This window comes from Rhodococcus koreensis, from assembly GCF_017068375.1.
Classification (GTDB): Bacteria; Actinomycetota; Actinomycetes; order Mycobacteriales; family Mycobacteriaceae; genus Rhodococcus_F; species Rhodococcus_F koreensis.
This window is the reverse complement of the sequence record NZ_CP070609.1, coordinates 1,082,501-1,196,181: the sequence shown is the minus strand read 5'-3', so window position 1 is coordinate 1,196,181 and position 113,681 is coordinate 1,082,501. Positions and strand designations below refer to the sequence as shown.

At 68.5% G+C, this 113,681-nt stretch carries 112 protein-coding genes, 1 tRNA gene and 1 rRNA gene (2 of these 114 running past the window's edge); 77 read left to right on the top strand and 37 right to left on the bottom strand.

Annotation, left to right across the window (positions count from 1 at the left end; genetic code table 11):
- Positions 1–640, top strand: the 3' portion of a protein-coding gene (gene bioD, locus JWS14_RS05480) for a dethiobiotin synthase (protein ID WP_072945282.1). The gene continues 56 nt to the left of window position 1, outside the view; 640 of the gene's 696 nt are visible here — the last part of the coding sequence; the start codon falls outside the window, past its left edge; the stop codon is at positions 638–640.
- A gap of 9 nt (positions 641–649) precedes the next feature.
- Here bioD and JWS14_RS05475 read toward each other — a convergent pair whose 3' ends face one another.
- Both JWS14_RS05475 and JWS14_RS05470 read right to left on the bottom strand, forming a co-directional pair.
- Positions 650–1,024 (bottom strand): VOC family protein, encoded by a 375-nt coding sequence (locus JWS14_RS05475; protein WP_167372214.1) that lies wholly within the window; start codon positions 1,022–1,024, stop codon positions 650–652.
- A gap of 26 nt (positions 1,025–1,050) precedes the next feature.
- Positions 1,051–1,437 (bottom strand): VOC family protein, encoded by a 387-nt coding sequence (locus JWS14_RS05470; RefSeq protein ID WP_206012649.1) that lies wholly within the window; start codon positions 1,435–1,437, stop codon positions 1,051–1,053.
- 171 nt (positions 1,438–1,608) lie between these two features.
- On the opposite strand from JWS14_RS05470, the gene JWS14_RS05465 reads away from it, so the two are divergent.
- From JWS14_RS05465 to JWS14_RS05450, 4 genes are read left to right on the top strand one after another with little or no spacing between them, the layout of a single operon-like run.
- On the top strand, positions 1,609–1,893 hold the full coding sequence (locus JWS14_RS05465) for a hypothetical protein (RefSeq protein WP_072945279.1): 285 nt from the start codon (positions 1,609–1,611) through the stop codon (positions 1,891–1,893).
- Positions 1,890–2,714 (top strand): hypothetical protein, encoded by an 825-nt coding sequence (locus tag JWS14_RS05460; RefSeq protein WP_206012648.1) that lies wholly within the window; start codon positions 1,890–1,892, stop codon positions 2,712–2,714. Before JWS14_RS05465 ends, JWS14_RS05460 begins: the two co-directional genes overlap by 4 nt.
- Before the next feature lie 21 nt (positions 2,715–2,735).
- Positions 2,736–4,670: a fumarate reductase/succinate dehydrogenase flavoprotein subunit gene (locus tag JWS14_RS05455; RefSeq protein ID WP_072945275.1), complete on the top strand. Its 1,935-nt coding sequence runs from the start codon at positions 2,736–2,738 to the stop codon at positions 4,668–4,670.
- Position 4,671: 1 nt separating this feature from the next.
- Positions 4,672–5,421 carry a succinate dehydrogenase/fumarate reductase iron-sulfur subunit gene (locus JWS14_RS05450; protein ID WP_095865253.1) on the top strand — a complete coding sequence of 250 codons (750 nt, stop codon included), beginning with the start codon at positions 4,672–4,674 and terminating at the stop codon, positions 5,419–5,421.
- A 61-nt stretch (positions 5,422–5,482) separates the two neighbouring features.
- Here JWS14_RS05450 and JWS14_RS05445 read toward each other — a convergent pair whose 3' ends face one another.
- The 4 genes from JWS14_RS05445 to JWS14_RS05430 all read right to left on the bottom strand — a co-directional run bounded on the left by JWS14_RS05445 (position 5,483) and on the right by JWS14_RS05430 (position 8,781).
- On the bottom strand, positions 5,483–6,154 hold the full coding sequence (locus tag JWS14_RS05445) for a sterol desaturase family protein (RefSeq protein WP_095865254.1): 672 nt from the start codon (positions 6,152–6,154) through the stop codon (positions 5,483–5,485).
- A complete protein-coding gene (locus JWS14_RS05440; RefSeq protein ID WP_083395832.1) occupies positions 6,151–6,888 on the bottom strand; it encodes a FadR/GntR family transcriptional regulator in 738 nt (245 codons plus the stop codon). Before JWS14_RS05440 ends, JWS14_RS05445 begins: the two co-directional genes overlap by 4 nt.
- 55 nt (positions 6,889–6,943) lie before the next feature.
- On the bottom strand, positions 6,944–8,074 hold the full coding sequence (locus tag JWS14_RS05435) for a lipase family protein (RefSeq protein ID WP_072945268.1): 1,131 nt from the start codon (positions 8,072–8,074) through the stop codon (positions 6,944–6,946).
- A gap of 77 nt (positions 8,075–8,151) precedes the next feature.
- On the bottom strand, positions 8,152–8,781 hold the full coding sequence (locus tag JWS14_RS05430; protein WP_095865256.1) for a TetR/AcrR family transcriptional regulator C-terminal domain-containing protein: 630 nt from the start codon (positions 8,779–8,781) through the stop codon (positions 8,152–8,154).
- 154 nt (positions 8,782–8,935) lie between these two features.
- Between JWS14_RS05430 and bioB the strand changes: the two genes are divergently transcribed.
- From bioB to JWS14_RS05415, 3 genes are read left to right on the top strand one after another with little or no spacing between them, the layout of a single operon-like run.
- Positions 8,936–9,949: a biotin synthase BioB gene (bioB, locus tag JWS14_RS05425; RefSeq protein WP_087556279.1), complete on the top strand. Its 1,014-nt coding sequence runs from the start codon at positions 8,936–8,938 to the stop codon at positions 9,947–9,949.
- Between the two features lie 5 nt (positions 9,950–9,954).
- The gene (gene bsaP / locus JWS14_RS05420) at positions 9,955–10,194 is read left to right on the top strand and encodes a biotin synthase auxiliary protein BsaP (protein ID WP_072945398.1); all 240 of its coding nucleotides are present in this window, start codon (positions 9,955–9,957) and stop codon (positions 10,192–10,194) included.
- Positions 10,195–10,204: 10 nt separating this feature from the next.
- Entirely contained in the window at positions 10,205–10,762 is a 558-nt protein-coding gene (locus JWS14_RS05415) for a DUF2567 domain-containing protein (RefSeq protein ID WP_072945263.1), read from the top strand.
- A 3-nt stretch (positions 10,763–10,765) separates the two neighbouring features.
- Here JWS14_RS05415 and JWS14_RS05410 read toward each other — a convergent pair whose 3' ends face one another.
- Positions 10,766–11,578 carry an SDR family NAD(P)-dependent oxidoreductase gene (locus JWS14_RS05410; protein WP_206012647.1) on the bottom strand — a complete coding sequence of 271 codons (813 nt, stop codon included), beginning with the start codon at positions 11,576–11,578 and terminating at the stop codon, positions 10,766–10,768.
- 83 nt (positions 11,579–11,661) lie between these two features.
- Here JWS14_RS05410 and JWS14_RS05405 point away from each other — a divergent pair, with 83 nt between their 5' ends.
- Together JWS14_RS05405 and JWS14_RS05400 are read left to right on the top strand one after the other, a co-directional pair.
- The gene (locus JWS14_RS05405; protein WP_072945261.1) at positions 11,662–12,261 is read left to right on the top strand and encodes a TetR/AcrR family transcriptional regulator; all 600 of its coding nucleotides are present in this window, start codon (positions 11,662–11,664) and stop codon (positions 12,259–12,261) included.
- A 95-nt stretch (positions 12,262–12,356) separates the two neighbouring features.
- Positions 12,357–12,701, top strand: coding sequence for an SDR family NAD(P)-dependent oxidoreductase (locus tag JWS14_RS05400; RefSeq protein WP_095865259.1), 345 nt, complete (start codon positions 12,357–12,359; stop codon positions 12,699–12,701).
- Positions 12,702–12,710: 9 nt separating this feature from the next.
- Here the strand turns inward: JWS14_RS05400 and JWS14_RS05395 are convergent, their stop codons facing one another.
- A complete protein-coding gene (locus tag JWS14_RS05395; protein ID WP_095865260.1) occupies positions 12,711–13,445 on the bottom strand; it encodes an NUDIX hydrolase in 735 nt (244 codons plus the stop codon).
- A 78-nt stretch (positions 13,446–13,523) separates the two neighbouring features.
- Between JWS14_RS05395 and nadA the strand changes: the two genes are divergently transcribed.
- From nadA to nadC, 3 genes are read left to right on the top strand one after another with little or no spacing between them, the layout of a single operon-like run.
- Positions 13,524–14,561, top strand: coding sequence for a quinolinate synthase NadA (gene nadA, locus JWS14_RS05390; protein ID WP_095865261.1), 1,038 nt, complete (start codon positions 13,524–13,526; stop codon positions 14,559–14,561).
- Positions 14,558–16,126, top strand: coding sequence for an L-aspartate oxidase (locus tag JWS14_RS05385; protein WP_206012646.1), 1,569 nt, complete (start codon positions 14,558–14,560; stop codon positions 16,124–16,126). Before nadA ends, JWS14_RS05385 begins: the two co-directional genes overlap by 4 nt.
- A complete protein-coding gene (nadC, locus tag JWS14_RS05380; protein ID WP_095865263.1) occupies positions 16,126–16,995 on the top strand; it encodes a carboxylating nicotinate-nucleotide diphosphorylase in 870 nt (289 codons plus the stop codon). Before JWS14_RS05385 ends, nadC begins: the two co-directional genes overlap by 1 nt.
- 51 nt (positions 16,996–17,046) lie before the next feature.
- Here nadC and JWS14_RS05375 read toward each other — a convergent pair whose 3' ends face one another.
- Entirely contained in the window at positions 17,047–17,676 is a 630-nt protein-coding gene (locus JWS14_RS05375; RefSeq protein WP_095865264.1) for a LysE family transporter, read from the bottom strand.
- Positions 17,677–17,711: 35 nt separating this feature from the next.
- Entirely contained in the window at positions 17,712–18,989 is a 1,278-nt protein-coding gene (locus tag JWS14_RS05370) for a glycoside hydrolase family 1 protein (RefSeq protein WP_206012645.1), read from the bottom strand.
- An 87-nt stretch (positions 18,990–19,076) separates the two neighbouring features.
- On the opposite strand from JWS14_RS05370, the gene JWS14_RS05365 reads away from it, so the two are divergent.
- The 13 genes from JWS14_RS05365 to JWS14_RS05305 all read left to right on the top strand — a co-directional run bounded on the left by JWS14_RS05365 (position 19,077) and on the right by JWS14_RS05305 (position 29,507).
- Positions 19,077–21,020 carry an acyl-CoA dehydrogenase family protein gene (locus JWS14_RS05365; protein ID WP_072945252.1) on the top strand — a complete coding sequence of 648 codons (1,944 nt, stop codon included), beginning with the start codon at positions 19,077–19,079 and terminating at the stop codon, positions 21,018–21,020.
- Positions 21,021–21,250: 230 nt separating this feature from the next.
- A complete protein-coding gene (gene hisD / locus JWS14_RS05360) occupies positions 21,251–22,573 on the top strand; it encodes a histidinol dehydrogenase (protein ID WP_072945250.1) in 1,323 nt (440 codons plus the stop codon).
- Positions 22,570–23,712: a histidinol-phosphate transaminase gene (locus JWS14_RS05355; protein WP_095865267.1), complete on the top strand. Its 1,143-nt coding sequence runs from the start codon at positions 22,570–22,572 to the stop codon at positions 23,710–23,712. Before hisD ends, JWS14_RS05355 begins: the two co-directional genes overlap by 4 nt.
- The gene (gene hisB, locus JWS14_RS05350; RefSeq protein ID WP_005247522.1) at positions 23,709–24,323 is read left to right on the top strand and encodes an imidazoleglycerol-phosphate dehydratase HisB; all 615 of its coding nucleotides are present in this window, start codon (positions 23,709–23,711) and stop codon (positions 24,321–24,323) included. The genes JWS14_RS05355 and hisB overlap by 4 nt, the downstream gene beginning before the upstream one ends.
- A gap of 13 nt (positions 24,324–24,336) precedes the next feature.
- The gene (locus JWS14_RS05345) at positions 24,337–24,489 is read left to right on the top strand and encodes a hypothetical protein (protein WP_167372216.1); all 153 of its coding nucleotides are present in this window, start codon (positions 24,337–24,339) and stop codon (positions 24,487–24,489) included.
- A complete protein-coding gene (locus JWS14_RS05340) occupies positions 24,489–25,670 on the top strand; it encodes an MFS transporter (RefSeq protein ID WP_095865268.1) in 1,182 nt (393 codons plus the stop codon). The genes JWS14_RS05345 and JWS14_RS05340 overlap by 1 nt, the downstream gene beginning before the upstream one ends.
- Before the next feature lie 9 nt (positions 25,671–25,679).
- Positions 25,680–26,315: an imidazole glycerol phosphate synthase subunit HisH gene (gene hisH, locus JWS14_RS05335; protein ID WP_072945244.1), complete on the top strand. Its 636-nt coding sequence runs from the start codon at positions 25,680–25,682 to the stop codon at positions 26,313–26,315.
- Positions 26,312–26,569, top strand: a complete 258-nt coding sequence (locus JWS14_RS05330) for a hypothetical protein (RefSeq protein ID WP_072945241.1) — start codon at positions 26,312–26,314, stop codon at positions 26,567–26,569. Before hisH ends, JWS14_RS05330 begins: the two co-directional genes overlap by 4 nt.
- A 19-nt stretch (positions 26,570–26,588) precedes the next feature.
- Positions 26,589–27,323 carry a bifunctional 1-(5-phosphoribosyl)-5-((5-phosphoribosylamino)methylideneamino)imidazole-4-carboxamide isomerase/phosphoribosylanthranilate isomerase PriA gene (gene priA, locus JWS14_RS05325; protein ID WP_005247511.1) on the top strand — a complete coding sequence of 245 codons (735 nt, stop codon included), beginning with the start codon at positions 26,589–26,591 and terminating at the stop codon, positions 27,321–27,323.
- A 9-nt stretch (positions 27,324–27,332) separates the two neighbouring features.
- A complete protein-coding gene (locus tag JWS14_RS05320; protein ID WP_072945238.1) occupies positions 27,333–28,166 on the top strand; it encodes an inositol monophosphatase family protein in 834 nt (277 codons plus the stop codon).
- Positions 28,163–28,936, top strand: coding sequence for an imidazole glycerol phosphate synthase subunit HisF (gene hisF / locus JWS14_RS05315; protein ID WP_072945236.1), 774 nt, complete (start codon positions 28,163–28,165; stop codon positions 28,934–28,936). The genes JWS14_RS05320 and hisF overlap by 4 nt, the downstream gene beginning before the upstream one ends.
- Positions 28,933–29,277, top strand: coding sequence for a phosphoribosyl-AMP cyclohydrolase (gene hisI / locus JWS14_RS05310; protein WP_072945234.1), 345 nt, complete (start codon positions 28,933–28,935; stop codon positions 29,275–29,277). The genes hisF and hisI overlap by 4 nt, the downstream gene beginning before the upstream one ends.
- A 50-nt stretch (positions 29,278–29,327) precedes the next feature.
- A complete protein-coding gene (locus JWS14_RS05305) occupies positions 29,328–29,507 on the top strand; it encodes a tautomerase family protein (RefSeq protein WP_072945232.1) in 180 nt (59 codons plus the stop codon).
- Positions 29,508–29,586: 79 nt separating this feature from the next.
- Here JWS14_RS05305 and JWS14_RS05300 read toward each other — a convergent pair whose 3' ends face one another.
- Positions 29,587–30,096, bottom strand: coding sequence for a MarR family winged helix-turn-helix transcriptional regulator (locus tag JWS14_RS05300; RefSeq protein WP_072945229.1), 510 nt, complete (start codon positions 30,094–30,096; stop codon positions 29,587–29,589).
- Positions 30,097–30,298: 202 nt separating this feature from the next.
- Here JWS14_RS05300 and JWS14_RS05295 point away from each other — a divergent pair, with 202 nt between their 5' ends.
- The gene (locus tag JWS14_RS05295; protein ID WP_072945226.1) at positions 30,299–31,078 is read left to right on the top strand and encodes a dioxygenase family protein; all 780 of its coding nucleotides are present in this window, start codon (positions 30,299–30,301) and stop codon (positions 31,076–31,078) included.
- Here JWS14_RS05295 and JWS14_RS05290 read toward each other — a convergent pair.
- A complete protein-coding gene (locus tag JWS14_RS05290; RefSeq protein ID WP_072945224.1) occupies positions 31,066–31,530 on the bottom strand; it encodes a peroxiredoxin in 465 nt (154 codons plus the stop codon). The two genes, JWS14_RS05295 and JWS14_RS05290, sit on opposite strands and share 13 nt — an antisense overlap.
- Before the next feature lie 59 nt (positions 31,531–31,589).
- Here JWS14_RS05290 and JWS14_RS05285 point away from each other — a divergent pair, with 59 nt between their 5' ends.
- From JWS14_RS05285 to JWS14_RS05225, 13 genes are all read left to right on the top strand, one after another.
- Positions 31,590–33,176: an anthranilate synthase component I gene (locus tag JWS14_RS05285; protein WP_072945393.1), complete on the top strand. Its 1,587-nt coding sequence runs from the start codon at positions 31,590–31,592 to the stop codon at positions 33,174–33,176.
- Positions 33,173–33,877, top strand: coding sequence for a TIGR02234 family membrane protein (locus JWS14_RS05280; RefSeq protein ID WP_072945222.1), 705 nt, complete (start codon positions 33,173–33,175; stop codon positions 33,875–33,877). Before JWS14_RS05285 ends, JWS14_RS05280 begins: the two co-directional genes overlap by 4 nt.
- Positions 33,878–33,963: 86 nt before the next feature.
- Positions 33,964–34,773: an indole-3-glycerol phosphate synthase TrpC gene (trpC, locus tag JWS14_RS05275; RefSeq protein ID WP_012687986.1), complete on the top strand. Its 810-nt coding sequence runs from the start codon at positions 33,964–33,966 to the stop codon at positions 34,771–34,773.
- A gap of 62 nt (positions 34,774–34,835) precedes the next feature.
- On the top strand, positions 34,836–36,155 hold the full coding sequence (trpB, locus tag JWS14_RS05270) for a tryptophan synthase subunit beta (protein WP_072945220.1): 1,320 nt from the start codon (positions 34,836–34,838) through the stop codon (positions 36,153–36,155).
- Positions 36,152–36,955, top strand: a complete 804-nt coding sequence (gene trpA, locus JWS14_RS05265) for a tryptophan synthase subunit alpha (RefSeq protein WP_206012644.1) — start codon at positions 36,152–36,154, stop codon at positions 36,953–36,955. Before trpB ends, trpA begins: the two co-directional genes overlap by 4 nt.
- Positions 36,952–38,034 carry a prolipoprotein diacylglyceryl transferase gene (lgt, locus tag JWS14_RS05260; protein WP_206012643.1) on the top strand — a complete coding sequence of 361 codons (1,083 nt, stop codon included), beginning with the start codon at positions 36,952–36,954 and terminating at the stop codon, positions 38,032–38,034. Before trpA ends, lgt begins: the two co-directional genes overlap by 4 nt.
- A complete protein-coding gene (locus tag JWS14_RS05255; protein WP_072945214.1) occupies positions 38,027–38,866 on the top strand; it encodes a TM2 domain-containing protein in 840 nt (279 codons plus the stop codon). Before lgt ends, JWS14_RS05255 begins: the two co-directional genes overlap by 8 nt.
- Before the next feature lie 274 nt (positions 38,867–39,140).
- Positions 39,141–43,724, top strand: coding sequence for a glutamate synthase large subunit (gene gltB, locus JWS14_RS05250; RefSeq protein ID WP_206012642.1), 4,584 nt, complete (start codon positions 39,141–39,143; stop codon positions 43,722–43,724).
- Positions 43,717–45,219 carry a glutamate synthase subunit beta gene (locus JWS14_RS05245; RefSeq protein ID WP_206012641.1) on the top strand — a complete coding sequence of 501 codons (1,503 nt, stop codon included), beginning with the start codon at positions 43,717–43,719 and terminating at the stop codon, positions 45,217–45,219. Before gltB ends, JWS14_RS05245 begins: the two co-directional genes overlap by 8 nt.
- Before the next feature lie 37 nt (positions 45,220–45,256).
- Complete coding sequence (gene pyk, locus JWS14_RS05240) at positions 45,257–46,675, top strand: pyruvate kinase (RefSeq protein ID WP_074933926.1); 1,419 nt, start codon at positions 45,257–45,259, stop codon at positions 46,673–46,675.
- The gene (locus JWS14_RS05235; RefSeq protein ID WP_072951558.1) at positions 46,676–47,554 is read left to right on the top strand and encodes an acyl-CoA thioesterase; all 879 of its coding nucleotides are present in this window, start codon (positions 46,676–46,678) and stop codon (positions 47,552–47,554) included.
- Between the two features lie 105 nt (positions 47,555–47,659).
- Positions 47,660–47,905, top strand: coding sequence for a hypothetical protein (locus JWS14_RS05230; protein ID WP_072951555.1), 246 nt, complete (start codon positions 47,660–47,662; stop codon positions 47,903–47,905).
- Between the two features lie 200 nt (positions 47,906–48,105).
- Entirely contained in the window at positions 48,106–49,893 is a 1,788-nt protein-coding gene (locus JWS14_RS05225) for an ABC transporter ATP-binding protein/permease (protein WP_206012640.1), read from the top strand.
- On the opposite strand, the gene JWS14_RS05220 is transcribed toward JWS14_RS05225, so the two are convergent.
- From JWS14_RS05220 to JWS14_RS05210, 3 genes are all read right to left on the bottom strand, one after another.
- Positions 49,820–50,917, bottom strand: a complete 1,098-nt coding sequence (locus JWS14_RS05220; RefSeq protein ID WP_206012639.1) for a DUF4185 domain-containing protein — start codon at positions 50,915–50,917, stop codon at positions 49,820–49,822. The two genes, JWS14_RS05225 and JWS14_RS05220, sit on opposite strands and share 74 nt — an antisense overlap.
- 43 nt (positions 50,918–50,960) lie before the next feature.
- Positions 50,961–51,464 (bottom strand): SRPBCC family protein, encoded by a 504-nt coding sequence (locus JWS14_RS05215; protein ID WP_072951548.1) that lies wholly within the window; start codon positions 51,462–51,464, stop codon positions 50,961–50,963.
- A gap of 104 nt (positions 51,465–51,568) precedes the next feature.
- A complete protein-coding gene (locus JWS14_RS05210; protein ID WP_095865277.1) occupies positions 51,569–52,444 on the bottom strand; it encodes a sigma-70 family RNA polymerase sigma factor in 876 nt (291 codons plus the stop codon).
- Between the two features lie 98 nt (positions 52,445–52,542).
- Here JWS14_RS05210 and JWS14_RS05205 point away from each other — a divergent pair, with 98 nt between their 5' ends.
- On the top strand, positions 52,543–52,998 hold the full coding sequence (locus JWS14_RS05205; RefSeq protein WP_206012638.1) for a carboxymuconolactone decarboxylase family protein: 456 nt from the start codon (positions 52,543–52,545) through the stop codon (positions 52,996–52,998).
- Positions 52,999–53,081: 83 nt separating this feature from the next.
- Here the strand turns inward: JWS14_RS05205 and JWS14_RS05200 are convergent.
- Positions 53,082–53,155, bottom strand: a tRNA-Leu gene (locus tag JWS14_RS05200).
- A 100-nt stretch (positions 53,156–53,255) separates the two neighbouring features.
- On the opposite strand from JWS14_RS05200, the gene JWS14_RS05195 reads away from it, so the two are divergent.
- Positions 53,256–53,885, top strand: coding sequence for an ANTAR domain-containing response regulator (locus JWS14_RS05195; protein ID WP_083395834.1), 630 nt, complete (start codon positions 53,256–53,258; stop codon positions 53,883–53,885).
- 60 nt (positions 53,886–53,945) lie between these two features.
- Here the strand turns inward: JWS14_RS05195 and JWS14_RS05190 are convergent, their stop codons facing one another.
- A complete protein-coding gene (locus JWS14_RS05190) occupies positions 53,946–54,785 on the bottom strand; it encodes an oxidoreductase (RefSeq protein ID WP_206012637.1) in 840 nt (279 codons plus the stop codon).
- A 108-nt stretch (positions 54,786–54,893) separates the two neighbouring features.
- On the opposite strand from JWS14_RS05190, the gene JWS14_RS05185 reads away from it, so the two are divergent.
- Together JWS14_RS05185 and JWS14_RS05180 are read left to right on the top strand one after the other, a co-directional pair.
- A complete protein-coding gene (locus JWS14_RS05185) occupies positions 54,894–55,454 on the top strand; it encodes a TetR/AcrR family transcriptional regulator (RefSeq protein ID WP_072951539.1) in 561 nt (186 codons plus the stop codon).
- A 166-nt stretch (positions 55,455–55,620) separates the two neighbouring features.
- On the top strand, positions 55,621–56,943 hold the full coding sequence (locus JWS14_RS05180; RefSeq protein WP_074933928.1) for an ABC transporter substrate-binding protein: 1,323 nt from the start codon (positions 55,621–55,623) through the stop codon (positions 56,941–56,943).
- 69 nt (positions 56,944–57,012) lie between these two features.
- Here the strand turns inward: JWS14_RS05180 and JWS14_RS05175 are convergent, their stop codons facing one another.
- From JWS14_RS05175 to JWS14_RS05160, 4 genes are read right to left on the bottom strand one after another with little or no spacing between them, the layout of a single operon-like run.
- Positions 57,013–57,807: an ABC transporter ATP-binding protein gene (locus JWS14_RS05175; protein ID WP_072949330.1), complete on the bottom strand. Its 795-nt coding sequence runs from the start codon at positions 57,805–57,807 to the stop codon at positions 57,013–57,015.
- On the bottom strand, positions 57,804–58,823 hold the full coding sequence (locus JWS14_RS05170) for an ABC transporter ATP-binding protein (protein WP_095865280.1): 1,020 nt from the start codon (positions 58,821–58,823) through the stop codon (positions 57,804–57,806). The genes JWS14_RS05175 and JWS14_RS05170 overlap by 4 nt, the downstream gene beginning before the upstream one ends.
- Positions 58,816–59,805 carry a branched-chain amino acid ABC transporter permease gene (locus tag JWS14_RS05165; protein ID WP_072949327.1) on the bottom strand — a complete coding sequence of 330 codons (990 nt, stop codon included), beginning with the start codon at positions 59,803–59,805 and terminating at the stop codon, positions 58,816–58,818. Before JWS14_RS05165 ends, JWS14_RS05170 begins: the two co-directional genes overlap by 8 nt.
- 4 nt (positions 59,806–59,809) lie before the next feature.
- Positions 59,810–61,180 carry a branched-chain amino acid ABC transporter permease gene (locus JWS14_RS05160; protein ID WP_072949325.1) on the bottom strand — a complete coding sequence of 457 codons (1,371 nt, stop codon included), beginning with the start codon at positions 61,178–61,180 and terminating at the stop codon, positions 59,810–59,812.
- A gap of 226 nt (positions 61,181–61,406) precedes the next feature.
- On the opposite strand from JWS14_RS05160, the gene polA reads away from it, so the two are divergent.
- Positions 61,407–64,151, top strand: coding sequence for a DNA polymerase I (gene polA, locus JWS14_RS05155; protein WP_206012636.1), 2,745 nt, complete (start codon positions 61,407–61,409; stop codon positions 64,149–64,151).
- Between the two features lie 42 nt (positions 64,152–64,193).
- On the opposite strand, the gene trxA is transcribed toward polA, so the two are convergent.
- Positions 64,194–64,562 carry a thioredoxin gene (trxA, locus tag JWS14_RS05150; protein WP_005260388.1) on the bottom strand — a complete coding sequence of 123 codons (369 nt, stop codon included), beginning with the start codon at positions 64,560–64,562 and terminating at the stop codon, positions 64,194–64,196.
- Positions 64,563–64,632: 70 nt separating this feature from the next.
- Positions 64,633–65,631 (bottom strand): helix-turn-helix domain-containing protein, encoded by a 999-nt coding sequence (locus tag JWS14_RS05145; protein ID WP_072949321.1) that lies wholly within the window; start codon positions 65,629–65,631, stop codon positions 64,633–64,635.
- Between the two features lie 194 nt (positions 65,632–65,825).
- Between JWS14_RS05145 and JWS14_RS05140 the strand changes: the two genes are divergently transcribed.
- Positions 65,826–66,731 (top strand): DMT family transporter, encoded by a 906-nt coding sequence (locus tag JWS14_RS05140; RefSeq protein ID WP_095865282.1) that lies wholly within the window; start codon positions 65,826–65,828, stop codon positions 66,729–66,731.
- Here JWS14_RS05140 and JWS14_RS05135 read toward each other — a convergent pair whose 3' ends face one another.
- Positions 66,732–67,253, bottom strand: a complete 522-nt coding sequence (locus tag JWS14_RS05135) for a 2'-5' RNA ligase family protein (RefSeq protein ID WP_072949316.1) — start codon at positions 67,251–67,253, stop codon at positions 66,732–66,734.
- Positions 67,254–67,272: 19 nt separating this feature from the next.
- Between JWS14_RS05135 and JWS14_RS05130 the strand changes: the two genes are divergently transcribed.
- From JWS14_RS05130 to JWS14_RS05115, 4 genes are all read left to right on the top strand, one after another.
- Complete coding sequence (locus JWS14_RS05130; RefSeq protein ID WP_072949314.1) at positions 67,273–68,370, top strand: isocitrate/isopropylmalate dehydrogenase family protein; 1,098 nt, start codon at positions 67,273–67,275, stop codon at positions 68,368–68,370.
- Between the two features lie 146 nt (positions 68,371–68,516).
- Positions 68,517–69,446 (top strand): ABC transporter substrate-binding protein, encoded by a 930-nt coding sequence (locus tag JWS14_RS05125; protein ID WP_012687960.1) that lies wholly within the window; start codon positions 68,517–68,519, stop codon positions 69,444–69,446.
- A 20-nt stretch (positions 69,447–69,466) separates the two neighbouring features.
- Positions 69,467–70,450 (top strand): amino acid ABC transporter permease, encoded by a 984-nt coding sequence (locus JWS14_RS05120; protein WP_072949312.1) that lies wholly within the window; start codon positions 69,467–69,469, stop codon positions 70,448–70,450.
- Positions 70,447–71,208, top strand: a complete 762-nt coding sequence (locus JWS14_RS05115; RefSeq protein WP_072949310.1) for an amino acid ABC transporter ATP-binding protein — start codon at positions 70,447–70,449, stop codon at positions 71,206–71,208. The genes JWS14_RS05120 and JWS14_RS05115 overlap by 4 nt, the downstream gene beginning before the upstream one ends.
- A 50-nt stretch (positions 71,209–71,258) precedes the next feature.
- Here the strand turns inward: JWS14_RS05115 and JWS14_RS05110 are convergent, their stop codons facing one another.
- The gene (locus tag JWS14_RS05110; protein WP_095865284.1) at positions 71,259–72,140 is read right to left on the bottom strand and encodes a class I SAM-dependent methyltransferase; all 882 of its coding nucleotides are present in this window, start codon (positions 72,138–72,140) and stop codon (positions 71,259–71,261) included.
- A 251-nt stretch (positions 72,141–72,391) separates the two neighbouring features.
- Here JWS14_RS05110 and rpsA point away from each other — a divergent pair, with 251 nt between their 5' ends.
- Positions 72,392–73,876 (top strand): 30S ribosomal protein S1, encoded by a 1,485-nt coding sequence (gene rpsA, locus JWS14_RS05105; RefSeq protein ID WP_012687956.1) that lies wholly within the window; start codon positions 72,392–72,394, stop codon positions 73,874–73,876.
- Between the two features lie 161 nt (positions 73,877–74,037).
- Here rpsA and JWS14_RS05100 read toward each other — a convergent pair whose 3' ends face one another.
- Positions 74,038–74,256 carry a hypothetical protein gene (locus tag JWS14_RS05100; protein ID WP_072949307.1) on the bottom strand — a complete coding sequence of 73 codons (219 nt, stop codon included), beginning with the start codon at positions 74,254–74,256 and terminating at the stop codon, positions 74,038–74,040.
- Positions 74,257–74,423: 167 nt separating this feature from the next.
- Between JWS14_RS05100 and coaE the strand changes: the two genes are divergently transcribed.
- Positions 74,424–75,638: a dephospho-CoA kinase gene (gene coaE / locus JWS14_RS05095; protein WP_072949305.1), complete on the top strand. Its 1,215-nt coding sequence runs from the start codon at positions 74,424–74,426 to the stop codon at positions 75,636–75,638.
- 1 nt (position 75,639) lies between these two features.
- Here coaE and JWS14_RS05090 read toward each other — a convergent pair whose 3' ends face one another.
- The gene (locus JWS14_RS05090; protein ID WP_072949303.1) at positions 75,640–76,158 is read right to left on the bottom strand and encodes a ribonuclease FAU-1 family protein; all 519 of its coding nucleotides are present in this window, start codon (positions 76,156–76,158) and stop codon (positions 75,640–75,642) included.
- 79 nt (positions 76,159–76,237) lie between these two features.
- On the opposite strand from JWS14_RS05090, the gene uvrB reads away from it, so the two are divergent.
- The 3 genes from uvrB to JWS14_RS05075 all read left to right on the top strand — a co-directional run bounded on the left by uvrB (position 76,238) and on the right by JWS14_RS05075 (position 79,961).
- Positions 76,238–78,400, top strand: a complete 2,163-nt coding sequence (uvrB, locus tag JWS14_RS05085; RefSeq protein WP_072949301.1) for an excinuclease ABC subunit UvrB — start codon at positions 76,238–76,240, stop codon at positions 78,398–78,400.
- A 46-nt stretch (positions 78,401–78,446) separates the two neighbouring features.
- Positions 78,447–79,319, top strand: coding sequence for an SCO6745 family protein (locus JWS14_RS05080; RefSeq protein ID WP_072949299.1), 873 nt, complete (start codon positions 78,447–78,449; stop codon positions 79,317–79,319).
- A 189-nt stretch (positions 79,320–79,508) separates the two neighbouring features.
- The gene (locus tag JWS14_RS05075) at positions 79,509–79,961 is read left to right on the top strand and encodes a universal stress protein (RefSeq protein ID WP_005247414.1); all 453 of its coding nucleotides are present in this window, start codon (positions 79,509–79,511) and stop codon (positions 79,959–79,961) included.
- Positions 79,962–79,972: 11 nt separating this feature from the next.
- Here JWS14_RS05075 and JWS14_RS05070 read toward each other — a convergent pair whose 3' ends face one another.
- The 4 genes from JWS14_RS05070 to JWS14_RS05055 form a co-directional block, all read right to left on the bottom strand.
- Positions 79,973–80,359 carry a DUF732 domain-containing protein gene (locus tag JWS14_RS05070; protein ID WP_206012635.1) on the bottom strand — a complete coding sequence of 129 codons (387 nt, stop codon included), beginning with the start codon at positions 80,357–80,359 and terminating at the stop codon, positions 79,973–79,975.
- Positions 80,356–82,638 carry a HelD family protein gene (locus JWS14_RS05065; RefSeq protein ID WP_072949295.1) on the bottom strand — a complete coding sequence of 761 codons (2,283 nt, stop codon included), beginning with the start codon at positions 82,636–82,638 and terminating at the stop codon, positions 80,356–80,358. Before JWS14_RS05065 ends, JWS14_RS05070 begins: the two co-directional genes overlap by 4 nt.
- 146 nt (positions 82,639–82,784) lie before the next feature.
- Positions 82,785–83,714: a DoxX family protein gene (locus JWS14_RS05060; RefSeq protein WP_072949293.1), complete on the bottom strand. Its 930-nt coding sequence runs from the start codon at positions 83,712–83,714 to the stop codon at positions 82,785–82,787.
- A gap of 168 nt (positions 83,715–83,882) precedes the next feature.
- Positions 83,883–84,572, bottom strand: coding sequence for an MBL fold metallo-hydrolase (locus JWS14_RS05055; RefSeq protein ID WP_072949291.1), 690 nt, complete (start codon positions 84,570–84,572; stop codon positions 83,883–83,885).
- Between the two features lie 151 nt (positions 84,573–84,723).
- Here JWS14_RS05055 and uvrA point away from each other — a divergent pair, with 151 nt between their 5' ends.
- The gene (uvrA, locus tag JWS14_RS05050; RefSeq protein WP_176583107.1) at positions 84,724–87,717 is read left to right on the top strand and encodes an excinuclease ABC subunit UvrA; all 2,994 of its coding nucleotides are present in this window, start codon (positions 84,724–84,726) and stop codon (positions 87,715–87,717) included.
- 6 nt (positions 87,718–87,723) lie between these two features.
- Here the strand turns inward: uvrA and JWS14_RS05045 are convergent, their stop codons facing one another.
- Positions 87,724–88,470: an alpha/beta fold hydrolase gene (locus JWS14_RS05045; RefSeq protein ID WP_072949336.1), complete on the bottom strand. Its 747-nt coding sequence runs from the start codon at positions 88,468–88,470 to the stop codon at positions 87,724–87,726.
- 120 nt (positions 88,471–88,590) lie between these two features.
- Here JWS14_RS05045 and JWS14_RS05040 point away from each other — a divergent pair, with 120 nt between their 5' ends.
- Positions 88,591–89,292, top strand: a complete 702-nt coding sequence (locus JWS14_RS05040; protein WP_072949287.1) for a helix-turn-helix transcriptional regulator — start codon at positions 88,591–88,593, stop codon at positions 89,290–89,292.
- 7 nt (positions 89,293–89,299) lie between these two features.
- Here the strand turns inward: JWS14_RS05040 and JWS14_RS05035 are convergent, their stop codons facing one another.
- On the bottom strand, positions 89,300–89,713 hold the full coding sequence (locus JWS14_RS05035; protein ID WP_072949285.1) for a DUF1801 domain-containing protein: 414 nt from the start codon (positions 89,711–89,713) through the stop codon (positions 89,300–89,302).
- A gap of 34 nt (positions 89,714–89,747) precedes the next feature.
- Positions 89,748–90,131: a DUF1844 domain-containing protein gene (locus tag JWS14_RS05030; RefSeq protein WP_072949283.1), complete on the bottom strand. Its 384-nt coding sequence runs from the start codon at positions 90,129–90,131 to the stop codon at positions 89,748–89,750.
- 401 nt (positions 90,132–90,532) lie between these two features.
- Here JWS14_RS05030 and infC point away from each other — a divergent pair, with 401 nt between their 5' ends.
- The 17 genes from infC to JWS14_RS04945 all read left to right on the top strand — a co-directional run bounded on the left by infC (position 90,533) and on the right by JWS14_RS04945 (position 108,910).
- Entirely contained in the window at positions 90,533–91,180 is a 648-nt protein-coding gene (gene infC, locus JWS14_RS05025; protein ID WP_072949281.1) for a translation initiation factor IF-3, read from the top strand.
- Between the two features lie 57 nt (positions 91,181–91,237).
- Complete coding sequence (gene rpmI, locus JWS14_RS05020) at positions 91,238–91,432, top strand: 50S ribosomal protein L35 (protein WP_005247390.1); 195 nt, start codon at positions 91,238–91,240, stop codon at positions 91,430–91,432.
- 64 nt (positions 91,433–91,496) lie between these two features.
- Positions 91,497–91,886 carry a 50S ribosomal protein L20 gene (rplT, locus tag JWS14_RS05015; RefSeq protein WP_005247385.1) on the top strand — a complete coding sequence of 130 codons (390 nt, stop codon included), beginning with the start codon at positions 91,497–91,499 and terminating at the stop codon, positions 91,884–91,886.
- Between the two features lie 38 nt (positions 91,887–91,924).
- A complete protein-coding gene (locus JWS14_RS05010) occupies positions 91,925–92,734 on the top strand; it encodes a TrmH family RNA methyltransferase (RefSeq protein ID WP_206012634.1) in 810 nt (269 codons plus the stop codon).
- Between the two features lie 93 nt (positions 92,735–92,827).
- Positions 92,828–93,913, top strand: coding sequence for a phenylalanine--tRNA ligase subunit alpha (gene pheS, locus JWS14_RS05005; protein ID WP_206012633.1), 1,086 nt, complete (start codon positions 92,828–92,830; stop codon positions 93,911–93,913).
- Positions 93,914–93,980: 67 nt separating this feature from the next.
- Positions 93,981–96,467: a phenylalanine--tRNA ligase subunit beta gene (pheT, locus tag JWS14_RS05000; protein WP_072949277.1), complete on the top strand. Its 2,487-nt coding sequence runs from the start codon at positions 93,981–93,983 to the stop codon at positions 96,465–96,467.
- 43 nt (positions 96,468–96,510) lie between these two features.
- A complete protein-coding gene (locus JWS14_RS04995) occupies positions 96,511–96,909 on the top strand; it encodes a hypothetical protein (RefSeq protein WP_206012632.1) in 399 nt (132 codons plus the stop codon).
- Positions 96,910–96,977: 68 nt separating this feature from the next.
- Positions 96,978–98,033 (top strand): N-acetyl-gamma-glutamyl-phosphate reductase, encoded by a 1,056-nt coding sequence (gene argC, locus JWS14_RS04990; protein ID WP_072949274.1) that lies wholly within the window; start codon positions 96,978–96,980, stop codon positions 98,031–98,033.
- A complete protein-coding gene (gene argJ, locus JWS14_RS04985; RefSeq protein WP_072949272.1) occupies positions 98,030–99,274 on the top strand; it encodes a bifunctional glutamate N-acetyltransferase/amino-acid acetyltransferase ArgJ in 1,245 nt (414 codons plus the stop codon). The genes argC and argJ overlap by 4 nt, the downstream gene beginning before the upstream one ends.
- Positions 99,271–100,197: an acetylglutamate kinase gene (argB, locus tag JWS14_RS04980; RefSeq protein WP_072949270.1), complete on the top strand. Its 927-nt coding sequence runs from the start codon at positions 99,271–99,273 to the stop codon at positions 100,195–100,197. The genes argJ and argB overlap by 4 nt, the downstream gene beginning before the upstream one ends.
- On the top strand, positions 100,194–101,393 hold the full coding sequence (locus JWS14_RS04975) for an acetylornithine transaminase (protein ID WP_072949269.1): 1,200 nt from the start codon (positions 100,194–100,196) through the stop codon (positions 101,391–101,393). The genes argB and JWS14_RS04975 overlap by 4 nt, the downstream gene beginning before the upstream one ends.
- Positions 101,390–102,337 (top strand): ornithine carbamoyltransferase, encoded by a 948-nt coding sequence (argF, locus tag JWS14_RS04970; RefSeq protein WP_206012631.1) that lies wholly within the window; start codon positions 101,390–101,392, stop codon positions 102,335–102,337. Before JWS14_RS04975 ends, argF begins: the two co-directional genes overlap by 4 nt.
- Positions 102,334–102,894 (top strand): arginine repressor, encoded by a 561-nt coding sequence (locus tag JWS14_RS04965; protein WP_095865299.1) that lies wholly within the window; start codon positions 102,334–102,336, stop codon positions 102,892–102,894. Before argF ends, JWS14_RS04965 begins: the two co-directional genes overlap by 4 nt.
- Before the next feature lie 47 nt (positions 102,895–102,941).
- Positions 102,942–104,141 (top strand): argininosuccinate synthase, encoded by a 1,200-nt coding sequence (locus JWS14_RS04960; RefSeq protein ID WP_005247359.1) that lies wholly within the window; start codon positions 102,942–102,944, stop codon positions 104,139–104,141.
- A gap of 2 nt (positions 104,142–104,143) precedes the next feature.
- Positions 104,144–105,562, top strand: a complete 1,419-nt coding sequence (argH, locus tag JWS14_RS04955) for an argininosuccinate lyase (RefSeq protein ID WP_206012630.1) — start codon at positions 104,144–104,146, stop codon at positions 105,560–105,562.
- Positions 105,563–105,668: 106 nt separating this feature from the next.
- Complete coding sequence (locus JWS14_RS04950; protein ID WP_206012629.1) at positions 105,669–108,659, top strand: acyl-CoA synthetase; 2,991 nt, start codon at positions 105,669–105,671, stop codon at positions 108,657–108,659.
- A 38-nt stretch (positions 108,660–108,697) separates the two neighbouring features.
- Positions 108,698–108,910, top strand: coding sequence for a Trm112 family protein (locus tag JWS14_RS04945; RefSeq protein ID WP_072949263.1), 213 nt, complete (start codon positions 108,698–108,700; stop codon positions 108,908–108,910).
- On the opposite strand, the gene JWS14_RS04940 is transcribed toward JWS14_RS04945, so the two are convergent.
- From JWS14_RS04940 to JWS14_RS04930, 3 genes are read right to left on the bottom strand one after another with little or no spacing between them, the layout of a single operon-like run.
- Complete coding sequence (locus tag JWS14_RS04940) at positions 108,911–109,537, bottom strand: TetR/AcrR family transcriptional regulator (protein WP_206012628.1); 627 nt, start codon at positions 109,535–109,537, stop codon at positions 108,911–108,913.
- Positions 109,534–110,289 (bottom strand): ABC transporter permease, encoded by a 756-nt coding sequence (locus tag JWS14_RS04935; RefSeq protein ID WP_072949261.1) that lies wholly within the window; start codon positions 110,287–110,289, stop codon positions 109,534–109,536. The genes JWS14_RS04940 and JWS14_RS04935 overlap by 4 nt, the downstream gene beginning before the upstream one ends.
- On the bottom strand, positions 110,289–111,020 hold the full coding sequence (locus tag JWS14_RS04930; RefSeq protein WP_072949260.1) for an ABC transporter ATP-binding protein: 732 nt from the start codon (positions 111,018–111,020) through the stop codon (positions 110,289–110,291). Before JWS14_RS04930 ends, JWS14_RS04935 begins: the two co-directional genes overlap by 1 nt.
- Positions 111,021–111,059: 39 nt before the next feature.
- Between JWS14_RS04930 and JWS14_RS04925 the strand changes: the two genes are divergently transcribed.
- The 3 genes from JWS14_RS04925 to JWS14_RS04915 form a co-directional block, all read left to right on the top strand.
- Positions 111,060–111,731, top strand: a complete 672-nt coding sequence (locus JWS14_RS04925; RefSeq protein WP_206012627.1) for a DNA-3-methyladenine glycosylase — start codon at positions 111,060–111,062, stop codon at positions 111,729–111,731.
- Positions 111,732–111,739: 8 nt separating this feature from the next.
- Positions 111,740–113,017, top strand: coding sequence for a tyrosine--tRNA ligase (tyrS, locus tag JWS14_RS04920; RefSeq protein ID WP_072949332.1), 1,278 nt, complete (start codon positions 111,740–111,742; stop codon positions 113,015–113,017).
- Positions 113,018–113,622: 605 nt separating this feature from the next.
- Positions 113,623–113,681: ribosomal RNA gene (locus JWS14_RS04915) — 16S ribosomal RNA — on the top strand; it runs 1,459 nt beyond the window's last position.

Here is a 113,681-nt window from a genome sequence, read left to right as displayed (position 1 = left end):
GGCGGCGCTCGCGGCGGCCGCGCGCGAGGCGGGGCTGTCCGTCGCGGTGTGCAAGCCCGCGCAGACCGGGGTCGCGCCAGGAGAACCGGGCGATCTGGCGGAGGTGACCCGCCTGTCCGGTGTCACTGCGGTGGTGGAACTTGCCCGCTATCCGGAGCCACTGGCCCCCGACACCGCCGCCCGGCGCAGCGGCCTGCCGATGCTGCGGTGCGGCGACGTCGTCGAGTCGGTCCGCGCCCTCGCCGACCGGCACGATCTGGTCCTCGTCGAGGGTGCGGGCGGGTTGCTGGTGCGGATGGGCGCCGAGGGCTTCACGCTCGTCGATCTCGCGCTCACGCTCGGCGCACCGGCCGTCGTGGTCGCGGCGGCCGGACTCGGCACGCTCAACCACACCGAACTCACGACCCGGGCTCTGGCGGCGGCAGGGATCGCCTGCGCGGGCACGGTGATCGGGTCGTGGCCGGACGAGCCCGGACTCGCCGAGCGGTGCAATCTGGACGACCTGCCCGCGGTGACGGGCGTCGAACTGGCCGGCTCGATCCCGGCGGGCAGCGGCCGTCTCGACCCGGCGTCGTTCGCCGCGTCCGCGTCCACGTGGTTCGACGGTACGTGGCTGAAGGCGACGATCACGGCTCGCTGAGCGGGACGGTCAGGATTCCGCGAGCACCGACAGCACGTTGCCTGCCGGGTCGGTGAACCAGGCGATGTCCGGCCCGTTGCCGCGCATGATTCCCTTGTCGTCCTGATCGAAACCGTCGTACCGCAGGAACCGGATCCCGCGTTCGGTGAGCGCGTCGACGGCCTTCTCGACGTCGTCGACCGCGAAGTTCAGGATCGTGAACGTCGCAGGCGTGTGATCGGGTTTCGGGTAGATCAGCACCACGGGACCCTGGGGGAGATGCAGGCCCAGCAGGCCCATCTCCTCCTCGGTGACCTCGAGCCCCAGGGTGTCGCTGTAGAAGGATTTGGCCGCGGCGATGTCGTCGACGGCGAATCCGCTGAATGCTCTGGCGTTGTTCAACATGTCGGTCTCTCTTCCACTGCCGGTGGTCAGGACATCTCGGCGCGCGCCCGCGCGCTGAGCTGGATGATCTGAACGTAGTTGCCGTCGGGGTCGACGGCGGTGCCGAACCAGCTGCCGTCACGATCCTCGAGCGGGGACAGCCACGTCGCCCCGAGCTCGTCGAGGCGGCCGGCCGCGGCGCGGGCGTCGCCGACCTCGACGTTGAGGAGGACACGCCCGGGTTCGGGGTTCGTGTCGCCGACGTCGTCGCGCCGGTCGAGCATGATGGAGAAACCGTCGAAATCGAGGACGTCGTAGCCCGGTTCGCCGGGCGTGCGGTCGACCTTCGGCGAGAACGCGGCCGTGTACCAGTCCCGCAATCGTTCGGGGTGTGTGCTGGTGAGCAGGATGCTTCCGATGGTGGCGTCGGCCATGATTTCCTCCCGGTGAGGGTTCGGTTTGGGTTGTCCTACAGGTATCGACTCGGCCGCCCGGCGAAATTCATCGCCCCGGTTTTCCGCGGGCCGAAAGCTGCCCCGGGTTCCCGGAATATCGGTAGTGTGATTCAGGTCACGGATACATCCGGCTGGGTTGGGAGGGGTCACATGTCGACCTCCGAAATGCTCGAATTGAATCGCACCATCGACCGCCTCCGGCGCGCAGTCGGTTCGTTGCGAACGATGTACGGCGACGCCGCATCCGTGCGGCGGCTGAGCAACGATCTGGAGCGCCTCGAGATCGACGCGCGCGACCTCGACTCCTCGCCACCGAACGTCGTCCACCGCGAACCGGTGGAACGAATCAAGGTGTCGGACACCCCGTACGACGCGTCGATGTGGCTCGGTATCGATGACGAGGGGCTGGGCGGGCTCCACTACGAGCGCGGATGAGCGCGCCGCCGAAGAATTCCGAAAGTGCCGGTGTGGGGGCGCCGACGCGTGCCCGGATCGCGGAACGCACGCTCCGCACCGACCGGTGGTGGCTGGCGCCGCTGCTGACGGTGCTCGGCCTGTCCGTCTTCGTGGTGTACGCATCGGTCCGGTCGTGGGTCCGCACGGCGTACTTCGTCGAGGACTACCACTACCTGACGCCGTTCTACTCGCCGTGCCTGAGCGATTCGTGCGTGCCCGGTTCGAGCGACTTCGGGACACCCATCGGCGAGTTGCCGATGCTTATCCCGCTGGGGTTCCTGGTGCTGCCGTTCCTGCTCGGCTTCCGGCTCACGTGCTACTACTACCGCAAGGCCTACTACCGGTCGGTGTGGTTCTCGCCGCCCGCGTGTGCGGTCGCGGAACCACACGGCAAATACACGGGGGAGACGCGGCTGCCGCTGATCGTCCAGAACGCGCACCGCTACTTCTTCTACGTCGCACTCGTCGTGTCGCTGATCAACACGTACGACGCGATCCGCGCGTTCCACGGCGCCGACGGCGGCTTCGGAATCGGGCTCGGCACCCTCATCATGGTCGGCAACGTGATCCTGCTCTGGGCGTACACCGTCTCCTGCCATTCCTGCAGGCACGTCACCGGCGGCAGGCTCACCCACTTCTCCCGGCACCCGATCCGATACCGCCTCTGGACCGGGGTCAGCAAACTGAACACCCGGCACATGCAGCTCGCCTGGACCACCCTCGCCACACTGATCGTCACCGACTTCTACGTGATGCTCGTGGCGAGCGGCACCATCTCCGACCTGCGCCTGATCAACTGACTTCACCGAAGAGGGAGTGGAATGACGGAAGTCGAACGGCACCAGTACGACGTCGTGGTCATCGGTGCCGGGGGCGCCGGACTGCGAGCCGTCATCGAGGCCCGGGAGCAGGGCCTGTCCGTGGCCGTCGTCTGCAAGTCGCTGTTCGGCAAGGCGCACACCGTCATGGCGGAGGGCGGTTGCGCCGCCGCGATGGGGAACGCCAACGAGAAGGACACGTGGCAGACGCATTTCCAGGACACGATGCGCGGCGGCAAGTTCCTCAACAACTGGCGGATGGCCGAACTGCACGCCCGGGAGGCTCCCGACCGGGTGTGGGAACTCGAAACGTACGGGGCCCTGTTCGACCGGACCCCCGACGGCCGGATCAGCCAGCGCAACTTCGGCGGTCACACGTATCCGCGGCTCGCGCACGTCGGTGACCGCACCGGGCTGGAACTGATCCGCACCATGCAGCAGAAGATCGTGTCGTTGCAGCAGGAAGATTTCGCCGCCACCGGCGATTACGAGGCGCGGATCAAGATCTTCGCCGAGTGCACCATCTCCGAGCTGACCAAGGACGGCGACCGGATCTCGGGTGCCTTCGGATACTGGCGCGAGAGTGGACGTTTCGTGCTGTTCGAGGCACCCGCCGTGGTGATGGCCACGGGCGGGATCGGCAAGTCGTTCAAGGTGACGTCGAACTCGTGGGAGTACACCGGCGACGGTCACGCCCTCGCTCTCCGCGCAGGCGCCAACCTCATCAACATGGAGTTCGTGCAGTTCCACCCCACCGGCATGGTGTGGCCGCCGAGCGTCAAGGGCATCCTCGTGACGGAAGGCGTCCGCGGCGACGGCGGGGTCCTGAAGAACTCCGAGGGCGAGCGGTTCATGTTCTCGTACATCCCGCCGGTCTTCAAAGGGCAGTACGCGGAGACCGAGGAAGAGGCCGACGGCTGGTACAAGGATTCCGACAACAACCGCCGCACACCGGATCTGCTGCCCCGCGACGAGGTGGCCCGCGCTATCAACTCCGAGGTCAAGGCCGGACGGCAGACCCCGCACGGCGGCGTGTACCTCGACATCGCCTCGCGGATGCCCGCCGACGAGATCGTCCGGCGGCTGCCGTCGATGTACCACCAGTTCAAGGAACTCGCGGACGTCGACATCACCAAGGAACAGATGGAGGTCGGGCCCACCTGCCACTACGTGATGGGGGGCATCGAGGTCGACCCCGACAGCGGGTCGTCCAGCGTCGCGGGTCTGTTCGCCGCGGGGGAGTGCTCGGGCGGGATGCACGGCTCCAACCGGCTCGGCGGCAACTCGCTGTCCGACCTTCTCGTGTTCGGGCGTCGCGCCGGACTGGGGGCGGCGGAGTACGTGAAGTCGCTGCAGGAGCGGCCGGTGGTCTCCGCGGCCGCCGTGGATGCGGCGGCGCGGATGCTGTTGTCGCCGTTCGATCCCGCGGTCGGGGAGGGCGGTACCACCGAGAACCCGTACACGCTCCACACCGAACTGCAGCAGACCATGAACGACCTCGTCGGCATCATCCGGAAGGAAGACGAGATCGTCCGCGCCTTGGAGAAACTCACGGAGATCAAGGGCCGGATCGGGGGCGTGGAGGTGGAGGGGCACCGCCAGTTCAACCCGGGATGGCACCTCGCCGTGGACCTGCGGAACATGGTGCTGGTCAGCGAATGCGTCGCGCAGGCGGCCCTGCTGCGCACGGAAAGTCGCGGCGGGCACACCCGCGACGACCACCCGAGCATGGAGGCGGAGTGGCGCAACACCCTGCTGGTGTGCAGCGTCGTCGGCGACATGTCCGCGCACCCCGATTCCGTGGTCCCGGACGTCACGGTCACCCGCGAGCCGCAGCTTCCGATGCGACCGGAACTGCTGGAGTTGTTCGACATCGACGAACTGGCCAAGTACTACACCGACGCCGAACTCGCGGAACATCCGGGAAGGACGGCCTGAGATGGGATACGACGCGCAGTTCCGGGTATGGCGCGGCGACGCCGACGGCGGCGCCCTCCAGGACTACTCCATTCCCGTCAACGAGGGTGAGGTGGTGCTCGACATCATCCACCGGTTGCAGGCGACGCAGACCCCGGACCTGGCGGTGCGATGGAACTGCAAGGCGGGCAAGTGCGGGTCGTGCTCCGCGGAGATCAACGGCCAGCCGCGGCTGATGTGCATGACGCGGATGTCGACGTTCACGGAGGACGAGGTGGTGACGGTGACACCGCTGCGGGCGTTCCCCGTCATCCGGGACCTCGTCACCGACGTGTCGTTCAACTACCAGAAGGCGAGGGAGATCCCGTCGTTCACCCCGCCGCCGGGACTCGGGCCGGGCGAGTACCGAATGCAGCAGATCGACGTCGAACGGTCGCAGGAATTCCGCAAGTGCATCGAGTGCTTCCTCTGCCAGAACACGTGCCACGTCATCCGTGATCACGACGACAACAAGCCGGCGTTCTCCGGTCCCCGCTTCTTCATCCGTGTCGCCGAACTGGAGATGCATCCCCTGGACACGGCGGACCGTCGTGACGCGGCGCAGGAAGACTTCGGTCTCGGGCTGTGCAACATCACCAAGTGCTGCACCGAGGTGTGCCCCGAAGGGATCAAGATCACCGACAACGCCATCATTCCGATGAAGGAACGGGTGGTCGACCGGCGGTACGACCCGATCGTCTGGTTGGGCAACAAGCTCTTTCGCCGCCGTTAGTGCCCTTCGGGCCCGTGAGTACTTGTTAACCGCCCGACGTTAATAAGTACTCACGGGTGCGTCAGCGCACGGCGTGGAGGTTGCGGGCGGTGGGCGATTTCTCGACCGATTCGGGGTCCGGGTCGGTGCCGAGGATCCGGTCGGCGGTTCCCGAGGTGGTGACGGTGAACCAGTAGTGCTCGTTCTTGTAGTGGTGATGGCGGTGGTTGCGCCAGATCGCGCGGTAGAGGCGGGAGTTCGGCTTGTAGTCGCTGTGGATGAGGTAGTGCGTCCATTCGTAGAGGACGCCCAGGACGCTCAGCACCACGAGGAAGGTCAGCCCGAGCCCGGTGCGGGGGAACGTGAACACTGCGAGCGCCACGAGAACCGGGATCAGCCACATCAGGGTCTGCCACGGAATGAAGACGAGCGGCACGTCGCGGGGATCGACGTGGTGCTCGCGATGCTTCCGGGCGAGGAGCGAATCGACGGTCAGGCCCAGGACCTTCCGGGGCTTCCAGTGCAGGATGCAGACGTGGATGACCCATTCGGCGAACGGGAACACCGCCAGCATCACCAGCGGCACGACGGCATCGGTGACCTGCCAGTCGCCGACGACGACGCGGGCGACCGAGGCAGCGGCGAGCATGCCGCCGATCATCCACGGGGACGGGTGGCGGCGGAACTGGTCTGCGGCGTCGCGGAGGGTGATCGACCTGCGCTGGCGGCGATCTGCGGGAGGTGTCGTGGTCATGTGTCCTTCTCCGAATCGTGGTGTTGCAGTGTGTCGATCACGGCGGTCACGGCCGCCGTCCCGAGGTCGAGCAGGGTGGTGGCGGTGTGCGCCGCGAGGTCTTCGTCGTGTGCGGAGATGGCGTCCGCAAGCCGGTGGTACAGGTCGGCGCGGCCGACCTCCGCGACCATCACGGCGGCCATCGCGGTCATGGTCGGTTCGTACGCGTTGCGGAGGCTGTTGAAGATGAGCCGGAACGCGATGGAATCGGCGGTGTCGACGACGCGCTCCCAGAAGGCCAGCGCGCCGACCTGCTGCGCGACGGGATCGCTCTCGGCAGCAAGGTGATCCACGGCCTCGCGGAGAGCTGCGGCCGACTTCTCGGTCGCCCGGTCCGCGGCGAGCCGGGCGATCTGCACGCCGATCATCCGCCGGGCCTCGAGGATGCTGCGGACCACCGCCCAGTCGGGTTCACCGCCGCGGATCAGCAGCTGGGACAGCAGTTCGGGCCCGCCGTGCTGCCGGAAGTCGCGGACCGAGGTGGCGTCGCCCTGCCGGACCTCGACGAGCCCGGCCTGGGCGAGTTTCTGGATCGCTTCCCGGACCGCGGGCCGGGACACCCCGAACGCCTCGGCCAGGCGCCGCTCGCTGGGCAGGGCCTCGCCGGCGGCGAGGTCGCCGCCGAGTACGCGCGCGGTGATCTGGTCGAAGACTTCGGTGGAGGCGGATTTCCGCGCGATCGGCTCGAACATCATGACCCGACACTAGAACGGCTACAGGTAAGAGGTCAAGTGGTCTTACCAGTGAATCTCAGCCGAACAGGCTCCGGACGAACGCGGTGGTGTCGGGCAGGGACGCGGGCATGGTCGTGAGGTGGCCCGTCGGATACGTCCGGAAGAGGAACTGCTGCCCGTTCGCGGTGAGGTCGGCGGTGAACTTCCAGGTGAGGGCGATGGGGACGACGTCGTCGAACAATCCCTGACCGATGAACAACGGCCGGTCGTAGCCCCGGACGGGGACTCCGAGCGTGGTGCGCAGCGCCGCCAGGACCGCCGGGTCGTCGAGGGGGCGCGACATCAACTGCCCGATGGAGATGCCGGCGAGTTGCGGGGCCGCCTCCTCGTAGCAGAGCGACTCCACACGATTCAGGACGTCGACGCCGAGCGGGGTGAGGTAGCTGTCGACGTCCAGGTCGGGCCGCGACGCCCGCAGTCCCGCGAGCGCGTACGCCACGAACACCGTGCTCCCGGTGAGGGGGATCTGCGGGAAACCTGGGCCGACGAGGGGCGCGAGGTTCTCCAGATTGGACGGGGCACCGGTGGCGACGGTGCCGCGGAAGTCGAGATCGGGTGCGTAGGTGGTGGCCATCGAGGCGGCGACGAGAGCGGCGTGGCCGCCCTGCGATTGACCGATCGCGACCCACCGGTTCGACAGGGACGGCGTGACGGCCCGCGCCGCGCGCACCATGTCGATCACGCTGTGCGCCTCGGTGGGTCCGTCCAGGTACGGGTGCACGCCGGGTGTGCCGAGGCCGACGTAATCCGTTGCGACGATGGCGTACCCCTGGTCGAGCCAGGCCTTGACGTACGGTCCGGCGAGTTTCCCCGTCACCGTCGGCGCGCACGCGTCGGCGATGCCGACCGTTCCGTGGGCCCAGGACACCACGGGCCATCCGCCGGGTGGCGCGTCACCGGGTGGCAGCAGGACCGCGCCGGTGCTGAGCGCGGGTTCGTTCATCGGCCCTGTCGTCCAGTACGTGACGTACGTGGCCTCGGCGACACCCGCCGGCCGCGCGTCCGGCGCCACCGGGGTCTCGGCGACGACGGCACCGGGATCGCCCACCGCGGTCTGCGCCGGCGCCGGGGTGGGCGCGCCGAGAAGCGACAGTGCGAGTGCCGCCGCGAGGGCCGTTCCGGCGCGGCGGCCGAGCGAAGACGTCATCGCGTCCGTCCCTGGGCCGTGGGAGGCGCCGCGCGGTCCGCGAGTGGCCGGCGCGGTGTCCACTCAATTGTGCCCGCTCACGGGCGGTGGGCGGAGTCTTTCAGTCGCGCGCGAATTCCGTCGACGAACAGCGACAAACCGAAGTCGAACCGCACCGCCGGATCGCCGTCGAGGAGATCCTCGTCGTACGCCGCGATCTGCGACTGCGGGGCGTCGGGGGAGAGCGCGGCGCGGGTGAGAGCGCCTGCCGATTCCATCTGCGCCCGCGACTGCTCGTCGACCGTGTGGCCGAGGACGTAGTAGAGCAGCGAGTAGGACGACAGTTCGGCGTGTTCGCGGGACAGCCCGGATCGCAGACCCACGGCCGCGAAGCTTTCCCGGACCCGGGAGTTGGTCATGCGGGACGCGTAGGTGGCGGAGACCAGTTCGGCGCCGTCACGGTGGGCGAGCAGCGCTGTGCGCAGCCGATGCGCCAGTTCGGTGAACTCCGCGTCCCATCCGGGCGCCGTGACCGGGGCGTCGACGTCTTCGAGGATCTTGTCGGCGAGGGCACCGAGCAACGTCTGCTTGTTGGGGAAATGCCAGTACAGCGCGCCGGGCTGCACGCCGAGGGCCGTTGCGAGTCTGCGCATCGTGAGGTCGGCGAGGCCGAACTCGTCGAGGATGGCCATTGCGCCGTCGAGTACGTCGCCGCGTCGCAATTGCACTGTGTGATCTCCCAATCTCGTCGAAAAGCTTGCTCCGGCTTTGACAGTATTCCATCACGGATCTAACGTGAACACCGTTCAACTTGTACGGTGTTCAATTTTTCGGTTCCGTCGACTCACGGCACGTGATCGGCCCGTTTTCCAGGAGATACGTGTGACCTCGGCCCCGGTACAGACAGACATTCTCGCCCTCGCGCGTGAGCAGGTTCTCGAGCGCGGCGAAGCGCTGAACGAGAGCCAGGTGCTCGAAGTCCTGCAACTTCCCGACGACCGCCTCGAGGACCTGCTCGCCCTCGCGCACGACGTGCGGATGAAGTGGTGCGGCCCCGAGGTCGAGGTCGAGGGCATCATCAGCCTCAAGACCGGCGGCTGCCCCGAGGACTGCCACTTCTGCTCGCAGTCCGGGCTGTTCCAGTCGCCGGTGCGCGCCGCGTGGCTCGACATCCCGTCGCTCGTCGAGGCCGCCAAGCAGACCGCCAAGTCCGGTGCCAGCGAATTCTGCATCGTCGCCGCCGTCCGCGGGCCCGACGAGCGGCTGCTCGCCCAGGTCGCCGCTGGTATCGAGGCGATCCGCAACGAGGTCGACATCCAGATCGCCTGCTCGCTGGGCATGCTCACCCAGGAACAGGTCGACCAGCTCGCCGCGATGGGGGTGCACCGCTACAACCACAACCTGGAGACGTCGAAGTCCCACTTCCCGAACGTCGTCACCACCCACACGTGGGACGAACGCTGGAACACCCTCCGCATGGTCCGCGAAGCCGGCATGGAGGTGTGCTGCGGCGGCATCCTCGGCATGGGTGAGAGCCTCGAGCAGCGCGCCGAGTTCGCGGCCAACCTGGCCGAACTCGAACCCGACGAGGTTCCGCTGAACTTCCTCAACCCGCGTCCGGGAACCCCGTTCGGCGACCTCGAGGTGCTGCCGGCGAGCGAGGCTCTCAAATCGGTGGCCGCCTTCCGGCTCGCGCTGCCCCGCACCATCCTCCGCTTCGCGGGCGGCCGCGAGATCACCCTCGGCGACCTCGGTGCCAAGCAGGGCATCCTCGGCGGCATCAACGCCGTCATCGTCGGCAACTACTTGACGACCCTCGGCCGTCCGGCGGAACAGGACCTCGACCTGCTCGTCGATCTGCAGATGCCGATCAAGGCCCTGAACGACACCCTGTGACGACCATGGAGACGACCGCGGGCGACGCCGACGGTCTGGAGGAGCGCTACAACCCGTACACCGGCCGCCGCGTGGTGGCCGGTGTGGACGACACGGTCTCCACCGCCGCGCAACTCGGGCTGGAACCGCCCCGCTTCTGCGAGGCGTGCGGCCGCCGGATGGTGGTGCAGATCAGCCCCGACGGCTGGTGGGCGAAATGTTCCCGCCACGGTGTGTTCGACTCGATCTGCCGCGGACGGCGGTAGCGTCGCACGCGTGACCACGCTCCCGCGCTTCAGGGTTCGATCTGCCGCCGGAATCTTCTGCGGGACGGTGGTGGCGAGCGTGCTCGCCGGGGTGCTGTGGGGACTCCTGGCACCACCCGAACATCTGCTGGTGGTGTCCCCCGACCGCGGGGTGTCGCTGACGGGGGAGAGCGTGCACCGGTTCGACGCGATCGGGATGTTCGCGTGTGCCGGCCTGGTGGTCGGCATCCTCACCGCGGTCGCGGCGTGGACGGCGCGGCGAAGTCGCGGACCGGTGGCACTGGGCGCTGTACTCGCCGGCAGCGTGGCCGGGGCCTGTGTGATGGCCCTCGGCGGCATCGGTGTGGCGGCCCTGCGTTTCCCCGATCCCGACACCTCGACCGCCGGTGCCGTCGTGGCGGTCGCGCCGGGGATCGGGACCCCGCTGGTGCTGATCTTCCAACCGCTCGTCGCGTGCGTCGTGACGTTGGTGCTCGCCGCGCTCAACCCGTACGACGATCTCGGCGTCGGTGATGCGCCGGTCGAACTCGACGAGCCGGAGGAGCGCGACGCGACGGTGACTTCGTGACGCTTACCGGGTGACGGAGGCCTGCATCCGGACGTCACCGAGCAGGCGCCCGCTGGCGAGAGCGCCGATGCGGCGGGTCGCGAAGCGGGTGCTGACCGACGACACCCAGTTCATCAGCCCGGAGACGACGCTCGGCGGTGTGCTGCGCCGGTCCAGGGCTCGCAGCGCCGTCGCGACCACCTGGTCGGCGGTCTGCATGCGGCCGACGGCGGCGTCGTCGGAGCCGACGACGTCGAAGAATTCGGTGCGGGTGGGGCCCGGGCAGACGGCGAGCACGGTGAGGCCGGTTCCTCGCGCCTCCGCCCACAACGCCTCGGTGAAGTTCAGGACGAACGCCTTCGTCGCCCCGTAGACGGCCATGCCCGGCGTCGGCTGGAACGCGGCGGTGCTCGCCACGTTGACGAGTGCGCCGCGTCCCCGGAGCAGGTCGGGCAGGAACGTGTGCGACAACTCGACGAGGGTGGTGACGTTGAGCTGGATCTCGGAGGTCAGCCGCTCCATGTCGGCGGACGCGAAGTCTCCGTGCGTCCCGAATCCCGCGTTGTTGATCAGCGAGTCGACGCGGATGTCGCGCGCGGCGAGTTCGCTGCGCAACCGCGCGCCTGCGCCGGGTGCCGCGAGGTCGAACGGGAGCACGGTGACCGTCACGTGGTGTGCGGCGCGGAGTTCGGCGGCGAGTTGTTCGAGCCGGTCGGCGCGCCGCGCGACGAGGACGAGGTCGGCGCCGCGCCCGGCGAACCGGCGGGCGAATTCGGCACCGAGGCCCGCGCTCGCGCCGGTGATGAGGACGGTGGTTCCGGATGCGTCGAAAGGCATGTCTGCTCCTAGCGGTGGGGTGATTCCGAATGTAGTCAGTGCCATCTATGTAGTCAATGACAACATTTTGCTAGGCTTGCGCCGTGTCCGCCGCCGAACAGCCCTACCACCACGGGAGTCTTCGCCAGGTGCTGCTCGCACGCGCCGAGAGCACCCTCGAGCGGGACGGCGTCGACGGCCTGTCCCTGCGACAGCTCGCCCGAGAGGCCGGGGTCAGTCACGCCGCACCCAGCAAGCACTTCCGCGACCGTCAGGCGCTGCTCGACGCACTCGCCGAATCCGGTTTCCGGCGGCTCACCGCCGCCCTCGAACGCGCGGTCGACCAGGCCGAACCCCATGCCCGGGCCCGCTTCGCGGCGCTCGCCGACGCCTACGTGACCTTCGCGCTCGCGCACCGGGAGTTGCTGGCCCTGATGTACGGCAACAAGCACGCGCCCGGGGCCGCCTCCCAGGTCGTGGAGGCGGGCCACACCTCGATGGACCTGACGGTCCGGATCGTCACCGAGGCCCAGGCCGCGGGCGACATCGGACCCGGGGACGCCTCGCGCATCGCCCTGGTCGCGTTCGCGACCTTCCACGGGATCGCGACCCTCGCCGCCGGGGGAATGCTCGACGACGCGCCGGTGGACGAAGTGGTCACCGCCGCATCCGACACGTTCTGGCGGGGTCTCGCCCGGGCGTGACACCGTCTCCCGGCGATCTCACAGCGCACTCCCGTCGCAGTCTCGAGTACTGGCGCTTACCTGGAGTCGGAAATGTCGATCCCCAGGAGGCGAAGATGATGCGTACCGACGAAGCCGGCTCGGCCCGTGGTGTCGTGGTGGTGACTGCCGCCGGCAGCGAGCAGGGCAGGCGTACCGCGCAGGAGTTGCTCGATTCGGGCTGGTGCGTTGCGGTCACCGCACGCACGGTCGCGGAACTGGCCCGGATCATGCCGGGCATGTCCGGTCACCGACTCCTCGCGGTCGCCGCCGATCCGGACGACCCCCGCCAGGTCGAGCAGTTTCTCGACCGCGTTCTCGGCCGCTTCGGCCGCATCGATTCGGTGCTCGGCGCGGAGCCCTCGGTCGCGTCGGCGTGGCGGCGGCGCACCACGCAAGAAGGTGGATCCGCGGCCGCCTGACGATCGGATTCAGCTCGGCGGTCGAAGCGCCGCGAACTCGTCCGTCACCCGCAGGGTGGAGTCGGTGAAGCGGTAGAGGGCGGCCGGGCGACCGCCGGTGCGGCCGGACGGTGCTGTGTTGCCGGTGGGGGTCAGCACCCCGCGGCGTCCGAGGACGCGCTGGAGGTTGGTCGCATCCACCTGGTAACCGAGTGCGGCGCAGTAGATTTCGCGCAGCGTCGACATGGAGAACTCGTCGGGCGCCAGACCGAACGCGATGTTGGTGTAAGAGAGCTTGGCCGCGAGGCGGGTCCGGGCGTGCCGGACGACGGTGCCGTGGTCGAACGCCATCTCGGGCAGGGCGGACACCGGATGCCACGCGGTGTCCGGCGGCAACTGCGGGTCGGCGGGGAGGGGGACGAGCCCGAGGAACGTCGACGCGATGGTGCGCGGACCGGGCACCCGTCGCGGATCGCTGAACACCGACAGCTGCTCGAGGTGCGAGACCTCCTGCACGTCCACCTTCTCGGCCAGCTGGCGTCGCGCGGACGTCGTGAGGTCCTCGTCTTCGTGGAGGAGTCCGCCGGGCAGCGACCATGCGCCGGCCTGCGGATCGAGGGCCCGTTGCCACAGCAGCACGGCGAGCTCGCCGGTGCCCGCCGCGTGACGCGCATCACCGCTGTGACCTGCGGCGATGTGGTCGGGAAAGTGGCGAACCTGGAACACCGCGGTAAGCACTTCATGCGTGGTGTTACTATTGGGCATGTTTTCGATCCTAAGTCGAAAACCTCGATTGCGGAAATTCGGGCCAGCCCGCCCGAGTTCACGGTGAAGGAGCAAGCCATGACGACCACGACGTTGTGGGCGGGTACCAACCCGCAGATTCAGGACGGTCCCGGCGGTTACGCGGGCGTCGAGGCGAGCGAAGAGTGGGCTGCCGAGATCAAACGGCTGGCGCGTGAGCGGGGAGCAACCCTCCTCGCACACAACTATCAGTTGCCCGCCATCCAGGACGTCGCCGACCACGTCGGCGACTCGCTGGCACTCTCGCGCATCGCGGCCGAAGCCCCCGAGGACACCATCGTGTTCTGCGGCGTGCACTTCATGGCCGAGACCGCGAAGATCCTCAGCCCCGCCAAGACGGTGCTGATCCCGGACGAGCGCGCGGGCTGCTCGCTCGCCGACTCGATCACCGCCGATCAGCTGCGCGAGTGGAAGGCGGAATACCCCGACGCCGTCGTCGTGTCGTACGTCAACACCACCGCCGAGGTGAAGGGTCTGACGGACATCTGCTGCACGTCGTCCAACGCCGTCGACGTGGTCGCGTCGATCGACCCCGACCGCGAGGTCCTGTTCCTGCCCGACCAGTTCCTCGGCGCCCACGTCAAGCGCGTCACCGGTCGCAAGAACATGCAGATCTGGGCCGGCGAGTGCCACGTCCACGCCGGCATCAACGGCGACGAGCTCACCGCGCAGGCCAAGGCGCACCCCGGTGCCGAACTCTTCGTCCACCCCGAATGCGGCTGCGCCACCTCGGCGCTCTACCTCGCCGGTGAAGGATTCGTGCCCGAGGACAAGGTGAAGATCCTGTCGACGGGCGGCATGCTCGACGCCGCCCGCGCCACCGGGGCCAAGCAGGTTCTGGTGGCCACCGAGGTCGGGATGCTCCACCAGTTGCGCAAGGCCGCGCCGGAGGTCGACTTCCAGGCCGTCAACGACCGCGCGTCCTGCCCGTACATGAAGATGATCACCCCCGCCGCCCTGCTCCGCTGCCTGCTCGAGGGCAAGGACGAGGTTCACGTCGATCTCGCGACCGCCGAGCGTGCCCGCAAGTCGGTGCAGCGGATGATCGAGATCGGAAACCCGGGCGGCGGCGAGTGAGCAGCCCGGCCCGGGGGATTTCCTGGGAAGAGCACGCCGACCTCGTAGTGGTGGGCGGTGGTGTGGCCGGACTGACGGCCGCACGCACCGCCTCACTGCGCGGGCTGACCGTGCTCACCGTCAGCAAGGGTGGGGCGACGGACACCGCGACGCAGTACGCGCAGGGCGGCATCGCCGTGGTCGGTGACGCCGTCACCGATTCGGTGGACTCTCACGTCGCCGACACGTGCGAGGCCGGCGTCGGCCTGTGCGACGAGGACGCCGTGCGGTCGATCGTGGCCGGCGGCCGCGACGCCGTGGCCGCATTGACCGATCTGGGTGCGGTGTTCGACCGCGGCCGCGACGGCACCGTGTCGCGCACCCGCGAGGGCGGGCACAGCACCCGGCGGATCATCCACGCCGGCGGCGACGCCACCGGCGCGGAGGTGCAGCGCGCGCTGGGCGCGGCCGGGCTTCCGGTCCTGTTCGACAGTTCCGCGGTCTGCGTGCTCACCGATGCACGCGGAGTCACCGGGGTGCTCGTCGACTCCCCGCGCGGCCTCGGCGTGATCCACACACCCGCCGTTCTCCTGGCGACCGGCGGACTCGGGCAGTTGTACGCCTGTAGTACCAACCCGCCCGGCGCCACCGCCGACGGCATCGCCCTCGCACTCGACGCAGGCGCGGCCGTCGCCGATCTCGAGTTCGTGCAGTTCCACCCGACCGTGCTGTTCACCCCCGGCGGTCTCGGCCGGCGCCCGCTGATCAGCGAGGCCGTCCGCGGCGAGGGCGCGATCCTCGTCGACGCCAACGGCGATTCGGTGACCGCCGGCGTGCATCCGCGCGGCGACCTGGCACCCCGCGACGTCGTGTCGCGGGCCATCGCGTCGCGGCTGCGGGAACTCGGACACGACCACGTCTACCTCGACGCGCGTCACCTGTCCGGGTTCGCGCAGCGGTTCCCGACCGTGACGGCGTCCTGCCTGGAAGCCGGGATCGACCCGCGCGAACAGCTGATTCCGGTCGCCCCCGCCGCCCACTACTCGTGCGGCGGCGTGGTCACCGACGTCGACGGACGCACCTCGGTCCCCGGCCTCTACGCGGCGGGGGAGGTGGCCCGCACCGGGCTGCACGGCGCGAACCGGCTGGCCTCCAACAGCCTCCTCGAAGGCCTGGTGGTCGGCGAACGGGCCGGCGCCGCAGCCGTCGAACGCGCCGACCTACGCGTCGAGGCGGCCGATCCCGGCCGCCACGCACTGTCGTCCGCGCCGCGGGAACTGGTGCAGCAGTTGATGACCGGCAACGCCTCCGTCGTCCGGGACGGCGCAGGCCTCGAGGCGGTGGCCGCCGCCCTCGCCGCCGCGCCGCGCACGGTGCCCGAGGGACAGACCGCGCTCGAAGACGCCGCGCTGACCCTGACGGCGGCAGCGCTCGTGCTCGCCGCAGGCGCGCGCACCGAAAGTCGCGGATGCCACACCCGCAGCGACTACCCGGAGACGTCCGGCGAGTGGCGCCGCAGCACGCACGTGCGCCTGCGCGGCGGCGAACTCGAGCTTCTCCAACCCCAACTGACAGGAGTGCTGTGATGGCCGACCACGTCCTTCCCGGCGGTCTGGATGCGGACGAGGTCCGTACGCTCGTGCGCCTCGCCCTGGACGAGGACCTGCGGTACGGACCCGACGTGACGTCCGCGTCCACGGTCCCGGCCGACGCGGTCGCCAAGGCGTCCGTGGTCTCCCGTGCGCACGGTACCGTCGCCGGCCTCGACGTGGGACTGCTGGTGCTCGACGAGGTGATCGGGGCGGGCCGCTACGAGGTCCTCGACAGGGTCGCCGACGGCACCCGGATCGTGCCCGGCCAGGCCGTGCTGACGGTGTCCGCGCCCACGCAGGGACTGCTCACCGCGGAACGGACGATGCTCAACCTGGTCTGCCACCTGTCCGGCATCGCCACCGCCACATCCGCGTGGGTGGATGCGGTCGAGGGCAGCGGGGCGAAGATCCGCGACAGCCGCAAGACGCTGCCGGGACTGCGGTCGCTGCAGAAGTACGCCGTCCGGGTGGGCGGCGGCGTCAACCACCGCATGGGTCTCGGCGACGCCGCGTTGATCAAGGACAACCACGTCGCCGCCGCGGGTTCGGTGGTGGCGGCACTGCGGGCCGTCCGCGCCGCGGCGCCGGACATCGAATGCGAGGTGGAGGTCGACAGCCTCGCGCAACTCGACGAGGTACTCGCCGAGAACGTGGAACTGGTGCTGCTCGACAACTTCCCGCTGTGGCAGACCCAGATCGCCGTGCAGCGCCGCGACGCGAACGCCCCCGCCACCAGGCTGGAATCGTCGGGTGGTCTCACGCTGGACGTCGCGGCCGAGTACGCCGCGACCGGAGTCGATTACCTCGCGGTCGGCGCGCTCACCCATTCGGTGACCGTGCTGGATCTCGGCCTCGACATGTGACCCCACCCGTGAGTACTTCTCAACCGCCGGCGGTTGAGAAGTACTCACGGGTCAGACGGCACGGCGAATGGTCGCCAGGAACGTGGCCGCCACGAAGAACAACCCGGAGAACGTCCGGTTGGTGGCCCGCTGCTGGCGCGGTGAACGCATCAGCCGCAGGACCTTCGACGCCAGGCCGGTGTAGCCGGTCATGACGGCGACGTCGACCGCGACCATGGTGGCGGCGATGATCAGGTATTGGGGGAGCAGCGGCGCCGACGGGGTGATGAACTGCGGGAGCACCGCAAGCATGAAGACGACGGCCTTCGGGTTGCTGGCGTTGACGAGGAAACCGCGCAGCGTCATCGCGGGCCCGCTGGTCTCGGCGACCTCGCCGTCGACGCCGGACACATCGGTCGCGCTCGCCCGCCACTGCCGGACGCCGAGATACACCAGGTACGCGACGCCGAACCACTTGATCACGGTGAACGCGAGGGTCGAGTTCGCGAGCAGGGCTCCGAGCCCCGCGGCGACCACCGCGATCTGCAACAGCAACCCCAGCTGGAGACCGGCGATGTTCCAGTAGCCGCGCCGCAACCCGAATCGCATTCCGGTGGCCATCGACGCGATCGCGCCCGCACCCGGCGACAGGCTGATCACGCAGGACGCCCCGAGCACTGCACACCACATCTGCCACGACACGAGCTGATCGTACGTCGCGTCCCGCGGTGTTCCCGTTACGGGGGATTCGTGCAGCTGAGGGGCGGATCGACGAGGGAACAGATTCCGGCGCGACGGCCCGGTTCGTAGCCGGGCGGGAGCCCGTTCGCGACGACGTCCCGGTAGGTCGCCACCGCATCGGTCGGCCGCCGCGTGAGGGTGGGATCGGTCAGAGCGTCGACGGTGAACAGGCCGAACCGGGGACGGAACGTGCCCCACTCGTAGTTGTCGGTGATCGACCAGTAGTTGTATCCGATCACCGGTGCGCCGTCGGCCCGCGCCCGCTCCATCCAGTAGAGGTGATCGCGGAGATGATCGGACCGGGTGTAGCCGTCCGGGCGGGGTTTCCCGTCGTCGGTGGGCATGCCGTTCTCCACGACGTACAGCGGTAGTCCCGGGAACTTGCGGGTGTACCGCATCAGGGCGTGGTAGATGCCGTCCGGTTGGGGACTGATGTCGTAGAACGCGTCGGTGATCGCGCTCACCGCGGTGAGGTTGTCGAGGGAGAGGCCGTAGTAGTAGTCGACGCCGAGGAAGTCGAGTTTGTCGCGGACGCGGTCGACGAATGTGGTGTCGAGCGCGTCCATGGCGGCCGGGACGTACGCGAGATTGCTGCTGACCCGGGCGCCCGGGTCGTTCTCGTGGATCAGGTCGTATGCGCGGCGGTGGACCTCGACGAGCCGGTCGAGCATCCGCGGCGCCCGGTCGGGGCCGATGCCGCCGAACGACAGCTCCTTCTGCACGTACACGGTCGGCTCGTTGATCGTGATCCAGAGCGCGCCCACACCGGAATAGCGCTCGATCACCTTCTGCGCGTTCGCGAGCCAGTCGTCGACGATCTCCGGGTTCGCCCACCCTCCCCGGTCGGCGACCCATCCGGGGTACACCCAGTGGTCGAGGGTGATCATCGGGGTCATGCCGCGGCCGGTGATCTCGCGGACGACGTCGTCGTAGTACCGCAGCTCGGTCTCGTCCCACACGCCCGGCGCGGGCTGCAGGCGCGCCCACTCGACGCCGAACCGGAAGACGTCGACACCCAGGTCCGCTGCGCTTGTGATGTCCTCGGCGTACCGGTGCCGGAAGTCGACGGAGGTGCCGATCACGTCGTGGGTGCGGCCGGAGTCGGAATACCGCCGCCAGTTGCTGTCCGGGGAGGAACCCTCCGACTGGAACCCGGACGTCGCCACACCCCACAGGAAGTCGTCGGGGAGAGGGGCGGCGTGCACCGCGGCGGCGGGGCTCAGCAAGCACAGCAGGACCGCGCCGGCACCCAGGAGTCGCGTGGGAGTCCGCACCGGCCGAACAGTAGCGGAAACGCTGTCCCGAGTGCGCCGATTGGGGGATACTGGCGAGTAGGACTACCCGCCAGTAGGAGGCGCGTCATGGTCGACACCTCAGCTCCGAAGGTCACCGAGGAAGAAGCACGAGCAGTCGCAGAGGAGGCGAGGGAATCCGGCTGGGACAAACCCTCCTTCGCGAAAGAACTGTTTCTCGGACGGTTCCGGCTGGATCTGGTTCATCCCTTCCCACGGCCGGCTGCCGAGGACGCCGCCAAGGCCGAAGAATTCCTCGTTCGCCTCCACGCATACTGCGAGGAGATGGACGGCAGTGTCATCGAATCGCAGTCCCGCATTCCCGACGAATACGTCCGCGGCCTCGCCGACCTCGGGTGCTTCGGCCTGAAGATCTCGGAGGAGTACGGCGGCCTCGGACTCTCCCAGGTCGCGTACAACCGGGCGTTGATGCTCGTCGCGTCGGTGCACCCGAGCCTCGGCGCGCTGCTGTCGGCCCATCAGTCGATCGGCGTCCCCGAACCGCTCAAGCTGGCCGGCACCCCGGAGCAGAAGCGCGAATTCCTGCCGCGCTGCGCCCGCGGCGCCATCTCCGCGTTCCTGCTCACCGAACCCGACGTCGGGTCCGACCCGGCGCGGCTGGCGTCCTCGGCGGTACCCATCGAGGGCGGTGCCGCCTACGAACTGGACGGCGTGAAGCTGTGGACGACCAACGGCGTCGTCGCGGAACTGCTCGTCGTCATGGCGCGGGTACCGAAGAGCGAAGGCCATCGCGGCGGCATCTCCGCCTTCGTCGTCGAGGCGGACACCCCGGGAATCACCGTGGAACGGCGCAACGCGTTCATGGGACTGCACGGGATCGAGAACGGTGTCACCCGTATGTACAAGGTGCGCGTTCCGCGGGAGAACCTGATCGGGCGGGAGGGCGACGGATTGAAGATCGCACTCACCACCCTCAACGCCGGCCGGCTGGCGATTCCGGCGATGTGTGCGGGCGCAGGCAAGTGGTCGCTGAAGATCGCCCGCGAATGGTCCGGTGTCCGCGTCCAGTGGGGCAAAGCCATCGCCGAGCATGCGGCCGTCGCCAACAAGCTGTCGTTCATGGCCGCGACCACGTACGCGCTCGAGGCGGTCGTGGACCTGTCGGCGCAGATGAACGACGAGGGTCGCAACGACATCCGGATCGAGGCGGCGCTCGCCAAACTGTGGTCGTCCGAGATGGCCTGCGTCATCTCCGACGAGCTGATCCAGATCCGCGGCGGTCGCGGATACGAGACAGCGGCGTCGCTGGCCGCCCGCGGTGAACGGGCGGTGCCGGTGGAGCAGCTGGACCGCGACCTGCGCATCAACCGGATCTTCGAGGGGTCCAGCGAGATCATGCGGTTGCTGGTCGCGCGCGAGGCCGTGGACGCGCACCTCACAGCGGCGGGCGATCTCGCCGACCCGCACGCCGACACCGGTGCGAAGGCCCGGGCGGCGGCCAAGGCGAGCGGCTTCTACGCGAAGTGGCTGCCGCAACTCGTGGCGGGCAAGGGACAGGTGCCGACGTCGTTCGGCGAATTCGGCGTCCTGGCCAAGCACCTGCGTTTCGTCGAACGGCACTCCCGCAAGCTGGCCCGCTCCACGTTCTACGGAATGGCCCGGTGGCAGGCTGCCCTGGAGAAACAGCAGGGCTTCCTCGGCCGGGTCGTCGACATCGGCGCCGAACTGTTCGCGATGTCCGCCACCTGCGTCAAGGCGGAGATGCAGCGGGAGGAGAACGAGGCCGAGGGCGCCGCGGCCTACGAACTCGCCGACGTGTTCTGCCGACAGGCGGCGCTGCGGGTCGAGAAGTTGTTCGACGGTCTGTGGCACAACACCGACGACGCCGACAAGCAGGTCGCGCGCTCGATCCTCGAAGGACGGTACGCGTGGCTGGAGCGGGGAGTGGTCGACCCCAGCGAAGGCACCGGCCCCTGGATCACCGAGTGGACGCCGGGCGCGTCGACCGAGGAGAACCTGGCGAGGAGGTTCCTGCACTCGACCCGTCTCTAGGCCGCCGGATTCCCGCGGCCGGGACGACGCGCAGCACAGTGCAGCACCCGCCGGCGTCACGCCGGCGGGTGCTGTTGCATGCGCGGCCACCGAACTTGAAACCCGGTCGGCCGCCGACCGGTGAAAACGGGGTGCGCCTATCCTGGATAATCGGTGTCGAGCCCTGTTCTCCGCAGAACAGTCCGCTCGTCCGAGACACCGTGTCCCGACAGTCGCAGAGAGGACCTCTCATGCTCGCCCGCACCGACCTTCGTGGTCGTACCCCTTCCACGGCCGAACTTCGCGCCGCACTTCCTCGAGGTGGAGTGGATGTGGACGCGGTCCTGCATCAGGTTCGCCCCGTCGTCGAGGCGGTCCGTGAACGCGGCGCCGACGCCGCCCTCGAATTCAGTGAGAAGTTCGACGGCGTCCGCCCCGCGCAGGTGCGGGTGCCGCAGGCCGAGCTGGACCGCGCCCTCCACGAACTCGACCCCGCAGTCCGCGCCGCCCTCGAGGTCGCGATCGAACGCACCCGCAAGGTCCACGCCGACCAGCGCCGCACCGACACCACCACCGAGGTCGTCCCGGGTGGCACCGTCACCGAACGGTGGGTGCCCGTCGACCGCGTCGGGCTGTACGTCCCCGGCGGCAACGCCGTCTACCCGTCCAGCGTCGTGATGAACGTGGTGCCCGCGCAGGCCGCCGGCGTCCGCTCGCTCGTGGTGGCGTCGCCACCGCAGTCCGAGTTCGGCGGTCTGCCGCACCCGACCATCCTCGCCGCGGCCGCCCTGCTGGGTGTCGACGAGGTGTGGGCCGTCGGCGGCGGTCAGGCCGTCGCCCTGCTCACCTACGGCGGCACCGACACGAACGGTGCCGAACTCGCCCCCGTCGACCTCATCACCGGCCCCGGCAACATCTACGTGACCGCCGCCAAGCGCCTCTGCCGCGGCCTGGTCGGCATCGACGCCGAGGCGGGCCCCACCGAGATCGCGATCCTCGCCGACCACACCGCCGACCCGGTGCACGTCGCCGCCGACATGATCAGCCAGGCCGAGCACGACGTGATGGCCGCCAGCGTGCTCGTCACGTCCAGCGTCGAACTCGCCGACGCCGTCGACACCGCCCTGGCAGCGCAGCTCGAGATCACCAAGCACAAGGAGCGCGTCACCGCCGCGCTGTCCGGCACCCAATCGGGCACCGTCCTGGTCTCCGACGTCGAGGCCGGGCTGCGGGTGGTCAACGCGTACGCCGCCGAGCACCTCGAGATCCAGACCGAGAACGCCACCGCCGTCGCCGCGAAGGTGACCAGTGCGGGCGCGGTGTTCGTCGGGCCGTGGGCGCCGGTCAGCCTCGGCGACTACTGCGCCGGGTCCAACCACGTCCTGCCCACCGCGGGCTGCGCCCGGCACTCCTCGGGCCTGAGCGTGCAGACGTTCCTGCGCGGCATCCACGTGGTCGACTACTCCGAATCCGCGCTGAAGGAGGTTTCCGGCCACGTCATCACCCTGGCGAACGCCGAGGACCTGCCCGCCCACGGTGAGGCCGTGCGGCTGCGGTTCGAGGCGCTGCGGTGACCGCCGCGAACGTGCCCGGTTCGTCGATCGGGGTCGACGCCCTGCCGATCCGCGACAATCTGCGCGGCAAGTCGGCGTACGGGGCGCCGCAGCTGACGGTCCCCGTTCAGCTGAACACCAACGAGAACCCGCACCCGCCGACGAAGGCGCTCGTCGACGACGTCGCGGAGTCCGTGCGGGAGGCCGCACGCGAACTGCACCGCTACCCGGACCGCGACGCGGTGGCGCTGCGCACCGACCTCGCCGCGTACCTCGTTCGCCAGACCGGGGTGCCGGTCACGGTCGACAACGTGTGGGCGGCCAACGGGTCCAACGAGATCCTGCAGCAGCTGCTGCAGGCGTTCGGCGGTCCCGGTCGCAGCGCGATGGGATTCGTGCCGTCGTACTCGATGCACCCGATCATCGCGGACGGCACCGAGACCGAGTGGCTGCCGATCTTCCGGCGCGCCGACTTCGCGCTCGACGTGGAGGCCGCGACCGCGGCGATCGCCGAACGCAGGCCCGACGTCGTGTTCGTCACCAGCCCCAACAACCCGACCGGGCACAGCGTCGGCATCGCGGAACTGCGCCGTGTCCTCGACGCCGCGCCCGGCATCGTGATCGTCGACGAGGCGTACGCCGAATTCTCCGACGCACCGAGCGCCCTGACGCTGATCGACGAGTACCCGTCGAAGCTGGTGGTGTCGCGGACGATGAGCAAGGCGTTCGCGTTCGCCGGCGGCAGGCTCGGATACCTCGCGGCCGCACCGGCATTCATCGAGGCGCTGCTCCTGGTCCGGCTGCCGTACCACCTGTCGGTGGTCACGCAGGCCGCTGCCCGCGCGGCGTTGCGGCACGCGAACGAGACGCTCGGCAGCGTGCACGCCCTCGCGGCGGAGCGGGTGCGGGTGTCGAAGGCATTGGAGGACACGGGTTTCCACGTCATCCCCAGCGACGCGAACTTCATCCTGTTCGGTGAGTTCACCGACAGTGCCCGAGCCTGGCAGGCCTACCTCGACCGCGGAGTGCTGATCCGGGACGTCGGGATCCCCGGATACCTGCGCGCCACCGTCGGGCTGGCCTCCGAGAACGACGCCTTCATCGTGGCGAGCGACGAGATCGCCTCCACCGAACTCACCAGCTCAGGAGACCGAGGATGACCGACCGCATCGCCCGCGTGGAGCGCACCACCAAGGAATCGAGCATCACCGTCGAACTGAACCTCGACGGCACCGGCATCGTCGACGTCTCCACCGGGGTTCCGTTCTTCGACCACATGCTGACCGCGCTCGGCTCCCACGCGAGTTTCGACCTCACCGTCCACGCGAAGGGCGACATCGAGATCGAGGCGCACCACACGGTCGAGGACACGTCGATCGTGCTCGGACAGGCGCTCGGGCAGGCCCTCGGCGACAAGAAGGGCATCCGCCGGTTCGGTGACGCGTTCATCCCGATGGACGAGACGCTCGCCCACGCGTCGGTCGACGTGTCCGGGCGACCGTACTGCGTCCACACCGGCGAACCCGAGCACCTGCTGCACGCCGTCATCGGCGGGTACCCGGGGGTGCCGTACGCGACCGTGATCAACCGGCACGTGTTCGAGTCGATCGCACTCAACGCGCGCATCGCCCTGCACGTGCGCGTGCTCTACGGGCGCGATCAGCACCACATCACCGAGGCCGAGTTCAAGGCCGTCGCCCGTGCACTGCGTGAGGCCGTCGAACCCGATCCCCGCGTCACGGGCGTGCCGTCCACCAAGGGCAGCCTGTGAACCGGACGCATTCGTGAGCGTCGTCCTCGTCTACGTCCTGTTCATCGCCGCGGGTATCGCGGCGGGCGGCGCGTACTCCATGTGGAAGTTCAACAAACTGGCCTCGGGCGTGCTGCTGGCACTGGCGGTGCTGGCAGCCGTGGCGGGCGTTCTCAGGTTGCTGTAGTGCCGGTCGCAGTGGGGGAGCGCCGCGGCCTGCTCCGCACCCGCGGTCTGCCCACCGCGATGGTGATGGGCGCCGCGGCGTTCGGCGGCTGGGCGGTGCTGCTGCCGGTGGTTCCGCTGATCGTCTCGCTGTCCGGCGGCTCGGACACTCTCGCCGGCAGCGTGACGGCCGTGTTCATGGCCGCGACCGTCGCCACCCAACTCGGCGTGCCCCGGCTCCTGCGTAGATGGGGGCACCGGTGGGTGCTCGCCGCGGGCTGCATGCTGCTGGGGCCGCCGTCGCTTCTCCTCCTGCTCTCCACCGAGGCGATCCCGGTGCTGGCGGTGTCGGCCGTCCGGGGATCGGGCTTCGGCATGCTCACCGTCGCGAGCAGTGCGCTGGTCGCGGAACTCGTTCCGCGGCAGATGCTCGGCCGCGCGACGGGTGCGCAGGGAATCGCGGTGGCCGCCGCGCAGATGGTCGGGTTGCCGGCGGGGCTCGCGATCATGGCGCACTGGTCCGCGACCCCCGTCTTCGTGATCGGCGCTCTCATTCCCGCGCTCGCGGTCGTCGCGGTCACGCGGCTCCCCGCGATCCACGCCCCCGCGGATCGCGCGTCGCACGATCGCATCCCGCTCGCCGCCGTGTTGACCCCGTGGCTGTCGATCGCGATCGTGGCGGCCGCGTTCGGCGGTCTGTCCAGCCTGCTGCCGATCGCGATCTCGGAGCGGGCGTCGCTCGCGGGGGTGATCCTCGCCGTGTCGAGCGGGGCGACGCTGATCGGGCGGTACGCCGCGGGATCGTTCTCCGACCGGCTCGGGGTGGGCCGTGCCCTGATTCCCGCCCTGACGTTCGTGTGCCTCGGCCTGGTCCTGTTCGCCGTCGCCGCGGCGGCAGCGGCGCCCGTGCCGCTGCTCGTGTGCGCGGCGCTGGCATTCGGGTTCGGGTTCGGTGCGGTGCAGAACGAGTCGCTCGTCATGATCTTCACCGCCGCGGGACCGGCCCGATTCGGCTCGGCGAGCGCCGGATGGAACATCGGGTTCGACGCCGGCACCGGGTTCGGTTCCCTCGCGCTCGGAGCCGTCGCGTCGGTGGCCGGGTATTCCTGGGTGTTCGGGGTCGCGGCGACGGCGGTCGCGGTGGTCCCGGCCGCCGGAACGGTCGTCGGCCGCGCCCTCCGGCGTCGTTCGGCCGCCGGATAAGGTTGTGTCATGACCGTCTCCACGATTGCCGTCCTCGACTACGGCTCCGGCAACTTGCATTCGGCCACCCGCGCTCTGGCCCGGACCGGCGCGCGCGTCGAGGTCACGTCCGATCACAAGGTCGCACTCGCGGCCGACGGTCTCGTCGTTCCCGGCGTCGGCGCCTTCGCGGCGTGTATGGAGGGGCTCCGCGCGGTGCGGGGGGAGCGGATCATCGGTCAGCGTCTGGCCGGCGGACGGCCGGTCCTGGGGATCTGCGTCGGCATGCAGATCCTCTTCGAACGCGGCGTCGAGTTCGGCGTCGAGGCGGAAGGCTGCGGCGAATGGCCCGGCACCGTCGAACGGCTCCAGGCCGACGTGCTGCCGCACATGGGGTGGAACACCGTCGAGGCACCGGGCAACAGCACGCTGTTCGCCGGTATCGATCCCGACACCCGGTTCTACTTCGTCCACTCGTACGCTGCCCAGACCTGGGAACTGCCGACGCCGGAGCGGCTGGCGCCGCCCGCCCTGACCTGGGCCGATCACGGCGGCAAGTTCCTCGCCGCCGTCGAGAACGGCGCACTGTCCGCCACCCAGTTCCACCCCGAGAAGTCCGGCGACGCGGGCGCTGAACTGCTCCGCAACTGGGTTCGCAGTCTGTGACCGAACCCGGGGACGGGCGCGGCGACCTGTCGATCGGCAGGCTCGCCGTGTACGCGATGGGCGCCGCGACCGCGGTCCTGGTCCTCGCGACCGTGATCATTCTGGTGCTGAAACCGGGCCCCGTCCTCGGGCTGATCGTCGGGTTGCTCGGCGTCGCCGGTGCGATCGCCGCCATGGGTTACGTGTCGAAACGCATGACCCGCAACGCCTACGGCCGCGACCCCGAGGACCCGAAGCCGGGTTCCGACCGCTGAGCGACTAGGGTTGTCGCACGTGAGCCTGGTCCTTTTGCCTGCTGTAGATGTCGTCAACGGTGAAGCTGTTCGCCTCGTCCAGGGGGAGGCAGGAAGCGAGACCGGATACGGCTCGCCTCGTGATGCCGCCCTCGCATGGCAGAACGACGGTGCCGAGTGGGTCCACATCGTCGACCTCGACGCCGCCTTCGGTCGCGGCTCGAACCGTGAACTCCTCGCCGACGTGGTGGGGGAACTCGACGTTCAGGTGGAACTGTCCGGCGGAATCCGCGACGACGCGTCGCTCGAGGCCGCACTGGCCACCGGCTGCGGTCGCGTCAACCTCGGCACCGCCGCCATCGAGAACCCCGAGTGGTGTGCCCGCGCCATCGCCAAGTACGGCGAGAAGATCGCCGTCGGTCTCGACGTGCGCCTCGTCGACGGTGAGTACCAGCTTCGCGGCCGCGGGTGGGTCACCGAGGGCGGGAACCTGTGGGAGACCCTCGCCCGGCTCGACAAGGACGGCTGCTCCCGCTACGTCGTCACCGACGTGAGCAAGGACGGCACTCTCACCGGCCCCAATCTCGAACTCCTCGCGCAGGTCTGCGCGGCCACCGACGCCCCCGTCGTCGCCTCGGGTGGTGTGTCCACCATCGACGACCTCCGGGCGATCGCCGGACTCGTCGACCAGGGCGTCGAGGGATCCATCGTCGGCAAGGCGCTGTACGCGGGGCGGTTCACCCTCCCCGAGGCGCTCGCCGCGGTCTCGGGCTGAGTTCGCGCCATGGCCCTGTCCCGCGATCCCCGGGAACTCCTCGCCGTCGCCAGTGAGCTGCTCGACGGAGTGCACGACCGGTTCGTCTCCGGGGTGGGTGCGCCCAGCGCCGTCCACAAGGGCCCCGACGATTTCGCGACCGCCGTCGACCTCGAACTCGAGAAGCGGCTGACCGGCGAGTTGCGTGACCGGACCGGCATCGACGTCCACGGCGAGGAGTTCGGCGGACCCGACCTCGACAGTGGACCCGTCTGGGTGCTCGACCCCATCGACGGCACCTTCAACTATTCGGCCGGTCTGCCCACCGCGGGCACGCTGCTCGCGCTCCTCGACGACGGGGTTCCCGTTCTCGGTCTCACGTGGCTGCCGCTCGTCGGGCGGCGCTACGCGGCCGTCGCGGACGGCCCGTTGCTCGAGGGCGGTCAGCCGCTGCCGAGTCTCGGCCGCACGTCGCTGGCGTCGTCGATCGTGGGCTTGGGGGCGCTGAACATCGACAGTCGCGGGCGGATCCCCGGCGCGTACCGGCTGCAGGTCCTCGCGCAGCTCAGCCGGGTGTCCTCGCGGATCCGGATCCACGGGTCCACCGGGGTCGACCTCGCGTTCACCGCGGCCGGAATACTCGGCGGTGCGGTGGTGTTCGGCCACAATGCGTGGGACAACGCGGCCGGTGTGGCGCTGGTGCGCGCCGCGGGCGGTGTGGTGACCGATCTGGGCGGCAAGCCCTGGACGGTGATGTCCGATTCGGTGCTCGCCGGAGCGCCCGGGGTGCACGGCGAAATTCTCGATATCCTCGGATCACTGGGTGATCCCCGTTCCGAGCCTTCAGGAGGGCGTACGCAATGACTCTGGCGGTTCGAGTGATCCCGTGTCTGGACGTCGATGCCGGACGCGTCGTCAAGGGCGTCAACTTCGAGAACCTGCGGGACGCGGGCGACCCCGTCGAACTGGCGGCCGCGTACGACGCCCAGGGCGCCGATGAGCTCACGTTCCTCGACGTCACCGCGTCGACCGCTGACCGGGGCACCATGCTCGACGTGGTCAGCCGGACGGCGGAACAGGTGTTCATCCCGCTCACGGTCGGCGGCGGTGTCCGCACCGTCGAGGACGTCGACCGGTTGCTGCGTGCCGGCGCCGACAAGGTGAGCGTCAACACCGCCGCGATCGCGCGGCCCGAGTTGCTCCGCGAACTGAGCGAACGCTTCGGCTCCCAGTGCATCGTGCTGTCGGTGGACGCGCGCACCGTGCCGCAGGGCCAACCGGACACCCCGTCGGGGTGGGAGGTCACGACCCACGGCGGCAAGCGCAGCACCGGCATCGACGCGGTCGAGTGGGCGGTCCGCGGCGCCGAACTGGGCGTAGGGGAGATCCTGCTCAACTCGATGGACGCGGACGGCACGAAGGCCGGTTTCGACCTGCCGATGATCCGCGCGGTCCGCGCTGCCGTGCACGTGCCGGTGATCGCCAGCGGGGGAGCGGGCGCCGTCGAGCACTTCGCACCCGCCGTCGGAGCCGGCGCGGACGCCGTCCTCGCCGCCAGTGTCTTCCACTTCGGCGACATGACGATCGGCGACGTCAAGAAGTCCATGCGTGCAGAAGGGATCACCGTCCGATGAGTCTCGACCCGGCCATCGCGTCACGGCTCAAGCGCAACGAGGCGGGACTGTTCAATGCCGTCGCGCAGGAAAGGTCGACGGGCGACGTCCTGATGGTGGCGTGGATGGACGACGAGGCCCTCGCACGCACCCTCGAGACCCGTAAGGGCACGTACTATTCCCGCTCCCGTCAGCAGTACTGGGTGAAGGGCGAGACGTCCGGTCACACGCAGTACGTCCACGAGGTGCGGCTCGACTGCGACGGCGACACCGTGCTGCTCGTCGTCGACCAGGAGGGGGCGGCGTGCCACACGGGCACGCACACCTGCTTCGACTCGGACGTCCTGCTCGCCGCCGACTAGCGCAGCGGCCCTCGGCGGGATGTTCGTATGCCCTCGGGCAGGATGTCCGCATGCCACTTATTCAGATCAGTCAGACGCCGGGGCTCACGGCGGAGCAGAAGCGTGCCACGATCGAGGCCGTCACGAAGGCGTACGCCGACGCGACGGGTAAGAATGCGGCGACGGTGTGGGTGACGATCACCGAGGTGCCGCGCGACAGCTGGGGAGTCGGCGGGACGCCGCTGGGGTGAGCTGTCGGGACGCCGCTGGGGTGAGCTGTCGGGACGCCGCTGGGGTGAGCTGTCGGGACGCCGCTGGGGTGAGCGGCGGTCAGGCCTTGCCGGTTCCCGAGGCGATGCTCTTGTCGAGTTGGGTAAGCATGGCGCCGGACAGTTCGGACAGTTGACGGACCTGGTCGGCGGAGAGGCCGTCGAAGATCAGTGACCGGACGGATTCGACGTGCGGCGGCGCGGCCTCGACGACCTTGGCCATGCCTTCGTCGGTGAGGACGGCGTCGGAGCCGCGGCTGCCGCGGATGCTTTCGCGGCGCACCCAGCCGGCTTTCTCCATTTTGGTGACGACGTGGGACAGCCGGGACAGGGACGCGTTGGCGCGCTGTGCGAGCAGGGACAGCTGCAGGCGCCGGTTCGATTCGCCGGACAGTGAGGCGAGGACGAAGTACTCGAAGTGGGTGAGTGCCGAGTCGCGTTGAAGCTGGGTGTCCAGTGCGGCGGGGAGCCGGGTGACCAGTGCGATGAGGGTGAGCCAGGCCTCCTGCTGCTCTGCGTCGAGCCATCGGGTGCCGGGCTCTGTCGACGTGCCCTCGTCGTTACCACTCATCGGTGGTGTCCTCCGTCCGTACGTCGCTCCACGCGTGTGCAGCGTGTCCTCCATAGTTAGCACGCCGCGGGGCCGATTCGTGCCCGGGGAATAGTTGCCGCGCCCACGGGTTGACTCCTATAGTAACTTGAAGGTTCAACATTGAGGCGGCGGTGATCCGGCCGGCGTCCTCGATGAGGGATCTCGATCCGAAGGAGTCGCGATGACCGCCACCATGCCCGCACTGTTCCTCAGCCATGGTGCGCCACCGCTGGTGGACAGCGACCTGTGGGTGTCGCAGCTGGCGAAGTGGGCGGGCGACCTGCCACGGCCCAAGGCCATTCTCATGGTGTCGGCACATTGGGAATCGGCGCCGCTCACGATCGGATCCACCACCACCGGCACCCCCCTCGTCTACGACTTCGGGGGCTTCCCCGAACGGTTCTACCGGACCACGTACGAGTCGCCCGGCGCCCCCGAACTCGCGGCGCAGGTCGTGTCCCTGATGCCGGACGACGAGACCGTGTCGCACCAGCCGCATCGCGGCCTCGACCACGGCGCCTACGTGCCGTTGACGGTCATGTACCCCGATGCCGACATCCCGGTCCTCCAGATCTCGCTACCGACCCTCGATCCGCAACGGCTGTTGCACCTCGGTGAGCGGCTGCGTCCCCTGCGCGAGCAGGGCGTGCTGATCGTCGGGTCCGGATTCACCACCCACGGACTGCCGTTCCTGCGCGACCCGTCACCCGACGCGAAGGCGCCGGGCTGGTCCTCGGAGTTCGACGCCTGGGCGGACGAGCGTCTCGCCGCGGGCGACGTGGATTCGCTGATCGATTTCCGCTCGCTCGCGCCGGGCATGCCCTACGCACACCCGACGATCGAGCACTTCGCGCCGCTCTTCGTCACGCTCGGCGCGTCGAGCGACCCCGAGCAGATTCCCCGGCAGGTGATCGACGGTTTCTGGATGGGACTGGCCAAGCGGTCGATTCAGGTGTCCTGACGCGTCCGGAGGAAGGCCAGTGCCTGATCACCGTGCGTGTTCGCGCGGAACTCGCTCGAGATGACCTCGAGCACGGTGCGGTCGGTGTCGATGACAAACGTCGACCGCTTGACCGGGGCGAGTTTGCCGAGCAGTCCGCGGCGCACGCCGAACTGCTCCGCGACGGCTCCGTCGGCGTCCGACAGCAGCGGGTAATCGAAGGACTGCGCCTGCGCGAACGACGCCTGCTTCGCCACCGCATCGGTGCTGATCCCGGCGCGCGACGCCCCCACGGCGGAGAACTCCGTTCCGAGGTCCCGGAAGTGGCAGGCCTCGGCGGTGCAGACCGGCGTCGACGCCGCGGGGTAGAAGAACAGCACGAGGGGGCCGTCCTCGAGGAGGCTCGACAGCGATCGTTCGATGCCGTCCTGATCGGGCAGGGTGAATTCCGGTGCGAGCTGACCTGGCTTCATGGGTGCCGAGGCTACCCGCGCACGCAGACGGTGCGAGTGCGCCTGGGATGATGGTCGGCATGCACGGCGAGCCCACCACGATTCCCGCACCCGAGTCCGCCGCCACCCCGGCCGACGGCGGGTCCGACTCGACCACCACACGTGAGCAGTTCCACGCTCTCGCCGCCGAACACCGGGTCGTCCCGGTGACGCGCAAGGTGCTGGCAGACGCGGAAACACCGTTGTCTGCTTACACCAAGCTGGCGGCGAACCGGCCCGGCACCTTCCTGCTCGAGTCGGCGGAGAACGGCCGATCGTGGTCGCGATGGTCGTTCATCGGCGCGGGCAGTCCCGCCGCACTGACCGTCGTCGACGGTGAAGCAGCCTGGTACGGCAACGTTCCCGCGGGCGCGCCGTCCGGCGGCGATCCGATCGCCGCCCTCGGCCAGACCCTCGAACTACTCCGAAGCGAGCGGCTGCCCGATCTGCCGCCGCTGACCGGCGGCATGGTCGGCTTCCTCGGGTACGACGCGGTGCGGCGCATCGAGCGCATCGGCGAGCACGCCACCGACGACCTGCAGATCCCCGAGATGGTGATGCTGCTGGCGACGGATCTCGCGGCCGTCGACCACCATGAGGGCGCCATCACCCTGATCGCCAACGCCGTCAACTGGGACGGCACGGACGAACGCGTCGACGAGGCCTACGACTCCGCGGTGGAGCGGCTGGACCGGATGACACACGCCCTGTCGGCCCCGGCGTCGTCGACCGTGTCCACGTTCGCGAAACCCGCCCCCGACTACCGCCGTCAGCGCACCACCGAAGGGTTCGGCGCCGACGTGCAGAAACTCGTCGGCGACATCGAGGCCGGCGAGGCCTTCCAGGTGGTGCTGTCGCAGCGCTTCGAGATCGACTGCACCGCCGACCCGATCGACGTCTACCGGATGCTGCGCGCGTCCAACCCCAGCCCGTACATGTACCTCCTCAACGTGCCGAACGGCGACGACGAGACCGCGTTCTCGATCGTCGGCTCGAGCCCGGAGGCGCTGGTGACCGTGTCGGAAGGCGTGGCCACCACGCACCCGATCGCGGGCACCCGGTGGCGCGGGCACACCGAGGAGGAGGACATCCTGCTCGAGAAAGACCTGCTCGCCGACGAGAAGGAGAACGCGGAGCACCTGATGCTCGTGGACCTGGGTCGCAACGACCTGGGGCGCGTCTGCGAACCGGGCACGGTGAAGGTCCACGACTACCGCCACATCGAGCGGTACAGCCACGTGATGCATCTCGTCTCCACCGTCACCGGTCACCTCGCGGACGGCAAGCAGGCCCTCGACGCCGTCACCGCCTGCTTCCCGGCGGGCACCCTGTCGGGAGCGCCGAAGGTCAGGGCGATGCAGCTGATCGAGGAACTCGAACCCACCCGCCGCGGCATCTACGGCGGCATCATCGGGTACCTCGACTTCGCGGGTGACGCCGACACGGCCATCGCGATCCGCACCGCCCTGATCAAGGACGGCATCGGGTACGTCCAGGCAGGCGCGGGCGTCGTCGCCGACTCGAACCCCGAATACGAGGACACCGAGGCGCGGAACAAGGCGATGGCTGTGCTCAGCGCGATCGCGGCGGCGCACACGCTGAAGACCCTGGGAGGCGACACGCAGTGAGCGACGCGTCGGAGCCGGCCCGGGACCCCGCGCGGGCGGGGCGCCGCCGATCGATGATCGCGGTGCTGCTCCTCGCCGTCGCCGCAGTGTGCCTGTGGGGCGCCTCACGGATGACGTGGGTGGAGGTCACCTCCTCCGACGGGCTCGGCGAGGAACGCACGTCGGTGCTCGTGGGCGGCACGTGGGCGGCGGCGCTCACGCCGCTGGCGCTGACCCTGGTCGCCGCGATCGCCGCGTCGTTCGCCGTGAAGGGCTGGGCCCTGCGCGTGCTGGGTGTGCTCGTCGCGGTGGTGGCCGTCGCGGCCGCCGTCCCGGCGGTGGGGTTGCTCGTGTCCGGCGCCTCCGACGACGAGGCGGCTCGGCTGGCCGAGCTGCCGGGCCGGGCCGAGGTCCAGTCGGTGTCCGTGCACGCCGGACCCGCCGTTCTCGTGCTGGTGGGGGCCCTGGCGGCGCTCGCCGCCGCGGTGGAACTGGTCCGCAGGCCGAGGGTGCGGGCGGGGTTGTCCTCCAAGTACGACAGCCCGGGTGCGCGACGTGACGCAGCGAAGAAGGCCGGTGCCGATTCCGCCGACGGTCCCGTCACCCAGCGCATGCTCTGGGACGCCCTGGACGCGGGGGAGGACCCCACGGTGGAAGACAAGAAAGCCGAACCTGTCGACCAAGTTGACGGTTCGGACGAAGACCCGGGTACCCGGACGTAAACACAATCAGAGTGCCATCTAGGCTGGCTTCACCCCTGATGATGTTCCTCACATCGGGTTTCTGCCCAGAAAGGACTCGGGCCACGATGACCGTTCTCGACTCGATTCTCGACGGGGTGCGCGCCGACGTCGCCGCCCGCGAAGCCGTCCTTGACTTCGCCGCAGTCAAGGCTGCCGCCGCCGCCGCACCGCCGGCCCTCGATGCCGCGGCCGCCCTGCTCGAGCCGGGCATCGGAGTCATCGCCGAGGTCAAGCGCGCCAGCCCCTCGAAGGGTGCGCTCGCCGACATCGCCGATCCCGCCGAACTGGCCGCCGCCTACCAGGCCGGTGGCGCCCGCGTGATCAGCGTGCTCACCGAGGAGCGCCGGTTCCAGGGGTCCCTCGCGGACCTCGACGCCGTCCGCCGCGCGGTGAGCATCCCGATCCTCCGCAAGGACTTCATCGTCGGGCCCTACCAGATCCACGAGGCCCGCGCGCACGGCGCCGACATGGTGCTGCTCATCGTCGCCGCCCTCGAGCAGGACGCGCTCGCGTCGCTGATCGACCGGACGGAGTCGCTGGGCATGACGGCCCTCGTCGAGGTCCACACCGAGGAAGAAGCGAACCGGGCGATCGAGGCGGGCGCCAAGGTCATCGGTGTCAACGCGCGCAACCTCAAGACGCTCGAGGTCGACAAGAACACGTTCGGCGAGATCGCTCCCGGGCTGCCCACCGAGATCATCAAGATCGCGGAGTCCGGGGTGCGCGGCACGGCCGACCTGCTGGCGTACGCCGGTGCGGGAGCCGACGCGGTGCTGGTCGGCGAAGGCCTCGTCACCAGCGGTGATCCGCGCAAGGCGGTGGCCGATCTGGTCAACGCCGGCGCGCACCCGTCCTGCCCCAAGCCGTCGCGCTGAGGTCGCCCCGGCGGACCTGACCCGGACGGCGGCGGAACCCGGCCTCGAGGCAGACTGGACCTGTGACTTCACGTAATCAGGAAACCGTCTTCAAGGGTGGCAATCTGCCGCCTGCCAGCGCCGGAATCGCCGAGCGTACGACGCACGACCCCGATGCCGGAGGACACTTCGGCGTGTACGGCGGACGGCACGTGCCGGAGGCACTGATGGCGGTGATCGAGGAGGTCACCGCCGAGTACGAGAAGGCGCGCGGCGACGAGTCGTTCCTGAACGAACTCGACCGCCTCCAGCGCGACTACACCGGCCGTCCGTCCCCGATCTTCGAGGCGACGCGGATGAGCGAGTTCGCCGGTGGGGCGCGGCTGATCCTCAAGCGCGAAGACCTCAACCACACCGGCTCGCACAAGATCAACAACGTGCTCGGGCAGGTGCTGCTCGCCAAGCGCATGGGCAAGACCCGCATCATCGCAGAAACCGGTGCCGGCCAGCACGGCGTGGCCACCGCCACCGCCTGCGCGCTCCTCGGTCTGGAATGCATCATCTACATGGGCGCCGTCGACACCGAGCGGCAGGCGCTGAACGTCGCCCGCATGCGGCTGCTCGGGTCGGCGGTCGTGTCCGTCGAGTCGGGGTCGAGGACCCTGAAGGACGCGATCAACGAGGCGCTGCGCGACTGGGTCACCAACGCCCACAACACCTACTACTGCTTCGGCACCGCCGCCGGACCGCACCCGTTCCCGACCATCGTCCGCGACTTCCAGCGCGTCGTCGGTCTGGAGACGCGGGTCCAGGTGCAGGCGCTGACCGGCCGGCTGCCCGACGCCGTGACGGCGTGCGTCGGCGGCGGGTCCAACGCCATCGGCATCTTCCACGCCTTCCTCGACGACCCGTCCGTGCGACTGGTCGGGTACGAGGCCGCCGGTGACGGCGTCGAGACCGGAAGGCACGCCGCCACGTTCGCGGGAGGCACCCCGGGCGCGTTCCAGGGCGCGTACTCGTACCTGCTGCAGGACGAGGACGGCCAGACCATCGAGTCGCACTCGATCTCCGCGGGCCTCGACTACCCCGGGGTCGGCCCGGAACACGCGCTCCTCAAGGACATCGGCCGCGCCACCTACGAGCCGGTCACCGACTCGGAGGCCATGGACGCGCTGCGTCTGCTGTCCGAGCGTGAGGGCATCATCCCGGCCATCGAGTCCGCCCACGCCGTCGCCGGTGCACTGCGACTGGGCCGCGAACTGGGGGAGGGCGCGATCATCGTCGTCAGCCTGTCCGGGCGCGGCGACAAGGACATGGACACGGCAGCCAAGTGGTTCGGACTGTTCGATCCGGACGACTCGACCGAGACCACCACGACTGACAAGGAAGGTTCGGCCAAGTGAGCGAACGACTCTCGCGCCTCGACCCGACGTTCGCGCAGTGCCGCGAGGAGAAGCGTGCCGCGCTCGTCGGGTACCTCCCGGCCGGGTTCCCGACCGTGCAGGAATCCATCGACGTGTTCAAGGCGATGGTCGAATCCGGTTGCGACATCGTCGAGGTCGGCATCGCCTACTCCGACCCGGTGATGGACGGACCCACCATTCAGGCGGCGGCCGAGACGGCGCTGAAGAACGGCGTCCGGGTACGCGACGTGTTCACGGTGGTCGAGGCGATCGCCTCCGTCGGCGGCAAGGCAGTCGTGATGACGTACTGGAATCCGGTTCTGCAGTACGGCGTCGACAAGTTCGCCCGCGATCTGGCGAGCGCAGGCGGCCTCGGGCTGATCACCCCCAACCTCATCCCCGAGGAAGCCGGTGAGTGGATCGCGGCGTCGAAGGAACACGACCTCGACCGGATCTTCCTCGTCGCGCCGTCGTCGACCGAGGAGCGTCTCGCGATCACCCTCGACGCCAGCAGCGGGTTCGTCTACGCCGCGTCCACGATGGGTGTCACCGGCGCCCGTGACGCCGTGTCGTCGATGGCACCCGAACTGACGGCCCGCATCCGTGCCCACTCGGACATTCCGGTGGGTGTCGGACTGGGTGTCCGCTCCGGCGCGCAGGCCGCCGAGATCGCCGCCTACGCCGACGCGGTCATCGTCGGATCCGCGCTGGTCACCGCGGCGGAGAGCGGTCTGGACGCGGTGCGCTCGCTGACGGAGGAACTCGCCGAGGGCGTTCGCTCCGCTACCGTGGCGTCGTGACTTCCACCGTGGACGTACTGGCCTACATTCCGAGTCCGCCCCAAGGTGTCTGGTATGTCGGACCGGTGGCCCTGCGCGCGTACGCGCTGTTCATCATCGTCGGGATCGTCGTCGCGATCGTGTGGGGCGACCGTCGCTGGGTCGCCCGCGGCGGCGAGAAGGGCACCGTCCTCGACATCGCCATCTGGGCGGTGCCGTTCGGCCTGATCGGCGGCCGCCTCTACCACGTGATGACCGACTGGCCGACGTACTTCGGGGAGGGCGGCGACCCCGTCGACGCCCTGAAGGTGTGGCAGGGCGGCCTCGGCATCTGGGGCGCCGTGGCGCTCGGCGGTGTCGGTGCCTGGATCGGTTGCCGGCGCCGCGGCATCCCGCTGCCGGCGCTCGGCGATGCGGTCGCGCCCGCCATCCTGCTCGCGCAAGCGATCGGACGGCTCGGAAACTACTTCAACCAGGAACTCTACGGTCGCGAGACCGACGTTCCGTGGGGGCTCGAGATCTTCGAGCGCCGCAACGACGTCGGCCAGGTGTCTCCGCAGCTGATCGACGGGGTGTCCACCGGCGAGGTCGCGTTCGTGGTGCATCCGACGTTCCTGTACGAGGCACTGTGGAACGTGCTGATCGTGATCCTGCTCGTGTGGGTCGATCGCCGATTCCGCATCGGGCACGGCCGCCTCTTCGCCCTGTACGTAGCCGGGTACTGCGCCGGGCGCTTCTGGATCGAATTGATGCGCAGCGACCACGCGAGCCTCATCGCCGGTGTCCGCGTGAACTCGTTCACCTCCGCCCTGGTGTTCGTCGCGGCCGTGGTGTACTTCTCCGCTGCCACGAAGGGGCGCGAGGATCCGGCCGACCTGCGGCCTGTCGACGGCGAACCGGTCGCGGACGGCACCGCACCGGCGGAGCCGGACGAGACCGCACCGGCGAAGGGGGAGAAGAAGGTCGAGGGCAGGGACGAGGACGGGAAGGCGTCCGCATCGGAGTCGGTATCGGACGACAAGGCCGCGAGCACTGCGAGTGCCGGCGGGGATGCGGGCACGAAGACCATCGACAGCAAGAAGGATGACGCGAATGACTGAACCGGGGAAAGCATCCGACGATTCCGGCAAGGGTGCATCCGAGGACGCACACAAGGTCGACCTGGGTAAGAGCAGCGACGGCACCGAGAACAGCAGCGACTCGAGCCTGCCGCCCGAATTCGGCTCGCCCTTCGACTACGACGCCACCGCCGAGGCCTCGCTGTCCCAGCCGCCCGCCACGTCCGACGCGACGCCGTCACCGGGGTCGTCCGGAACGGGACCGGGCTGGGACACCTATTCGGGTGTCGGTAACGGCCCGGGCTGGGGGTCGACGCCCACCTACCCGTCGCCGGGCGGAACCGAGCCGACGGCCCCGTTCCCGAACGTGGGCGAGCCGACTTCGCCGACCGCGCCGTACACCGGGTACGAGAAGCCCCAGCAGCCGGACGGTCCGACCTACGGGGCGCCGGATCCGAATTACGGCGCGCAGTACGGGGCTGCTCCGCAATCGCCGCAGGACTACCAGCAGCCCGGGTACCAGCAGCCGGGGTACGGACAGCAGCAGGGTTACCCCCAGCAGGGGTACCCGCCGCCCGGGTACGCCCCCGGCTACAACGCGTACGCCGATCCGTCGGCGCCGTTCGGCAGGCACCCGCTGACGGGTGAGCCGTACTCCGACAAGTCCAAGTTGACCGCCGGGCTGCTGCAGATCTTCCTCGGCGCGTTCGGCGTCGGGCGGTTCTACCTGAACCAGCCCGGCATCGCCGTGGCGCAGATCGCCGTGACGTGGCTGACCTGTGGAATCGGCGGTATCTGGCCGCTGGTCGACGGCATCATGATGCTGACCGGGAGCGTGAAGGACCAGTACGGACGGCCCCTGCGGGACCAGTGACGATCCCCGGACACCGTGTGGCCCGTGTTGCTGATGCGACACGGGCCACCGCCCGTTCCGGGCCCGATTCGGCATATCTTGCCGGGTATCGGTCCTGGTAAGCTGAGCGCGCCGGATGTATGTCCGGTAACAACCTTCACGGGCCGATGCTGTCCCGGTAGACCCCCGAAAAGCAGTTAGCGCCCGTCGTGGCGACCCCGCTAGCGGAGGCCGCCGACAGCACGTGCGGAGCGCACACACTGGTGGTCTTCCCGGCCGATGTGGAGGTATATCGGTGCTGTTCTCGCAGTTGCCCGGTCCCCAGGGCTTGTACGACCCGGACCAGGAAGTCGATTCCTGCGGTGTCGCCATGGTCGCGGACGTGCACGGCCGCCGCTCCCACTCCATCGTCTCCGACGGCCTCCTCGCTCTCGAGAATCTCGAGCACCGCGGCGCGGCGGGATCCGAACCGAACAGCGGCGACGGCGCCGGCATCCTGCTCCAGCTCCCCACCGAATTCTTCGGGGCTCTCGCCTCGTTCGACCTCCCCGCGCCCCTGGACGACGGCAGCAGCACGTACGCGGCGGGCATCTGCTTCCTCCCGCGGGACCCGCAGGCGCGGGCGGCCGCGCAACGACGCGTGTCCGACCTCGCGGACGAGGAGGGCCTCCAGATCCTCGGCTGGCGTCCGGTGCCCGTCGATCCGGACGGCGCGGATGTCGGCTCGACGGCCCGCGCCTGTGCTCCGCACATGAGCCAGTTGTTCGTCGCTGGACCCGCCGTCGGCGGGATCCGGCCCGGCGGGCTCGACCTCGACCGTCTGGTCTACCCGCTGCGCAAGCGGGCCGAGCAGGTCACCCCCGACATCGAGTCGGAGGGCAGCGGCGTGTACTTCCCGTCGCTGTCGAGCCGGACGATCGTCTACAAGGGAATGCTGACCACGTCCCAGTTGGCGCGGTACTTCCCGGACCTGCGCGACCCGCGGATGGCGAGCGCGATCGCGATCGTGCACAGCCGGTTCTCGACCAACACGTTCCCGTCCTGGCCGCTCGCGCACCCGTTCCGGTTCGTCGCGCACAACGGGGAGATCAACACGGTCCGCGGCAACCGGAACCGCATGCGCGCCCGCGAGGCGTTGCTGTCGAGTGCGGTGATCCCGGGCGACCTGCGCAGGCTGTATCCGATCTGCACCCCCGACGCGTCGGATTCGGCGTCGTTCGACGAGGTGCTCGAACTGCTGCACCTCGCCGGCCGCAGCGTGGCGCACGCGGTGATGATGATGGTGCCGGAGGCGTGGGAGAACGACACGTCGATGTGCCCGGACCGGCGGGCGTTCTACCAGTACCACGCGTCGCTGATGGAGGCGTGGGACGGACCGGCGTGTGTGACGTTCACCGACGGGACCGTGGTCGGCGCCGTGCTGGACCGCAACGGCCTGCGCCCGGGACGCTGGTGGCAGACCGTCGACGGGCGGGTGGTCCTCGCGAGCGAGAGCGGTGTCCTCGACGTCCCGCAGTCGGAGGTCGTGGCCAAGGGCCGCCTCGAGCCGGGGCAGATGTTCCTGGTCGACACGTCCGAGGGCCGCATCGTGCCCGACGAGGAGATCAAGATGCGGCTCGCGGCGGAGTGGCCGTACGCCGAGTGGCTGTACGCCGGTCTGCTCGAACTGAAGACGCTGCCGGATCGCCCGCACGCGCAGCACAACCACGAGTCGGTGGTGCGGCGGCAGGTGGCGTTCGGGTACACCGAGGAGGATCTGCGCATCCTGCTCGCCCCGATGGCCACGTCCGGCGGCGAGCCACTCGGTTCGATGGGGACGGACACGCCGATCGCCGTCATGTCGCAGCGGTCGCGGCTGCTCTACGACTACTTCGTCGAACTGTTCGCGCAGGTCACGAACCCGCCGCTCGACGCGATCCGCGAGGAGATCGTGACGTCGCTGTCGCGGGTCATGGGTCCGGAGCAGAATCTGCTCGAGCCGACCGCGGCGTCGTGCAGGCAGATCGTGCTGCCGTGGCCGGTGCTCGACAACGAAGAGCTGAACAAGATCATCCACGTGAACGCGGACGGCAACCATCCCGGGCTCGCCGCGGCGGTGCTGCGCGCGCTGTACGACGTCGAGCGCGGCGGTGCGGGGATGGCCGAGGCGATCGAGGAGTTGCGGGCGCAGGCGAGCGCCGCCATCGCGGACGGCTACCGGACGCTGGTGATCTCGGACCGCGACTCCGACCACACCCGCGCGCCGATCCCGTCGCTGCTCGCGGTCGCCGCGGTGCACCATCACCTGGTGCGGACGAAGGAACGCACCAAGGTGGCGCTGGTCGTCGAATCCGGGGACGCCCGCGAGGTCCACCACCTGGCGCTGCTCATCGGGTACGGCGCCGCGGCCGTCAACCCGTACCTCGCGATGGAGTCGATCGAGGACCTGGTGTCCGAGGGCGAACTCACCGGCGTCGAGCACACGATCGCCGTGCGGAACTACCTCACCGCGCTCGGCAAGGGTGTGCTCAAGGTGATGTCGAAGATGGGCATCTCCACCGTCGGTTCGTACACCGCGGCGCAGGTGTTCGAGGCGATCGGCCTGGACCGCGACCTCGTCCAGGAGTACTTCACAGGCACCGTCAGCAAGCTGGGCGGCGCCGGTCTCGACGAGATCGCCCGCGAGGTCACCGTCCGCCACCGGCAGGCGTACCCGGACAACCCGGCCGAGTTCGCCCACCGGCGGCTCGAGGACGGCGGCGAGTACCAGTTCCGCCGCGACGGCGAACTGCACCTGTTCACCCCGGAGACGGTCTTCCTGCTGCAGCACGCCACCCGCACCGGTCGGCACGAGGTGTTCGCGAAGTACAGCGAGGAGGTGAACAGGCTGGCCGAGGCCGGTGGCGCACTGCGCGGCCTGTTCACGTTCCGCGAGGGCGTGCGCCCGCCCGTGCCGCTGGACGAGGTGGAACCGGTCGAGCGGATCGTCACCCGGTTCAACACCGGCGCGATGAGCTACGGCTCCATCTCCGCCGAGGCCCACGAGACGATGGCCGTCGCGATGAACAATCTCGGCGGACGCTCCAATACGGGCGAGGGCGGCGAGAACGTCGACCGTCTGTACGATCCGTCGCGCCGCAGCGCCGTCAAGCAGGTGGCGAGCGGGCGGTTCGGCGTCACCAGCGACTACCTGATCAACGCCAGCGACATCCAGATCAAGATGGCGCAGGGCGCCAAGCCCGGTGAGGGCGGCCAGCTGCCGGCGTACAAGGTGTATCCGTGGGTCGCGGAGACCCGGCACTCGACGCCGGGGGTCGGGCTGATCTCCCCGCCGCCGCACCACGACATCTACTCGATCGAGGATCTCGCGCAGCTGATTCACGATCTGAAGAACGCCAACGATCGGGCCCGGGTCCACGTGAAGCTGGTCAGTTCGGTGGGGGTGGGAACCGTCGCCGCCGGGGTCAGCAAGGCGCACGCGGACGTGGTCCTCATCTCCGGTAACGACGGCGGTACCGGCGCCACCCCGCTGACGTCGATGAAGCACGCCGGGGCGCCGTGGGAGATCGGGCTGGCCGACGCCCAGCAAACACTCGTGCTCAACGGTCTCCGCGACCGCATCACCGTCCAGTGCGACGGCGGGATGCGGACCGGACGGGACGTCGTGGTCGCGGCGCTGCTGGGTGCGGAGGAGTTCGGGTTCTCGACGGCCCCGCTGATCGTGGCGGGCTGCATCATGATGCGGGTGTGCCACCTCGACACCTGCCCGGTCGGTGTCGCCACCCAGAACCCGGAGCTGCGCAAGCGGTACACCGGCAAACCGGAATTCGTGGAGGAGTTCTTCCGGTTCGTCGCCGAGGACGCGCGCCGGTACCTGGCGAACCTCGGGTTCCGCAGCATCGACGAGGCCGTCGGTCACGCCGACGTCCTCGAGACCGCGCAGGGGATCGCCCACTGGAAGAACCGCGGACTCGACCTCACCCCGATCTTCGCCGTGCCCACCGGGCCGGACGGGGAGCCGCTGCCGCAGCGACGCCGGGACCGCGACCAGGACCACGGTCTGGACCGGGCACTGGACCGCACGCTCATCCAGCTGGCGGAGGGTGCCCTCGAGGACGCCCACGCCGTGGAGATCGAGATGCCGGTGCGCAACGTCAACCGGACCGTCGGCACGCTGCTCGGCGCGGAGGTCACCCGCCGCTACGGCGCCGCCGGGCTGCCGGACGACACGATCCGGCTCACGTTCACCGGCTCGGCGGGGCAGTCGCTCGGCGCGTTCCTGCCGCCGGGCATCACCATCGACCTGACCGGGGACGCCAACGACTACGTCGGCAAGGGATTGTCGGGTGGGCGGATCGTGGTCCGTCCCGCCGACGACGTCCTGTTCGTCCCGGAGACGCAGGTGATCGCGGGCAACACCCTGCTCTACGGCGCCACCTCCGGGGAGGTCTATCTCCGCGGACGCGTCGGCGAACGCTTCTCGGTGCGCAATTCCGGTGCGTCCGCCGTCGTGGAGGGTGTCGGCGACCACGCCTGCGAGTACATGACGGGTGGGCGGGTCGTGATCCTCGGACCGACCGGACGGAACATGGCGGCCGGCATGTCCGGCGGCATCGCGTACGTCCTCGACCTGGACCCGGAGGACGTGAACCAGGCGATGGTGAAGCTGATGCAACCCGACCCGGACGATCTGGACTGGTTGCGCGGCGCCGTCACCCGGCACCACCGGTGGACCGGTTCCGCGGTCGCGGCGTCGGTGCTCGCCGACTGGCCCCGGCGGTCCGCGCTGTTCACGAAGGTGATGCCGGTGGACTACCAGCGGGTGCTGGACGCGACCCGGATGGCGAAGGCGGAGGGACTCGACGTCGACACCGCGATCATGGAGGCGGCACGTGGCTGATCCCCAGGGCTTTCTGCACATCGTCAAGAAGGAGGCGCGCAAGCGTCCGGTCGCGGAGCGGATACACGACTGGAACGAGGTGTACGCGCCGCAGAGTTCCGCGGAGCGGTCCGCCGAGGTGTCCGAACAGGCCGCGCGGTGCATGGACTGCGGAATCCCGTTCTGCCACTCGGGAAGTGCGGGCTGCCCGCTGGGCAACCTGATCCCGGAGTGGAACGACCTCGTGCGGCGCGGCCGCTGGTCGGCGGCGAGCGAGCGGCTGCACGCCACCAACAACTTCCCTGAGTTCACGGGCCGGGTGTGCCCGGCGCCGTGTGAGTCGGCGTGTGTGCTTTCGCTCGCCGACACGCACACGACGGGCAGTGTCACGATCAAGCGGATCGAGCAGGCCATCGCGGACGTCGCGTGGGAGTCGGGGACGGTGGTGCCCACACCGCCGATGATCGCCACGGGACGGAAGGTCGCGGTGGTCGGTTCCGGTCCGGCCGGTCTGGCGGCGGCTCAGCAGCTGACCCGGGCGGGGCACGACGTCACCGTCTACGAGCGCGACGACCGGCTCGGGGGACTGCTGCGGTACGGCATCCCGGAATTCAAGATGGAGAAGGCAATTCTCGATCAGCGCCTGATGCAGATGCGCGCCGAGGGAACCCACTTCGTCACCGACTGCGAGGTCGGCGTCGACCTCACCGTGGAGCAGATGAGCGCGAACTTCGACGCGGTCGTGCTCGCGATCGGTGCGCTGCGGGCCCGCGACAACACCACCGTCGAGGGCCGGGAGCTGAACGGTATTCATCTCGCGATGGAGCACCTCGTCACCTCGAACAAGGAATGCGAGGGCGACGGTCCCGCGGACATCACCGCCAAGGGCAAACACGTCGTCATCATCGGCGGCGGCGACACCGGCGCCGACTGCCTCGGAACGGCGCACCGCCAGGGCGCGCTGTCGGTGACCCTGCTGGACTACAACCCGGAGTTGCCGACCGAACGGGACGAGGAGGCGACGCCGTGGCCGGCGTGGCCGATGGTGCTGCGGACGTCGCCCGCGCACGCCGAGGGCGGTGTCCGCCGGTACCAGGTCGCGGTGCAGCGGTTCCTCGGCGATGCGAACGGGAACGTCCGGTCCATGGTGCTCGCCGAGGTCGAAGTCACCCGCGAGGACGGCAAACGCATCATCACGCCGGTCGGCGAGGAGATCGAATTGCCGTGCGAACTGGCACTTTTCGCGATTGGCTTCGAGGGCGTCGATCTCGGTCCGCTGCTCGACGACTACGGGTTGTCGCCGACCCGGCGCGGAGCGCTCTCCTGCGGCCCGGGCTGGCAGACCACCGCACCCGGGGTCTTCGTCTGCGGGGACGCACATCGCGGCGCATCGCTCGTCGTGTGGGCGATCGCGGAGGGCCGGTCCGCGGCGCACGCCGTCGACGTGTACCTGACAGGGGCGTCGGACCTCCCGTCGCCGGTGCATCCGACGGCGCTTCCGCTGGCAGTCGTCTAAATGGAGAAGGGCGCGCGGGGCGACTAGGCTCGAGGCCGTGAACCGACGCACGAAGATCGTATGCACACTTGGACCTGCTACCGCCACCGGTGACCGTATTCGCGAACTCGTCGAAAGCGGTATGGACGTGGCGCGGCTGAACTTCAGCCACGGCGAACACGCCGATCACGAGGAGAACTACAAACGCGTGAGGGCGGCCTCGGACGCGACGGGCAAGGCGGTCGGTGTCCTGGCCGACCTGCAGGGCCCGAAGATCCGGCTGGGCCGGTTCGCGGAGGGTCGCACCACGTGGGCCAACGGTGAGGAGGTGCGGATCACCGTCGACGAGTGCGAGGGCACCCACGACCGGGTCTCGACCACCTACAAGCAGTTGGCGGAGGACGCCAAGCCGGGCGACCGGCTGCTGGTCGACGACGGCAAGGTCGGTCTCGTCGTCTCCGGTGTGGAGGGCAACGACGTGATCTGCCGGGTCACCGAGGGCGGCCCGGTCAGCAACAACAAGGGTGTGTCGCTGCCGGGGATGAACGTGTCGGTTCCGGCGCTGTCGGAGAAGGACATCGCGGACCTGGAGTTCGCGCTCGGGTTGGGTGTCGACTTCATCGCGTTGTCGTTCGTGCGGTCCCCGGCCGATGTGGAGCTGGTGCACGCGGTGATGGACCGGGTCGGGCGGCGGATCCCGGTGATCGCGAAGCTGGAGAAGCCGGAGGCGATCGACAATCTCGAGGCGATCGTGCTGGCGTTCGACGCGGTGATGGTCGCCCGCGGTGACCTGGGGGTGGAGTTGCCGCTCGAGCAGGTGCCGCTGGTGCAGAAGCGGGCCATTCAGATCGCCCGGGAGAACGCGAAGCCGGTGATCGTGGCCACGCAGATGCTGGAGTCGATGATCGAGAATTCGCGGCCGACCCGCGCGGAGGCGTCGGATGTCGCGAACGCGGTCCTCGACGGTGCGGACGCGGTGATGCTGTCCGGTGAGACGTCGGTGGGTAAGTACGTGATGGAGACGGTGCGCACGATGGCGCGGATCGTGGAGGCGGTGGAGAACGAGTCCACCCAGGTGCCGCCGCTCACGCACGTGCCGCGCACCAAGCGGGGTGTGATCTCGTACGCGGCCCGCGACATCGGGGAGCGGCTGGATGCGAAGGCGCTGGTGGCGTTCACGCAGTCCGGGGACACGGTGCGGCGGTTGGCGCGGTTGCACACGCCGTTGCCGTTGCTGGCGTTCACCCCGTTGCCGGAGGTGCGCAGCCAGTTGTCGCTGACGTGGGGGACGGAGACGTTCATCGTCGATCCGGTGGACAGTACGGATGCGATGGTGCGGCAGGTCGACAACGCGTTGCTGGGGTTGGGCCGGTATCAGAAGGGTGAGCTGGTGGTCATCGTGGCGGGGTCGCCGCCCGGCACCGTAGGCTCGACCAACCTGATCCACGTCCACAGAATCGGCGAAGAGGACCACTAGGTGAGCGAAGTCGCGGCGAAGACCGATCTCCAGACCCTGCTCGAACTTCTCGATCTCGAGAGGACCGGGGAGGACACGTACCGAGGTCGGCATCCCGCGCAGGTGGGTAGCCGGACATTCGGCGGCCAGTTGATCTCCCAGGCACTGGTCGCCGCCGGCCGCACCGTCAGCGGCGAGCGCGCCGTGCACGCGGTCAACGCCCACTTCATCCGCGGCGGAAACGTCAAGGAACCCATCGAGTACCGCGTCGAGCGGCACCGCGACGGGCGGGCCTTCGCGAATCGCCAGGTCACCGCCCTGCAGGACGGTCAGGAACTGTTCGTCATGCTGGCGGCGTTCCAGGACTGGGGCAAGGGTCTCGAGCACGCGGTCGAGGTGCCCGACGTCCCGTTCCCGGACACGCTGCCGCCGCTCGGCGACCACTTCCAGGGTTACGAAGACCGGTTGAAGATGTTCGTCGACGCGCTCAAGCCGATCGACATGCGGTACGCGAACGACCCGTCGTGGATCATGAAGGGCACGGGGGAGAAACTCACCCACAACCGGGTCTGGATGAAATCGGACGGCGACCTTCCGGACGACCCACTCATTCACGTGGCCGTCATGGGCTACTCGTCGGACACCACGGTCCTGGACTCCATCATCACCACCCACGGCCTGTCGTGGGGGCTGGACCGGATCGTCGCGGCCACCGTGAACCATTCCATCTGGTTCCACCGGCCGTTCCGCTTCGACGACTGGACGTTGTACGCCACCGAGTCGCCGGTCGCGGCAGGTTCCCGCGGTCTCGCGACGGGGCGCTTCTTCTCCCTCGACGGGGAGTTGCTGGCGACGGTGGTCCAGGAGGGGCTCATCCGGCACTTCCCGCCGCGCCAATAAGAGCAGTGCCATTCCGTTGCCACCGAACGGCTTTGAACGGCAGTTCAACCGGTGGCCGCGGCGTATGGTCGGTCTGGAATCACCGAAACGGAACGGACGTGCACCATGAGCGCAGACGAACCCGAGAAGAAGGCCGGCCGGCCGGCCGAGAGCGAAGTTCCCGTGCCCGACGACGAGGCGCTCGCCGAAGCCAGGAAGAAGGTGGAGGAGATCGACGCCCGCTACGAGCCGGGGGCCCGCGAGACGGTCGTCCTGCCCGGCTCCGGCGGCACGGTGTCGGGAACCGCCTTCGACGACTACGTCGACGACGACGGCAATCTGAAAGAGCCTGAACCCGAGAAGGACTCGTAGAACCCCCTGTCGCCTGGGGACCGTTCACTTCGCCCGATGTCCACCCGCGCGGCCGAAACCGCGCAAATGGGACATCGGGCGGTCTGTGTCTTCCGGGTCGACGCGTGTCCTGCGCGGATCTCTCGCCCATCACCGACCTCCGGGGTTAGACTTCGCCATCTTTTCTGGTGAGTTTCACCTCGTGATCGGGGATATGGGTCGTGGACTGGAACAACGTCGTATGGGACAGCTCGATGTGGCTGCTCAAGGCATACGTCATGACTGTCGTCGCGTTCGTCGTCGTGGTGATACTGCTCGCGCGGTTCACCAAATGGGGTAGGCAGTTCTGGCGCTTCGCCGCGCCCTACTTCGATCCGCGGCGCAGCCTCAAGCCGTTGACCATCCTGGCGGTGCTGCTGCTGTCGACGGTCTTCGCGGTGCGCATGACGGTGCTGTTCTCCTACTGGTACAACGACTTCTACGATTCGATCCAGAACCTGGACGAGCCGGCGTTCTGGCACTTTCTCCGGGTGTTCGCCATCCTGGCGACGGTCCACGTGGTCCGTGCCCTCGTCGAGTACGTGATCGGGCAGACCCTCGACATCGACTGGCGGACATGGCTCAACCACCATCTCGTCGACGACTGGCTCGACAGCCGCGCCTACTACCGCGACCGGTTCCTCGGCGACGCGATCGACAACCCGGATCAGCGCATCCAGGCCGACATCACCAACTTCGTGACCACGTCCCGCTCGCTGTCGATGGGCGCGGTGACCGCGGTGCTGTCGATCGTGTCGTTCACGGGGATCCTGTGGGACCTGTCCGGCCCGATGACCGTGTTCGGCGTCGAGATCTCGCGGGCGATGATCTTCCTCGTCTACATCTACGTGCTGGTGACCACGGCGGTGGCGTTCTGGATCGGCAAGCCCCTCATCAAGCTGAACTTCCTCAACGAGAAACTCGGCGCCAACTTCCGCTACGCGCTGATCCGGGTGCGGGAGTACGGCGAGAGCATCGCGTTCTACCGCGGCGAGAACGTCGAGCGGCGCACCCTCGCCGGACGGTTCGCGGACGTCATCCGGAACATGTGGCAGATCGTCTTCCGGACGTTGAAGTTCAGCGGCTGGAACCTCACCGTCAACCAGACGGCCGTCATCTTCCCATTCCTGGTGCAGGGTCCGCGACTGTTCACCGGCCAGGTGTCTCTCGGTGACGTGATGCAGACGTCGCAGGCCTTCGGTCAGGTCCACGACTCGCTGTCCTTCTTCCGCGAGTCGTACGCCGACTTCGCCAGTTTCCGCGCGACCCTCATCCGACTCAACGGCCTCGCCAACGACAACCTGCACGCCGCCGAACTTCCGGTCCTGAAGACCGGCAAGTCGGGCGACGATCTGCAGGTCGAAAAGCTGGACGTGCGCATCCCGACGGGGGAGACCCTCATCGAGGGCCTCGCGCTCACCGTGACCCCCGGGCAGTCGCTGCTGGTCAAGGGGCCGTCCGGTTCGGGCAAGACTACGTTGCTCCGTACCCTCGCGGATCTGTGGCCATACGCCGACGGCACGGTGTCGCGGCCGTCGGGGGAGGCCATCTTCCTGTCCCAGCGCCCGTACCTGCCGCTCGGGTCGCTACGCACCGCCCTGGCCTACCCGAAGGAGCCGACGGCGTCCGACGACGTCGTGCGTGGTGCGCTGTCGAGGGTGTCGCTCGGCAATCTGAGTGATCGGCTCGACGAGACCGCCGACTGGACGCGGATCCTGTCGCCGGGCGAGCAGCAGCGTCTCGCGTTCGCGCGGGTGCTGATCGCCCGTCCAGCGGTGATCTTCCTCGACGAGGCCACGTCGGCGATCGACGAGGGCCTCGAGCACACGCTCTACACCCTGCTCAGGACCGAACTCCCCGACAGCATCGTGGTGAGCGTGGGGCACCGCAGCACGCTCAACCAATTCCATTCCCGTGGTGTGGAACTCGAAGGGGAAGGGCGGTGGACGGAGTCGGAACTGGTGGGGTGACGGGCGCGTCCAGCCGGGTGGTGAACTGCAGCACCCGGTAGGGGTCCCCGGTCGTCGTGTTCCATTGCGACACAAGCAGATGCAGTTCGTCCAACGTGGACGCCGGGTGGACGTATCCGCCGTAGATCTGCGCCCACGTGCCGTCCGCGGCTCCCCAGTCGCCGCCGGCAACCTGCACCGTCGGCTCCGACCACCGTCCGTCGATGCGCTGCGCCGTGCGGGTGACGATCGCGTAGGCGGTGGGGTCGAAGTAAGCGAGGACCCAGGTGCCGTCGATCCGCCGCAGGCACATCTCCCCGACGGGACCCGGCAAGATCGGGGTCGCGGGCTGTCCCCACGCCCACCCCGTGCCACGGTCCCAGCCCCAGTCTGCGTAGGCTCCGGGTTCGAGGATCCGCGCTTCGGGGACTCGGCGCAGGATCATTCCACCCGGATTGGTGCGGTCGAACGCACTCGAGACGACATAGACGTAGCCCTCGTGCCGTTCCATCGTCCACAGTTGGTCGAGCGAACCGCCGCGGTTGTCCCACCGGGCGCGTGTCCGGTGCCAGCGCTCGCCGCCGTCGTCGGACCAGGCGAGATACGTGAAGTTCGTCGGCCACCCCTGCGACGCCCACGAGTGCACACTGACGACGGACAGGTAGGTCCGGTCGCCGATCGTGACGGCGTCCGCGGGAACCACGGTGAACTCGCTGCCCGCCGATTCCCGGTCGGGTGATTCGCGGACGTCGTGCGCGTTCGGCAGGATCTCCCTCGCCGTCCGGCCCCCGCCCGCGGAGTCGAACTCGATGCCGCCGCGGAGATCGGTTGTGGTGGAGCGCAACATCACGGGACTGCGCCACCCCCGGCCGCTCCGGCCGCGGGAGCTGAACGTGTCGCCGAAGAAGAACGCGACCCGGCCGTCGGACAGGCGCACCGGACAACCGAGGTCGGTGCCGTGCACACCCCATCGCCGCGTCGCCTCGCCGGTGACCTCCTTCACGTAGGTTGCTGCCGGTGTGGTGGTGCTGCCCGGGATACGCACTCCCTACTGTCGGTGACTTCGCGTGGTCGGGGAATTCTGGTGGTCAGGACGTCTTGCGGTAGGACTCGGCGAGTTCGTCGGCGCGATCCCACAGCGACCAGTCGACTTCGCGGCCGTCCAATTGCGCTTCGACGACCTCGAGCCCCGCGTGCCAGCCGGCGGCGTGCGCGTAGGCGGATTCCTCTTCCTCCACGGTGTGGGTGAGCGTCAGCCAGCAGCCGCCGCTGCCGTCGGGAACGAGTTCCCAGTGCAGCGTCTCGGCGTCCCACAGGTATTCGAGGATGTGCGCGGGATGCACCGAGATGACCGTTCCGGTGGTGGTCTGATCTGCGGGCAGTCCGAACCGGCGCACCTGCTCCGGTGTCACCCGGAAGACGAGGTCGGCCCCCGGGGTGAGGTCGAAGTCGACGTCGGCGGGAAACCAGTCCTTCAGGTACTGCGGGTCGGTGAGAACACGCCACACCTTCTCCGGCGAGTGCGAGAGCGCTTGCTGGAATCGAAGGGCTACCCGCCCGTCGTAGGTGAAAGTGACGGTGCCGAGCTCCATGGGTGACCTCCGTGCTCGAGGGCGTACCTGTCCCACCATGGTACTGGCAGGACGCCGCAGATCCCCAGGATCGGGCACAAAAAACCGCCGCTACCTGCGGGTCGTCAGACGTCGCCGGGGGAGATGCCCAGACGTTGTAAACGGACCGGGTCGGCCAGGATGTCGATCCGGACGATCTTCCCGCCGGAGACGGTGAACGCCATGACCGAGAACGTCTTCCCGTCGGGCGCGGTCACCACCCCGGGTGTGCCGTTCACCAGGGCGAGCCGGCCGAAAGGAGCGAAACGCGAGAACGTGAGGGCCTGCTCGCCGACTGCGCGGGATCCGCGCACCACGTCGGCTCCGTCGGCGCCGCGGTCGGCCCGCAGGACGATGTCCGGGTCGAGCAGGGCGAGGAGGTCGTCGAACCTGCCGCCCCGCGAGGCGGTCATGAATGCCTCGACCACCTCGCGCTGCCGGGTCGGGTCGGTCTCCGGGGCGTGCCCCGATCCCTGGACTCGCCGGCGCGCCCGGCTTGCGAGTTGCCGCGTCGCGGCGGGCGTGCGGTCGGCGATCGGGGCGATCTCGTCGAAGGACAGGGCGAACATGTCGTGCAGCACGAAGGCGAGCCGCTCGGCGGGCGCCAGCGTGTCGAGAACGACCAGCAGCGCGAGACCGACGGAGTCGCCCAGCACCGCCTCGTGCTCGGGATCGGTCCCGTCCACCTCGCGCACGATCGGATCCGGAACATGGACCTCCAGGGGATCCTCGCGCCGCGCCTTGCGGGATCGGAGCATGTCGAGGCAGACCCGCCCGACGACCGTCGTCAGCCAACCACGCAGGTTCTGCACCTCGGACGTCTCGGCGCGACTGAGTCGCAGCCAGCCCTCCTGCACGGCGTCCTCCGCTTCGCCGATCGAGCCGAGCATCCGGTACGCGACCGCCGACAGATGCGTCCGGTTCTCCTCGAAGCGGTGCGCCAGAACTTCTTCTGCGTCCATCTGTCACATTCTCCCGTCGCGGTTCGTCATAACAGTGACCAACGAAAACAAGCCGGTGTGACATCTCACCACCCGAATTCCTTTGGAGGCAGGCAATCATGAAAGCCCGGATGACCAACCCCGCGATGATCGTTCCCGACGCCATGAAGTCTCTGCTGGCGCTGGGGAAGGCCACGGCGAAGGCGAACGTGCCGCCGGTGACCCACGCCCTCGTGCACCTGCGGTCGAGCCAGATCAACGGCTGCAGCGTGTGCGTGGACATGCACGCGCGTGAGCTGGAGAAGGAAGGCGAGACCAATCAGCGGATCTTCGCGGTGGCGGCGTGGCGGGAGGCCCCGTACTTCAGCGACGCCGAACGTGCGGCCCTCGCGCTGGCCGAGTCGATGACCCGGTTGAGCGATCGCGCGGACCCGGTGCCCGACGAGGTGTGGGACGAGGCCGCCCGGCACTACGACGAGGAGCAACTCGCGTCGCTGGTGCTGTCGATCGCCGGCGTGAACCTGTGGAACCGCATCAATGCCGCCACCCGGCAGGTCGCGGGCGGGCAGTGGTGACAGGGACGCCGTAACGGGGGGCGACATGCGAATCGCAGGTCAGAGAATGCATCTGACCTGCGATCGCGGGATGATCCCGGCGGTGCCCTCGGTGAGACTCGAACTCACACTGGACGGGTTTTGAATCCGTTTCCTCTGCCAATTGGGATACGAGGGCGTGTTGCGCTGTACCACTGTAGAAGATCGCCGCCGGGAGTCAACCACCGGTACCCTTCTAACGTTCGCTCCCCGCGCCGGGGTCGTCCGAGCAGAGGAGAATGGTGGCCATGAACGCTCCCCAGCAGCAAGGTGTGCCGTCGCAGCCGCGACGGGTCGTGGTGGCCGAGGACGAGGCGCTGATCAGGCTCGATCTGGTCGAGATGCTGCGGGAAGAGGGCTACGACGTGGTTGGTGAGGCGGGGGACGGGCAGGCCGCCGTCGACCTGGCGGTGGAGCTGAAACCCGACCTCGTGATCATGGACGTGAAGATGCCCCGCCGCGACGGCATCGACGCGGCCTCCGAGATCGCGGCGAAACGTATTGCGCCCGTGGTCATTCTCACAGCGTTCAGTCAGCGCGAGCTGGTGGAGCGGGCGCGCGACGCCGGGGCGATGGCCTATCTCGTCAAGCCGTTCTCCACGGCCGACCTGGTGCCCGCGGTCGAGTTGGCAGCCAGCCGGTTCAAGGAGGTGACTGCGCTCGAGCGGGAGATCTCCGATCTGTCCGAGCGGCTGGAGACCCGCAAGATCGTCGAGCGGGCCAAGGGTGTGCTGATGGACAAGCAGTCCTTGACCGAGCCCGAAGCGTTCAAGTGGATCCAGCGGGCCGCGATGGACCGCCGGTCGACGATGAAGGCGGTCGCGCAGGTGGTGCTCGAGACCCTCGGTGGGGAAGCCCCCACCAGCTGACCGGCGAGATCGGCGGCAGCCGACGCGTTTTCGCCCGGGCCGTCTTCCGTTGGTGGCGGGTCAGTCGCCGGCAGGGAAGTCCGCGGAGCGGCTGACGTCGGCCCAGGCGAGGGCCTCGGCGGCGCGTTCGCGGGACGACTTCTCGGCCATCGCGACGGCGCCTGCCCCGAGCAGCAGGCGCAGTGGGGCGTTCTCGGCGGCAACCACATCCATGATGATCCGCGCGGCCCGTGCCGGATCCCCAGGCTGGGTGCCGTCGGAGTCCTCCCGGTAGCGGTTCATCGCGCCGACCGTCGCCTCGTAGTCGGGCCCGACGGAGCTGCGTTGCATCGACGAGCCCTGCCAGTCGGTGCGAAACGCCCCGGGTTCCACGATGAGCACCTTCACCCCGAACGGTCTCACCTCGGCCGCCAGCACTTCGGAGAAGCCCTCGACGGCGAACTTCGCGGCCTGGTAGGCGCTCAGCCCGGGTGTGCCGCCGACGCGGCCTCCGACGGAGGAGAACTGCACGAAGCAGCCGCTGCGCTGCTCGCGCAAGATGGGCAGCGCAGCCCGCGTGACGTTGACGACGCCGAAGAAGTTGGCGTCAACCTGCTGCCGGAAGTCGTCGTCGGCCATTTCCTCGATCGGGACGCTGTTGGCGTAGCCGGCGTTGTTCACCACGACGTCGAGGCCGCCGAACTCCTCGACCGCGGTCGCGACGGCGTCGCGGGCGGCCGCGGCGTCGGTGACGTCCAGGGCGACCGTCCGAACCCGGTCGCCGTACGTGTCGATCAGGTCGGTCAGCTGTTCGGGTCTGCGGGCGGTGGCGACGACGTTGTCGCCACCGCGCAGGACCGCGGTCGCGAGTTCCCGGCCGAAACCGCGTGAACTACCGGTGATGAGCCAGGTCTTGGCCATGAGAGATCCCATTTCTGCTTGCAACTGACTGGTTGGATGCTTACGGGATCCATGGAACACCTGCGCGGCGTAGCTGTCAACCAACTGGTTAGTTGATAGTGTGGACGCATGGTCCGTGATGCAGAGGCAACGAAGAAACGACTACTCGACGCGGCGGCGGCCGAATTCGCCGAATTCGGTATCGCCGGGGCGCGGGTCGATCGCATCGCCCTCGCCGCCAAGGCGAACAAGTCGATGATCTACGCCTACTTCGGCGACAAGGGGCAACTGTTCGACGCCGTCTTCGCCGCCCACGTGGTGGCGTTCACCGAGCAGGTGCGCTTCGACGCCACCGACCTCCCGGGCTACGCGGGACGCTCGTTCGACCTGTACGAGGACAACCCGGCGACGCTGCGGCTCGCCACCTGGTACCAACTCGAACGGCCCGACGGTGAGCCGCTCCAGGTGGTGGTCGCGTCCAACCGGTCGAAGCTCGCCGATATCGAGCGGGCGCAGAAAAGTGGTGTGCTGCCAACCCGATTCGCGCCGGTGGAGCTGCTCGCCGTCGTCCGGTCCGTCGCGATGTCCTGGCACACGCAGACCCCGGAACTCGGCGCCTCGGCGCCCGCGGACCGGGCCCGCCGGCGCCAGGTGGTGGTCGAGTCCGTGCGCCTCCTCGTCGGCGCCTGACGCTCGCCACGCTACGGCCGCGTAAACACTCGTCGTAATCAGATCACAGTAAGGTCACGAGCCTTTCCGGACCGATCGCGAAAGCCGCCGGACCGCTAGCGTCTGATCCCACAGCGGACGCCAACTCGGGTGGCGCCCGCACACAGGTGATCTAAGGAGAGTTTGGATGGCTAAACGGACCCTCGTGCGGGCGGCCGCGGTTCTCGGCGCGGCATCTCTCGCACTGGCAGGTTGTAGTTCGGACAGTGGCGACGACTCCGCGAGCGGGAGTGACAGCTCTGCCTCGGCCACCACTGTTTCCACCGACTGCACCCCCGAAGAAGCGGCGGCAGCGGGTGCCCCGTCCACGGCGCCGCTGAAGATCGGCACCCTGCTCCCCGACACGGGAAGCCTCTCCTTCCTCGGACCGCCGATGGTGGCGGGCACCCAGCTCGGCGTCAACGACGTCAACGCGGCAGGAGGGGTTCTCGGCCAGCCCGTCCAGCTGATTCCCGGCGACTCCGGCGACACCACCACCGATACGGCGAACACCACGGTGGACCGCGAACTGGCGGCGGGCACCCAGGTGATCATCGGTGCGGCGTCGTCGTCGGTGTCGCTGAAGGTCATCGACAAGGTGTCCAGCGCCGGCGTCGTGATGTTCTCCCCGGCCAACACGTCCGACCAGTTCGTCTGCTACCCGGACAAGGGGCAGTACTTCCGCACCGCCCCCACCGACGTCCTGCAGGCTCAGGCTGTGTCGCAACTCATCTCGGACGACGGCGGTCAGCGCGTGTCCATCCTGGCCCTCAACGACCCGTACGGCACCGGGCTCGCCGACAACATCCAGAAGAACCTCGTCGACGCGGGCATCCCCGAGGACCAGATCCAGAAGATCATCTACGACCCCAACGCGCAGTCGTTCAACTCCGAGGTCGACCAGGTCAAGGACTTCGCGCCCGACGCCGTCGCGGTGGTGGGATTCGAGGAGTCGGCGAAGATCATCACCCGGATGCACGAGGTCGGCATCGGCCCGTCCGACGGCATGAAGGTCTACGGCGTGGACGGCAACATGGGTAACGCACTCGGCGAGTCGGTGGCGGCGCCGCTGCTCGACGGCATGCAGGGCACCACCCCGCTCACCGACGTCGGCCCGGCCTTCCAGGATCGTCTCAAGGGCATCAACCCGGGGCTGATCGACTTCAACTACGCCGGTGAGTCCTACGACGCCGTGGTCATTGCCTCGCTCGCCGCGGAAGCCGCGAAGTCGACGGCGGGTCGCGACATCGCCGCGAACATCAACAACGTCACCGAGGGCGGCACGCCGTGCACGTCGTACCAGGAATGCCTGCCGCTCGTGCAGGCCGGAACGGACATCGACTACAACGGCATCACCGGCAAACTCGACTTCGCCGCAGCCGGCGAGCCGTCCATCGGTTCGTACGGCAAGCTGAAGTTCGGTGCCGACAACAAGCTGACGACGGACGGGTACATCGTCGTCGGCGGGTGATCGCACTCGTCTGAAACGAACTGTGGGCCAGGGAAACCTGGCCCACAGTCGTGTCCGGATCCGCTGGGACTACTTCTTCTCCTGGCTGCCCGCGAGGGTGCCGAGGTACAACTCGATCACCTTCGGGTCGTGCATCAGGTTGGGCCCCGAGTCGGTATAGGCGTTGCGGCCCTGGTCGAGGACGTAGCCGCGGTCGCAGATCTGCAGGCACCGCCGGGCGTTCTGTTCCACCATGATCACCGAGACACCCGCCGCGTTGATTCTCTTGCAGCGGATGAACACCTCGTCCTGGAACATCGGGGACAGTCCGGCGGACGGCTCGTCGAGCAGCAGCACGGACGGATCCATCATCAGCGCCCGGCCCATGGCGACCATCTGCCGCTCACCGCCGGACAGGGCGCCCGCCTTCACCTTCTTCCGCTCGACGAGCAGCGGGAACAGGTCGCCGACGAACGCGAACCTCTCCGCGAAGCGCTTGGGGCGCAGATACATCCCCATCTCGAGGTTCTCCTCGATGGTGAGCGACGGAAAGACGTTCTGCGTCTGCGGGACATAGCCGACGCCCTTCTGCACGAGAACGTGGGCCGGTTTGGACGTGATGTCCTCACCGCGCAGGGTCACCGAGCCCTCACGCACCGGGATCAACCCGAACAACGACTTCAGGAGAGTGGACTTGCCGGCGCCGTTGGGGCCGATGATGCCGACGATCTCACCCTCGCGCAGGAAGAAATTGCATTCGCGGAGGATGTTGACGCCCGGGATATACCCGGCCACCACACCGTCCGCGCGGACGAGGGCACCCTCGGCGAGCCGGGCGTGCTCCTCGGGTGTGGCCGCGAATTCCGCTGGGGTCGGTTCGGTCATGAGTTCTCACGCCTCAGGTCGGTGATGTCGGGTTCGGAGAGGTCGCCGCCGGTCTCGAGGGTTTCGGCCTCGGCGCTCTCGAGTGCCTCGGCCAGAACGGCCGTCGCGCCCACCGGATTCCCCTCGTCGTCGAACTCGAGTGCCTGATCGTGGTGGCTGCCCAGGTACGCGTCGACCACCGCGCTGTTGGACGAGAGGTGTTCCGGGGTGGATTCGGCGATCACACTGCCCTGCGCCATCACCACCACCCAGTCGCTGATGTCGCGGATGACGTCCATGTCGTGTTCGACGAACACCACGGTCATGCCCTCGTCCCGAAGCGATTTGATGTGGCCCAGCAGGCTCTGGGTGAGCGCCGGGTTCACGCCGGCCATCGGCTCGTCGAGCATCACCACGGTCGGCTCGGTCATCAGCGCCCGCGCCATCTCGAGCAGCTTGCGCTGACCGCCGGACAGCGAACCGGCGAGATCGTCGGACTTGGTGTCGAGTGTGAACCGCGCGAGCAGTTCGTTGGCCCGTTCGGTGACGGCGCGTTCCTGCGCCTTCCACGTCCATGGCAGCAGCGTGTTGACAATCCGCTCGCCGCGCTGCCCGGTGGCGCCGAGCCGCACGTTGTCGAGCACCGTCAGCTTCGACAGCGCCTTGGTGAGCTGGAACGTGCGGACGACACCGCGGCGGGCCACCTGGTGCGGATACATCCGGCCGAGGGACTGGCCGTCCATCGACCACGTACCGCTGTCCGGCCGGTCGAAACCGGTGAGCAGGTTGAACAGGGTGGTCTTGCCCGCGCCGTTCGGACCGATCAGTCCGGTGATGCAGCCGCGCTGGATCTCGAGATGCGCCACGTCGACGGCCTTGAGCCCGCCGAATGTGCGGGACACGTTGTCGACGAGAAGGATCGGGTCGGGTTTGGATGCGCCGGGGGAGTGCGGGACGTCGGTGAAGATCGAGGCCCGTTGCTCGGCGGTGAGCACCGTGTCGGTCTGCAGATGATCCGGCAGTCTGTGGTCAGGCATTGAGCTGCACCTCCCGCTTGTTGCCCAGTATGCCCTGCGGCCGGAAGACCATGAGCACCGCGATCATGATGCCGAGCAGGACGAAGCGCATGGCCCCGACCTGCTGTTCCGTCAGCGGCAGCAGCGGCTCCGGACCGGAGATGGCCTGGCGCAGCAGTGCGTCCGGGATGGCCAGCAGGAACCAGAACAGCATCGCTCCGACCACCGGTCCGAAGACGGTGGCCGCGCCGCCGAGGATGAGGGCGCCGAACGCGAAGAACGTCTGGGCGGTGGAGTAGAAGTCGGGGTTGATCGACTTGGTCTGCAGTGCGTTGAACACACCGCCGAGCCCGCCGATCATGCCGCCGAGGACCAGCGCCTGCATCTTGTAGACGAAGACGTTCTTGCCGAGGGCGCGCGCGGCGTCCTCGTCCTCGCGGACCGCCTTGAGGACGCGGCCCCACGGGCTGTGCGTGAGGAGGTACACGAACCCGCACAGCACCAGGACGAGAGTCCAGCCGACGACCATCGACCACAGGTCGTCGCCGTAGAACTTCACCCCGAGGAAGTTGTACTGCTTACCGGAGTCGAACGGGCTGAGCGTGGTGAACGGATCGGCGAAGCCGAACAGGCCGTTGGTGGAGCCGGTGATCGAATCCGAAGCGGTGGAGCGGAATATCAGCCGCAGGATCTCGGACGCGGCGATCGTGACGATGGCGAGGTAGTCGGCCCGCAGCCGCAGCGTCGGGATACCGAGGACGACGGCCAGCAACCCGGCGGCGACGAGACCGACGAGGATGCCGACCCACAGCGGCTGCTGGTAGGTGACGGTCATGATCCCGACGCCGTAGCCGCCGAGGAGTGCGAAACCGATCTGACCGAAGTTCAGCAGCCCGGCGTAACCGAAGTGCAGGTTGAGGCCGATTGCCAGCAGCGCGTAGAAGATCGCGGACGGGCCGATCAGCTGGGCGAGCGAGACCTGGAGTGCTCCTGCGATGTCCATGCCCTCACCCGATCCTTTGCCGGCTGCCGAGAATGCCCTGAGGCCGGACGACCAGGATGACGATCAAGATGAGCAGTCCTCCGATGTACTTGAGGTCGGGGTTGATCACCAGCGTCGACAGCTGGACGAGCAGACCGACGATCACACAGCCGAGCAGCGCGCCGTAGGCGGTGCCGAGTCCGCCGAGGGTGATGCCGGCGAACATCAGCAGCAGGAGTTTGAAACCCATCTCCCACTGCACGCGGCCGCCGAGTTCGGAGATGCCGAACAGGACGCCGCCGAGCGCGGCCAGGCCGCCGCCGAGCCCCCACACGAAGCGGATCACCCGTTCGACGTCGATGCCGGAGGACGCGGCCAGGTCGCGGTTGTCGGACACCGCCCGCATGGCCTTGCCGATGCGCGTCTTCTGCAGCAGCAGGGCCACTCCGACGAGGACGACGAGGCTGATTGCGATGCACACGAGGTTGGCGTCGGTGATCGCGATCGGACCCCAGTGCCGCTCCACCTGCGCCTGGTAGTCGACGAACGGCTCCGCGCGATCGGAGAAGAAGATCAGGATCAGGTAGCGCAGGGAGATCGCGAGCCCGATCGACACCACCAGCTGGGCTATCAGGCCGGTCTTGCGTTTTCGCAGCGGTTTCCAGATCGCGGCGTTGTTCAGCAGGCCGATCAGGATCCCCACGAACACCGCGAGGACGGTGGCCGGGATCAGCTGCACACCGAACGTCACGTTGATCACCCACGCCGCGACCGCGCCGAGGGTGACGAGTTCGCCGTGCGCGAAGTTCGTCAGGCCGGTGGTGCCGTAGATCAGGCTCAGCCCGACACCGGCGATGGCGATGACGAGACCGAACCGGAGTCCGTCGATGGTCTGGCGAATCAGTTTCTCGTAGAACGGCACCCCGGAACCGGTGCGGGCCTCGCCGAACGAGAAGATCACCGTGTTGGTGCGACCGGCCACCACTTCACGCTGCACCGTGCCCTGCACGCTGACATTGTCGGGAAGCGAGTCCGCCACGATCTCGAACGTGTACGTGCCGGGCGCGACCTGGACTTCCCAGCGGCCGTTCGCCTCCGACGTCGCCTTCGCCACCTCGTTGCCCGACGAATCGAGAGCGCGCACCTCGACGTCCGCGAGCCGTTCGCCGGCGTTGTTCAGATTGCCGCTGACCCGCACCGCGTTCTCCGGGGGCGCCGGTTGCTGACTGGTTGCGGTCGGTGGGGGCGGTGGGGTGGGTTCCTGCGCCGCCGCGGGACCGCCGAAGGCGATCGCCGCGACGAGGCCGAGTAGGACGAGGACGAACGCACGGCCGAGTTGCCGGGTGACCGGACCTCGTCTCGTGCGGTTCCTCGCGGATGTCGGTCGCGTACTCACTGCTGGGAGTCGCTTCCTCACGGTTGGGGCCACGCAGGTCCTCCGGAAACGTGTAGATCGGTCAGGAACGTGCTGCGACGGGCTCGACTACCGCCCGTGCCGCAATTTCCGGACTCTAACGGCTCCGGTCGCGCGAAATGGGGTTCTCGGATTTCCGGCACGTTTCGGTTGGGTATCGAACCATCCGGCTGATCGGTGTCGGATCCGCTCCCTAGACTGGGCAACCGTGAGCCCTGCAACCACCCCCCGGTCCACCACGTCCCCCGCGTCCGGCGCAGCCGCGCCGTCCGACGATCGCCCCACCCTGATGCTGCTCGACGGCCATTCGCTGGCCTTCCGTGCGTTCTACGCCCTGCCCGCCGAGAACTTCAAGACGCACAGCGGTCAGGTCACCAACGCCGTCTACGGGTTCACGTCGATGTTGATCAATCTGCTGCGCGACGAACAGCCCACCCATGTGGCGGCGGCGTTCGACGTGTCCCGGCAGACGTTCCGGGCCGAGAAGTTCCCCGAGTACAAGGCCAACCGCAGCAAGGCCCCGGACGAGTTCAAGGGGCAGGTCGAGATCATCAAGGACGTCCTCGGGGCCCTCGGCATCCCGGTGATGGCCGAGGAGGGCTTCGAGGCCGACGACATCATCGCCACGCTCACCACCCAGGCGGAGGTGCTCGGGTACCGCGTCCTGGTGGTGACCGGCGACCGGGACTCGCTCCAGCTGGTGACCGACGGGGTGACGGTGCTCTACCCGAAGAAGGGCGTCTCGGACCTCACCCGGTTCACGCCGGCGGCCGTCGAGGAGAAGTACGGGCTCACACCTGCGCAGTACCCCGACTTCGCGGCCCTGCGCGGCGACCCGAGCGACAACCTGCCGGGCATCCCCGGGGTGGGGGAGAAGACCGCCACCAAGTGGATCAAGGAGTACGGCGATCTCGTCGGGCTGGTCGACAACGTCGACAAGGTTCGGGGCAAGGTCGGTGACGCGCTGCGGGAGAACCTGCCGAACGTCCTGCTCAACCGTGAGCTCACCGAGATGGTGCGCGACGTCCCGCTGCCGTACACCCCGGACCAGCTGATGCTCGCCCAGTGGGATCGGGAGAAGATCCACGCGCTGTTCGACGACCTCGAGTTCAAGGTGCTGCGCGACCGGCTGTTCGCGACGCTCGCCCCGGTCGAAGCCGAGGCGGAGGAGGGCTTCGAGGTGCGCGGCAGTGCGCTCGAGCCGGGTGCGGTCGCGGACTGGCTGTCGGCGCACGCGTCGGCGGGCGAGCGGTCCGGGGTGTCGGTGGTCGGCACCCGCACCCCGTACGGCGGCGACGTGACGGCCCTCGCCGTCGCAGCCGCCGACGGCGAGGGCGCGTACATTGCCACCGCGTCCGCCACCCCGGAGGACGAGAAGGCGCTCGGCGACTGGCTCGCGGACGCGACCCAGCCTAAGGCCCTGCACGAGGCCAAGTGGGCGATGCACGCGCTGCGCGGACGCGGCTGGATGCTCGGCGGTCTCACCAGCGACACCGCGCTGGCGGCGTACCTGGTGCGCCCCGGGCAGCGGACGTTCAACCTCGACGACCTGTCGCTGCGCTATCTGCGCAGGGAACTGCGAGTGGAGGAGACCGGGCAGGAGCAGCTGTCGCTGCTCGACGACGCCGATCAGGTCGACGCCGAAGCCGCCGAGACCGAGATTCTCCGTGCCCGCGCCGTCCTCGACCTCGCGGCCGCGCTCGACACGGAACTCGAGAACATCGAGTCGACGGCCCTGCTGTCCGAGATGGAGTTGCCGCTGCTGGCGGTGCTGGCCGACATCGAGGCGTCCGGTATCGCCGTCGACGGCGACCACCTGCACGACCTGCAGAGCCGGTTCGCGGCCGAGGTGTCCGAGGCGGCGGAGGCGGCCTACGGGGTCATCGGCAAGCAGATCAACCTCGGGTCACCCAAGCAGCTGCAGGTCGTGCTGTTCGACGAGCTGGAGATGCCCAAGACGAAGAAGACGAAGACCGGCTACACCACGGACGCCGAGGCGCTGCAGAACCTGTTCGAGAAGACGTCGCACCCGTTCCTCGAGCACCTTCTCGCGCACCGCGACGCGACGCGGCTGAAGGTGACCGTCGACGGTCTGCTGAAGACGGTCGCCGAGGACGGCCGGATCCACACGACGTTCAACCAGACGGTCGCCGCCACCGGCCGGTTGTCGTCCACCGAGCCCAATCTCCAGAACATCCCGGTGCGCACGGACGCGGGCCGTCAGATCCGTGACGGGTTCGTCGTCGGCGAGGGCTTCGACTCGCTGCTCACCGCAGACTACAGCCAGATCGAGATGCGGATCATGGCGCACGTGTCCGGCGACGAGGGCCTGATCGAGGCGTTCAACACCGGCGAGGATCTGCACAGCTTCGTCGGTGCCCGCGCGTTCGGCGTGCCGATCGAGGAGGTCACCCCCGAGCTGCGCCGCCGCGTGAAGGCGATGTCGTACGGGCTGGCGTACGGGCTCAGCGCGTTCGGTCTGGCGGCGCAGCTCAAGATCTCGACCGAAGAGGCCAAATCGCAGATGGAGGCGTACTTCGCCCGGTTCGGTGGGGTGCGTGACTACCTGCACGAGGTCGTGGAACAGGCCCGCAAGGACGGCTACACGTCGACGCTGTACGGGCGCCGCCGCTACCTGCCCGACCTCACCAGCGACAACCGCCAGCGGCGGGAGGTCGCCGAGCGTGCCGCGCTCAACGCCCCCATCCAGGGCACGGCCGCCGACATCATCAAGGTCGCGATGATCGACGTGCAGCGTTCGCTGCGCGAGGCGGGTCTGAAGTCGCGCATGCTGCTGCAGGTGCACGACGAACTGGTGCTCGAGGTCGTCGAAGCGGAACGGGACCAGGTGGAACAGCTGGTCCGCGACAAGATGGCCTCGGCCATCGAACTGTCGGTGCCGCTCGACGTGTCCGTCGGCACCGGTCGCAGCTGGGACGCCGCCGCGCACTAGGCGGCGGTCCTCCGCTCGGTTCGGCCGCGGCGGTCCTACGCCCTATTCGGCGGGGGCCTGCTCGGCGATCTGCTTGCGCACCTCGTCCATGTCGAGGGCCTTGACCTGCGTGAGAAGATCCTCGAGCGCCGCGGGCGGCAGCGCACCCGGCTGACTGAACACCAGCACACCCTCGCGGAACGCCATGATGGTCGGGATCGAGCGGATGTTCGCGGCGGCGGCGATGCCCTGCTCCGCCTCGGTGTCGACCTTGGCGTGTACGACGTCGGGGTGCTGCTCCGACGAGGCCTCGAAGGTGGGGGCGAAGGAGCGGCACGGTCCGCACCACGATGCCCAGAAGTCGACCAGAACGACGTCGTTGCCGGTCACGGTCTCGTCGAAGTTCTGCTGAGTCAGAGTCTTGGTGGCCACGAGGGTCCTTTCGATCGGTGGGTCTGCCTGTGCAACGCCGCGTCGCCGTCGATTCTTCCCTGCGGGTTCCTCACCCGGTGCGCTCCGTGTCCCGGAACGTGCGGCGGTACGCCTGCGGGGTGGTGTGGCGCAGCCGCAGGAAATGCTGCCGCAGCACCGCACCACCGCCGAAGCCGACGCGTTCGGCGATCACGTCGACCGAAAGGTCCGAGTTCTCGAGCAGGTGCTGCGCGGCCAGCACCCGCTGGTCGCTGAGCCAGCGGGCCGGGGTGGTTCCGGTCTCGGCCTGGAATCGTCGCGCGAACGTCCGGGGCGACATGTTGGCCTTGGCCGCCACCGCGGTCACCGTGAGGTCGAGGGCGAGGTGCTCGGTCATCCAGTCGAGCAGCGGCCCGAGGGTGTCGATCGTCGTCGACGGCAGCGGCATCGCCACGTACTGCGCCTGGCCGCCGTCGCGGTGCGGCGGGACGACCATGCGCCGGGCGATCACGTTGGCCACCTTGCTGCCCTGTTCCTTGCGCACGATGTGCAGGCACAGGTCGATGCCGGCGGCGGTGCCGGCGCTGGTCAGGACCGGATCGTCGTCGACGTAGAGGACGTTCGGGTCGACGGTGGCCGCCGGGTGGAGTTCGGCGAGCCGCCGGGCGTGCCGCCAGTGGGTGGTGCACTTGCGTCCGTCCAGCAGTCCGGCGGCCCCGAGCACGAACGCGCCGCTGCACAGGCTGGCGACCTTGGCGCCGCGGTCCACCGCGGCCCGGAGTTTGTCGAGGAGAGGATCCATGTGCGGGGCAGGCTCCTTCGCGCACAGGTAGGAGCCGTCGTCCTCGGCGTAGGTGCCGCCCGCGGGAACGACGATGAGGTCGGCGTCGTCGAGCCGGTCGAGGTCGTACGGGACGTCGATGCCGTATCCGAAACGGGTGCGGATGGGTTCCGGTGAGCCGGCGACGAGGGAGAAGTCGTAGGTGGGCAGGCCGTCGTCGGATCGGTCGAAACCGAACACCTCGCAGGCGACGCCGAGTTCGAACGCCTCGGTGAGCGGCATGAGGGGTACGACGACCTTTTTCAGCACCAACCCAGTATGGCAGGAAAACGATCAACTATGTCTTTTCTGCCACTTTTGCTCGGAGGCCGAGAGAACCAGGCTGAAGGCATGACAATCCTGGTCGTGGTACTCCTCGTGTTCCTGGCGCTCGACGCGCTGGCGCTTGCCGGCCGCACGCCCGACACCCACAACGAAGTCATCCAGCACGGAGACTTCCGGTTTTGAGAGGGAATCCGGCGGTTCAGTACGCGGGCACGGCGCTCGCCTGGGGCGCGAGTTTCCTCTTCATCAAGGTCGGTCTCGAAGGCCTGTCCTTCACCCAGGTCGTGCTGTGGCGACTCGTGTTCGGGGCGGTGACCCTCGGCGCCGTCCTCGGAATCACCCGGACGCGGCTGCCGCGCGAAGCGGCGACCTGGGCGCACCTGTCGGTGCTGGCCGTCGCGCAGTGCCTGCTGCCGTGGCTGCTGTTCAGCTGGGCCGAGCAGAGCATCAGTTCGGGGCTGGCCAGCATCTACAACGCCACTACACCGCTGATGACTATGTCGGTGGCCCTGGCATTCCTGCCAGGGGAGAAGCTCACGGACGCAAAGTTGTTCGGTCTCCTGCTCGGGTTCACGGGTGTGGTCGTGGTGCTGGCGCCGTGGCAGTCGGGGATTCTCGGCAGCGTCCCCGCCCAACTCGCGTGCCTCGGCGCCACCGCGTCCTATGGCGTGGCACTGGTCTACCTGAGGCGGTTCATCCTCCCGCGCGGCGTGAGCACTCCGACCATCGCGTTCATGCAGGTGTCGATCGCCGCAGCCGCCATGGTGCTCGCCACCCCGTGGGTCGCGAGCACACCGATGCACCTGACCCCCGCGATCGTCGCGTCGATGATCGGGCTCGGGGCGTTCGGCACGGGACTGGCGTTCGTGTGGAACACGAACGTGGTGCGCGGCTGGGGGCCCACCGCGGCGTCCACCGTCACCTACCTGACCCCGGTCGTCGGCGTCGTGCTCGGCGCGGTCGCGCTCGACGAGCACATCTCCTGGAACCAGCCCGTCGGGGCGCTCGCGGTGATCGCGGGAATCGTCGTCACCCAACGGTCTTCGCGAAGGGCCGCCGCGACGATCACCGCGCGCACACCGTGATCACGGGGGTGCCGTCACCACCCACTCGCGTTTGGCGTCCCCGTCCCACCGGCGCACCACCGACGCCCGGCCGACGATGTCGCCGCCGTCGAGCAGCCGCGCGGCCTCCGGGATCTGATCCGCAGGCAGTCGCCGCGCGAGGGTCACGTGCGGCGTCCACTCGCCCGGCCGGATGTGCGGCGTGACCTCCGTGGCATGTTCCGCGAGATCGAACACGCTGCGGTGCAGGGACAGCAGGGCCTTCGACGGCACCACCAACCGGGACAGCGTGACGTGCCTGCCCCCGAACATCACGAGCCCGCCCAGCCGGATGTGGAACGAGGGCGTCGCGATCCGGCGGCCCAGCAGTTCGTCGATCTCGGTTGGGATATGGCGTGCCACGAACAGGGTGATGTGGGGCCGATTCGATTCGGCGCGAACCCGGGTGCGGCTGGGCATCCCCGCATCCCACAGGCGTTGCCACTCGGCGCGCACGGCAACGTCGGTCGCTTCGTCGAACAGCAGTTCCACCGACTGGACCATGGTAGGCAATGATGGCCTCATGAGCGGTGCTACGGCAAACATTTCCGGTACCCGGGTCGGGGTGCTCCTCGGCGACGGCATCGGTCACGAGATCGTTCCGGCGACCCAGCGGGTGGTCTCGGCCGCGGTGACCGCGGCGGGAGGCGGCGACGTCGACTGGGTGGAACTGCCCCTCGGCCTGGGCGCCATCGAGTCGCACGGAACGCCGATCCCCGACTCCACGCTGTCCGCGCTGGACGAACTCGACGCCTGGATCCTCGGTCCGCACGACAGCGCCGCCTACCCGGAGCCGTTCCGCGGCCGGCTGACCCCGGGCGGGGTGGTGCGCAAGCGTTTCGACCTCTTCGCCAACATCCGCCCCGCGCGCTCGCTCGAGGGCGTCGCCTCGACGGTGCCGGACATGGACCTCGTGATCGTCCGGGAGAACACCGAAGGCTTGTACGCGGATCGGAACATGTTCGCCGGCAGCGGCGAGTTCATGCCGACTCCCGACGTGGCGTTGGCCGTCGGCGTCGTGACACGGCGGGCGTGTGAGCGCATCGCGCACACCGCATTCGCGCTGGCGCGCACGAGGGCCCGCCACGTCACGATCGTGCACAAGGCCAACGTGCTGTCGATGACCACCGGACTGTTCCGCGACGTCTGCCGGGAGGTGGGGGAGCGCCACTACCCGGACGTGCGGATCGACGACGAGCACGTCGACGCCATGACCGCGCACCTCGTCCGCAGGGGGCGCGACTTCGACGTCGTGGTGACGGAGAACATGTTCGGCGACATCCTGTCGGACCTGACGGGCGAGCTGTCCGGCTCGCTCGGCACGGCCCCGTCGATCAACAGTTCCGAGACGAAGGTGATGGCGCAGGCGGCGCACGGAGCCGCCCCCGACATCGCGGGACGCAACCGGGCCAATCCGACGGCCCTGATGCTGTCGGCCGCGATGATGCTCGAGTGGCTCGGGGACCGCCGCGCCGACCGGCATCTCGGCGGCGCGGCCCACCGTATCCGCGACGCGGTCCGTGCGACGATCGCCTCCGGGGTCGCCACAGCTGACCTGGGTGGACTCGCGTCCACCAGCGAGTTCACCGAGACGGTCCTCGCCCGGACACTGCGTCGCTGAAACCGCCGCCACGGGCCGGGTCAGGCCGTTAATGTTCGGTAACGACGTCCGCAGTTGCGGGTGTCGTGACCTACCGTTCGACTAGTCGGAGTTCGAGAGTTCTCCGTCGCCGTAGCTCGCTCGGTGTACCACGATTCTTGGAGGACATGCCAGTGTCTGGTCGATCCGTCTTCGCGCGAGGCCGCGTGGCCCGCACCATCTGTGCACTGGCGGGTGGCAGTGCTCTGCTGCTCGCCGGCTGCGCCAGCAACACCGAGGGCGGCGGCTCGCCGTCCGGAGAAGACACCGTCGCCGTGGAAGTCGACAAGGTGGATGCCATCGCGGCGACACTGCCCGAGAAGATCGCCTCGTCCGGCAAGATCATCGTCGGCGTCAACATTCCCTACTCGCCCAACGAGTTCAAGGATCCGAGCGGCAAGATCGTCGGCTTCGACGTCGACCTCGTGGACGCTGTGGGCAAGGTGCTCGGCGTGACACCGGAGTACACCGAAGCGGACTTCGACAAGATCATCCCGTCGATCCAGGCCGGCAGCTACGACATGGGTATGTCGTCGTTCACCGACACCAAGGAACGCGAGCAGTCGGTCGACTTCACCACCTACTTCAGCGCCGGAGTGCAGTGGGCGCAGCCCGCCGGGAAGTCCGTCGACCCCACCAACGCGTGCGGCCTCCGGGTGGGCGTGCAGACGACCACCATCGAGGACCTCGAAGAGGTGCCCGCCAAGAGCGCGGCGTGCGTGGCCGCCGGTAAGCCGCCCATCGAGATCGTGAAGTTCGACAGCCAGGACGACGCGGCCAACGCCGTCGCCCTCGGCAAGGTCGATGCGATGTCCGCCGACTCGCCCGTCACCGCGTATGCGATCAAGCAGAGCGACGGCAAGATCGAGGCCGCGGGCGAGGTCTTCGACGCCGCGCCGTACGGCTGGCCCGTCGCGAAGGGCTCGCCGCTCGCGCAGACCCTCCAGCAGGCGCTGCAGCACCTCATCGACGACGGCACCTACCGGACGATCGCGGAGAACTGGGGTGTCGAGGCGGGCGTCATCACCACCTCCCAGATCAACGGCGCCACGAGCTGAGCGGTTGACGAGTGTCTGACGTGGAGAAGGCTCCGGGGCGGCCGGGCACCGAGACGGGGCAGGAACCGGAACCCATCAAGGCGATCCCCCTGCGGCGGCCCGGCCGGTGGATCGCCGCGATAGTCGTCGGCCTGCTGCTGGCGCTGTTCGTCAACGGTGCGCGCACCAACGAGGCGTACCGCTGGGACGTCTACGCCCAGTATCTGTTCGACGCCCGGATCTCGGCCGCGGCGTGGAACACCATCCAGCTGACGATCCTGTCGATGGCCATCGCCATCGGCCTCGGTGTCGTGCTCGCCGTCATGCGGCTGTCGCCGAACCCGGTTCTGAAGGCGGCGTCGTGGGGATACCTGTGGATCTTCCGCGGGACCCCGGTCTACGTGCAGTTGGTGTTCTGGGGGCTGTTCCCGTCCATCTACAAGCAGCTTGATCTGGGAATCCCGTTCGTCCACCAGTTCGTGCACATCGACCTGCAGGGAATCAACGCGGCGTTCCTGTTCGCGGTGATCGGGCTGGGACTCAACGAGGCCGCGTACATGGCCGAGATCGTCCGCGCAGGCGTGAACTCGGTCGCCGAGGGGCAGACCGAGGCGTCGGTGGCGCTCGGCATGACGTGGTCGCAGACGATGCGTCGCACGGTTCTGCCACAGGCCATGCGGGTGATCATCCCGCCCACCGGCAACGAGCTGATCAGCATGCTGAAGACGACGTCGCTGGTCACCGCGGTGCCGTACAGCCTGGAGTTGTACGGACGTGCCAGGGACATCTCGGGTGCGAACTTCCAGCCCATCCCGCTGCTGATGGTGGCCGCCACCTGGTACCTCGCCATCACGAGCCTGCTCATGATCGGCCAGTTCTACCTGGAGCGGTACTACTCGAAGGGCGCGTCCCGCAAGCTCACCCCGCGGCAATTGCAGGCGCTCGCCGATGCGCAGGGCAAGCCGCTGGTGATCGAACCCGGTCCCGAAACCCTGCCCGACACACCCGGAGGGGAACGAAAATGACGCCGATGGTCAAGGCGGACCGGGTCTGCAAGAACTTCGGGGCGCTGAAGGTGCTCAAAGGTGTGTCGCTCGAGATCGGCGCCGGCCAGGTCCTGTGCCTGGTCGGGCCGTCCGGTTCGGGCAAGTCGACGTTCCTGCGGTGCATCAATCACCTCGAGCAGGTCAACGCCGGCCGGCTGTACGTCGACGGCGAGATCGTCGGGTACTCCGAGCGGGGCGGCAAGCTCTACGAACTCCACCCCCGGGCGGCGGCGAAGCAGCGCCGCGACATCGGGATGGTCTTCCAGCACTTCAACCTCTTCCCGCACCGGACGGCGCTCGAGAACATCATCGAGGCGCCCATCCAGGTGAAGAAGCTGAGCAAGAAGAAGGCGCTCGAGCGGGGACGGGATCTTCTCGACCAGGTGGGCCTGAGCGAGAAGGCGGACGCGTACCCCGCGCAGCTGTCGGGTGGTCAGCAGCAGCGCGTCGCCATCGCCCGCGCGCTGGCGATGGACCCCAAGCTGATGCTGTTCGACGAGCCGACGTCCGCCCTCGACCCGGAGTTGGTCGGGGAGGTGCTCACCGTGATGAAGGATCTCGCGGCCGGCGGCATGACGATGGTCGTCGTCACGCACGAGATGGGCTTCGCCCGCGAGGTGGCCGACCAGCTGGTGTTCATGGACGCCGGCGTCGTCGTCGAATCGGGCGATCCCCGCGAGTTGCTGGCCAATCCGCAGCACGACCGCACCAAGTTGTTCCTGTCGAAACTGCTCTAGTGGCCTCCGGCCCCGTGAGTACTTCTTAACCGCCGGCGGTTAAGAAGTACTCACGGCTTGCGGCAGCTGAAGATGGCGGTGCCGGGGAAGATCTGTCCCCGCAGCGGGCTCCACTGCCCCCATTCCCGGTCGAGCCACTCGGGCCACTCCGGCTCGATGATGTCGCGCACCTCCAGCCCGGCCGCGACGATCTCGCGGACCCGATCGCCGATGGTCCGGTGGTGCTCGACGTAGGTGGGGACACCGTCGCCGTCGACCTCCACGTAGGGCGTGCGGTCGAAGTAGGGCAGCGAGGCGGTGAGCCCGCGCGGACCCGGATCGTCCGGGAAGATCCAGCGGATCGGGTGGTTGACGGCGAACACCCACAGCCCGCCGGGGCGAAGGACCCTTGCGACCTCACTCATCACCTGCTGTGAGTCCGCCACGAACGGAACTGCACCAAAAGCCGAACACGCGATGTCGAAGCTCGCGTCGGCGAAGGGGAGGTGCTCGGCTCCGGCATGAACGAGCGGCACGGCCGGGCCGCCCGCCCGCATGGCCTCGACCCCGCGGGTCAGCATCGACATGGACAGATCGAGCCCGACGGCCCGGGCGCCCTGGCCGGCCAGCCACCGCGCACAGGGTGCGGAACCGCAGCCCACCTCGAGGACGTCCTTGCCCGCGACGTCACCGAGGAGGTGGTAATCGCCTTCGTGGAGCCCCTCCGGGCACCAGACGAACTCACCCTGGGACGAGTCCACGCCGAGGAACTCGCCGTGCGTGCGGTGGTAGTCGTCCGCGTCGGCGTCCCACCAGGCCCGGCTCGCGCGTTCGCTGGACTCGGAGTCGACGCGGACGCGGCTCACCCCCGACGTTCCGAGGACGCTGTTGGCGGTGCCGTGGCGGTCGTCTCCGGCGGAGAGGGGAGAATCGGACGGGCAAGGATCGGGCATGGGCAACAGAGTAGAGCGTGGGAACGTGCCCGGGTTTGCCCAGCTTGCCCACGGGCGCGTAGCCTATTCCACGCGAGTGTCTAAGTGTGCGGCATCGGATTCGGTTCAGTTCGAGTTTGTTCGGTTCCAGTCGGGTGTCGTTCCTTGCGCTTGCGGTGATCTGATTCGGCGGGAATGTTTTCGTCGGTTCAGGTTGCTTGTCCGACAGAACACCATCAACCGACCACAACCCGTCCGGAGCAACTCAACACATGCCCTCCACCACCGTGACCTCGCCGCAGGTAGCCGTAAACGACATCGGCTCCGCCGAGGACTTCCTCGCCGCCATCGACGCAACGATCAAGTACTTCAACGATGGCGACATCGTCGAAGGCACCATCGTCAAGGTCGATCGTGACGAGGTCCTGCTCGACATCGGTTACAAGACCGAAGGCGTCATCCCTTCCCGTGAGCTCTCCATCAAGCACGACGTCGACCCCAACGAGGTCGTCTCCGTGGGCGATGAGGTCGAAGCTCTCGTCCTCACCAAGGAGGACAAGGAAGGCCGACTGATCCTGTCGAAGAAGCGCGCTCAGTACGAGCGTGCCTGGGGCACCATCGAGGAGCTCAAGGAGAAGGACGAGGCCGTCAAGGGCACCGTCATCGAGGTCGTCAAGGGCGGCCTGATCCTCGACATCGGCCTGCGTGGCTTCCTTCCCGCTTCGCTCGTCGAGATGCGCCGTGTCCGCGATCTGCAGCCGTACGTCGGCAAGGAGATCGAGGCCAAGATCATCGAGCTCGACAAGAACCGCAACAACGTCGTCCTCTCGCGCCGCGCATGGCTCGAGCAGACGCAGTCCGAGGTTCGCAGCGAGTTCCTGCACCAGCTGCAGAAGGGCCAGGTCCGCAAGGGCGTCGTGTCCTCCATCGTCAACTTCGGTGCCTTCGTGGACCTGGGCGGCGTCGACGGCCTGGTGCACGTGTCCGAGCTGTCCTGGAAGCACATCGACCACCCGTCCGAGGTTGTCGAGGTCGGCACCGAGGTCACCGTCGAGGTTCTCGACGTCGACCTGGACCGCGAGCGTGTCTCCCTGTCGCTCAAGGCGACCCAGGAAGACCCGTGGCGTCAGTTCGCCCGCACGCACGCCATCGGCCAGATCGTGCCCGGCAAGGTCACGAAGCTGGTTCCGTTCGGTGCCTTCGTGCGCGTCGAAGAGGGAATCGAAGGCCTCGTCCACATCTCCGAGCTGGCCGAGCGCCACGTGGAGGTTCCGGACCAGGTTGTCGGCGTCAACGACGATGCACTCGTCAAGGTCATCGACATCGACCTCGAACGTCGTCGCATCTCGCTGTCGCTGAAGCAGGCCAACGAGGACTACAACGCCGAGTTCGATCCGTCCAAGTACGGCATGGCGGACAGCTACGACGAGCAGGGCAACTACATCTTCCCCGAGGGCTTCGATCCCGAGACCAACGAATGGCTCGAGGGCTTCGACAAGCAGCGTGAAGAGTGGGAGAACCGCTACGCCGAGGCTGAGCGTCGTCACAAGATGCACACCGCTCAGATGGAGAAGACCGCTGCAGACGAGGCCGCCGAGGCTGCCACCGCTGCTGCCGGCTACTCCTCCGAGTCGGGTGCCGGCGACGCCGACGCCGCTTCGTCCTCCAGCTCCTCGTCGTCCGAGTCTGCCGGTGGATCGCTGGCCAGCGACGCACAGCTCGCTGCTCTGCGCGAGAAGCTGTCGGGCAACGCCTAGCAAGTCCGCCTGACTCGTCAGGCACAGCCGAAGACCCCGCTCCTGCACTGCAGGGGCGGGGTTTCGCCGTTGCGGGACCCCTCACTGTGACTGCGCTGAATACGACTGTGGCCCAACCTCTTCGGAGGTCGGGCCACAGTGCGTGGGTGGTGCTCGGACGCTCAGTTCGCCGTTGCGGGAATCCAGTAACCGGACGAGGACTGCACCTCGGCGCGCTTGCGCATCGTCGCGAAGCTGTGCCTGCCTTGGCTGATGAGTGCCGTGAGCCAGGTCCGGCGATGCTCGGCGAGCGCGGAAGCCACCTCTGGGATCTCGATGCAATGCACCCCGCCTGCAGTGCCGAGGCGGTGCCGACCGAACTGGTTGCGGTGATCGCGCATGGCGTTCCTCTTCTTGGAGAAGGTGCAGGTCGGTGCGTTCGCTCGAACATAACCGAACGTGTCGGACTTCTGTGGTATTTGGGGCAGGTGAGTCTGCTGAGCGGGAAGTGGGTGGAGATCTGGGAGGGACGTGCGTCGTCGTTGCGGGCGGGTGCAACACTGGGGGCGTGTTGAGAATCGGCCTCACTGGAGGCATAGGAGCCGGTAAGTCCACCGTGTCGAAGGTCCTCGCCGAACTCGGGGCGGTGATCGTCGACGCCGATCTGATCGCGCGGGAGGTCGTCGAACCCGGAACGCCCGGCCTCGCTGCCCTCGTCGACCGGTTCGGCGCGGAGATCCTGACAGCGGACGGCGCGCTCGACCGGCCGGCCCTGGCGGCCCGCGCCTTCGCCGACGAAGAATCGCGGCTGGCGCTGAATTCCATCGTCCACCCGCTGGTCGGGGCGCGCACCACCGAGACGATCGAGTCGGCGCCGGAGGACGCCGTGCTCGTCCAGGACATTCCGCTGCTGGTCGAGGGCGGCATGGGTGCCGCGTTCCACCTGGTCGTCGTCGTGTTCGTCGACGCCGAGGACCGGGTGCAGCGACTCGTCGGATCGCGGGGGATGTCCGAGACCGACGCGCGGGCGCGGATCGCAGCCCAGGCGGACGACGATCAACGGCGGGCGGCGGCCGACGTCCGGCTCGACAACAGCGGCGCCCCGGGTGCGCTCGAGCCGGAGGTCCGGGCACTGTGGGCCGAGCGTCTCGTGCCCTTCGAGTCCAACATCCGCACGCGGACCGTCGTCCGTGTCCTGCCCGAACTCGCCTCGCCGAATCCGCAGTGGCCTGCCCAGGCCGACCGGTTGATCGCCCGGTTGCGGCTGGTGTGCGGCGACCGCGCCGTCCGGATCGACCACATCGGGTCGACGGCCGTGGCGGGGTTGCCTGCCAAGGACGTCCTCGATGTCCAGGTGACGGTCGCGAACCTCGAGGTCGCGGACGAACTCGCGGAATCACTCGCGGGCGCCGGGTTCCCCCGCATCGAGCACATCACCGCCGACGACCCGAAGCCCTCGTATCAGGGCGGCGAGACCGATCCGGCTCTGTGGGGCAAGCGAATCCACGGCGGCGCTGATCCGGGGCGGCCCGTGAACATCCACCTCCGGGTCGACGGGTGGCCCGGGCAGCAGTTCGCGCTCGTGTTCCGGGACTGGCTCGGCGCGGACATCGACGCCCGCGCCGAGTACCTCGCGGTCAAGGAGGCCGCGGCGGAGAAGGCGGCTGGTCACACCGACTATCAGGACGCGATCACCGCCTACGTCGACGCGAAGAGCCCGTGGTTCGACCGCGCGTATCACCGGGCGTGGGAGTGGGCCGAGCGAACCGGCTGGAGCGCGTAGGTCACCGCCAGTCGATCGGCATGCCGATCGAAGCCAGCCAGCCGCCGAGGTCGTGGCCGTGTGCGGCGATTCCGTCGATCGCCGTGGTGGCGGCGAGGATCGCCTGCTCGGCCGTCGCGGCGTCGAGTAGGCCGGCGCGGTGCGCCTCCATCAGTTCGTCGACGTCGAGGAGTTCGGTGTCGCGGCCGGTGCGGATGACCAGATCCAGGTAGTGGTCCTCCGACTTCCACACGTTCTCGCCGCGGGTGAACGTGCCGATGTCGACGTAGTGGTCCTGATCGCGCTGGTGATACGGGTGGTAATGGAAGATCGACGCGCGCAGCCCCAGGTCGGGGAGCAGCCACGACTCCAGGTAGTGGAACTGCCGGTGGTCGGAGGTGCGTGCCATGTACAGCCCCCACGGCTCGACGCGGTAGTGGTCGACGTGACGGACGAAACCCTTGGGGTCGGTGTTGGTGTGATCGCGGAGGTCGAAGTACTCGACCTTCGGTGGGTGGATGTCGTGAATCGCGCCTGCCATGGCAGGGAACCTACCGCGATTTTTCAGCCGACGGAGATCGCCCGGGAAGTTTGTCGGCCCCCCGGCCTACCCTGGGTGCATGGCGTTTGCATCCGAGCACCCCGTGGTGGCACATTCCGAGTTCCGTCCCATCGGGGAGATCGAGCGGTCGGAGGCGCGTTTCGAGGTCGTCAGCGACCACAAACCGGCCGGCGACCAGCCGACGGCGATCGCGGACCTGGAACGCCGGATCAACGCGGGTGAGAAGGACGTGGTCCTGCTCGGCGCCACCGGTACGGGTAAATCGGCCACCACGGCGTGGCTGATCGAGAAGGTGCAGCGACCCACGTTGGTGATGGCGCCCAACAAGACGCTCGCCGCGCAGTTGGCCAACGAGTTGCGCGACATGCTGCCCAACAACTCCGTCGAGTACTTCGTCTCGTACTACGACTACTACCAGCCCGAGGCGTACATCGCGCAGACCGACACCTACATCGAGAAGGACTCGTCGATCAACGACGACGTCGAGCGACTGCGGCACTCCGCGACGTCGAGCCTGCTGTCGCGGCGGGACGTGGTCGTGGTGGCGTCCGTGTCGTGCATCTACGGTCTCGGTACTCCGCAGTCGTACCTCGACCGCTCGGTGCAGCTCGAGGTCGGTGTGGAGGTGCCGCGCGACGCCCTCCTGAGGTTGCTGGTCGACGTGCAGTACACCCGCAACGACCTGGCGTTCACCCGCGGATCCTTCCGGGTGCGCGGTGACACGGTCGAGATCATTCCCTCGTACGAGGAACTGGCGGTGCGGATCGAGTTCTTCGGCGACGAGATCGAGGCGCTGTACTACCTGCATCCCCTCACCGGGAACGTCGTGCGGAAGGTCGACTCGGTGCGCATCTTCCCGGCGACGCACTACGTCGCCGGTCCCGAGCGGATGGAACGCGCCGTCAAGGACATCGAAGCCGAACTCGAGGAGCGGCTCGCCGACCTCGAGAACAAGGGCAAGCTGCTCGAGGCGCAGCGGCTCCGGATGCGAACCCAGTACGACCTCGAGATGATCAAGCAGGTCGGGTTCTGCTCCGGCATCGAGAACTATTCGCGGCACATCGACGGTCGTGGACCGGGCACGGCGCCCGCCACGCTGATCGACTACTTCCCGGAGGATTTCCTCCTCGTCATCGACGAGTCCCACGTGACGGTCCCGCAGATCGGCGCGATGTACGAGGGCGACATGTCGCGCAAGCGGAACCTAGTCGAATTCGGGTTCCGGTTGCCGTCGGCCACCGACAACCGCCCGCTGACGTGGGAGGAGTTCACCCAGCGCATCGGGCAGACGGTGTATCTGTCGGCCACTCCGGGCAAGTACGAGCTGGGGCAGGCCGGCGGCGAGTTCGTCGAGCAGGTCATCCGCCCGACCGGTCTCGTCGACCCCGAGGTGGTCGTCAAACCGACCAAGGGGCAGATCGACGACCTGGTGCACGAGATCCGCGAACGTGCGGACCGTGACGAGCGCGTCCTCGTCACCACGTTGACGAAGAAGATGGCGGAAGACCTCACCGATTACCTCCTCGAGCTCGGTATCCGGGTGCGGTATCTGCACTCGGACATCGACACGTTGCGGCGGGTGGAGCTGCTCCGGCAGCTGCGGCTGGGGGAGTACGACGTTCTGGTGGGTATCAACCTGCTGCGTGAGGGTCTCGACCTGCCCGAGGTCTCGTTGGTGGCCATCCTGGACGCCGACAAGGAGGGCTTCCTGCGGAGTTCGACCAGCCTCATCCAGACGATCGGCCGGGCGGCTCGTAACGTCTCCGGTCAGGTGCACATGTACGCCGACAAGATCACCGACTCGATGCAGCACGCCATCGAGGAGACCGAGCGGCGCCGGGAGAAGCAGGTCGCCTACAACGAGAAGATGGGTGTCGATCCGCAGCCGCTGCGGAAGAAGATCGCCGACATCCTCGACCAGGTCTACGAGGAAGCCGACGATACGGCCAGCGGCGTCGACGTCGGCGGTTCCGGACGCAACGCCACCCGCGGGCGTCGTGCGCAGGGCGAGGCCGGACGCTCGGTCAGCGCCGGCGTGTACGAGGGCCGCGACACGAAGTCGATGCCCAGGGCGGAGTTGGCCGACCTGGTCAAGGAATTGACCGATCAGATGATGAACGCCGCCCGTGATCTGCAGTTCGAACTCGCCGGGCGGCTGCGCGACGAGATCGCCGATCTGAAGAAGGAGTTGCGCGGCATGGATGCCGCGGGCCTGAAATAGCGAGGGCGCCGAGGCAGTACGGTCGCACAGCATTACGGTCGCACATATGGATGCACACAACGCAGGTCGCACCGCTCGGTCCCTGGAATTGCTTCATTCGCTCAGCTATTTCGTTCCCGAGGTCGAGGAACGGCTGGTCGAGGCGGGGTTGGAACCGGGTCGGATGAGCTACTTCGCCGGACGTTCCGCGCCGATGGGCGCGGTCGGTGCCGGTGTTGTCACGGCGACGTTCTTCAACTTCAGCCCCGCCGCGGTCGCGTCGATCATTCCGCGTGCCTGGGGTCTGGCCACGCCCGCGGCGATCGTCGAGGCCCGGTACCGGGCGGTCGGCGAGGCGTATGCGCGACTGCTCGGTGAATCGGTGACGACGTCGCCGGAGATGGCCGAGGCGGCCGAACTGGCGTCGATTGCGGCGCGGGGTATCCCGGGTGTCGAGGGCAGGCCGCTCTGCGCGGGCTACACGGAAGTGGAGTGGCCGGACTCACCGCACGTCGCGTTCTGGCATGCCCTCACCGTGCTGCGGGAGTACCGCGGCGACGGTCACATCGCTGCGCTGCAGACGGCGGGTCTGAGCGGACTCGAATCGTTGATCACCCACACCGCGACCGGGTACGGGTTCCAGAAGAAGTTCGCGATCACCCGCCGCGCCTGGACCCAGGAGCAGTGGGACTCCGCGTGCGACAGTCTGCGTGACCGGGAAATCCTGGACGCCCGGGGCGAACTCACCGCCGAAGGCACGGAACTGCGGGAACTGGTCGAGGATCTCACCGACGATCTCGCGCTGGCTCCGTGGGCGGCACTGGGGGAGGACGGGGCGGCCCGGCTCGTCGAACTCGCGACCCCGTGGCGTGACGCGATCGTCGCGGCGGGAGTGTTCCCGGCCGGCGTGTTCGGTCCCAAGGTCGCCGTGTCCCGCTGACACCGATCACAGCCCGGGCGCATGGAAAATGTGATCCGTCATGCACCGGGGATATCCCCTGTGGCATGTGTTGCAAATGCACCTATGAGGGCACCGGGACGGCTAGGGTCAGCGCAGTGGCTGCTGGGTCCCAGGCATGAGCTGTGTCCGGACCCCGGCCAATTGACCACCGCAGACATGGAGGAATGAATGAGCGCCTACCGGACCGTTGTCGTCGGAACCGATGGCTCCGAGTCGTCGTTTCTGGCCGTCGAGAAGGCTGCCGCCATCGCGGGGGACGCCGGTGCCAAGCTGATCATCGCCTGCGCGTACTACCCGGCCGATCCCAAGGACGTCGGGCAGGCCGCCGACGCGCTCGGTGACGAGGCCTACCAGATCACCGGTTCGGCCCCGACATACGAGATCCTGCGCACCGCGAAGGAGCGCGCCCATGCCGCCGGCGCCAAGGAGGTCGTCGAACGCGCCGTCGTCGGTGCCCCCGTCGAGTCGCTGCTGAACCTGGTCGACGAGGTCGAGGCCGGTCTCCTGGTGATCGGCAACCGTGGACTCAACACCCTCACCGGGCGGCTCCTCGGGTCGGTTCCGTCCGATGCCGCACGCAAGTCGACATCCGACGTCCTCATCGTCCACACGGTGCGCTGACACCGGACCGATCAGCAGTAATTCGCCTCGGCGGCATCGAGATACACCTGCGCCACCTGTTCGGTGGTGAGGCCGGAATCCGACGTCGCCGAGGCGAACTGCGCCATCGGCGCCAGATGCGCGAGGATCGTCGCCTCGTCGGTCCCCTCGGACAGCTGACCGCAGATCCCGTTGGCGAGCGCCAGGACCGTGTCGTCGGGCGGCGCCGGAATCCCGGCAGCGACCAGCGACTCCTTGTAGCGCAGGCCACGGGCATCCAGGTGTGATGCGGCGGTGGTGGATGCCGCCGAGGCGGTGGGCGGCGGGTCGGAGGCGGTGGCCTCCGAGCACGCGGTCAGCGCAAACGTGGTGAGGGCGAGACCACACCCGATCAGCCGACCGCGACCGCCCGCGGTCACGACAGGATCCCGACCTCTGCCGGGCCGAGTTCGGACAGCACCGCGGGCAACGTCTTCGTGTGCACCACACCGAGTCGTTGCGTCGCACGGGTCAGGGCGACGTAGAGGTCGTTCATTCCCCGTGGCGACTCGTCGAGAATGTCCTGAGGCTCGGCGATGAGCACCGAGTCGAATTCCAATCCCTTGACGTCACGCACCGTGAGGACGCTGACGGTGTCCGACCTCAGGTCGGCGAGCGCGGCGACCAGGTCGTGGCCGCCGATCACCACGGTGGTGCCCGGTCCGGTTTCCCGGGACACGCAGGTGCGCACGGTGTCTGCCAGTTCGGCCTCGGACACTTCCAGGGCCCACGGCGCGAAACCGGATTCGCGCACCGACCGCGGCACGGTCTGCTCGGCGTCGATCTCGGCGAGAACCCGCCGGGCCGACGTCATGATCTCCGCCGGTGTGCGGTAGTTGACGGTCAGTTCCGTCAGCTTCCACCGCTTCGCGACATACGGCTCGAGGATCCGCTGCCACGACGACGTTCCCGCCGGGTCGCCGGTCTGCGCGGTGTCTCCGACCAGCGTCATCCAGCGATTCGGTATGCGCCGCATCAGCATTCGCCAGGCCATCTCCGAGAGTTCCTGCGCCTCGTCGACGATCACGTGACCGTAGGTCCACGTTCGGTCGCCGGCGGCGCGCTCCGCGGTGGTCTGGTGCTGCCCGACGTCGTGGCGTTCGGCGAGCTGGCTGGCGTCGATCAGGTCGTACGCCATCAGGATTTCCGGGTCCAGTTCGTCCTCGAGATCCTGCGGCGCCGAACCGGTCAGGATGTCCAGGGCGCCCTGGGCGTCCGCGATCTGTGCCCGCCACTGGCGACGGGCGCGCTCCCGTTCGGCGGCGTCGTCGACGCCGAGGAGTTCCGCCAGTTCGTCGAGGAGCGGGGCGTCGGCGGCGCTGAAGCCGCGCATTCCGGGGCGGCGCAGCGAGTCACGTTGCGCCTCCGTCAGATTCGGGGCGGCATCGGCCAGCCGCTTCGGTGAGGCGTACAGCTCGGCGAGGACCTGCTGCGGCGACAATTCCGGCCACAGCGCGCTGATCGCCGTCATGATGTCGGGGTCCTCACGCATCTCGTCGCGCATGTCGGCGATGTCGTCCCGGCTCAGCAGGTTCCCGCCGTCGACGACGTTGGCGCCGAGGGTGTCCGCGAGTTGCTGCGCGAGCGCCTCGATGACCGAGGAGACGAAGACGGGACGGGCCAGGTTGTGCGGGCGTCTGGACGACCGCGCCCGGCCACGAGCGCGGGTGACGACCTTGCGGTCGAGAGTGATCCGATAGGTGTCGAACGTCAGTTCCACGGGCCGCGACGGCACTTCCTGTCGATCCCGGACCGCCTTCTTGAGAACGTCCAGCATGTCGAGCGAGCCCTTGATCTCGCCGGCGTCGAGGCTGTCCTCGACGGTGGCGCGGACACCGGGGTAGAGGTCGCCGATGGTGGAGAGCAGCACACCGGTCTCGCCGAGCGACGGCAGCACCTGGCCGATGTAGTCGAGGAACGTGGCGTTGGGGCCGATGATGAGGACGCCGGCCTTCGCGAGCTGCTGGCGATACGTGTAGAGCAGGTAGGCGGCGCGGTGCAGAGCGACCGCGGTCTTGCCGGTTCCGGGACCGCCCTGGACCACGAGCACGCTCTTGTGCTCCGACCGGATGATGGCGTCCTGCTCGCCCTGGATCGTCTCGACGATGTCGTTCATCTGGCCCGTGCGGGCAGCGTTCAACGCCGAGAGCAGCGCGCTCTCACCCGCGACGCCGTCCGAACCGGTCACCGTGCCCGCGGCCTCCGCGGCCGCCAGGTCCAGGTATTCGTCGTTGACGGCGGTCACTCGGCGGCTCCGCGTGCGGATGTGCCGTCGGCGGGTGACGCCGTCCGGGGCGGCCGGGGTCGCGAGATAGAACGGGCGGGCAAGGGGCGCACGCCAATCGAGGAGCATCGTCTCGTAGTCGTTCTCCTCGTCGAGGATGCCGAGGCGGCCGACGTAGCGGTGCTCGCCGTCGAGGTCGATCCGGCCGAAGCACAGTCCGTTCTCGGCGGCGTCGTACTTGGCGAGGTCTTCGGTGTAGAGCTGATTGAAGGACTCGCGCTCGCTCCGCGCCTGCGGGGTGCCGCCGGTTTCGAGCAGTACACGGCTCAGCCGGTTCGCCGCGTACTGGCGAAGGCCGTCCAGTCGGGTGTAGAGCATCGTCACGTACTGCTGCTCGAGCTCGCGCTCGTCGCGTGACGTGTCCTCGTCGGGCAAGAGGTCTCCTTGACTGGTTCGGCTGCAACCGGATCGGCTGCAAAAGTGCCTGGACAGTCTAGTCGGCCCCGGAGGTGTGTCGCTGACTTCGCAGGTCAGCGGCGATCTCCGGGGCCGATCAGATCGAATATCCGGCGCGGGCCGGGTCAGTGGGACAGTTCGTCCCGCTTCGCCCTGGCCTTCTCGAGCGCGGTTTCCGCTTGCTTGCGGGCCCGCTTGCTCAGCACCTCACCGCGTTCTGCGGCGGTGCCTGCCCATTCGCCGCCCTTCTCGCGGGCGACCTCGGCCAGTTCCGGGCCGTGCTCCTTCGCCGCCTCGACGAGTTCCGCGCCGCGTTCGCGGGCGACGTCCGCCCACTCGGCGCCGTGTTCTTTCGCGACCTCTGCCCATTCTGCGCCGTGTTCTTTCGCGACCTCCGCCCATTCGGCGCCGCGATCCGCCGCGACCTTCGCGAGTTCGGTGCCACGGTCTTTCGCGACCTCGAGGAGGCCGGACCCACGCTCGGCGGCCTCACCGGACAGGATGCGGGCGCGCTCCGACGCCGCGGCCAGGGCCTCTCCGATCTCGGGACCGTGATGGTCGTGACCGGAGCCGAGGGGCAGGGCCGCGGCCACGGTCTCCTGTGCGTGCCGGGCGGCGCGGCGTCCACGCCAGCCCAGTGAGGGCTTACCCTCGGTGTCGACGGCGGCGATGAGCAGTCCGCCGAGCAGGCTCACGTTCTTGAGGAACTGAGTGCGCTGAGCCGCCTTCTTCGCGGGGTCGGTCTCGTTCCAGAAGTCGTGCCCCACAACGGTAGTGGGCACGAGGCTGCCTGCGAGCGCGAGTGACGCGAGGCGCGGTGCCTTCCCGGTGGCGAGTAGCACTCCGCCGCCGATCTGCACGGCGGCGTTGATCTTGACCAACGTCTCCGGGTCGGACGGGATCTTCTGCGTGACGGACCCGGGAAGCGCCTCGGTGGACTTGTCGATCAGTGGTGCGGCGGCCTGTGCTTTCTGCGCCGGATTTCGAAGTGCATCGATCCCTCCGCTGATGAAGATCGCGGACAGCAGTGGGCGAGCGATACGACGGACGAGCATTCCTGGCCTCCCAATCTCGAGTTCTCCCGTCTCACACTAACGAGAGTTCTGGGCAGTCGTCGGCGTACGACTGTGTTGCCGAACCGACGGTCCGCCCATTCACCAGTACCCAGGGAGGCCGATCGCCAATCGCGGACCGTGCGGTGCGTGATCGGCGATCGGATGCGGTCACCAGCCGCGCTCGCGCCACTCCCCGAGGTGGGGGCGCTCGGCGCCGAGGGTGGTGTCGTCACCGTGGCCGGGGTAGACGACGGTGTCGTCGCCGTAGCGGCCGAAGAGCTTGGTTTCGACGTCGGTGAGCAGTGATGCGAACTTGCCCGCGTCGGCGGTCTTGCCGACGCCGCCGGGGAAGAGGGAGTCGCCGGTGAACAGGTGGGTGCGTCCGCCGCCTGCTTCGGTGAGTGCGAGCGCGACGGAGCCGGGGGTGTGGCCGGCGAGGTGAATCACGTCGAGGGTGACCTCGCCGACGGTGACTGTGTCGCCGTCCTCGAGGAGGCGGTCGGGCCGGACGGGCAGTGCGTCGGCGTCGAGTGGATGGGCGGCGGTGTCCACGCGGGTGGCCGCCGCGACGTCCTCGAGCGCCAGCCAGTGGTCGCCGTGCTGGTGCGTGGTGACGATCAGGTCGAGCGACGGCGCGTGTTCGCCGATAAGTTGGTTGACGCGGTCCGCCTCGTTGGCGGCGTCGATGAGGACGGATTTTCCGGTTGCGGAACAGACGACCAGGTACACGTTGTTGTCCATGGGGCCGACGGACATCTTCGTGATCGTGGCTCCCGGAACCGTGCGGCGCTGCGGCGCCGAACCGGGGGAGACGTGGCCGGTGTACGAGTCTTCTATCACCATGGGCTGCTCGGTCATGATGGGGAGGCTACCGTCGAATACAGGCAGGTGAGTGGCAGGGCGGCCATCCGTCCCCCAGAACGTGTCGGTGCCCCGGCTTACCATGGCACGGCCAGAGGGCTGAGCGTCCACGTGCGTCCTCGGCTGTCGAACAATGAAGGGACTTGGAGTGGCGGATCGCCTTATCGTGCGGGGTGCCCGTGAGCACAATCTGCGAGGGGTCGATCTCGATCTGCCCCGCGACAGCCTGATCGTGTTCACCGGGTTGTCGGGCTCGGGCAAGTCGAGTCTGGCGTTCGACACGATCTTCGCCGAGGGCCAGCGACGCTACGTCGAGTCGCTGTCGGCGTACGCGCGCCAGTTCCTCGGTCAGATGGACAAGCCCGACGTCGACTTCATCGAAGGTCTGTCGCCCGCGGTGTCCATCGACCAGAAGTCGACCAACCGGAACCCACGGTCGACGGTCGGCACCATCACCGAGGTCTACGACTACCTCCGTCTGCTCTATGCCCGGGCCGGCACCGCACACTGCCCGGTCTGTGGGGAGCAGATCGCGCGGCAGACGCCGCAGCAGATCGTCGACCAGGTTCTGGAGATGGAGGAAGGCACCCGCTTCCAGGTGCTCGCCCCCGTCGTGCGTACCCGCAAGGGTGAATTCGTCGATCTGTTCGACCAGCTCAACATGCAGGGCTACTCACGTGTGCGGGTCGACGGCGTGGTGTATCCGCTGTCCGAACCGCCCAAGCTCAAGAAGCAGGAGAAGCACGACATCGAGGTGGTCGTCGACCGCCTCACCGTCAAGGCCGGTTCCAAGCAGCGGCTCACCGATTCCGTCGAGACCGCGCTGCGGCTGGCGGAGGGCATCGTCGTCCTCGACTTCGTCGACCGCGAGGAGAATGCCGCAGACCGGGAGCGACGGTTCTCGGAGAAGCTGGCGTGCCCCAACGGCCACGCGCTGTCCATCGACGACCTCGAGCCCCGGTCGTTCTCCTTCAACTCCCCGTACGGTGCCTGCCCCGAGTGCACCGGCCTCGGAATCCGCAAGGAGGTCGACCCGGACCTCGTCGTTCCCGACCCCGAGTTGTCGCTCGAGGACGGGGCCATCGCGCCGTGGTCGATGGGGCAGAGTTCCGAATACTTCGGTCGGCTGCTGTCCGGCCTCGGCGACATTCTCGGCTTCGACATGAAGACGCCGTGGAACAAGCTCCCGGCGAAGGCGCGTCGGGCGATCCTCGAGGGCAGTGAGGAGCAGGTCCACGTCCGCTACAAGAACCGGTACGGGCGTACCCGTTCCTACTACGCCGAGTTCGAGGGCGTCATGCCGTTCCTGCACCGCAGGCTCGAGCAGACCGAGTCCGACCAGATGAAGGAACGCTACGACGGCTACATGCGGGACACCCCCTGTCCCGCGTGCGGGGGTGCGCGCCTGCGTCCCGAGATCCTGTCGGTCACGATCGCGAACGAGAAGTTCGGGATGAAGTCGATCGCCGAGGTCTGTGAACTGTCGATCTCCGATTGCGCCGACTTCCTGAACAGCCTCACGCTGGGCAGCCGCGAGGAGGCCATCGCCGGTCAGGTGCTCAAGGAGGTCCAGGCCCGACTCGGCTTCCTCCTCGACGTCGGCCTCGAGTACCTCTCCCTCGCCCGCGCCGCCGGCACCCTGTCCGGTGGCGAGGCGCAGCGCATCCGTCTCGCCACCCAGATCGGCTCGGGTCTGGTCGGCGTGCTGTACGTGCTCGACGAGCCGTCGATCGGTCTGCACCAGCGCGACAACCGGCGTCTCATCGAGACCCTGACGCGCCTGCGCGACCTCGGGAACACGCTGATCGTGGTCGAACACGACGAAGACACCATCCGCACGTCCGACTGGGTGGTCGACATCGGACCGCTCGCCGGCGAGCACGGCGGCAAGGTCGTCCACAGCGGGCCGTACCAGGAACTGCTCGACTGCGAGGAATCCCTCACCGGCGCCTACCTGTCGGGCCGCAGTCACATCGAGATTCCCGCGATCCGCCGTCCGGTCGATCGCAAGCGGCAGGTCACGGTCGTCGGCGCGCGCGAACACAACCTGGGCGGCATCGACGTCAGCTTCCCTCTGGGCGTGCTCACGTCGGTCACCGGCGTGTCCGGGTCCGGTAAGTCGACGCTCGTCAACGACATCCTCGCGACGGTCATGGCGAATAAGCTCAACGGCGCGCGGCAGGTGCCCGGCAGGCACACCCGCATCAACGGGCTCGACCAGCTGGACAAGCTCGTGCAGGTCGACCAGTCGCCGATCGGCCGCACCCCGCGGTCCAACGCGGCCACCTACACCGGGGTGTTCGACAAGATCCGCACCCTGTTCGCCGCCACCACCGAGTCGAAGGTGCGCGGCTACCAGCCCGGCCGGTTCTCGTTCAACGTCAAGGGCGGCCGGTGCGAGGCCTGCTCCGGCGACGGCACGCTGAAGATCGAGATGAACTTCCTGCCCGATGTGTACGTGCCGTGCGAGGTCTGCCACGGTGCCCGGTACAACCGCGAGACGCTCGAGGTCCATTACAAGGGCAAGACCATCGCCGAGGTCCTGGACATGCCGATCGAGGAAGCCGCGGAATTCTTCGAGCCCATCACGTCGATCCACCGCTACCTCAAGACCCTCGTCGAGGTCGGTCTCGGGTACGTGCGGCTCGGTCAGCCCGCGCCCACGCTGTCCGGTGGTGAGGCGCAGCGCGTGAAGCTCGCCGCCGAACTGCAGAAACGTTCGACGGGCCGCACGGTGTACATCCTCGACGAGCCCACGACGGGTCTGCACTTCGAGGACATCCGGAAGCTGCTCGGGGTCGTCAACGGGTTGGTCGACAAGGGCAACACGGTGATCGTGATCGAGCACAACCTCGATGTGATCAAGACGTCCGACTGGGTGGTCGACATGGGGCCGGAGGGTGGGTCCGGTGGCGGAACCGTCGTCGCGCAAGGCACCCCGGAGGACGTGGCGCAGGTTCCGGAGAGTTACACGGGACGGTTCCTCGAGAATGTCCTCGCGGTGCCGGCACCCGTTCCGGCGAAGTCGAAGGCAGTCAAGTCTTCGCCGACGCGGAAGTCCGCGTCGGCGAAGAAGACTGCCGCGGCCGCCACGGCGACACCGCGTAAGCGGGCGCCGAAGAAGGCCGCAGCAGTCAGCTGAATCCGGTCAGACTCTCGCGGCCGCGTCGATCGCGGTCGCGAGGTCTGCGGGCCGCGACCACATCGGCCAGTGTCCCGTCGGCAGATCGACGTAGTCGACCTTCGCGATCTGCGCGAGTTCGGCCGCCATCGGATGACCCGCTACGGCCATCTGCTGGATGACCTCCGACGGGAAACTGGTGCAGATCACCGTGGTCGGCACGTCCAGCCGCCTGCTGTCGGTGAGTTCGACCGTGTCCCTCGCAGGTCCGGCGGGCATGGGCACCGCCCGGTTGCGGAACGTGTCGAGCGTGTCGTCGTCGAGTCCGTCGAGACTGCTGCCTTCGGCCTCGAGTTCGGACCACGACGGCAACGGAATCTCGGCGACCGCCGGGTCGAGATCGTCGCGCAGCGCGGTGCCGCTCTGCACTGGTCCCGAGTCGACGTAGACGATGCGGGCGAGTCGGTCGGGCACCCGATCGCTCACCGCGTACGCAACCGGCCCCGCGCCGCTGTGCGCCACGAGCACCACCCGCTCCGACGACGGTGTGTTCGTGATGGCCTCCGTGATCGCGGCGACGTGGTCGTTCAGCCGGACGCCGGTGCGGTCGCTGCCGGTGGAGTCGAGTCCCGGCAACGTCACCGCGGTGACGTGATGTCCCTGCCGGGTCAGGTCGGATTCCACTGCCTCCCAGGCCCAAGCGCCGAGCCAGAATCCGGGGACCAGAATGATGTGAGTGCCTGTGCTGCCGTGTACTTCGCTTGTCCGAGTCATGAGACAAGAGTGAACCCGCAACGGTGACATCAGCGTGTCACCGTATTCGTCACAGTCGCATAACGGAATCGGTCCGACGAGAATCGGGACATTGTCGTGGACGTTCGGCAGACTGCCCTCATGGACCGCCCCGCACGCCTCCACGCCCTGACGGAAGAATTGCGCCGCGCGGGTGACCGGGGCCGGACGGCAGAGCAGTTGGCGGCGCAATTCGAGGTGACGCCCCGCACGATCAAGCGGGACATCGTCGTACTGCAGTCCTCGGGCGCCCCGATCCGGGCCACTGCCGGACCGGGTGGGGGATACGGGATCATTGGGAACGGCACGTTGCCGCCGGTGAATTTCACTCCCGCTCAGGCGGTCTCGGTGGCTCTCGCCCTCACGGCCTTCCGTGATGCGCCGTTCGCGACCGACGGGCGGGCCGCGCTCGCCAAGCTGCTCGACGTGATGGACGCGGAGTCGAGGGAGCGGGTGGAGCAACTCGGCGGGAAGGTGTGGATCCGGCGAGAGACCACCGGAGGAAGTGCGGAACCCCGCATCCGACGCGTCGTCGAAGACGGTGTGCAGCGCGAACTGATGGTGTCCCTGCGGTACGTCGACCGGGACGGCGGCCGCACCGAGCGGGTCGTCGAACCGCACCTTCTCGCGCACACGCGGGGGTCGTGGTTCCTCGTCGCGTGGTGCCTGAGCCGGGCGGGTGTGCGCTGGTTCCGGTTGGACCGGGTCTCCGACGCCACCCTCACCGGCCGGTCGTTCGTCCCGCGCGATCCGGACCTCTTCGGCGAACCGCCTGCCGACGCGCGCACCGTGTTCGACCGGTGAGGGGCGATCAGAGCGCGCGGGCGGCCGCCACGGATCGGTTCACCAGCGAGACGAGAACCGACTCGTCGACGTCGGCGAGTTTCTTGACGTAGAGGCAGCCCTTGCCGACCTTGTGCTTGCCGAGCGCGGCGAGTTCGGCCTCGTGCTCGGTGAAGTCGAGGGAGAGATACAGGGTGAGTGCCGCCGCCCGCGGCGAGAATCCGATCAGGGCGGTGTCGCCCTCGTGGCCGCTGGCGTACCGGTAGTGGCGGGAGCCGAATCCGACGATGCTGGTTCCCCACATCGCGGCGGGCTCTCCCGTCGCGGCGGTGAGCAGTTCCACCAGTCGTGCGCTGTCGGCGCGCTTCACCGGGTCGACGACCGTGGCGAGAAACTCGTCGACGCCGGCCGAAGTCTGCTCGGTCTTGTTGCGGCCCGCCATCTCAGTACCCCGCCATCTCGGTGCCTGCCGTCTCTCAGTACACCGGTCCGGTGTACTTCTCACCCGGACCCTTGCCGGGCTCGTCCGGGTGCGAAGACGCTTCGCGGAACGCGCGCTGCAGTGCCTGCAGGCCTTCGCGGATCGGCCCCGCGTGCGGTCCGAGGTACTCGATGGACGCGGTCACCAGGCCTGCGAGGGCCGTGATGACTCGTCGGGCCTCGTCGAGGTCGCGGTGGGGGCTGGAGTCGGGGTCGGCGTCGGACAGGCCGAGTTTCTCGGCTGCCGAACTCATGAGCATGACCGCGGCCCGGCTGATGACCTCGACCGAGGGAACGTCGGCCAGTTCCCGGACGTCGGTATTCTGGTCACCGCCGCTCACGGTGCCGTCGTTCGGGGTGTCATCGATGTTGTCCGTCATGCCCTAGAGGATTCCACCAGCGGCCGATGACATGGCGGCCAGGTGGCCGTGGGACGCAACGTCCCGGCATCGATTAGCTCGCGACGTGCGCAAATGTTACCCTTGGTGCAACGACCGCCTTCGGATTTGTCGGGGGCAGCAAGTGGAGTCCGACTCCCACCTCTGCGCGGCAGGTAAAACTGCAGCTCAGTGGTCCGGTCGCTCGGTCCGAGGTTACTCGGCTCGAGTTCCTCGAGTGTGAGGAGATGAGGGATCGGCGTGAGCCGTGAGTTCGTCTGATCGGTCGACATCGGGCCCCGCATGGTGAGAGTCATTCACCGCAGCGGGGCTTTTTTGTTGGGAATCCGGGCGTACGGGCTGCTGGCGGTCTCGAGACAAGACCGTTCAACCTAGGAGGCCCCATCAGCACTGAGACCCGCATCAACGATCGCATCCGAGTTCCCGAGGTCCGCCTCGTCGGACCCGGAGGTGAACAGGTTGGCATCGTGCGTGTTGAAGATGCACTCCGCTTGGCCCTCGAGGCCGATCTCGACCTGGTCGAGGTGGCCCCCGACGCTCGCCCGCCGGTCTGCAAGATCATGGACTACGGCAAGTTCAAGTACGAGGCCGCGCAGAAGGCTCGTGAGTCGCGCAAGAACCAGCAGCTCACGGTCATCAAGGAGCAGAAGCTCCGCCCCAAGATCGATGATCACGACTACGAGACCAAGAAGCGCAATGTCGTTCGCTTCCTCGAGGCCGGATCCAAGGTCAAGGTCACGATCATGTTCCGCGGACGTGAGCAGTCGCGTCCGGAGCTCGGTTTCCGGCTTCTGCAGCGTCTCGGTGCAGACGTCGCCGATCTCGGGTTCGTGGAGACGTCCGCCAAGCAGGACGGTCGAAACATGACGATGGTGCTCGCTCCGCACAAGGGCGCGAAGACCCGTGTCAAGGCGCAGGAGAGCGCCGCCGCGCCGCCGGCGCAGCGGGCAACTCCCGCACCGGCACAGGCTCCGGCGACACCTGCGGAGCAGGCGGGCGGCACTACGCCCGGCGAAGCGCCGACCAGCTAGTCCGACTACACCAGCACGACCCGGATCACCGTCCGGATACAGAGAACTGAGGACTCCATGCCCAAGTCGAAGACCCACAGCGGCACCGCGAAGCGATTCAAGGTGTCCGGCAGCGGAAAGATCCTGCGCCAGAAGGCCGGTCGCCGCCACCTGCTCGAGCACAAGGCCACCAAGGTGACCCGTCGCCTCGATGGCGTGGCTGTCGTCAGCAAGGCTGACACTCCTCGCATCAAGCGCCTGCTCGACATCTGAGTCGACACCCCTTTTACTGACCACCCGGGGCAGCTCACCGCCCCAAGATTGACAGGATTTTTCAGTGGCACGCGTAAAGAGGGCGGTAAACGCCCAGAAGAAGCGTCGTTCGATTCTCGAAGCCTCCAGCGGCTACCGCGGACAGCGCTCGCGCCTGTACCGCAAGGCCAAGGAACAGCAGCTCCACTCGCTGACCTACGCCTACCGTGACCGCCGTGCGCGCAAGGGCGACTTCCGCAAGCTGTGGATCACGCGTATCAACGCCGCTGCACGGGCGAACGACATCACGTACAACCGCCTGATCCAGGGTCTGCGTCTGGCCGAGATCGAGGTCGACCGTAAGAACCTCGCCGAGCTGGCAGTGTCCGACGCCGCGGCATTCGCCGGCCTCGTGGCCCTCGCCAAGGCAGCCCTTCCGGCTGACGTGAACGCTCCGGCCGGAGAAGCAGCCTGAGTCTCGCACCCGGGCCTTTCGAGCCTCGGAAACGACCCGTGGACCCGCTCACCGAGCGCACCCCACGGGTCGTTTCTGCTGTCAAGCTGCTGCGCACCGCGGAACGACGCAAGGTTGGGCGCTTCCTGGTGGAGGGGGAGAACTCCGTCGGCGAGGCACTCGCCACCCACCCGGTGCACGACCTCTTCTACACCGCGGACGCGGAGCAGCGGTACTCGACGCTGATCGACCGGGCGCACGCCGTGGGTGTCCGCACGTCGCTGGTGACGGATCGGGCGGTTCGTGCGCTCAGCGACACGGTGACCCCGCCGGGTCTCGTCGCGGTGTGCGATCTCCTCGACGTTCCGCTGGCCGAGGCGATGGGTCCCGGAACCCGCCTGCTGGCGGTTCCCGTCGCGGTCGCGGAGCCGGGCAACGCGGGCACCGTCATCCGGGTCGCGGACGCGGTAGGTGCGGACGCGGCGATTCTCGCGGGCGACAGCGTCGACCCGCACAACGGAAAATGTGTCCGGGCGTCCGCCGGAAGTCTCTTCCACCTTCCGGTGGTGCGTGAACGGGACACGGCCGCGGTTCTCGACAGCATCAGCGCGGCGGGCATCCAGTTGCTCGCCACGGCGGCGGACGGCGAAGTCGATCTGGACGACGCCGACGAACTCCTGGCCCGCCCCACGGCGTGGTTGTTCGGCAACGAGGCCCATGGCCTCGATGCGCCCACCGCGGCGCGAGCGGACCACCGGGTGCGGATCCCGATCCACGGTCGCGCCGAGAGCCTCAACCTGGCGACGGCGGCGTCGATCTGCCTGTATTCGAGCGCCCGGGTCCAGAACCGCAAGCGAACCGACAGCTGAAACGGCGAAAATCGGATCGCATAGGATTTGACGGCGAGCTGTTCGGTTTCGTCGAGAGTGTTGACTGAAAGAACGTAAGGAGTGGCACCGGTCGTGGCTAAAAAAGAGGGCGCTGCCTCCACGGGGGTCGAAGGCGGCGCGATCGATGCGAGTGCGCTCACCGAGGACGCCCTGACCGCGGCGGCGGAGAGCGCCGAGAAGGCGTTCGCGTCGGTGGCGGATCTCGACGACCTGGCGAAGGCCAAGGTCGAGCACATGGGCGACAAGTCGCAGATCGCCCTCGCCCGCCGCGGACTGGGAGCCCTTCCGGGCAAGGAGAAGGCCGACGCGGGCAAGCGCGTGAACGTCGCCCGCACTCGGATCAGTGCGGCGTTCGACGAGCGCCGCGCCGTGCTGCTCGCCGAGCGCGACGCCGCCGTTCTCGTGGCCGAGGCCATCGACGTGACGCTGCCGTCGCAGCGTCAGCCGGTGGGTGCCCGCCACCCGATCAGCATCATCTCCGAGCAGGTCGAGGACGTGTTCGTGGCCATGGGCTGGGAGGTCGCCGAGGGGCCGGAGGTGGAGACCGAGCACTTCAACTTCGATGCCCTGAACTTCCTGCCTGATCACCCCGCGCGGACGATGCAGGACACGTTCCACATCGCACCGGAGGGTTCGCGACAGGTGCTCCGCACGCACACGTCGCCGGTGCAGGTGCGCACGATGCTCTCGCGCGAGGTGCCGATCTACGTGGTGTGCCCCGGACGGACGTTCCGCACCGACGAACTCGACGCGACACACACCCCCGTCTTCTCCCAGGTGGAGGGGCTCGCGGTCGACAAGGGCCTCACCATGGCGCATCTGCGCGGCACGCTCGACGCGTTCGCCCGCGCACTGTTCGGTCCCGAGACCCGCACCCGGATGCGCCCGAACTACTTCCCGTTCACGGAACCGTCCGCCGAGGTGGACGTGTGGTTCCCGAACAAGAAGGGCGGCGCGGGCTGGGTCGAGTGGGGCGGCTGCGGAATGGTCAACCCGAATGTGCTGCGCGCCTCCGGAATCGACCCCGACGTGTACACCGGGTTCGCGTTCGGCATGGGGCTCGAGCGCACACTCCAGTTCCGGAACGGGATCCCGGACATGCGCGACATCGTCGAGGGCGACGTGCGGTTCACGCTGCCCTTCGGTGTCCAGGGCTGACCCCGCGTCACCCGGATCCCGTCCACCACAGTCACGACATCTTCACGAACGAGAGAGCTGAGCAGACGTGCGAGTAGCGCAATCCTGGCTGACCGAGATCCTGCAGCGTGCCACCCCGGACTGGGACGTCACCGCCGAGGAACTCGACGCAGGTTTCGTCCGGGTCGGGCTCGAGGTCGAGGAAGTCGACCGGCTCGAGCCCGTCGACGGCCCCCTCGTGGTCGGCAAGGTTCTCGAGATCACCGAGCTCACCGAATTCAAGAAGCCGATCCGCTTCTGCACGGTGGATGTGGGGGCGGCCGAGCCGCAGGGCATCGTGTGCGGCGCCCGGAACTTCGCCGAAGGCGACCTCGTGGTGGTCGCGCTCCCGGGCGCGGTCCTTCCCGGTGGTTTCGCCATCGCGTCCCGCAAGACGTACGGGCAGGTCTCCGACGGGATGATCTGCTCGGTGGCCGAACTGGGCATCGGCAAGGATCACTCGGGCATCCTCGTCCTCGAGCCGGGCACCGCACTCCCGGGTGCGGACGCCAACGAGTTGATGGGTCTGCACGACACGGTCATCGAACTCAACATCACCCCGGACCGCGGCTACTGCTTCTCTGTCCGCGGGCTCACCCGTGAACTGGCGTGCGGGTTCGACCTGGACTTCGCCGACCCCGCCGCGGTGCCGCCGTCTCCGGCGGACGGGGAGGCGTGGCCGATCCGCGTCGAACCCGAGTCGAAGGCGACGCGCTTCGCCGCCCGCCGGGTGACGGGTATCGATCCGAATGCGGTGAGTCCGTGGTGGCTGCAGCGCCGGTTGCTGCTGTCGGGTGTCCGGCCGATCTCGCCGGCCGTCGATGTCACCAACTACGTTCTGCTCGAACTGGGCCAGCCGCTGCACGCGTTCGACGCCGCGAAGATCAGCGGCGAGCTCGTCGTGCGCCGCGCGGTGGCGGGGGAGAAGCTGACGACTCTCGACGAGACCGAGCGCGTCCTCGATCCCGAGGACGTCGTGATCGCCGACGATTCGGGGGTCCTGTCGCTGGCAGGCATCATGGGTGGCGCGTCCACCGAGGTCGGACCCGGAACCACCGACATCCTGCTCGAGGCGGCCACGTGGGATCCGCTCGCGGTGTTCAAGACCGCGCGCAGGCACAAGCTGACGAGCGAGGCGGGCAAGCGTTTCGAACGCGTCGTCGATCCCGAGATCCCCGTTGCGGCACTGGACCGCGCTGCCGCACTGCTCGTCGACATCGCCGGCGGACGGGTCGAGTCGGCGCTCACCGACATCGGCGAGGTCACCCCGCACCAGCCCATCCACATGGACATCGACCTCCCCGACCGCGTGGCGGGCGTCGACTACCCCACCGGCACCGCGGCACGCCGCCTGACGCAGATCGGCTGCAACGTCGAGGTCGGCGTCAGCGACAGCGGGCACGGCCAGCTCGTCGCGGCCCCGCCGTCGTGGCGGCCCGACCTGGTGCAGCCCGCCGACCTGGTCGAGGAAGTGCTGCGCCTCGAGGGTCTCGAGAAGATTCCGTCGGTGCTGCCCGCGGCCCCCGCAGGTCGCGGGCTGACGCCGACGCAGCGCCGCAAGCGGGCCGTCGGCCGCGCCCTGGCGTTCTCGGGGTACGTCGAGATCCTTCCCCCCGTCTTCCTGCCCACCGCAGTCTTCGACACGTGGGGGCTGGACCCGGAGGATCCGCGCAGGAACACCGGCCGGGTGCTCAATCCGCTCGAATCGGATCGGCCGGAACTGGCCACGACGTTGCTGCCCGGACTGCTCGAGGTCCTCGCCCGCAACGTCTCCCGCGGTCAGCGCGACCTGTCGCTGTTCGGCATCGCGCAGGTCGTGCTGCCCGGCGCGGACACGAAGCCGGTCGCGGCGCTGCCGGTGGACCGTCGTCCGACCGACGAGCAGATCACGGCGCTGCTGCAGTCGCTGCCGGATCAGCCGGTGCACGTGGCGGCGGTGCTCACCGGGCAGCGTGAGCCGAGTGGTCCGTGGGGCGCGGGACGCGCAGCCGACGCCACCGACGCGTTCGCCGCAGCCCGCACGGTGGCCGCCGCGGCCGGTGTCGAGCTGGAGTTCCGCGCGACGCAGTACCTGCCGTGGCACCCGGGCCGGGGCGCGGAACTTCTCGTGAACGGCGTAGTCGTCGGACACGCGGGCGAGTTGCACCCCGCGGTGCTCGAGCGCGCCGGGCTTCCCCCGCGGACGAGTGCCGTGGAGATCGATCTGAGTGCCCTGCCGCTGGTGGAGAATCTGCCTGCGCCGAAGGTCTCGCCGTTCCCCGCCGTCCTTCAGGACGTGGCGGTCGTCGTCGACACCGCGGTTCCCGCCGCCGAGGTCCAGGCGGCCCTGCGGTCGGGTGGCGGGGAACTCCTCGAGGACATCCGGTTGTTCGACGTGTTCGAGGGTGAGCAGGTCGGGGAGGGCCGGAAGTCGCTGGCGTTCGCGCTGCGATTCCGGGGCGCCGACCGCACTCTGACCGAGGACGAGGCGAGCGCCGCTCGCGATGCCGCGGTCGCCGCGGCGACCGCGGCGGTGGGTGCCGAACTGCGCAGCTGACCCGTAGCCTGGGTGGAGGGCCCGGGACGGTGAGGAGCAGGCGATGACCGAGGTGCGCGACGTCGTGGCGGCGGCCAGTCAGTTGACCGACGCCGAGTTCCTCGAGGTGGTGCGTGCGGTGGCCGCCGGACGTCCGGGTCTCGGCGCGCTTCTCGCGGCCGTGGACGTGGGTGCGGCGATTCCGGCCGAGGATCCGGTGACCGCGGAGGTCGTGCCCCACGTCGTGCCGGGTGTGCCGGAGCCGGACTACACCCCGGGCGGTGTCCCGACGTTCGACCGCGTACGTGAGCGGATCGAGGGACGGTTCGGCACGGCGATGGGCTCCTCGGAACTCGCGCACGACAGCCCGTCGGGGCAATCGCTGGAGGATGCGTGGGAGAAGCGGGAGAAGGCGGGTAAGGCCAAGCTCGACGAGATCCGGCGGTCGCTCGGCAAGCAGTGACCGCGGTTTCCGTCCCGCCGAAAGACCACGTTGTGTATTAGCTTGCATGATGATGCATAATCAATCGTATGACTGAGCACGCGGGAAAACCGATCAGGATTGCCGTCGCCGGCGCGAGCGGATACGCCGGTGGCGAAGTGCTGCGTCTGCTGCTGGGGCACCCGTCGTATGCGGACGGTTCGCTCGTCATCGGCGCGCTCACCGCCGGCGGCAACGCCGGCTCGACCCTGGGCTCACACCATCCGCATCTGCTTCCCCTCGCCGACCGAGTGCTGGAAGACACCACCGTCGACACGCTCTCCGGTCACGACGTGGTGTTCCTCGGTTTGCCGCACGGCAATTCGGCGCAGTACGCGAAGGACCTGCCCGAGTCCACGGTCATCATCGACTGCGGCGCGGACTTCCGGCTGACGAACGCCGAGGACTGGGAGCGGTACTACAAGAGCCCGCACGCAGGTAGCTGGCCGTACGGACTTCCGGAACTTCCCGGTGCCCGCGAGAAGTTGGCGGGCGCCACCCGCATCGCCGTCCCCGGGTGCTTCCCGACGGTGTCGAGCCTGGCGATGGCTCCCGCGGTCGCGGCGGGCGTCGTCGAACCGCGGGTCACGATCGTCGCGGTGACCGGCGCGTCCGGCGCGGGACGTGCCCCCAAGGCCGATCTGCTCGGCTCCGAGGTGATGGGTTCGGTCCGCGCGTACGGCGTCGGCGGCGTGCACCGCCACACACCGGAGATCATCCAGAATCTCTCCGAACTCGCCGGTGAGCGTGTCACCGTGTCGTTCACCCCCGTGCTGGCGCCCATGCCGCGCGGCATCCTCGCCACCTGCACCGCGGTCACCACGGCGACCGAGGACGAGGTGCGCGCGATCTACGAAAAGGCTTACGCGGACGAGCCGTTCGTGCACGTGCTGCCCCAGGGCGTGCTGCCGCAGACCGGGGCGGTCATCGGATCGAACGCGGTCCAGATCGCGGTGACGGTCGACGCCGACGCCGGACAGATCGTCGTGATCGCCGTGATCGACAACCTTGCGAAGGGCACCGCCGGGGGAGCGGTGCAATCGATGAATCTTGCGCTTGGACTACCCGAGACCGCCGGTCTCTCGACAGTGGGAGTTGCCCCGTGAGCAGTGACAGCACGATCGATCCGCACCCGACCCGGGAAGTCGCCGGCGGCACCCTGGTCCGCAGCCAGGGGGTGTCGGGGCCCGCGGGCTTCCGCGCGTCCGGGATCAAGGCGGGTATCAAGGCGAGCGGAAACGCCGACCTGGCCCTCGTCCTCAACGAGGGGCCGGAACTCGCGGCGGCGGGCGTCTTCACCGCGAACAAGGTGAAAGCCGCCCCCGTGCTGTGGTCGCAGCAGGTGCTCACCACGGGCAGGCTGCGCGCCGTCGTGCTCAATTCGGGTGGTGCCAACGCGTGCACGGGTGCGGGCGGATTCCAGGACGCGCACAAGACGGCCGAGGAAGTGGCGTCGGCGCTGAGCAACTGGGGCACCGAGACCGGTGCCGTCGAGGTCGCGGTGTGCTCGACCGGTCTGATCGGCGACCGCCTGCCCATGGACAAGGTCCTGACCGGCGTCACGGAGGCCGTCCACGAACTCGCAGGCGGAATCTCGGGTGGCACCGACGCCGCGTACGCGATCATGACCACCGACACGGTGCCGAAGCAGGCCGCCCTGCATCATGCGGGCAAGTGGAACGTCGGCGGGATGGCGAAGGGCGCCGGCATGCTGGCGCCGGCGCTGGCGACGATGCTGTGCGTGGTGACGACAGACGCCGTCGCGACCGCCGCTCAACTCGACGCCGCGCTGCGGGCCGCCACCCGGCTGACGTTCGACCGACTGGACGTCGACGGTGCCACCTCGACCAACGACACCGTGCTGCTGCTCGCGTCCGGTGCGAGCAACGTGACACCCACCCAGGACGAACTGAACGCGGCCGTGACGGCCGTCTGCGACGATCTGGCCGAGCAGATGATGGCCGACGCGGAGGGCGTCACCAAGCGGGTGCAGGTCACCGTCAGCGGCGCGGTCAGCGAGCACGACGCGCTGATCGGGGCCCGGACGGTGGCGCGGGACAGCCTCGTCAAGACGGCGCTGTTCGGTTCCGACCCCAACTGGGGCCGGGTCCTCGCCGCGATCGGCATCGCGCCGATCGAACTGGACCCCGACAAGATCTCGGTGTCGTTCAACGGCGCCCCCGTCTGCATCGACGGCGTCGGCGCCCCGGGTGCGCGGGACGTGGACCTGAGCGACATCGACATCGCCCTCGACATCGACCTGGGTCTGGGCGAGCACGCGGTGACCATCCGGACCACCGACCTCTCGCACGCCTATGTCGAAGAGAATTCGGCGTATTCGTCATGACAGCGGCCAGCGAAGCGCTCACCGGCATCACCGATCACCAGAAGGCACACGTCCTGGCGGAGGCGCTGCCGTGGCTGCAGCAGTTCCGCGACAAGGTCGTCGTCGTGAAGTACGGCGGCAACGCCATGGTCGACGACGCGCTGAAGACGGCGTTCGCCGCCGACATGGCGTTCCTGCGGACGGTCGGAATTCAGCCGGTCGTCGTGCACGGCGGCGGCCCCCAGATCAATGCCATGCTCGGAAAGCTCGGCATGACAGGGGAATTCAAGGGCGGCTTCCGCGTCACCACCCCCGAGGTGATGGACGTCGTCCGGATGGTGCTGTTCGGTCAGGTCGGCCGCGAACTGGTCGGGCTGATCAACGCCCACGGACCGTACGCCGTCGGGATCTCCGGCGAGGACGCACATCTGTTCACCGCCACCAAGCGCACCGTGATGGTCGAGGGCAGGCCGACGGACATCGGACTCGTCGGCGACGTCACGACCGTGAATCCGGAGGCTGTTCTCGACCTCATCCGCGCGGGCCGAATTCCCGTGGTGTCGACCATCGCCCCCGACTCGGACGGTGTGGTGCACAACATCAACGCGGACACCGCCGCCGCCGCGCTCGCCGAGGCCATCGGCGCCGAAAAGCTCGTGGTCCTCACGGATGTCGAAGGGCTGTACACGAACTGGCCGGACCGCGATTCGCTGGCCACCGAGATCGACGTGGACGCGCTCGCGCAACTGCTGCCGAGTCTCGACGCAGGCATGGTGCCCAAGATGGAGGCCTGCCTGCGCGCGGTCCGCGGCGGGGTACCCACCGCGCACGTCATCGACGGCCGCCTCGCGCATTCCGTTCTGCTCGAACTGTTCACCGGCGAGGGCATCGGCACGATGGTCACGCCCGCCCCGACTTCACCTACCGAGGGAGTTGCCCCATGACCGGAACCCCGGAACTCCAGCAGCGCTGGTCCGGCGCCCTGATGAACACGTACGGCGTCCCCCGGGTGGCACTCACGCGCGGTCAGGGTGCGGTGCTCACCGACGCCGACGGCAAGGAGTACGTCGACTTCCTCGCCGGCATCGCCGTCAACATCCTCGGGCACGCACACCCGGCGATCATCGAGGCCGTCACGGCGCAGTTGTCGACCCTCGGTCACGTGTCGAACCTGTACGCCAGCGAGCCGGCGATCGAACTGGCCGAGAAATTGCTGTCCCATCTGGGCGCACCCGGGCGCGTGTTCTTCTGCAATTCCGGCACGGAGGCCAACGAGGCGGCGTTCAAGCTCGCGCGGGCCACGGGACGATCGAAGATCATCGCGGCGGAGAACTCCTTCCACGGCCGGACGATGGGCGCTCTCGCGCTCACCGGGCAGGCCGCCAAGCGGGCGCCGTTCGAGCCGATGCCTCCGGGTGTCATGCACGTGCCGTACGGCGACCTCGACGCACTCGACAAGGCCGTCGACGCCGACACCGCAGCCGTGTTCCTGGAGCCGATGATGGGCGAGGGCGGAGTCGTCGTTCCGCCGGAGGGATACCTCGCAGGCGCACGGCAGATCACCGCCGATCGCGGCGCACTGCTCGTGCTCGACGAAGTGCAGACCGGGATCGGCCGCACCGGCTGGTTCTACGCTCACCAGGCGGTCGGGATCGTGCCCGACGTCATGACTCTCGCGAAGGGCTTGGGGGGCGGGATGCCGATCGGCGCGTGCATCGCCACCGGCGCGACCGCGGACCTGTTCGGGCCGGGCAAGCACGGCACGACGTTCGGCGGGAACCCTGTCTGCGCGTCGGCGGCGCTCGCCGTGCTGCGGACCATCGCCGAGGACGACCTCATCTCCCGCGCCGACACGCTCGGCAAGACGCTGTCGGCAGGCATCGAAGGTCTCGGCCACCCGCTGATCGACCACGTCCGCGGCGCCGGACTGCTGCTCGGCATCGTCCTCACCCAGGACGTGGCCCCCGCGGTGGAGAACTCCGCCCGCGAGGCCGGATACCTGATCAACGCCGCGCAGCCGGGCGTCGTCCGGCTCGCTCCGCCCCTCGTCCTCACGGACGAGCAGGCCGAAGGATTCGTCGCGGCGCTGCCTGCGATCCTCGACAACGCGCAATCGGCCGCTCAGCCGGGAAAGCAGTGACGACCGTGGTGAAACACTTTCTCCGGGACGACGACCTCACCCCCGAACAGCAGGCGGAGGTCCTCGAACTCGCCGCCAGGCTGAAGAAGGCCCCGTTCGCCGAACGTCCGCTCGAGGGCCCCCGCGGGGTCGGCGTGATCTTCGAGAAGAACTCCACGCGTACCCGGTTCTCGTTCGAGATGGGCATCGCGCAGCTGGGCGGTCACGCGATCGTCGTCGACGGGCGCAGCACCCAGCTCGGCCGCGAGGAAACGTTGCAGGACACCGGCCGCGTCCTGTCGCGGTACGTCGACGCCGTGGTGTGGCGCACGTTCGGGCAGAAGCGGCTCGAGGCGATGGCGTCCGGCGCCGACGTCCCGATCGTCAACGCGCTGTCCGACGAGTTCCACCCGTGCCAGGTTCTGGCCGACCTGCAGACCCTCGCGGAGCGGAAGGGCTCGCTGAAGGGTCTGAAGCTCACCTACCTCGGTGACGGCGCCAACAACATGGCGCACTCGCTGATGCTGGGCGGTGTCACCGCAGGCGTCGACGTGACCATCGCCAGCCCCGAGGGATTCGCACCCCTGCCCTGGGTGGTCGACGCAGCCCGCGCGCGGGCCGCCGACACCGGCGCGACCATCACCCTCAGCGAGGATCCGCAGGCGGCGGTCGTCGGAGCGGACGCACTCGTCACCGACACCTGGACGTCGATGGGCCAGGAGAACGACGGACTCGACCGGGTCGGCCCGTTCCGCCCGTTCCAGATCAACGAGGCGCTGCTCGCGAGGGCCGATGCCGATGCGGTGGTCCTGCACTGCCTGCCCGCCCACCGCGGCGAGGAGATCACCGACGCCGTCCTCGACGGACCGCAGAGCGTCGTCTGGGACGAGGCGGAGAACCGCCTCCACGCGCAGAAGGCACTGCTGGTGTGGCTGCTCGCACAACGAACCGGGGACCGTCCGTGAATGCGGCACCGCCGCAGCGCGCAGGTGCGGCACCGCCGCAGCGCACAGGTGCGGCACCGCCGCAGCGCACAGCGAACGCGGCAACGGCGCCGACCCGGGCGGGTCGGCAGGCGCGCATCGTCGCGATCCTGTCGAACAACCCGGTCCGCAGCCAGACCGAACTCGCGGCGCTGCTCGCGGCCGAAGGCATCGATGCCACCCAGGCCACGTTGTCGCGCGACCTCGAAGAACTCGGTGCCGTGAAACTCCGTGCCGCCGACGGTGGCGCCGGGGTGTACGTGGTGCCCGAGGACGGAAATCCCGTCCGCGGCGTCTCCGGCGGAACCGACCGGCTGTCGCGGTTGCTGGGGGAGCTACTGGTGTCGACCGATGCCAGTGGCAACATGGCGGTGCTGAGAACTCCCCCGGGGGCAGCGCACTATCTGGCGAGCGCACTCGATCGGGCATCATTACCTGACGTCGTGGGAACCATCGCGGGGGATGACACCATTCTCGTGGTGGCACGCGAGCCGCTGAGCGGGGCGGAACTCGCGGCCAAGATCGAATCCCTCGCCTGACAACTGAATCATCTCTACAGATCTTCAACCTAAGGAGCACAAGGACCATGGCCGATCGCGTCGTACTCGCCTACTCGGGCGGGCTGGACACCTCAGTCGCCATCAGCTGGATCGGCAAGGAGACCGGCAAGGAAGTTGTTGCTGTCGCCATCGATCTCGGCCAGGGCGGCGAGGACATGGAGGTCGTGCGCCAGCGTGCACTCGACTGCGGTGCGGTCGAATCGGTCGTGGTGGACGCGCGCGACGAATTCGCCGACGAATACTGCCTGCCGACCATCCAGGCCAACGCCCTCTACATGGACCGCTACCCCCTCGTGTCGGCCATCAGCCGCCCGCTGATCGTCAAGCACCTCGTCGAGGCCGCGCGTGCCCACGGCGGCACCACCGTCGCGCACGGCTGCACCGGCAAGGGCAACGACCAGGTCCGGTTCGAGGTGGGCTTCGGATCGCTCGCTCCTGACCTCGACGTCATCGCACCGGTCCGCGACTACGCATGGACCCGGGAGAAGGCGATCGCGTTCGCCGAGGAAAACGAGATCCCGATCAACGTCTCCAAGAAGTCACCGTTCTCGATCGACCAGAACGTGTGGGGCCGCGCCGTGGAGACCGGGTTCCTCGAGGACCTGTGGAACGCGCCGACCAAGGACGTCTACGACTACACGCAGGATCCGACCGTCAACTGGCAGGCCCCGGACGAGCTGATCATCAGCTTCGAGGCCGGACGCCCCGTCGCGATCGACGGCAAGCCCGTCAGCGTCCTCGAGGCGATCCAGGAACTCAACCGCCGCGCAGGCGCCCAGGGTGTCGGCCGCCTCGACGTCGTCGAGGACCGTCTCGTCGGCATCAAGAGCCGGGAGATCTACGAGGCTCCCGGTGCCATGGTGCTCATCAACGCGCACCAGGAACTCGAGCACGTCACGCAGGAACGCGAACTCGGTCGCTACAAGCGTCAGACCGAGCAGCGCTGGAGCGAGCTGGTGTACGACGGCCTGTGGTTCTCCCCGCTGAAGGTCGCGCTGGACACGTTCATCGAGAAGACGCAGGAACGCGTCTCCGGTGACATCCGGCTGGTGCTGCACGGCGGTGCGATCATCGTCAACGGCCGCCGCAGCAACCAGTCGCTGTACGACTTCAACCTGGCCACCTACGACGAGGGCGACACGTTCGACCAGTCGTACGCCAAGGGATTCGTCCAGATCCACGGACTGTCCTCGAAGGTCGCGGCGAAGCGCGATCTGGGTCTCTAGGTATGAGTGCTCACGGCACCAACGAAGGAGCCCTCTGGGGTGGCCGGTTCGAGTCCGGACCGGCCGCCGCCATGGCGGCGCTGAGCAAGTCCACTCACTTCGACTGGGTGCTGGCCCCGTACGACGTGCGCGCCTCCCAGGCGCACGCCCGGGTGCTGCACAAGGCCGGCCTGCTCGGTGACCAGGACCTGGCGACGATGCTCGCCGGTCTCGGCAGGCTCGCGGCCGACGTCGCGAGCGGCGAGTTCGTCCCGAGCGAATCCGACGAGGACGTGCACGGGGCGCTCGAGCGCGGTCTGATCGATCGGGTCGGTCCCGAGGTCGGGGGACGCCTGCGCGCCGGGCGTTCGCGCAACGATCAGGTGGCGACGCTGTTCCGGATGTGGCTGCGGGACGCCGTCCGCCGCGTCGCCGAGGGTGTGCTCGACGTCGTCGACGCCCTCGCCACGCAGGCCGCCGCGCACCCCTCCGCGGTGATGCCGGGCAAGACCCACCTGCAGGCCGCGCAGCCGGTGCTGCTCGCGCACCACCTGCTGGCGCACACGCACCCGTTGCTCCGTGACGTTCAGCGGCTGCGGGACTTCGACGTGCGGGCGGCCGTGTCGCCGTACGGTTCCGGAGCACTGGCCGGATCGTCGCTCGGACTCGATCCGGAGGCGATCGCCGCGGAACTCGCGTTCGATTCGTCGGCCGAGAACTCGATCGACGCCACGTCGTCGCGGGATTTCGCGGCCGAGGCGGCGTTCGTGCTCGCGATGATCGGCGTCGACCTGTCGCGGATGGCCGAGGAGGTCATCCTGTGGAGCACTCCGGAATTCGGCTACATCACGCTCGCCGACGCCTGGTCGACCGGCTCGTCGATCATGCCGCAGAAGAAGAACCCCGACGTGTCCGAGCTGACCCGCGGCAAGTCGGGCCGGCTGATCGGCAACTTGACCGGTCTGCTGGCGACGCTGAAGGCGCAGCCGCTCGCGTACAACCGGGATCTGCAGGAGGACAAGGAACCGGTCTTCGATTCGGTGGCGCAGCTCGAGTTGCTGCTCCCGGCGATCACCGGACTGGTCTCCACCCTCGAATTCCACACGGATCGAATGGCGGAACTGGCACCGGCGGGCTTCACGCTGGCCACCGACATCGCCGAGTGGCTCGTCCGTCAGGGCGTCCCCTTCCGCGTCGCGCACGAGGCTGCGGGGGCGTGTGTCCGCGTCGCCGAGGCGCGGGGCGCCGGACTCGAGGATCTCACCGACGAAGAACTCGCCGGAGTCGATCCGGCTCTCACCCCGGACGTGCGGGAGGTGCTCACCGTCGAGGGCTCGATCGCCTCGCGTAACGCCCGCGGCGGTACGGCCGGTATCCGTGTGGCCGAACAGTTGGGCGGGGTCCGTCAGCTGTCCGAGTCGCTGCGCGAGTGGTGTCGATGACACCGGCGTCGGACGCCCCGGATTAGGGGCTGTGTGACGCGTCGAGCGCAGTAGGGTGAGGGCGGGCGGCAGCGAGACGTGCGTCACGGTTCGAGAGTCTGGGAGAGTGTTCGTGGGACTGAATACCGAAACGGTGATGGGCCCGATCCGTCGCGTGGTGGCGACGGCGCAGAACGGGTTGGAGGTGGTTCGTCTCGGCGGACTCGAGACGGACCTCACCACATCGCCGTTCGAGGTGGTCGAACGCGCACCGATGTATCGGCTCCGACGGTATTTCCCCGACACGGACCCGGCCGACGCCGGACCCCCGATCGTCCTGGTCCCGCCGATGATGATGTCGGCCGACGTCTACGACGTCACACGGGACCAGGGCGCGGTCGGCATCCTGCGCTCGATGGGGATCGACCCCTGGGTCGTCGACTTCGGTTCGCCGGATTCCGAAGAGGGCGGCTGGGATCGGAATCTCGCCGACCACATCGTCGCGATCAGCGAGATCATCGATCAGGTGCGGTCGCACACCGGGCGTGACGTCTATCTCTCCGGGTATTCGCAGGGCGGCATGTTCGCCTACCAGGCCGCCGCGTACCGCCGCAGCCGCAACATCGCCGGGCTCGTGACGTTCGGCAGTCCGGTCGACACGCTCGCCGGGCTGCCGTTCGGGATCCCGGCCGGGTTCGCCACCGACGCCGCGGGTTTCCTCGCGGACCACGTCTTCAACCGGCTCGCGGTGTCGGGGTGGATGGCCCGCACCGGGTTTCAGCTCCTCGACCCCGTCAAGACACTGAAGTCGAGGTTGGATTTCCTCCGTCAGTTGCACGACAGGGAAGCGCTGTTGCCGCGGGAGCAGCAGCGACGGTTCCTCGCGACCGAGGGCTGGGTTGCGTGGTCCGGTCCGGCCGTCGCGGAGTTGCTCAAGCAGTTCATCGTGCACAACCGCATGATGACCGGCGGGTTCGTGATCAAGGACCAGGTGGTGTCGCTCGCGGAGTTGACCTGTCCGGTCCTCGCGTTCGTGGGAGAGGTCGACGACATCGGTCAGCCGTTGGCCGTCCGCGGCATCCGCCGGGCCGCCCCACGTGCGAACGTGTACGAATCGACGTTGCGGGCAGGGCATTTCGGTCTCGTGGTCGGCTCGGCCGCGGCGACCCACACGTGGCCGACGACCGGCAAGTGGGTGCTGTGGAACGAGGGGCTGGGGCCGCGCCCCACCAACATCGAGCTCATGCGCTACGACGAGCACTTCGGTAGCGAATCCGGAGTGTCCATCAGCGACCGCATCATTCACACCGTGGCGTCGGTCGCCGAGGTGGGTGTCGGTGTCGGCAAAGGAATCAGCGACTTCGCGTCCGGCGCGTTGCGCGGCACGGTGGAACTGTCCGGCGAGGCCACGCGGGCGCTGCCCCGGCTGGCCCGGCTCGGCCAGATTCAGCCGCACACCCAGATCTCGCTCAGCCGGTTGCTGGCCGAGCAGCGCCGGAAGGCGCCGGGCGGCGAGTGCTTCCTCTTCGACAATCGCGTGCATACCTACGAGGCGGTCAATCAGCGGATCGACAACGTGGTCCGCGGTCTGATCCAGGCCGGTGTCCGTCCCGCCGCTCACGTCGGCGTCGTGATGCAGACGCGCCCGAGCGCGCTCGCCGCCATCGTCGCGCTGTCCCGTCTCGGTGCCGTCGCGGTCCTCCTGCCCCCGGGGCGGGAAGTCCACACCGCCCTCCGCATCGACGGTGTCGAGCGCATCGTCACCGATCCGGAGAATCTGGACGCCGCGCTCGCCACCGGCATTCAAGTGCTCGTGCTCGGCGGCGGTGCCCAGCGCGACCTCGACGTGGATCCGTCGGCGAACGTCGTCGATCTCGAGAAGATCGACCCCGACGCGGTGACGTTGCCGGGCTGGTACCGGCCCGATCCCGGACTGGCCCGCGAATTGGCGTTCATCATCTGCAGTGAGTCCAACGGGCACTGGGAGACCAAGCAGATCACGAACTACCGGTGGGCGCTGTCGGCGTTCGGAACGGCCTCGGCCGCCGATCTCGACCGCGGCGACACCGTGTATTGCCTTGCGCCTCTGCATCATTCGTCGAGCCTGCTCGCCGCGATCGGTGGCGCCGTGGCGGGTGGATCGCGGATCGCGCTCTCGCGCGGACTCGACCCCGAGCGGTTCGCCGAGGAGGTCCACCGCTACGGCGTCACAGTGGTCAGCTACACGTGGACGATGATGCGCGAGATCCTCGACGCCGAAAACCTCGCGCTCGACGGAAGCCACCCCGTCCGGCTCTTCATCGGATCCGGAATGCCGCAGGGCTTGTGGCGCCGCACGACGGAACGATTCGCACCGGCGAAGGTCCTCGAGTTCTACGCCTCCACCGAGGGCGACGTGGTTCTCGCGAACGTCGCAGGCGCGAAGGTCGGGGCGAAGGGGCGGCCCCTGCCCGGCAGCGCCGAGGTGCGGCTCGCGGCCTACGACCCGATCGCCGGCCGGCTGCTGGAGGACGAGCAGGGATTCATCCGCGAATGCGAGGACGACGAGGTCGGTCTGCTCCTCGGCAGGGCGGGCGTGCACGCCGAGATGTCCGGCGGCGCGATGCGGGGAATCTTCGCCGCGGGCGACGCGTGGATTCCGACGGAGAACCTCTTCCGCCGCGACGCCGACGGGGACTACTGGCTGGTCGACCACAGGAAGACCGTGATCGCGACTCGCCGGGGCGCGGTGTTCACCCAGCCGATCGTCGACGCGCTCGGGTCCGTCGATCGTGTCGACCTCGCGGTGGCCTACGGGGTCGCGGTCGGCGGTCGCACGCTGGCCGTTGCCGCGTTCACCCTCCGCGACGGGCCGCCGCCGAGACTGGCGGAGATCTCCGACGCGCTCGACGCGCTTGCTCCCGCGCTGCGGCCCGACATCATCCAGGTGGTGGGGGACATCCCGCTGGGGTCCTCGTACCGCCCGAATGCCGATGCCCTGAGCGCTGCCGGCCTGCCCAAGCCGGGAACCCGTGTGTGGTACGCCGATCCGGAATCGCACCAGTACCGGCGGCTGACCAAGGCGGTGGCCGCCGAGTTCGAGGACGGCTCCGCCGGAGTGCCCGCCGGCGCGCGGTAGCCTGACACTGCTCACCCGAACGGTTGGAGAGGACTTCCGTGGTTATTGATCCGACGTTGCTCGGCATTCTCGCGTGCCCACAGGACAAGGGTCCTCTGCTGTTGGTCGGAGACGAGTTGCTCTACAACCCTCGCCTTCGGCGGGCGTATCCCATCGAGAACGGGATCCCCGTCCTGCTGATCGACGAGGCCAGGGACGTCGACGCGGCCGAGCACGAGACGCTGCTCGCCCGGGCGGCCGGCGAGGCCTGATCACACCGGCAGATCGCCGGTGAGATAACGCTGCAACGTCGGGGCGACGATCGCGACCAGGTCGTCGACGGGCAGCGACGCGAGTGGCTCGATTTCGAGGACGTACCGCGTCACCAGCACACCGGCCATCTGCGATGCCACCAATTGCATGCGCAGCATGCCGGTTCCGGGTGGTTCGTCGACGCGCGGTCCGAGGTCTCGGAGCACGACCTCGAGGAGGAACGTGCGGATGAGGGTCGGTTCGTTCCCCGCCATCGCGGACCGGAACGCCGCGACCACGGCGGGCTTGTGCGGCGACTCCCAGACCGAGAACACGGCCCGGGCGAGGCGGCTGCCGATCTCGTCCGGCGGGGTGTCGAGCACCGGCGCGATCACCTTCGTCGGGTCCACCGGAATGTCCACCGACGCGAGGAACAGTTGTCGCTTCGTTCCGAAGTAGTGGTGGACCAGAGCGGAGTCGACGCCCGCCCCGGAGGCCACGGAACGGACGCTGGTCTTGTCGAAGCCGTTCTGTGCAAACAGTTTTCGTGCGGAAGTCAGTATCCGTGACCGCGTGTCCGGGTTGCCCGGGCGTCGTCCGGTCCGCAGCCCGGGGGCGCCGTCGGTGCGTGTCGCGGGGTCGGTCATGGTGTGCGGCGCCTCAGCGTCGCGGCGCCCAGCGACAGTGCGAACAGGGCGAAGGCGGCGACCACCGCCAGGTCACGCCACATGAGGCCGGTCGCCCCGGGGTGGGTGGCGACCTGTTGCAACGCCTCGACGGCGTAGCTCAGCGGGAGGACGTTGCTGATCCACTCCAGCCAGGTGGGGAGCTGATCCCGTGGAACGAGGAGCCCGCACAGGAAGAGCTGGGGAACCACGACCACCGGCATGAACTGCACCGCCTGGAATTCGGTGCGCGCGAACGCGCTGCACAGCAGACCGAGTGCCACGCCGAGGATCGCGTTCAGCACGGCGATCAGCAGCACCCACGTCACGCTGCCCTCGGTGGTGAGGCCGAGAAATCCGAACGAGACCGCACACGCCAGCGCCGCCTGCGCCGCAGCGGCGCTGGAGAACGCCGCGGCGTAGCCGCCGAGCAGGTCGAGTTTGCCCATGGGCGTCGTGAGCAGGCGTTCGAGGGTGCCGGACGTCCGTTCGCGTTGCATCGCGATCGACGTGACGAGGAACATCACGACGAACGGCAGGATGCCCAGCATCGTGATCGCGACGCGCTCGAACAGCGATTGCTGACCGGGCGGCGCCGGAACGTTCTGATACAGGAAGTACAGCAGCACCATCAGCAGGCTGGGCACCACCAGAATCATGGCGACGGTGCGGTGATCCGTCCGCAGTTGCGCGAGGATCCGGCCCGCCGTGGCCGCGAAGATCGTGACGTTCATCAGTTCTCACTCCCGACATGTGATGCGCGGATGAGGTTCAGGAAGGCGTCTTCGAGGCTCGTCTCACCGGTCTGTTCCCGGAGCCCGCCGGGGGAGACCTGCGCGAGAACGTAGCCGTCCCGCATGAGCAGGAGCGACGCGCAGTGTTCGGCCTCGTCCATGACGTGGCTCGACACCAGCAGAGTGGTGCCGGCGGCGGCGAGTTCCTCGAACCGCTCCCAGAGTTCGACGCGCAGGAGTGGGTCCAGGCCGACGGTGGGTTCGTCGAGGACGAGGATCTCGGGGCGCGCCACCAGCGCGCACGCCAGGCTGACCCGGCCCAGCTGCCCACCCGACAGATCTGCCGCCTTCTGGGTGGCGAAGCGCGTCAGCCCCACCGCGTCGACCGCTTCGGTGACCGCGCTCGACGGCTGACCGTAGAGCGCGGCGAAGTAGGCGACGTTCTTCCTGACCGTGAGGTCGGCGTACACGCTGGGGGACTGGGTGACGTACCCGACGCGGCTTCGCAACGAGACCGAGCCTGCGGGGGACCCCAGCACGGTGACCGTCCCGGATTCCACGATCTGAGTGCCGACCACGCACCGCATCAGCGTGGTCTTTCCGCATCCGGAGGGTCCGAGGAGGCCGGTTATGGATCCGCTCGGCACCTGGACGTCGATGCCGTGCAGCACCTCGTTCCTGCCTCGGCGCACGTGCAGATCACGGATGTCGATCGCTGCACTGCCATTCATGGCGGGCCTCAATTCATCACTGGGTGAATTCATTGTGTGATGAATTATGCGACCGTCGGGGTGGCGGCGTCAACGGTTGTGGAGAATCGGGACGTGACCATCGATCGACTCGACCGGGCGGAACCCGTGGACGCCGCGCACATCGTCCTCGGATCCACGCTGATCGTCGGCGAGGTCCGGATCCGCATCGTCGAGGTGGAGGCGTACGGCGGCGAGAAGGACGGCCCGTGGCCCGACCCGGCTTCGCACTCGTACCGGGGGAGGACGCCGCGCAACGAGGTGATGTTCGGCCCGGCCGGGCACCTGTACGTCTACCGCAGCTACGGGATGCACTTCTGCATGAACGTGTCCTACGGGCCGGTCGGCACCGCGGGCGGGGTGCTGCTGCGTGCGGGCGAAGTGCTCGACGGGTCCGCGACGGTCCGGGCACGCAGACCCCGCGTGACGAGACCGGCCGACTGGGCGCGCGGGCCCGGCAACCTGGGGTCCGCGACCGGCGTCACCCTCGCCGAGAACGGTGCGGCACTGTTCGAAACCGATTCGCCCGTTCGGCTGGAGGTTGCGGATTCGGACGGCTGGGTGAGCGGCCCGCGGGTCGGGGTCAGCACGGCCGCCGACCGCCCGTGGCGCTTCTGGATTCCGGAGTCGCCGGCGGTGTCCGCGTACCGGAGAAGCCCGCGTGCGACGCCCGCCGACGAGCGGATGGGATGATCGAACCCGTGACTGAGAACATCATCGATGAACTGACCTGGCGCGGGCTCATTGCCCAATCAACCGATCTGGACGCGCTGCGCCGTGATCTCGACGCCGGACCGGTCACGCTCTATGCCGGTTTCGATCCGACCGGACCGAGTTTGCACGCCGGCCATCTCGTGCCGCTGCTCGCGCTGAAGCGATTCCAGCGCGCGGGCAACCGTCCCATCGTGCTGGCGGGTGGCGCGACCGGTCTGATCGGCGATCCCCGCGACGTCGGTGAACGCACGATGAACTCCGCCGACACCGTGGCGGAATGGGCCGATCGGATTCGGGGTCAGCTCGAACGGTTCGTCGAGTTCGACGACTCGCCGAGTGGCGCCGTCATCGAGAACAACATGAACTGGACCGGCAAGCTGTCGGCCATCGACTTCCTCCGCGACGTGGGCAAGCACTTCTCCGTCAACGTGATGCTCGCGCGGGACACCGTGAAGCGTCGCCTCGAAACCGACGGCATGTCCTACACCGAATTCAGCTACATGCTGCTCCAGGCCAACGACTACCTGCACCTGCGACGCAGCCACGGTTGTTCACTGCAGGTCGGCGGATCCGATCAGTGGGGCAATATCATCGCCGGCGTCGAGCTGAACCGGCGCGTCGACGCCGAATCGGTTCACGGTCTGACAGTCCCGCTCGTCACGTCGGCGGACGGCAAGAAGTTCGGAAAGTCGACCGGAGGCGGAAGCCTGTGGCTCGACCCGGAGATGACGAGCCCTTACGCGTGGTACCAGTACTTCGTGAACACCGGCGACGCCGACGTGATCAAGTACCTGCGGTGGTTCACTTTCCTCACCGCCGAGGAGCTGGCGGAACTGGAGACGGCCACCGCCGAGCGGCCGCATGCCCGCGAGGCCCAGCGCCGGCTCGCCGCCGAGATGACGACACTCGTGCACGGCGAAGCCAACACCCGTGCCGTGGAGCTCGCGAGCCAGGCACTGTTCGGCCGCGCGGAACTGCAGGACCTGGACGAGCCGACGCTCGGCGCCGCCCTTCGGGAGGCGTCCGTCGCAGAACTCGCGCCGGGCGAGCCGTCCAGCATCGTCGACCTTCTCGTTCTCAGCGGCTTGTGCGAGAGCAAGGGTGCGGCCCGCCGCGCTGTGAAGGAAGGCGGCGCCTCCGTCAACAACCAGAAGATCTCCAGTGAGGACTGGACTCCCGAATCGGGCGATCTGCTGCACGGGACGTGGCTCGTGGTTCGGCGCGGAAAGCGCAACTTCGCCGGCGTCAAAGTGTTGTCGAGCTAGCGTGCGGCGGGTCACAGCGGCGTAATTCGGACCTACTCCGTCCGGTGGCCCGCGCGTAGCGCGGGCCACCAGCGGATTTCACGTACCGGATGCCTTTGACCAGGGGATTTGACGCTCCGTTTTCATTCGCGTAACTTATTCCAGGTCAGAGCGACACGGACACCAACCCCGACCGAGAGGCCGGGGACACGAGGTTGGACGCAGGCGCCTGAACTTCCCGAGAACACCGAGCAAGTTTCGATGCTTTCGAGATGTCCTGATCGCCCCGGTTTGCGCCGGGACGCGGCAGGAGATAAGTTGGAACGGTTGCCCCGGAGCGGCTGAAGTTGTTACTTCGGCAGTGATGGTGTGCGCGTGTTCTTTGAGAACTCAACAGTGTGTCGATGAATGTCAGTGCCAAATGTTTTTGGTACTCCGCATCACGAGTGTTCAACCGCCTCTTGGGGTTTGGTTGATGTTGTGGTGTGGGTATTTGCTGGCTTCCCTCCTTCTTCCGTCGGTGGGGGGTCAGTGTTTGATTGAAGCTAGTTTGAGTTTTTGATCGCTAGTGATTTGACTCGATGTCTATGACTGATTAACGGGTTCGCCTGTGAAATCTAGAGTCTTCAACGGAGAGTTTGATCCTGGCTCAGGACGAACGCTGGCGGCGTGCTTAACACATGCA

Excerpts from the sequence above, each read along its gene's own strand:
- JWS14_RS05190 (WP_206012637.1), bottom strand. The coding sequence starts at position 54,785 with ATGGCCAAGACCTGGCTCATCACCGGTAGTTCACGCGGTTTCGGCCGG.
- uvrB (WP_072949301.1), top strand. The coding sequence starts at position 76,238 with ATGGCGTTTGCATCCGAGCACCCCGTGGTGGCACATTCCGAGTTCCGT.
- JWS14_RS05465 (WP_072945279.1), top strand. The coding sequence starts at position 1,609 with ATGTCGACCTCCGAAATGCTCGAATTGAATCGCACCATCGACCGCCTC.
- JWS14_RS04930 (WP_072949260.1), bottom strand. The coding sequence starts at position 111,020 with ATGAATGGCAGTGCAGCGATCGACATCCGTGATCTGCACGTGCGCCGA.
- JWS14_RS05400 (WP_095865259.1), top strand. The coding sequence starts at position 12,357 with ATGATGCGTACCGACGAAGCCGGCTCGGCCCGTGGTGTCGTGGTGGTG.
- JWS14_RS05440 (WP_083395832.1), bottom strand. The coding sequence starts at position 6,888 with ATGATGTTCGAGCCGATCGCGCGGAAATCCGCCTCCACCGAAGTCTTC.
- JWS14_RS05130 (WP_072949314.1), top strand. The coding sequence starts at position 67,273 with ATGAGCGGTGCTACGGCAAACATTTCCGGTACCCGGGTCGGGGTGCTC.
- nadC (WP_095865263.1), top strand. The coding sequence starts at position 16,126 with ATGGCCGACCACGTCCTTCCCGGCGGTCTGGATGCGGACGAGGTCCGT.
- JWS14_RS05060 (WP_072949293.1), bottom strand. The coding sequence starts at position 83,714 with ATGCTCGTCCGTCGTATCGCTCGCCCACTGCTGTCCGCGATCTTCATC.
- JWS14_RS05460 (WP_206012648.1), top strand. The coding sequence starts at position 1,890 with ATGAGCGCGCCGCCGAAGAATTCCGAAAGTGCCGGTGTGGGGGCGCCG.
- JWS14_RS05040 (WP_072949287.1), top strand. The coding sequence starts at position 88,591 with ATGGACCGCCCCGCACGCCTCCACGCCCTGACGGAAGAATTGCGCCGC.
- JWS14_RS05295 (WP_072945226.1), top strand. The coding sequence starts at position 30,299 with ATGACCGCCACCATGCCCGCACTGTTCCTCAGCCATGGTGCGCCACCG.
- argB (WP_072949270.1), top strand. The coding sequence starts at position 99,271 with ATGACAGCGGCCAGCGAAGCGCTCACCGGCATCACCGATCACCAGAAG.
- hisH (WP_072945244.1), top strand. The coding sequence starts at position 25,680 with ATGACCGTCTCCACGATTGCCGTCCTCGACTACGGCTCCGGCAACTTG.
- JWS14_RS05410 (WP_206012647.1), bottom strand. The coding sequence starts at position 11,578 with ATGCCTTTCGACGCATCCGGAACCACCGTCCTCATCACCGGCGCGAGC.
- JWS14_RS05185 (WP_072951539.1), top strand. The coding sequence starts at position 54,894 with ATGGTCCGTGATGCAGAGGCAACGAAGAAACGACTACTCGACGCGGCG.
- JWS14_RS04960 (WP_005247359.1), top strand. The coding sequence starts at position 102,942 with ATGGCCGATCGCGTCGTACTCGCCTACTCGGGCGGGCTGGACACCTCA.
- nadA (WP_095865261.1), top strand. The coding sequence starts at position 13,524 with ATGACGACCACGACGTTGTGGGCGGGTACCAACCCGCAGATTCAGGAC.
- JWS14_RS05395 (WP_095865260.1), bottom strand. The coding sequence starts at position 13,445 with ATGCCCAATAGTAACACCACGCATGAAGTGCTTACCGCGGTGTTCCAG.
- JWS14_RS05165 (WP_072949327.1), bottom strand. The coding sequence starts at position 59,805 with ATGGACATCGCAGGAGCACTCCAGGTCTCGCTCGCCCAGCTGATCGGC.
- JWS14_RS05075 (WP_005247414.1), top strand. The coding sequence starts at position 79,509 with ATGAGCGCCTACCGGACCGTTGTCGTCGGAACCGATGGCTCCGAGTCG.
- hisF (WP_072945236.1), top strand. The coding sequence starts at position 28,163 with ATGACTCTGGCGGTTCGAGTGATCCCGTGTCTGGACGTCGATGCCGGA.
- bsaP (WP_072945398.1), top strand. The coding sequence starts at position 9,955 with ATGGAGACGACCGCGGGCGACGCCGACGGTCTGGAGGAGCGCTACAAC.
- JWS14_RS05055 (WP_072949291.1), bottom strand. The coding sequence starts at position 84,572 with ATGACCGAGCAGCCCATGGTGATAGAAGACTCGTACACCGGCCACGTC.
- JWS14_RS05195 (WP_083395834.1), top strand. The coding sequence starts at position 53,256 with ATGGTGGCCATGAACGCTCCCCAGCAGCAAGGTGTGCCGTCGCAGCCG.
- rpmI (WP_005247390.1), top strand. The coding sequence starts at position 91,238 with ATGCCCAAGTCGAAGACCCACAGCGGCACCGCGAAGCGATTCAAGGTG.
- JWS14_RS05365 (WP_072945252.1), top strand. The coding sequence starts at position 19,077 with ATGGTCGACACCTCAGCTCCGAAGGTCACCGAGGAAGAAGCACGAGCA.
- argC (WP_072949274.1), top strand. The coding sequence starts at position 96,978 with ATGACTGAGCACGCGGGAAAACCGATCAGGATTGCCGTCGCCGGCGCG.
- JWS14_RS05030 (WP_072949283.1), bottom strand. The coding sequence starts at position 90,131 with ATGACGGACAACATCGATGACACCCCGAACGACGGCACCGTGAGCGGC.
- JWS14_RS05285 (WP_072945393.1), top strand. The coding sequence starts at position 31,590 with ATGCACGGCGAGCCCACCACGATTCCCGCACCCGAGTCCGCCGCCACC.
- JWS14_RS05045 (WP_072949336.1), bottom strand. The coding sequence starts at position 88,470 with ATGACTCGGACAAGCGAAGTACACGGCAGCACAGGCACTCACATCATT.
- JWS14_RS05290 (WP_072945224.1), bottom strand. The coding sequence starts at position 31,530 with ATGAAGCCAGGTCAGCTCGCACCGGAATTCACCCTGCCCGATCAGGAC.
- JWS14_RS05455 (WP_072945275.1), top strand. The coding sequence starts at position 2,736 with ATGACGGAAGTCGAACGGCACCAGTACGACGTCGTGGTCATCGGTGCC.
- JWS14_RS05210 (WP_095865277.1), bottom strand. The coding sequence starts at position 52,444 with ATGGACGCAGAAGAAGTTCTGGCGCACCGCTTCGAGGAGAACCGGACG.
- JWS14_RS05475 (WP_167372214.1), bottom strand. The coding sequence starts at position 1,024 with ATGTTGAACAACGCCAGAGCATTCAGCGGATTCGCCGTCGACGACATC.
- JWS14_RS05170 (WP_095865280.1), bottom strand. The coding sequence starts at position 58,823 with ATGCCTGACCACAGACTGCCGGATCATCTGCAGACCGACACGGTGCTC.
- JWS14_RS05215 (WP_072951548.1), bottom strand. The coding sequence starts at position 51,464 with ATGGAGCTCGGCACCGTCACTTTCACCTACGACGGGCGGGTAGCCCTT.
- JWS14_RS04995 (WP_206012632.1), top strand. The coding sequence starts at position 96,511 with ATGACCGAGGTGCGCGACGTCGTGGCGGCGGCCAGTCAGTTGACCGAC.
- trpC (WP_012687986.1), top strand. The coding sequence starts at position 33,964 with ATGACCGTTCTCGACTCGATTCTCGACGGGGTGCGCGCCGACGTCGCC.
- JWS14_RS05255 (WP_072945214.1), top strand. The coding sequence starts at position 38,027 with ATGACTGAACCGGGGAAAGCATCCGACGATTCCGGCAAGGGTGCATCC.
- JWS14_RS05180 (WP_074933928.1), top strand. The coding sequence starts at position 55,621 with ATGGCTAAACGGACCCTCGTGCGGGCGGCCGCGGTTCTCGGCGCGGCA.
- rpsA (WP_012687956.1), top strand. The coding sequence starts at position 72,392 with ATGCCCTCCACCACCGTGACCTCGCCGCAGGTAGCCGTAAACGACATC.
- JWS14_RS05110 (WP_095865284.1), bottom strand. The coding sequence starts at position 72,140 with ATGCCCGATCCTTGCCCGTCCGATTCTCCCCTCTCCGCCGGAGACGAC.
- hisB (WP_005247522.1), top strand. The coding sequence starts at position 23,709 with ATGACCGACCGCATCGCCCGCGTGGAGCGCACCACCAAGGAATCGAGC.
- hisD (WP_072945250.1), top strand. The coding sequence starts at position 21,251 with ATGCTCGCCCGCACCGACCTTCGTGGTCGTACCCCTTCCACGGCCGAA.
- JWS14_RS05435 (WP_072945268.1), bottom strand. The coding sequence starts at position 8,074 with ATGACGTCTTCGCTCGGCCGCCGCGCCGGAACGGCCCTCGCGGCGGCA.
- JWS14_RS05080 (WP_072949299.1), top strand. The coding sequence starts at position 78,447 with ATGGATGCACACAACGCAGGTCGCACCGCTCGGTCCCTGGAATTGCTT.
- JWS14_RS05305 (WP_072945232.1), top strand. The coding sequence starts at position 29,328 with ATGCCACTTATTCAGATCAGTCAGACGCCGGGGCTCACGGCGGAGCAG.
- JWS14_RS05090 (WP_072949303.1), bottom strand. The coding sequence starts at position 76,158 with ATGGCAGGCGCGATTCACGACATCCACCCACCGAAGGTCGAGTACTTC.
- JWS14_RS05125 (WP_012687960.1), top strand. The coding sequence starts at position 68,517 with ATGCCAGTGTCTGGTCGATCCGTCTTCGCGCGAGGCCGCGTGGCCCGC.
- JWS14_RS05300 (WP_072945229.1), bottom strand. The coding sequence starts at position 30,096 with ATGAGTGGTAACGACGAGGGCACGTCGACAGAGCCCGGCACCCGATGG.
- JWS14_RS04940 (WP_206012628.1), bottom strand. The coding sequence starts at position 109,537 with ATGACCGACCCCGCGACACGCACCGACGGCGCCCCCGGGCTGCGGACC.
- JWS14_RS05230 (WP_072951555.1), top strand. The coding sequence starts at position 47,660 with ATGAGCGCAGACGAACCCGAGAAGAAGGCCGGCCGGCCGGCCGAGAGC.
- JWS14_RS04975 (WP_072949269.1), top strand. The coding sequence starts at position 100,194 with ATGACCGGAACCCCGGAACTCCAGCAGCGCTGGTCCGGCGCCCTGATG.
- JWS14_RS04935 (WP_072949261.1), bottom strand. The coding sequence starts at position 110,289 with ATGAACGTCACGATCTTCGCGGCCACGGCGGGCCGGATCCTCGCGCAA.
- hisI (WP_072945234.1), top strand. The coding sequence starts at position 28,933 with ATGAGTCTCGACCCGGCCATCGCGTCACGGCTCAAGCGCAACGAGGCG.
- JWS14_RS05450 (WP_095865253.1), top strand. The coding sequence starts at position 4,672 with ATGGGATACGACGCGCAGTTCCGGGTATGGCGCGGCGACGCCGACGGC.
- JWS14_RS05205 (WP_206012638.1), top strand. The coding sequence starts at position 52,543 with ATGAAAGCCCGGATGACCAACCCCGCGATGATCGTTCCCGACGCCATG.
- JWS14_RS05445 (WP_095865254.1), bottom strand. The coding sequence starts at position 6,154 with ATGACCACGACACCTCCCGCAGATCGCCGCCAGCGCAGGTCGATCACC.
- JWS14_RS05100 (WP_072949307.1), bottom strand. The coding sequence starts at position 74,256 with ATGCGCGATCACCGCAACCAGTTCGGTCGGCACCGCCTCGGCACTGCA.
- JWS14_RS05175 (WP_072949330.1), bottom strand. The coding sequence starts at position 57,807 with ATGACCGAACCGACCCCAGCGGAATTCGCGGCCACACCCGAGGAGCAC.
- JWS14_RS05470 (WP_206012649.1), bottom strand. The coding sequence starts at position 1,437 with ATGGCCGACGCCACCATCGGAAGCATCCTGCTCACCAGCACACACCCC.
- JWS14_RS04925 (WP_206012627.1), top strand. The coding sequence starts at position 111,060 with ATGAATTATGCGACCGTCGGGGTGGCGGCGTCAACGGTTGTGGAGAAT.
- JWS14_RS05115 (WP_072949310.1), top strand. The coding sequence starts at position 70,447 with ATGACGCCGATGGTCAAGGCGGACCGGGTCTGCAAGAACTTCGGGGCG.
- JWS14_RS05320 (WP_072945238.1), top strand. The coding sequence starts at position 27,333 with ATGGCCCTGTCCCGCGATCCCCGGGAACTCCTCGCCGTCGCCAGTGAG.
- argH (WP_206012630.1), top strand. The coding sequence starts at position 104,144 with ATGAGTGCTCACGGCACCAACGAAGGAGCCCTCTGGGGTGGCCGGTTC.
- JWS14_RS05135 (WP_072949316.1), bottom strand. The coding sequence starts at position 67,253 with ATGGTCCAGTCGGTGGAACTGCTGTTCGACGAAGCGACCGACGTTGCC.
- JWS14_RS05035 (WP_072949285.1), bottom strand. The coding sequence starts at position 89,713 with ATGGCGGGCCGCAACAAGACCGAGCAGACTTCGGCCGGCGTCGACGAG.